This window comes from Phyllobacterium endophyticum (assembly GCF_003010935.1).
GTDB lineage: Bacteria > Pseudomonadota > Alphaproteobacteria > Rhizobiales > Rhizobiaceae > Phyllobacterium > Phyllobacterium endophyticum.
Map to the genome: position 1 here is coordinate 170,600 of NZ_PGGN01000006.1, position 97,787 is coordinate 268,386.

The 97,787-nt window shown below is 58.2% G+C and carries 96 protein-coding genes, 1 other RNA gene and 1 pseudogene (1 of these 98 cut by a window edge); 46 read left to right on the forward strand and 52 right to left on the reverse strand.

Features of this window, described 5'->3' with window-relative positions:
• From tolR to ybgC, 3 genes are all read right to left on the reverse strand, one after another.
• Positions 1 to 81: the 5' end (the start) of a protein TolR gene (gene tolR / locus CU100_RS23900; protein ID WP_106719135.1), read on the reverse strand. 369 nt of this gene lie to the left of the window's left edge; the window shows 81 of its 450 coding nt (coding positions 1-81); the start codon lies at positions 79 to 81; its stop codon lies beyond the left edge, outside the window.
• Between the two features lie 44 nt (positions 82 to 125).
• Positions 126 to 833: a protein TolQ gene (tolQ, locus tag CU100_RS23905; RefSeq protein ID WP_106719136.1), complete on the reverse strand. Its 708-nt coding sequence runs from the start codon at positions 831 to 833 to the stop codon at positions 126 to 128.
• Between the two features lie 234 nt (positions 834 to 1,067).
• The gene (gene ybgC / locus CU100_RS23910) at positions 1,068 to 1,550 is read right to left on the reverse strand and encodes a tol-pal system-associated acyl-CoA thioesterase (RefSeq protein WP_106719137.1); all 483 of its coding nucleotides are present in this window, start codon (positions 1,548 to 1,550) and stop codon (positions 1,068 to 1,070) included.
• A gap of 151 nt (positions 1,551 to 1,701) precedes the next feature.
• Between ybgC and CU100_RS23915 the strand changes: the two genes are divergently transcribed.
• Positions 1,702 to 2,853: a glycoside hydrolase family 5 protein gene (locus CU100_RS23915; RefSeq protein WP_170113956.1), complete on the forward strand. Its 1,152-nt coding sequence runs from the start codon at positions 1,702 to 1,704 to the stop codon at positions 2,851 to 2,853.
• On the opposite strand, the gene ruvB is transcribed toward CU100_RS23915, so the two are convergent.
• The 6 genes from ruvB to CU100_RS23945 form a co-directional block, all read right to left on the reverse strand.
• Positions 2,854 to 3,894: a Holliday junction branch migration DNA helicase RuvB gene (gene ruvB, locus CU100_RS23920; protein WP_106719139.1), complete on the reverse strand. Its 1,041-nt coding sequence runs from the start codon at positions 3,892 to 3,894 to the stop codon at positions 2,854 to 2,856.
• Positions 3,895 to 3,934: 40 nt separating this feature from the next.
• Positions 3,935 to 4,552, reverse strand: a complete 618-nt coding sequence (ruvA, locus tag CU100_RS23925) for a Holliday junction branch migration protein RuvA (RefSeq protein ID WP_106719140.1) — start codon at positions 4,550 to 4,552, stop codon at positions 3,935 to 3,937.
• A complete protein-coding gene (ruvC, locus tag CU100_RS23930) occupies positions 4,549 to 5,076 on the reverse strand; it encodes a crossover junction endodeoxyribonuclease RuvC (protein WP_106719141.1) in 528 nt (175 codons plus the stop codon). The genes ruvA and ruvC overlap by 4 nt, the downstream gene beginning before the upstream one ends.
• 74 nt (positions 5,077 to 5,150) lie before the next feature.
• A complete protein-coding gene (rcdA, locus tag CU100_RS23935) occupies positions 5,151 to 5,684 on the reverse strand; it encodes a protease adaptor protein RcdA (RefSeq protein ID WP_342588327.1) in 534 nt (177 codons plus the stop codon).
• 353 nt (positions 5,685 to 6,037) lie between these two features.
• On the reverse strand, positions 6,038 to 7,231 hold the full coding sequence (locus CU100_RS23940; protein WP_106719238.1) for an OpgC family protein: 1,194 nt from the start codon (positions 7,229 to 7,231) through the stop codon (positions 6,038 to 6,040).
• 131 nt (positions 7,232 to 7,362) lie between these two features.
• Positions 7,363 to 8,136: a sulfite exporter TauE/SafE family protein gene (locus CU100_RS23945; RefSeq protein ID WP_106719142.1), complete on the reverse strand. Its 774-nt coding sequence runs from the start codon at positions 8,134 to 8,136 to the stop codon at positions 7,363 to 7,365.
• 181 nt (positions 8,137 to 8,317) lie between these two features.
• Here CU100_RS23945 and CU100_RS23950 point away from each other — a divergent pair, with 181 nt between their 5' ends.
• The 7 genes from CU100_RS23950 to CU100_RS23980 all read left to right on the forward strand — a co-directional run bounded on the left by CU100_RS23950 (position 8,318) and on the right by CU100_RS23980 (position 15,130).
• Positions 8,318 to 8,995: a thiamine phosphate synthase gene (locus CU100_RS23950; RefSeq protein WP_407070374.1), complete on the forward strand. Its 678-nt coding sequence runs from the start codon at positions 8,318 to 8,320 to the stop codon at positions 8,993 to 8,995.
• A 49-nt stretch (positions 8,996 to 9,044) separates the two neighbouring features.
• Positions 9,045 to 10,061, forward strand: a complete 1,017-nt coding sequence (locus CU100_RS23955; RefSeq protein WP_106719239.1) for a tetratricopeptide repeat protein — start codon at positions 9,045 to 9,047, stop codon at positions 10,059 to 10,061.
• A gap of 91 nt (positions 10,062 to 10,152) precedes the next feature.
• Positions 10,153 to 11,316: a M20 aminoacylase family protein gene (locus CU100_RS23960; protein ID WP_106719144.1), complete on the forward strand. Its 1,164-nt coding sequence runs from the start codon at positions 10,153 to 10,155 to the stop codon at positions 11,314 to 11,316.
• A gap of 144 nt (positions 11,317 to 11,460) precedes the next feature.
• Positions 11,461 to 12,024 carry an elongation factor P gene (efp, locus tag CU100_RS23965; RefSeq protein ID WP_106719145.1) on the forward strand — a complete coding sequence of 188 codons (564 nt, stop codon included), beginning with the start codon at positions 11,461 to 11,463 and terminating at the stop codon, positions 12,022 to 12,024.
• Between the two features lie 34 nt (positions 12,025 to 12,058).
• Positions 12,059 to 12,850 carry an inositol monophosphatase family protein gene (locus tag CU100_RS23970; protein WP_106719146.1) on the forward strand — a complete coding sequence of 264 codons (792 nt, stop codon included), beginning with the start codon at positions 12,059 to 12,061 and terminating at the stop codon, positions 12,848 to 12,850.
• 226 nt (positions 12,851 to 13,076) lie between these two features.
• Complete coding sequence (locus CU100_RS23975; protein ID WP_106719147.1) at positions 13,077 to 14,099, forward strand: MotA/TolQ/ExbB proton channel family protein; 1,023 nt, start codon at positions 13,077 to 13,079, stop codon at positions 14,097 to 14,099.
• Complete coding sequence (locus CU100_RS23980) at positions 14,099 to 15,130, forward strand: peptidoglycan -binding protein (RefSeq protein ID WP_106719148.1); 1,032 nt, start codon at positions 14,099 to 14,101, stop codon at positions 15,128 to 15,130. The genes CU100_RS23975 and CU100_RS23980 overlap by 1 nt, the downstream gene beginning before the upstream one ends.
• 36 nt (positions 15,131 to 15,166) lie before the next feature.
• Here CU100_RS23980 and CU100_RS23985 read toward each other — a convergent pair whose 3' ends face one another.
• Positions 15,167 to 16,981 carry an ABC transporter transmembrane domain-containing protein gene (locus tag CU100_RS23985; protein ID WP_106719149.1) on the reverse strand — a complete coding sequence of 605 codons (1,815 nt, stop codon included), beginning with the start codon at positions 16,979 to 16,981 and terminating at the stop codon, positions 15,167 to 15,169.
• Positions 16,982 to 17,181: 200 nt separating this feature from the next.
• Here CU100_RS23985 and rpmE point away from each other — a divergent pair, with 200 nt between their 5' ends.
• Positions 17,182 to 17,403 (forward strand): 50S ribosomal protein L31, encoded by a 222-nt coding sequence (gene rpmE / locus CU100_RS23990; RefSeq protein WP_106719150.1) that lies wholly within the window; start codon positions 17,182 to 17,184, stop codon positions 17,401 to 17,403.
• A 141-nt stretch (positions 17,404 to 17,544) separates the two neighbouring features.
• The gene (locus CU100_RS23995; protein ID WP_106719151.1) at positions 17,545 to 18,969 is read left to right on the forward strand and encodes an APC family permease; all 1,425 of its coding nucleotides are present in this window, start codon (positions 17,545 to 17,547) and stop codon (positions 18,967 to 18,969) included.
• A 55-nt stretch (positions 18,970 to 19,024) separates the two neighbouring features.
• Here CU100_RS23995 and CU100_RS24000 read toward each other — a convergent pair whose 3' ends face one another.
• From CU100_RS24000 to ssrS, 7 genes are all read right to left on the reverse strand, one after another.
• Entirely contained in the window at positions 19,025 to 19,774 is a 750-nt protein-coding gene (locus tag CU100_RS24000) for a YebC/PmpR family DNA-binding transcriptional regulator (protein ID WP_106719152.1), read from the reverse strand.
• Between the two features lie 151 nt (positions 19,775 to 19,925).
• Positions 19,926 to 20,351: a DUF1284 domain-containing protein gene (locus CU100_RS24005; protein ID WP_106719153.1), complete on the reverse strand. Its 426-nt coding sequence runs from the start codon at positions 20,349 to 20,351 to the stop codon at positions 19,926 to 19,928.
• Positions 20,348 to 20,923, reverse strand: a complete 576-nt coding sequence (locus CU100_RS24010) for a biotin transporter BioY (protein ID WP_106719154.1) — start codon at positions 20,921 to 20,923, stop codon at positions 20,348 to 20,350. Before CU100_RS24010 ends, CU100_RS24005 begins: the two co-directional genes overlap by 4 nt.
• A 44-nt stretch (positions 20,924 to 20,967) precedes the next feature.
• Positions 20,968 to 21,711 (reverse strand): TerC family protein, encoded by a 744-nt coding sequence (locus tag CU100_RS24015; RefSeq protein WP_106719155.1) that lies wholly within the window; start codon positions 21,709 to 21,711, stop codon positions 20,968 to 20,970.
• Positions 21,712 to 21,792: 81 nt separating this feature from the next.
• Entirely contained in the window at positions 21,793 to 22,617 is an 825-nt protein-coding gene (locus tag CU100_RS24020; RefSeq protein WP_106719240.1) for a TIGR00282 family metallophosphoesterase, read from the reverse strand.
• A 65-nt stretch (positions 22,618 to 22,682) separates the two neighbouring features.
• Entirely contained in the window at positions 22,683 to 23,270 is a 588-nt protein-coding gene (locus CU100_RS24025) for a 5-formyltetrahydrofolate cyclo-ligase (RefSeq protein ID WP_245419217.1), read from the reverse strand.
• Between the two features lie 60 nt (positions 23,271 to 23,330).
• Positions 23,331 to 23,487, reverse strand: a non-coding RNA gene (gene ssrS, locus CU100_RS24030) — 6S RNA.
• 126 nt (positions 23,488 to 23,613) lie between these two features.
• Between ssrS and CU100_RS24035 the strand changes: the two genes are divergently transcribed.
• The gene (locus CU100_RS24035) at positions 23,614 to 24,060 is read left to right on the forward strand and encodes a GNAT family N-acetyltransferase (protein WP_106719156.1); all 447 of its coding nucleotides are present in this window, start codon (positions 23,614 to 23,616) and stop codon (positions 24,058 to 24,060) included.
• Between the two features lie 183 nt (positions 24,061 to 24,243).
• Here CU100_RS24035 and CU100_RS24040 read toward each other — a convergent pair whose 3' ends face one another.
• The 5 genes from CU100_RS24040 to CU100_RS24060 all read right to left on the reverse strand — a co-directional run bounded on the left by CU100_RS24040 (position 24,244) and on the right by CU100_RS24060 (position 40,547).
• Positions 24,244 to 25,728, reverse strand: a complete 1,485-nt coding sequence (locus tag CU100_RS24040; RefSeq protein WP_106719157.1) for an HlyD family type I secretion periplasmic adaptor subunit — start codon at positions 25,726 to 25,728, stop codon at positions 24,244 to 24,246.
• Positions 25,725 to 27,890, reverse strand: a complete 2,166-nt coding sequence (locus CU100_RS24045) for a type I secretion system permease/ATPase (protein ID WP_106719158.1) — start codon at positions 27,888 to 27,890, stop codon at positions 25,725 to 25,727. Before CU100_RS24045 ends, CU100_RS24040 begins: the two co-directional genes overlap by 4 nt.
• A 207-nt stretch (positions 27,891 to 28,097) precedes the next feature.
• Complete coding sequence (locus CU100_RS24050) at positions 28,098 to 30,935, reverse strand: porin family protein (RefSeq protein ID WP_245419218.1); 2,838 nt, start codon at positions 30,933 to 30,935, stop codon at positions 28,098 to 28,100.
• An 859-nt stretch (positions 30,936 to 31,794) separates the two neighbouring features.
• A complete protein-coding gene (locus tag CU100_RS24055; protein ID WP_106719159.1) occupies positions 31,795 to 38,304 on the reverse strand; it encodes a DUF7507 domain-containing protein in 6,510 nt (2,169 codons plus the stop codon).
• Positions 38,301 to 40,547, reverse strand: a complete 2,247-nt coding sequence (locus CU100_RS24060; protein ID WP_106719160.1) for a DUF7507 domain-containing protein — start codon at positions 40,545 to 40,547, stop codon at positions 38,301 to 38,303. Before CU100_RS24060 ends, CU100_RS24055 begins: the two co-directional genes overlap by 4 nt.
• Before the next feature lie 611 nt (positions 40,548 to 41,158).
• Between CU100_RS24060 and ku (CU100_RS24065) the strand changes: the two genes are divergently transcribed.
• Together ku (CU100_RS24065) and ligD are read left to right on the forward strand one after the other, a co-directional pair.
• Complete coding sequence (gene ku, locus CU100_RS24065) at positions 41,159 to 42,007, forward strand: non-homologous end joining protein Ku (RefSeq protein WP_106719161.1); 849 nt, start codon at positions 41,159 to 41,161, stop codon at positions 42,005 to 42,007.
• Positions 42,008 to 42,010: 3 nt separating this feature from the next.
• A complete protein-coding gene (gene ligD / locus CU100_RS24070; RefSeq protein WP_106719162.1) occupies positions 42,011 to 44,554 on the forward strand; it encodes a DNA ligase D in 2,544 nt (847 codons plus the stop codon).
• 29 nt (positions 44,555 to 44,583) lie between these two features.
• Here the strand turns inward: ligD and ku (CU100_RS24075) are convergent, their stop codons facing one another.
• Entirely contained in the window at positions 44,584 to 45,387 is an 804-nt protein-coding gene (gene ku, locus CU100_RS24075; RefSeq protein WP_106719163.1) for a non-homologous end joining protein Ku, read from the reverse strand.
• Between the two features lie 125 nt (positions 45,388 to 45,512).
• On the opposite strand from ku (CU100_RS24075), the gene CU100_RS24080 reads away from it, so the two are divergent.
• Complete coding sequence (locus CU100_RS24080) at positions 45,513 to 46,550, forward strand: DNA topoisomerase IB (protein WP_106719164.1); 1,038 nt, start codon at positions 45,513 to 45,515, stop codon at positions 46,548 to 46,550.
• A gap of 217 nt (positions 46,551 to 46,767) precedes the next feature.
• Positions 46,768 to 47,067: a hypothetical protein gene (locus tag CU100_RS24085; protein ID WP_183635504.1), complete on the forward strand. Its 300-nt coding sequence runs from the start codon at positions 46,768 to 46,770 to the stop codon at positions 47,065 to 47,067.
• Between the two features lie 30 nt (positions 47,068 to 47,097).
• Here the strand turns inward: CU100_RS24085 and CU100_RS24090 are convergent, their stop codons facing one another.
• Positions 47,098 to 48,858, reverse strand: coding sequence for a putative bifunctional diguanylate cyclase/phosphodiesterase (locus CU100_RS24090; protein ID WP_106719165.1), 1,761 nt, complete (start codon positions 48,856 to 48,858; stop codon positions 47,098 to 47,100).
• A 233-nt stretch (positions 48,859 to 49,091) separates the two neighbouring features.
• Between CU100_RS24090 and CU100_RS24095 the strand changes: the two genes are divergently transcribed.
• From CU100_RS24095 to CU100_RS24110, 4 genes are read left to right on the forward strand one after another with little or no spacing between them, the layout of a single operon-like run.
• A complete protein-coding gene (locus tag CU100_RS24095; protein WP_106719166.1) occupies positions 49,092 to 50,705 on the forward strand; it encodes an EAL domain-containing protein in 1,614 nt (537 codons plus the stop codon).
• Between the two features lie 52 nt (positions 50,706 to 50,757).
• On the forward strand, positions 50,758 to 51,180 hold the full coding sequence (locus tag CU100_RS24100; RefSeq protein WP_106719167.1) for a hypothetical protein: 423 nt from the start codon (positions 50,758 to 50,760) through the stop codon (positions 51,178 to 51,180).
• Positions 51,181 to 51,199: 19 nt separating this feature from the next.
• Positions 51,200 to 51,856 (forward strand): lysophospholipid acyltransferase family protein, encoded by a 657-nt coding sequence (locus CU100_RS24105; protein WP_106719168.1) that lies wholly within the window; start codon positions 51,200 to 51,202, stop codon positions 51,854 to 51,856.
• Positions 51,849 to 52,787 carry a phosphatidate cytidylyltransferase gene (locus CU100_RS24110; protein WP_106719169.1) on the forward strand — a complete coding sequence of 313 codons (939 nt, stop codon included), beginning with the start codon at positions 51,849 to 51,851 and terminating at the stop codon, positions 52,785 to 52,787. Before CU100_RS24105 ends, CU100_RS24110 begins: the two co-directional genes overlap by 8 nt.
• Positions 52,788 to 52,797: 10 nt before the next feature.
• On the opposite strand, the gene CU100_RS24115 is transcribed toward CU100_RS24110, so the two are convergent.
• On the reverse strand, positions 52,798 to 53,952 hold the full coding sequence (locus CU100_RS24115) for a fumarylacetoacetate hydrolase family protein (protein WP_106719170.1): 1,155 nt from the start codon (positions 53,950 to 53,952) through the stop codon (positions 52,798 to 52,800).
• 294 nt (positions 53,953 to 54,246) lie between these two features.
• Here CU100_RS24115 and CU100_RS24120 point away from each other — a divergent pair, with 294 nt between their 5' ends.
• From CU100_RS24120 to CU100_RS24160, 9 genes are all read left to right on the forward strand, one after another.
• Positions 54,247 to 55,125: a DMT family transporter gene (locus CU100_RS24120; RefSeq protein ID WP_106719171.1), complete on the forward strand. Its 879-nt coding sequence runs from the start codon at positions 54,247 to 54,249 to the stop codon at positions 55,123 to 55,125.
• 77 nt (positions 55,126 to 55,202) lie between these two features.
• Complete coding sequence (locus CU100_RS24125; RefSeq protein WP_106719172.1) at positions 55,203 to 56,093, forward strand: MBL fold metallo-hydrolase; 891 nt, start codon at positions 55,203 to 55,205, stop codon at positions 56,091 to 56,093.
• A 92-nt stretch (positions 56,094 to 56,185) separates the two neighbouring features.
• On the forward strand, positions 56,186 to 56,794 hold the full coding sequence (locus CU100_RS24130) for a cupin domain-containing protein (protein WP_106719173.1): 609 nt from the start codon (positions 56,186 to 56,188) through the stop codon (positions 56,792 to 56,794).
• 153 nt (positions 56,795 to 56,947) lie between these two features.
• Positions 56,948 to 57,886, forward strand: a complete 939-nt coding sequence (locus CU100_RS24135) for an ABC transporter substrate-binding protein (protein WP_106719242.1) — start codon at positions 56,948 to 56,950, stop codon at positions 57,884 to 57,886.
• Between the two features lie 71 nt (positions 57,887 to 57,957).
• Positions 57,958 to 58,761: an ATP-binding cassette domain-containing protein gene (locus CU100_RS24140; RefSeq protein WP_106719174.1), complete on the forward strand. Its 804-nt coding sequence runs from the start codon at positions 57,958 to 57,960 to the stop codon at positions 58,759 to 58,761.
• A complete protein-coding gene (locus tag CU100_RS24145; protein ID WP_170113957.1) occupies positions 58,758 to 59,786 on the forward strand; it encodes an ABC transporter permease in 1,029 nt (342 codons plus the stop codon). The genes CU100_RS24140 and CU100_RS24145 overlap by 4 nt, the downstream gene beginning before the upstream one ends.
• Positions 59,787 to 60,878 (forward strand): phosphotriesterase family protein, encoded by a 1,092-nt coding sequence (locus CU100_RS24150; RefSeq protein WP_106719175.1) that lies wholly within the window; start codon positions 59,787 to 59,789, stop codon positions 60,876 to 60,878.
• Positions 60,879 to 60,906: 28 nt separating this feature from the next.
• Positions 60,907 to 61,677: a glutamine amidotransferase gene (locus CU100_RS24155; RefSeq protein ID WP_106719176.1), complete on the forward strand. Its 771-nt coding sequence runs from the start codon at positions 60,907 to 60,909 to the stop codon at positions 61,675 to 61,677.
• 11 nt (positions 61,678 to 61,688) lie between these two features.
• Positions 61,689 to 62,939, forward strand: coding sequence for a Zn-dependent hydrolase (locus CU100_RS24160; protein WP_106719244.1), 1,251 nt, complete (start codon positions 61,689 to 61,691; stop codon positions 62,937 to 62,939).
• 57 nt (positions 62,940 to 62,996) lie between these two features.
• On the opposite strand, the gene CU100_RS24165 is transcribed toward CU100_RS24160, so the two are convergent.
• Both CU100_RS24165 and CU100_RS24170 read right to left on the reverse strand, forming a co-directional pair.
• Complete coding sequence (locus CU100_RS24165; protein ID WP_106719177.1) at positions 62,997 to 63,830, reverse strand: aldo/keto reductase; 834 nt, start codon at positions 63,828 to 63,830, stop codon at positions 62,997 to 62,999.
• Positions 63,831 to 63,950: 120 nt separating this feature from the next.
• Complete coding sequence (locus tag CU100_RS24170; protein ID WP_106719178.1) at positions 63,951 to 65,021, reverse strand: adenylate/guanylate cyclase domain-containing protein; 1,071 nt, start codon at positions 65,019 to 65,021, stop codon at positions 63,951 to 63,953.
• A 121-nt stretch (positions 65,022 to 65,142) separates the two neighbouring features.
• Between CU100_RS24170 and CU100_RS24175 the strand changes: the two genes are divergently transcribed.
• Complete coding sequence (locus tag CU100_RS24175) at positions 65,143 to 65,577, forward strand: SRPBCC family protein (protein ID WP_106719245.1); 435 nt, start codon at positions 65,143 to 65,145, stop codon at positions 65,575 to 65,577.
• A 47-nt stretch (positions 65,578 to 65,624) separates the two neighbouring features.
• Here CU100_RS24175 and kdpC read toward each other — a convergent pair whose 3' ends face one another.
• The 4 genes from kdpC to CU100_RS24195 form a co-directional block, all read right to left on the reverse strand.
• On the reverse strand, positions 65,625 to 66,194 hold the full coding sequence (gene kdpC, locus CU100_RS24180) for a potassium-transporting ATPase subunit KdpC (protein ID WP_106719179.1): 570 nt from the start codon (positions 66,192 to 66,194) through the stop codon (positions 65,625 to 65,627).
• Positions 66,195 to 66,205: 11 nt separating this feature from the next.
• Positions 66,206 to 68,296 (reverse strand): potassium-transporting ATPase subunit KdpB, encoded by a 2,091-nt coding sequence (kdpB, locus tag CU100_RS24185; RefSeq protein ID WP_106719180.1) that lies wholly within the window; start codon positions 68,294 to 68,296, stop codon positions 66,206 to 66,208.
• A gap of 55 nt (positions 68,297 to 68,351) precedes the next feature.
• A complete protein-coding gene (kdpA, locus tag CU100_RS24190) occupies positions 68,352 to 70,055 on the reverse strand; it encodes a potassium-transporting ATPase subunit KdpA (RefSeq protein ID WP_106719181.1) in 1,704 nt (567 codons plus the stop codon).
• 98 nt (positions 70,056 to 70,153) lie between these two features.
• The gene (locus tag CU100_RS24195; RefSeq protein WP_106719182.1) at positions 70,154 to 70,243 is read right to left on the reverse strand and encodes a K(+)-transporting ATPase subunit F; all 90 of its coding nucleotides are present in this window, start codon (positions 70,241 to 70,243) and stop codon (positions 70,154 to 70,156) included.
• A gap of 332 nt (positions 70,244 to 70,575) precedes the next feature.
• Here CU100_RS24195 and CU100_RS24205 point away from each other — a divergent pair, with 332 nt between their 5' ends.
• Positions 70,576 to 71,913 (forward strand): PQQ-dependent sugar dehydrogenase, encoded by a 1,338-nt coding sequence (locus CU100_RS24205; protein WP_106719184.1) that lies wholly within the window; start codon positions 70,576 to 70,578, stop codon positions 71,911 to 71,913.
• A gap of 67 nt (positions 71,914 to 71,980) precedes the next feature.
• Entirely contained in the window at positions 71,981 to 72,139 is a 159-nt protein-coding gene (locus CU100_RS26640) for an ABC transporter ATP-binding protein (RefSeq protein ID WP_146141898.1), read from the forward strand.
• 3 nt (positions 72,140 to 72,142) lie between these two features.
• On the opposite strand, the gene CU100_RS24210 is transcribed toward CU100_RS26640, so the two are convergent.
• Both CU100_RS24210 and CU100_RS24215 read right to left on the reverse strand, forming a co-directional pair.
• Complete coding sequence (locus tag CU100_RS24210; RefSeq protein WP_106719185.1) at positions 72,143 to 72,772, reverse strand: UdgX family uracil-DNA binding protein; 630 nt, start codon at positions 72,770 to 72,772, stop codon at positions 72,143 to 72,145.
• A 15-nt stretch (positions 72,773 to 72,787) separates the two neighbouring features.
• Positions 72,788 to 73,102: a hypothetical protein gene (locus tag CU100_RS24215; protein ID WP_106719186.1), complete on the reverse strand. Its 315-nt coding sequence runs from the start codon at positions 73,100 to 73,102 to the stop codon at positions 72,788 to 72,790.
• Between the two features lie 165 nt (positions 73,103 to 73,267).
• Between CU100_RS24215 and CU100_RS24220 the strand changes: the two genes are divergently transcribed.
• From CU100_RS24220 to CU100_RS24245, 6 genes are all read left to right on the forward strand, one after another.
• Positions 73,268 to 73,603: a DUF427 domain-containing protein gene (locus CU100_RS24220; RefSeq protein WP_106719187.1), complete on the forward strand. Its 336-nt coding sequence runs from the start codon at positions 73,268 to 73,270 to the stop codon at positions 73,601 to 73,603.
• Between the two features lie 21 nt (positions 73,604 to 73,624).
• Positions 73,625 to 73,906 (forward strand): DUF3175 domain-containing protein, encoded by a 282-nt coding sequence (locus CU100_RS24225; RefSeq protein WP_106719246.1) that lies wholly within the window; start codon positions 73,625 to 73,627, stop codon positions 73,904 to 73,906.
• A gap of 108 nt (positions 73,907 to 74,014) precedes the next feature.
• A complete protein-coding gene (locus CU100_RS24230; protein ID WP_106719188.1) occupies positions 74,015 to 74,296 on the forward strand; it encodes a hypothetical protein in 282 nt (93 codons plus the stop codon).
• A 111-nt stretch (positions 74,297 to 74,407) separates the two neighbouring features.
• A complete protein-coding gene (locus CU100_RS24235; RefSeq protein WP_106719189.1) occupies positions 74,408 to 74,806 on the forward strand; it encodes a GFA family protein in 399 nt (132 codons plus the stop codon).
• Positions 74,807 to 74,940: 134 nt separating this feature from the next.
• Positions 74,941 to 75,294, forward strand: a complete 354-nt coding sequence (locus tag CU100_RS24240; RefSeq protein WP_106719190.1) for an antibiotic biosynthesis monooxygenase family protein — start codon at positions 74,941 to 74,943, stop codon at positions 75,292 to 75,294.
• Positions 75,291 to 75,701: a gamma-glutamylcyclotransferase family protein gene (locus CU100_RS24245; RefSeq protein WP_106719191.1), complete on the forward strand. Its 411-nt coding sequence runs from the start codon at positions 75,291 to 75,293 to the stop codon at positions 75,699 to 75,701. Before CU100_RS24240 ends, CU100_RS24245 begins: the two co-directional genes overlap by 4 nt.
• A gap of 37 nt (positions 75,702 to 75,738) precedes the next feature.
• Here CU100_RS24245 and CU100_RS24250 read toward each other — a convergent pair whose 3' ends face one another.
• The 10 genes from CU100_RS24250 to CU100_RS27010 form a co-directional block, all read right to left on the reverse strand.
• Positions 75,739 to 75,936: a hypothetical protein gene (locus CU100_RS24250; RefSeq protein ID WP_106719247.1), complete on the reverse strand. Its 198-nt coding sequence runs from the start codon at positions 75,934 to 75,936 to the stop codon at positions 75,739 to 75,741.
• A gap of 364 nt (positions 75,937 to 76,300) precedes the next feature.
• On the reverse strand, positions 76,301 to 76,987 hold the full coding sequence (phoB, locus tag CU100_RS24260) for a phosphate regulon transcriptional regulator PhoB (protein ID WP_183635503.1): 687 nt from the start codon (positions 76,985 to 76,987) through the stop codon (positions 76,301 to 76,303).
• A gap of 14 nt (positions 76,988 to 77,001) precedes the next feature.
• Entirely contained in the window at positions 77,002 to 77,733 is a 732-nt protein-coding gene (phoU, locus tag CU100_RS24265; protein ID WP_106719193.1) for a phosphate signaling complex protein PhoU, read from the reverse strand.
• Positions 77,734 to 77,755: 22 nt separating this feature from the next.
• A complete protein-coding gene (pstB, locus tag CU100_RS24270; RefSeq protein WP_245419225.1) occupies positions 77,756 to 78,529 on the reverse strand; it encodes a phosphate ABC transporter ATP-binding protein PstB in 774 nt (257 codons plus the stop codon).
• Positions 78,530 to 78,595: 66 nt separating this feature from the next.
• Positions 78,596 to 79,915: a phosphate ABC transporter permease PstA gene (gene pstA, locus CU100_RS24275; protein ID WP_106719195.1), complete on the reverse strand. Its 1,320-nt coding sequence runs from the start codon at positions 79,913 to 79,915 to the stop codon at positions 78,596 to 78,598.
• Entirely contained in the window at positions 79,912 to 81,378 is a 1,467-nt protein-coding gene (pstC, locus tag CU100_RS24280) for a phosphate ABC transporter permease subunit PstC (protein WP_106719196.1), read from the reverse strand. Before pstC ends, pstA begins: the two co-directional genes overlap by 4 nt.
• A gap of 84 nt (positions 81,379 to 81,462) precedes the next feature.
• The gene (locus tag CU100_RS24285) at positions 81,463 to 82,503 is read right to left on the reverse strand and encodes a PstS family phosphate ABC transporter substrate-binding protein (protein ID WP_106719197.1); all 1,041 of its coding nucleotides are present in this window, start codon (positions 82,501 to 82,503) and stop codon (positions 81,463 to 81,465) included.
• 394 nt (positions 82,504 to 82,897) lie between these two features.
• Complete coding sequence (locus tag CU100_RS24290) at positions 82,898 to 83,155, reverse strand: DUF982 domain-containing protein (protein ID WP_106719198.1); 258 nt, start codon at positions 83,153 to 83,155, stop codon at positions 82,898 to 82,900.
• Positions 83,156 to 83,379: 224 nt separating this feature from the next.
• Positions 83,380 to 83,592 carry a hypothetical protein gene (locus tag CU100_RS24295; RefSeq protein ID WP_106719199.1) on the reverse strand — a complete coding sequence of 71 codons (213 nt, stop codon included), beginning with the start codon at positions 83,590 to 83,592 and terminating at the stop codon, positions 83,380 to 83,382.
• A gap of 46 nt (positions 83,593 to 83,638) precedes the next feature.
• On the reverse strand, positions 83,639 to 83,809 hold the full coding sequence (locus tag CU100_RS27010) for a hypothetical protein (protein ID WP_170113958.1): 171 nt from the start codon (positions 83,807 to 83,809) through the stop codon (positions 83,639 to 83,641).
• Positions 83,810 to 83,933: 124 nt separating this feature from the next.
• On the opposite strand from CU100_RS27010, the gene CU100_RS24300 reads away from it, so the two are divergent.
• Together CU100_RS24300 and CU100_RS24305 are read left to right on the forward strand one after the other, a co-directional pair.
• Positions 83,934 to 84,941, forward strand: a complete 1,008-nt coding sequence (locus CU100_RS24300) for an ATP-dependent DNA ligase (protein ID WP_106719200.1) — start codon at positions 83,934 to 83,936, stop codon at positions 84,939 to 84,941.
• An 8-nt stretch (positions 84,942 to 84,949) separates the two neighbouring features.
• Entirely contained in the window at positions 84,950 to 85,420 is a 471-nt protein-coding gene (locus CU100_RS24305) for an NUDIX domain-containing protein (protein ID WP_106719201.1), read from the forward strand.
• Here the strand turns inward: CU100_RS24305 and CU100_RS24310 are convergent.
• Positions 85,417 to 86,292: an aldo/keto reductase gene (locus CU100_RS24310; RefSeq protein WP_106719202.1), complete on the reverse strand. Its 876-nt coding sequence runs from the start codon at positions 86,290 to 86,292 to the stop codon at positions 85,417 to 85,419. The two genes, CU100_RS24305 and CU100_RS24310, sit on opposite strands and share 4 nt — an antisense overlap.
• 270 nt (positions 86,293 to 86,562) lie before the next feature.
• Between CU100_RS24310 and CU100_RS24315 the strand changes: the two genes are divergently transcribed.
• Positions 86,563 to 86,811 (forward strand): DUF2188 domain-containing protein, encoded by a 249-nt coding sequence (locus CU100_RS24315; RefSeq protein ID WP_106719203.1) that lies wholly within the window; start codon positions 86,563 to 86,565, stop codon positions 86,809 to 86,811.
• A 34-nt stretch (positions 86,812 to 86,845) separates the two neighbouring features.
• A complete protein-coding gene (locus CU100_RS24320) occupies positions 86,846 to 87,475 on the forward strand; it encodes a glutathione S-transferase family protein (protein ID WP_106719204.1) in 630 nt (209 codons plus the stop codon).
• A gap of 26 nt (positions 87,476 to 87,501) precedes the next feature.
• Here the strand turns inward: CU100_RS24320 and CU100_RS24325 are convergent, their stop codons facing one another.
• Complete coding sequence (locus tag CU100_RS24325) at positions 87,502 to 87,759, reverse strand: DUF982 domain-containing protein (RefSeq protein WP_210280634.1); 258 nt, start codon at positions 87,757 to 87,759, stop codon at positions 87,502 to 87,504.
• Between the two features lie 136 nt (positions 87,760 to 87,895).
• Between CU100_RS24325 and CU100_RS24330 the strand changes: the two genes are divergently transcribed.
• Complete coding sequence (locus CU100_RS24330; RefSeq protein WP_106719205.1) at positions 87,896 to 88,234, forward strand: hypothetical protein; 339 nt, start codon at positions 87,896 to 87,898, stop codon at positions 88,232 to 88,234.
• Between the two features lie 29 nt (positions 88,235 to 88,263).
• On the opposite strand, the gene CU100_RS24335 is transcribed toward CU100_RS24330, so the two are convergent.
• Positions 88,264 to 88,464, reverse strand: a complete 201-nt coding sequence (locus CU100_RS24335) for a hypothetical protein (protein WP_106719206.1) — start codon at positions 88,462 to 88,464, stop codon at positions 88,264 to 88,266.
• Between the two features lie 36 nt (positions 88,465 to 88,500).
• Positions 88,501 to 90,477, reverse strand: coding sequence for a protein-L-isoaspartate(D-aspartate) O-methyltransferase (locus tag CU100_RS24340; protein ID WP_106719207.1), 1,977 nt, complete (start codon positions 90,475 to 90,477; stop codon positions 88,501 to 88,503).
• Positions 90,478 to 90,630: 153 nt separating this feature from the next.
• On the opposite strand from CU100_RS24340, the gene CU100_RS24345 reads away from it, so the two are divergent.
• Complete coding sequence (locus CU100_RS24345; protein WP_106719208.1) at positions 90,631 to 90,891, forward strand: hypothetical protein; 261 nt, start codon at positions 90,631 to 90,633, stop codon at positions 90,889 to 90,891.
• A gap of 7 nt (positions 90,892 to 90,898) precedes the next feature.
• Here the strand turns inward: CU100_RS24345 and CU100_RS24350 are convergent, their stop codons facing one another.
• Together CU100_RS24350 and CU100_RS24355 are read right to left on the reverse strand one after the other, a co-directional pair.
• Positions 90,899 to 91,627: an alpha/beta hydrolase family protein gene (locus CU100_RS24350; RefSeq protein WP_106719209.1), complete on the reverse strand. Its 729-nt coding sequence runs from the start codon at positions 91,625 to 91,627 to the stop codon at positions 90,899 to 90,901.
• Positions 91,608 to 92,714, reverse strand: a complete 1,107-nt coding sequence (locus CU100_RS24355) for a DUF3182 family protein (RefSeq protein WP_106719210.1) — start codon at positions 92,712 to 92,714, stop codon at positions 91,608 to 91,610. The genes CU100_RS24350 and CU100_RS24355 overlap by 20 nt, the downstream gene beginning before the upstream one ends.
• A gap of 174 nt (positions 92,715 to 92,888) precedes the next feature.
• Here CU100_RS24355 and CU100_RS24360 point away from each other — a divergent pair, with 174 nt between their 5' ends.
• From CU100_RS24360 to groL, 3 genes are all read left to right on the forward strand, one after another.
• Positions 92,889 to 93,653 carry an SDR family NAD(P)-dependent oxidoreductase gene (locus CU100_RS24360; RefSeq protein ID WP_106719211.1) on the forward strand — a complete coding sequence of 255 codons (765 nt, stop codon included), beginning with the start codon at positions 92,889 to 92,891 and terminating at the stop codon, positions 93,651 to 93,653.
• A gap of 206 nt (positions 93,654 to 93,859) precedes the next feature.
• Positions 93,860 to 94,171 carry a co-chaperone GroES gene (locus tag CU100_RS24365; protein WP_106719212.1) on the forward strand — a complete coding sequence of 104 codons (312 nt, stop codon included), beginning with the start codon at positions 93,860 to 93,862 and terminating at the stop codon, positions 94,169 to 94,171.
• Positions 94,172 to 94,219: 48 nt separating this feature from the next.
• Positions 94,220 to 95,848, forward strand: a complete 1,629-nt coding sequence (gene groL / locus CU100_RS24370; protein ID WP_106719213.1) for a chaperonin GroEL — start codon at positions 94,220 to 94,222, stop codon at positions 95,846 to 95,848.
• A gap of 381 nt (positions 95,849 to 96,229) precedes the next feature.
• On the opposite strand, the gene CU100_RS26645 is transcribed toward groL, so the two are convergent.
• From CU100_RS26645 to CU100_RS24385, 3 genes and pseudogenes are all read right to left on the reverse strand, one after another.
• Positions 96,230 to 96,442, reverse strand: coding sequence for a hypothetical protein (locus tag CU100_RS26645; protein WP_146141899.1), 213 nt, complete (start codon positions 96,440 to 96,442; stop codon positions 96,230 to 96,232).
• Between the two features lie 460 nt (positions 96,443 to 96,902).
• Positions 96,903 to 97,679, reverse strand: coding sequence for a hypothetical protein (locus CU100_RS24380; protein ID WP_106719215.1), 777 nt, complete (start codon positions 97,677 to 97,679; stop codon positions 96,903 to 96,905).
• A gap of 7 nt (positions 97,680 to 97,686) precedes the next feature.
• Positions 97,687 to 97,787, reverse strand: a pseudogene (locus tag CU100_RS24385) (sugar transferase); the annotation flags it as partial.

Below are 97,787 nucleotides of genomic sequence, written 5' to 3' on the forward strand. Positions count from 1 at the left end.
TTCGCTCATCACGCCCTTGCTCGAACGCCCGCGACGGCGGCGGCCATTTGAGGAGCCATTGTTACCTATCGACATGCCCATGGCATTTAATCCCGCAATTTCTGTGTCGGTGTCTCAGATGGTGCTCAAGCCCGTGGCAGCTTCTCATCGATTTGCCGCGAGAGTATGGCGGAGAATTCGTCGGCGAACCCTTCCATGCGTGCTGTCAGTTTTCCCGCATCGCTTGATAGCTTGTTATAGGCGATAACTGCCGGAATAGCGGCGACAAGGCCGATCGCCGTTGCCAGCAGCGCTTCGGCGATACCGGGTGCGACGACGGCAAGGCTGGTGGATTTGGACCCGGCAATACCCATGAAGGACGTCATGATGCCGATGACGGTACCAAATAGACCGATGAAGGGGCCTGCCGAACCTATGGTTGCGAGAAACGTCAGTCGCGCGGCTAGGTAGTCGCTTTCGCGGGCAAGCGCCACATCCATTGCCTTGTCGATGCGCATTTGCAGGGCGATCGGTGACCGAGCACCTTTTTCGAACGACTTTTTCCATTCGCGCATGGCAGCAATGAAGATCGAACCCATTCCCGTCGTGCGCTTGTCGCCAAGATTCCGGTAGAGCTCTTCGAGAGATTGTCCTGACCAGAATATCTGCTCGAAACGATCAAAAGCACGCTTGGCGCGTCCAAACCCGAGTATTTTGTCGATGATGATTGCCCAGGTCCAGATCGATGCACCGAGCAGACCCACCATCACAAGCTTGACGACAAACCCAGCCTGCCAGAACAGGCCCCACAGGGACATGTCCGATGTCTGAACGGCAACTGCTAAATTTTCCATACCTACAATCCTCGAATCCGAAAACCCGGCATGTTGACCGGGTCGCAATCGTCTCAATCCAGATGAGCCACGCTTCTAACCGGAATTCTCCAGTAACCTTAACGCGGCTTCTTTACGTTAATTTTGGTAAAACGAAGGCGTTAACGTGAAACCTGTCGTCTGCACGTCTTATTCATGATTTGTTATGGTTAAGGATCAGTTATGATTTCACAGGCAGCAGACAATTATCATCGCCTATTTCTGCAATGCCGGTTGAAACAGGCTGATCCATTCGGATGGAAACCGCCTCGGGCGACCCGCACCGTTGATCATGGCTGCCTCTACTGTCGCCGCGATCAGCAGATCCTTTCCTCGCCTGATGGACTGTGCCATCCTCACCCTTGCGCCGGATATTTCGGCCGTCCGCGTTTCGATGGTTAATACATCGTCTATCCGCGCTGCCGACTTGAAGTCGATCTCCATGCGTCGCACCACCCAGACGATGCTCTCGCCAAGGATTCCGCCGGCAAGCTCCGTATGGTGAACACCGAGAAGGCGCAGGTAGTCGGTCCGTCCGCGTTCCAGAAACTCGAGATAACGTGCGTGATAGACAAGACCCGAGAAATCCGTGTCGGCATAATACACGCGGGCATGCAGCCGATGTCCCGATTCCGTCAGTTCTCCGGCAAGTCCGGTTGCCGAGGCAGCGATTAATGATGAAGAATTGTTTTCACTCATGGTCCTTTCCTTTTGCAGGCTCGGCAGGCATTTTGTCCATAGGCCCACGACGAAGGATGCGAAAGAATTGAATCTCCCATTGTTGCGCATCGCACTTTGTATCTCGTGCATATTCGCTGGCTCAGCCGCTGCTTCAGCTACGGCATTCACCATGAAACGCGGCCTGAATCTCGAAATGTGGACCACGTGGCCAAAGCCCGAACGCTGGGACGAGGACGCTGTTCTCGATAATTTTCCCGAATGGCGGCATGGAACGGGTCCTGGCAATCTCGAACGCATCAGAACGGCCGGCTTCGATTTCGTCCGCATGCCAGTCGATCCCGCGATTTTTCTGGAGGATGCGTCCGAGAAACGGGTGACGACGCTGATTGTCCAGACTCTCAGGACAGTTGGCATGCTGCACAAGGCCGGGCTTAAGGTAATTGTCGATTTTCACTCAATTCCCAGCGACTCCCGGAAGATCGACACAAACCGCATCCTTGCCGACGACGCGCTATTCACCCGGTATGTGCAGATGGTGGGGAGGCTCGGCAGAGCATTGTCCGATACCGATCCCGGGCTCACCGCGTTTGAGCCCTTCAACGAACCCGTGATCGATTGCGATCCCACTCTGGCTCCAAGATGGCCGGCCATGCTGAAGCAACTGCATTCGGCTGCGCGCGATGCGGCCCCGAGCCATACGTTGATATTGTCGGGCGGCTGTTGGTCCAGTGCTTACGGGTTGGAAAAGGTTGATCCTTCTACCATCGCCGATGACAACGTCATCTGGACGTTTCATTCTTACGAGCCCTACGTCCTGACCCACCAAGGCGCAGACTGGACGGGCGATTCGATGAGTTATGTCGAAGCCTTGCCCTATCCGCCGGACCTGCTGGGCGAAAAGGCGTTTGAAGAGCGCCTTGCAGCTATCCGGAAAACGATCGAGGTCAAGGCTCCCAGGGAGCGCCGCGAGGAAATGCTGATAGGGTTCAATGAGATGGCAGGCGGCGTCTCCACCTATGGAGAAGTGCTCGCCGCGCTCAACGAACCGTTCGACAAGGCTGCGACTTGGGGAAAGACGCACAACATCCCGCCGGAGCGGATACTTCTTGGCGAATTCGGCATGATACGCAGGGAGTATCAGAAGAAGTTCCGCATGCCGTCAGAGTGGCGCGCGTCTTATTTGAAAGACGTGACGGAAGCCGCGCACAAACGCGGATTTCCCTGGGCCGTCTGGTCGTGGGGCGGAGCCTTCGGCATTACACTTGACGATAAGCAGCGCGTGCTGGACCCCGTTATCCTGAAAGGCCTCGGGTTGAAGTGATCAGCTGTCTTCCTGGAAAAGGTTGATTTGCTGCTGGATAATGTCTGCCGGAGCACTCAGGCCAAGATGCTTCCACGCATTCGCGGTGAGGACCCGCCCGCGCGGTGTACGCTGGATGAATCCCTGCTGTATCAGGTACGGCTCGATAATGTCTTCGATCGCGTCACGGGGTTCTGAAAGTCCCGCTGCAATTGTTTCGATACCAACAGGCCCGCCACCGAAATTGTGGGCGATCATGGCCAGATAGCGACGGTCGAGCTGGTCAAGGCCGAGCGAATCCACTTCAAGGCGCAAAAGAGCGGAATCAGCGGTCTCGCGATCGATCTTGTCCTTGCCGTCCACAATGGCAAAGTCGCGCACACGGCGCAAAAGTCGTCCGGCTATTCGCGGCGTACCGCGCGCACGACGAGCAACTTCCAGCGCTCCGTCATCTGTCACGCCAATGCCCAGGATTCGGGCCCCGCGACGTACGATGTGTTCCAGTTCCTCGACCGTGTAAAAATTGAGCCGGACAGGAATACCGAAGCGATCCCGCAGTGGCGTGGTCAGAAGCCCCAAACGAGTGGTCGCAGCAACAAGTGTGAACTTGGCAAGGTCGATCTTCACCGAACGGGCCGCGGGGCCCTCCCCGATAATCAGATCAAGTTGATAATCCTCCATCGCCGGGTAGAGAATTTCTTCGATAGCTGGATTGAGGCGGTGGATTTCATCGATGAACAGAACGTCGTTTTCTTCCAGATTGGTTAAAAGTGCCGCAAGATCGCCTGCCTTGGCAATAACGGGACCGGAGGTCGACCGGAAGTTGACCCCCAGTTCCTTTGCCATGATCTGTGCGAGGGTAGTCTTGCCAAGACCCGGCGGTCCGACGAACAGCACGTGATCAAGCGCCTCGCCACGCGACTTCGCCGCCTCGATGAAGACTTTGAGATTGGCGCGTGCGGCGGCCTGACCGACAAAATCGGCAAGCGTCTGCGGCCGCAGCGAGGTATCGAGATCCTCACCACGCTTGTCCGGAGAAATCAGGCGGCTGCTATCACTCATACCTGTGTCTTCGCATAAGGCACTTGATCAGACAACCGCATCAGCGCGACAGCTCCTTCAGACCAAGCCGGATCAACTTGGTGGAATCGGCGCCCTCGCCCACCTCCTTCATGGCAGCGGCAATGGCATTGGCCGCCTGATCGCGCGAATAGCCGAGATTGGTCAAAGCCGACACGGCATCCGCAACGGGAGCGGGAGCAACGCCCTCACCCAACTCCTGCTTGAGGCCGATGGTGCCCATTGCTTCGCCGGCAAAGGCGGGCGCCTTGTTCTTCAATTCCGTAACGATACGTTCCGCAACTCGCTTTCCAACCCCGGGAGCCCGGCTGACCATGGCAATGTCCCGCAGCGCAATGGCATTGGCAAGATCCGACGGGGTCAATGTCCCGAGCACGCTCAACGCCACCTTGGCGCCTATGCCCTGCACGTTTTGCAACAGGCGGAACCATTCGCGCTCGAGCGCGGTGCCGAAGCCGAACAGCCGTATCACATCTTCACGCACATAGGTTTCTATGAGCAGGACGACCGCCTCGCCTGGCGCGGGAATATTGGAAAGTGTGCGGGCAGAGCAGAACGCAACGTAACCGACGCCGTGAACGTCAACAATCACATGATCCTCGGCGATTTCGTCCACAGTCCCCTTGAGCTTGCCAATCATCCGAGTGCCGCCAATTTCCGTTCGATAGCTATGCGCCCGATCGCGCTTTGCCGATGATGTGCGTGACAAATGGCAACTGCCAATGCATCAGCAGCATCGTCCGTGTCGAATATAGCTTTCGGCATCAGCACTTTCACCATCATATGAATTTGCTTCTTCTCGCCGTGGCCGACGCCAATCACAGCCTTCTTCACCGCGTTTGGCGCATACTCCGCAACCGGTAGCCCAGCAAGCGCCGGCACCAGCAAGGCAATCCCGCGAGCTTGACCCAGTTTAAGCGTCGCGGTGGCGTCCTTGTTGACGAAAGTGTGCTCGACCGCCGATTCATGCGGCATCATTTCGTGAATTACCCGGGCAAGTCCATCATGCAGTTGACAAAGACGGGAGGCAAGGTCGAGTTTCGCGTCTGAAAGAACGGTGCCGGCTGCCACATAACGCAGCGAATTGCCAAGCGTCTCGATGATGCCCCAGCCTGTTCGCCGAAGACCAGGGTCAATGCCGATAATACGAATCGCTTCTTTCATCCTCGAACCTTATCCATGTGCCACACATGTTGACAGCAGAAAGGTGAACAAAAGAGAAACAAAACTGTGCGTTTTTACGGATGACCGAACGCTGTCGCCAAGAGGCTGATCTGGTCGGAGACAGGGTTGGTTGAGAGGACACGTTTTTGCTCGGCGCCAGCACCATCATTGTAGATCTCGTCGTCCATCTGGCGGACGCGTGCCTGCAGGCGCAATGAACGATGCACGATGTCACAATAGGAGAGCGGGATCTCATCCCAGCCGACTACTGTTCCAGGCGCTGAATCGGTATCGAGCCGGACCTTGGCCTTTTCGGAAAGAACCTGTTCGAGTGTCATTTCGCCGCTGCGTGAGGCGCGCTGAAGCAGCAACCATGATGCGACCTGCATCAAGCGCGTCGTCAGCCGCATTGATTCGGCTGCGTAGAGTGTCGCGGCGACACGGGATAATCGCTTGGCTTCCGCCCGGCCTTCACCATCGAGATAGAAAGCAGCTTCTTCCACAAGGCTCATGCCCTCATCGTAGAGATGATTGAAACTTTCAGAACGCACCATGCGCTCCGCAAGCCTTATCGTATTGTCTACGTGGAGTTCCCGTTCGGTCATCATATGCCCTGTTACCTAAAATGCGCTGCCACTAACCGCAATTTTGCCAAAGCAGTGCCCCCTTACTGGAACAGCAAGCGAGGTACCACAACGGTCGGCGAGCAGTAGTCCCCAGCAACCTGCCTGCATCCTCACAGGAGCGCAAGTTTATCCTTAATAAAGGGTTAACGGCAGCGTTAAACATTGGATATGAACATAAAAAAAGAGCCGCGAAACGAGGCGGCTCTCAGGAGTCTAACAGGGAGGCGTCAAACAAAGTGGCCAAACCACTTGGTAAGAATCCAGAAAACTGGATGATCAATTCATAGATTGTAATGCTTAACCATTGGTTAACGGAAACAGAAAACTCCGATTCATCAGGATATGACTGCTCTGGTTGCCGGAGCCAACGCTCCCGTCACGGGTTTGCCGGCCAGAAGCGTTTTGGCCTGTGTCGGCTTCTGGACCGGGCGCCCGCCCCATCCAATGCGCGGCAGCCACTCAAGATAATAGGCCAGAGCAAATTGCGCCATTATTCCGCTCGCGATCAGCAATGTATCATCCAGCAGACCACCCGGGTTCAACACTTTGACCACCTGCGCCACCATGGCGAGTATCGTACCTGCGACAAACACGGGGAGAGAATGTTTGCCGAGGATCGCCAGCGGATGATCTGGAGCACGACGAGCCAGATTCGAAATCGCGGGAACCGAGACAATCACGTAGGCAAGTGCCAGCACATGCGCGAGCCGGGTCAATGACAAGAAGGTCTTGTCAAAGCCGGTGACCACCATTGGCAGGCCCAATGAGGTGTCGATACCCCATAATGGCCAGCGAACCCAGATCAGCGCGATCGCGATATATCCGGCACAGAGCCCAAACAGATACTTGTTGAAGGCAATAGTCCCGCCCCGGCGCACGTGCATGATTCCGGCGATCCCGATAACGAAGAGAAACTGCCACGACAGCGGGTTGAGAAACCACACACCATTCGTCGGATAGTTGGGTGGCGCGATCTGATAGACGCCGGAGACCAGCCACAGCGTTCCTGAAAGCGCGACCATCGCGGCGATGCTGATCCTGGCGATCATCAGGAACAACGGGAGCATCAGCAACAGAACGCCGTACATCGACAGAATATTGTTATAGCCAATCTGATGACCCATCGTCGCAAGGCCGATAAGGGCTTTGGCAGGCTGATCCATCAACGGCCCGATATTGATGAACGACATGAAATCAGGGCGTTTCAGGTAGATGCCCGCGGCACAGAAGATTGCCAATGTAGCGACAGTCGTGAGGATGTGAGCGCAATAGAGTGTCGTAGCCCGCCGCCACGCTTTCAGCGTCGTAAGGAGACGGCTGCCGCGTTCGAACTTGGAACCATAAGCCAGACCGACGGCGATACCCGAGATCAGCACGAACGCTTCGGCCGAGTCAGAAAAACCGAAGTTCTTGTGTGTCAGGTTCTCGTAAACCGTTCCTGGAATATGATTGATAAAGATCGTGAGAAGAGCCAAGGCCCTGAATACGTCGATACGGGTGTCCCGCTGTTTAAGCTGGTTCTGTGTCATGGCGTTCACCAATATCCTGTTATGCATGGGTAGCTCGCTTCCGGGCCTCGGTGGGAAGCGATTTCGCTTGGGCGTGTGATCGATAATGTTGACATATGGCAAAAGTTGCGATTGCGCCGATCAACTTTCGTTCAAAAATATGACAAGCTGCCAAATCCATCATAGGTCAGCTTCAGACCCATCAGCAGAATCATCGCATACATAAAGGGGTAAAATACCTCCGGCCGCATCCGCTTGACGATCCAGACGCCGGCGAAGGTCGCGAGTGGCGCAAGGGGTACAAGCACAGCGGAGGCTTGCAAGTTCGTAGCGTCAAGCTGCCCGAGAGCAAAATAGGGAATTACCTTGATTGCGTTGATAATGGCGAAGAAAATGACACTGGTGCCGTTGTAGATCTTGGGGTTTTGCCGCAGCGGCAACGCATAAACCTGATATGGCGGACCGCCAGCATGGGCGACGAAACTTGTGAAGCCGGCGATTGTCGACCACAGCGTAGCCGACGCGCCATTGTGGGGCCGAGCGGTCGCCCGCTTCTCTGCGCTTGCAAAGGCGTAGCGCCCAAAAAAAATGATCGCGACCAGGCCAACGATCAGCTTCACCATGTCGTCGGTTACGATGGAGGCGGTCATCCAGCCTATGCCGACGCCGAGCAGCCCTCCCGGCAGCATTAGCTTGAGTGTCGTCGCGTCGCGGTATCCGCGCCACGACCAGAGGCTTGCGAGGTCCATGATGATCAGAATCGGCAGCATGATAGCCGCGGCCTGCACCGGCGGCATCACAAGCGCCATCAGCGGTACTCCGACCTGCCCCATGGCGCCGCCAAGGCCACCTTTGGAAAGCCCGATCAAAATGGTGGCCGGTATGGCAGCGGCATAGAACCAAGGGTCTAGCAAGAGATCGGGCATCGGGTTAATCCGGCAGGAGGGACTTTTCCATAACCCCGAGGGCGATAATTGTGAAACACTTTCGCCGAATATACCCCGGTTTGAAGCATAAAACCGGGTGACCTGTTCAAATCCTCATTCATCTTGTATGCCCGAATTCCATCATGATTGGCCGGTCTATGAAGACAGTCCTCGATGAAGAATGATTGGAAGGTCGAAAGCAATGAACACCGAACCGATACCTCAACGCTGCCGCATCGTTTTGATCGCGCCTCCGGTCACGAGCGTTGACGAACTTGCCCGCGCGCTGCGCGATGCGCTTTCGGGAGGTGATGTCGCTTCGGTCCTGCTGCCCCCCTATGAAGCAGATGAAGCATTGTTCCAGACCCTTGCCGAAGCAGCCACTCCTATCATTCAAGGGGCCGGTGCAGCCGCAATCATCGTCGGCAACACGCAGGTGGCCGGCCGCGTCAAGGCTGACGGCCTGCATATCGAAGGACCGGCCGCCGATCTTTCGGCGAGTGTAGCCCGTTTTTCGCCCAAGATGATTGTCGGTACGGGCAATATCAAGAATCGTCACACGGCGCTGGAGATCGGCGAGGCCCAACCGGATTATGTTCTGTTTGGCAAAATTGGTGCTGACAACAAACCTGAAGCGCACCCGCGCAACATCGAACTCGCCGACTGGTGGGCCTCGATGGTTGAAATTCCTTGTATTATTCAGGCAGGCAATACCCTCGATAGTATTCTCGATGCGGCCGCAACGGGTGCGGAGTTCATCGCCCTTGGCTCAGCCGTCTTCGATGGAACAGACCCGGCAGGAGCTGTCCGGGAAGCCAACCGGCTCCTCGACGAGCACGCGCCCAAATTTGAGGAATAGTTGCATGGAAGCAAGACCAGGAAAGCTTCTTTGTTCCGTTGCGGCCACTATGATCGCTTTGTCGGCTTTTGCAGTTGAGAGCTCCGCCCAGACAGCTCAAACACCACCGGCAGCCGCTGAGCCGGCGGGAACTCCTGCCCCCGCCACACCTGCGCCAGAAACAACAGCCAAGCAAGCCAAACCCAAATCGCCCAATGATCCCGTGCTCGACACCGTCAACCCGACCCGGTTTGGCAAGGGTCCCGAAGATGATGCTTTCGGCGCCTATCAGCGCGGTCTCTACAAGACGGCCTACAATCTCGCGTTGCCGCGTGCCGAAGGAGGCGACGCTGCCGCACAGGTCCTGCTGGCCGAAATTTTGGCGCGCGGGCTGGGAGTGCCCACGAATATGCAGGAATCGGCGAAATGGTATGGCAAGGCGGCGGAACAAGGATTGGCTGAAGCGCAGTTTCGCTATGGGGTCATCCTGCTTCAGGGGAAATACGCCCCGAAAGATTCCAAAAGGGCAAAGGAATTGATGAAGGCTGCAGCGGACGCCGGAAATGCTCCGGCACAGTTTAACTTTGGCCAGATTCTGCTGCAAGAACGGCCGGGCGCCTCAGGCATCGAGAACGCTTATCCCTGGTTCCAGAAGGCAGCGGACAAGGGACTTCCCGACGCGGAATATGCAATCAGCCAGATTCTTGCCAATGGCACCCTGAAAATACCGCGCGACGATGCCAAGGCTCGCCAATATCTGGCGAAGGCTGCTGTCAAGGGATACGACACCGCGCAGCTCGATCTAGGGACGTGGCTCGTTGCCGGCCGTGGGGGGGCAAGAAACTACAAGGCCGGCTTCGGCTGGATGTTGCGGGCGGCCACGGGCGGCAATGTCGCAGCGCAGGCCCGTCTCGCCAAACTTTACCGGGATGGACTTGGCGTCGAGGGCGATTTCATCAAGGCCGCCGCATGGTACATCGTGGCGAAACGCGCGGGCCTCAATGATCCCGAGCTGGAATCGTTCATGGCGGGTCTTGATGATAGCCAGACGCAAGCCGCAATCACAGAAGCAAATAAGTTGCAGTGAAGTGGCCGCAATGCGGCCGTTGACGGCGCTGATATCGGCGCAATAGATTTCTGATGTACCAACATCGCAACCTGCCGATCGGAATCTGGAAATGCCGTTGATCAACCGCGCTCATGAGATGCAGCAAGACGTCGCCGAATGGCGCAGGCATTTGCACCAGAAACCCGAGCTCATGTACGACGTGCATGAGACATCCAGGTTCATAGCCGGGAAACTGCGCGCTTTTGGCTGCGACAGCGTCGAAACCGGCATAGGCAAGACCGGCGTAGTCGCCATTATTCGTGGCCGGCACGGCGACGGGGGTGTGATCGGGCTTAGGGCGGATATGGACGCTTTGCCGATAACCGAAGCAAGTGGAAAAGCCTGGGCGTCCATTGTACCCGGCAAGATGCACGCGTGCGGCCATGATGGCCACACTGCCATGCTCCTCGGCGCAGCGCAGTATCTTGCGGAGACTCGCAACTTCAAAGGTACGGTCGCTGTCATCTTCCAGCCTGCAGAAGAAGGCGGCGCCGGAGCGCTCGCCATGATCGACGATGGATTGATGGAGCGTTTCGGCATCGGCGAAGTCTATGGCATGCACAATGCTCCGGGTCTGGCCGTGGGTGAGTTTGCGACCCGCAAGGGTTCGATCATGGCGGCAACCAATGAATTCGAAATCGCGATCACGGGGCGTGGTGGCCACGCGGCAAAACCGCAATCGACGATCGACCCGGTTGTGATAGCGGCCCACACCATTCTTGCGCTGCAGTCTATCGTGTCGCGCGAAACCGATCCGTTGAACTCGCTTGTCATTTCCGTGACCCAGCTCAATGGCGGCGATGCGTCCAACGTCATACCCGATGTGATCACACTTGGAGGTACAGTTAGGACCCTTTCGCCGGAGGTTCGCGCGTCGGCGCGAAAAAGGCTGACTGAAATTGCTGAAACGACTGCAGCTGTCTTCGGCGGCAGGTCAGTAGTGACGTATCATGATGGTTATCCCGTAACGTTCAACCATGAGCGGGAAACAGAGTTTGCTGTAGGCGTCGCCCGCGATATCGTTGGCGCAGATGCGGTAACGGCGGAGATGCCGCCGGTGATGGGCGCCGAGGATTTTTCATACATGCTGGAGAAACGGCCGGGGGCCTTTATATTTATCGGCAATGGCGACACGGCGAGCCTTCATAATTCGGCCTATGATTTCAATGATGATGCGATCCCTTATGGAATTAGCTACTGGGTCTCCCTGGCGGAAAGAGCTCTGGCTGCCTGAGCTTGCCACAGCAAAAACGAACAGCGCCAGGTGGCTGTTTTTGCCCCCACTCTTGCCTATTTTGCGAATTTGTGGTCTTGGAGCGCCATTCTTGACCACCGCCGCAGTACTGGCGCGGTATCCAACACAAATCCGAGTAGACACATGAAAATCAACGGCAATGAAATCCGCACCGGCAACGTGATCGAACATGATGGTGGCCTTTGGGTTGCTGTGAGAACCAATCATGTCAAACCCGGCAAGGGCGGCGCCTACAACCAGGTGGAACTGAAGAACCTTATCAATGGCACCAAGTTGAACGAGCGTTTCCGTTCCGCTGAAACCGTCGAGAAGGTTCGTCTGGAGCAGAAGGATTTCTCCTTCCTCTATGAACAGGGCGAGGCGTTGATTTTCATGGATACCGACAGTTACGAACAGCTTGAACTTCAAAAAGACTTCGTTGGTGACCGCGCCGCCTTCCTTCAGGACGGCATGATGGTCACGGTCGAGCTTTACGACGAACGCCCGATCGGCATTTCGTTGCCAGACTATGTCACGCTGGCAATCACCGAGGCCGATCCGGTCGTCAAGGGCCAGACGGCAGCCTCCTCCTATAAACCTGCGGTTCTGGAAAATGGCATTCGCGTGCTTGTACCGCCATTCATTTCGTCGGGCGAGCGCATTGTCGTCGATACGAACGAACTGACTTATGTTCGCCGCGCCGACTAAGCTAATCTTTGACTTGACGGAGAAATAACCCGAAATGGCGCGTTCAGCGATTCTCAATGTAATGGTGCAGGCTGCCATGAAAGCCGGCCGCTCGCTCGCTCGCGATTTTGGCGAAGTACAGAACCTGCAGGTGTCGCTTAAAGGTCCAGGCGACTATGTCAGCCAGGCCGACAAGAAAGCCGAAGAGATCGTCTACGCTGAACTGAAGCGCGCCCGCCCGGACTACAGCTTCCTTATGGAAGAATCAGGCGTGGTCGAGGGCTCCGATAGCCAGCACAGGTGGCTGGTCGATCCGCTCGATGGCACCACGAATTTCCTGCACGGTATTCCGATTTTTGCGGTTTCCATAGCGCTTGAGCGTCAGGGCCAGATAGTGGCGGGTGTGATTTTCAATCCGGCCATGGATGAACTGTACACTGCTGAGCGCGGCGGCGGAGCGTTTCTCAACGACCGGCGCCTGCGCGTTGCGGCACGCAGCAAGCTCGTCGATTCCGTTATTGGAACCGGGGTTCCCCATCTTGGCCGTGGTGATCACGGCAACTATCTTTTGCAGATGCGCAACGTCATGGCCGAAGTATCCGGTATCCGCCGAATGGGCGCAGCGGCTCTTGATTTGGCCTATGTGGCAGCAGGCCGTCTCGACGGCTTCTGGGAAGATGGTCTTTCCCCGTGGGATATTGGCGCCGGCATTATCATGATCCGCGAGGCCGGCGGTTTCGTCACCGATCTGGAGGGCGGGCAGGACGTGATCGAGAGCAAGACCATTATTGCAGGCAACGAAGCTATTCAGCGGGCTCTTTTGAAGACGTTGAAAAAGCCAATCTGATATGGCGAGGCCTTATTGACAGGCGGTATTATACTGGGCGGCTGGTGACATCCTTCTAGCTACGTTCGAGTGGCATTGTTGCCTTCAGTCCCTTCGAGAAGGTCGCTTCACCAACCGCAGATTGCCTTCAATAACAACAAACTCAACCATCGCTCCAATGCATCTTCCAATTTCACCGCAAATTCGGCTAGGGTCGCAAAATCTGATTTGATGCGGAGACGACACGATGGCTGATTTCAGTTCGACCCGCCAGGGTATGGACGGCGATGATTTTGATCCTTACCGGCTCTCCAGCCCGCGGTTCGTGCTTCTGTCGATGGCGATCTTTCTGGCAATCGTTGCCTTTCTCGCTGCCATTCTCTTTCGTCAGATTTCGGTGTTCTTTACGACCAATCCCGGCCTCAACGGCCTGATTGTCGGGGTTCTCGTCGTCGGCATCCTGCTTGGTTTCGGTCAGGTAATCCGCTTGTTCCCCGAAGTTCGCTGGGTCAATTCGTTCCGTAAGGGCAACAATGATCCAAACGCCAAACCTGTCATGCTCGCACCTATGCGTGCGTTGATAGGGCGAAGGCAATCCATGGCGCTTTCAACGAGCGCCATGCGCTCCATGCTGGATTCCATCGCTTCGCGGCTCGACGAGACCCGCGACATATCGCGCTATCTGATCGGGCTGCTGGTATTTCTCGGTCTTCTCGGGACCTTCTGGGGACTTCTCGAAACGATCGGCTCAATCGGTCAGACGATACAGTCGCTCGACCCGCGGGCGGGCGATGCCAATAGTGTACTGGATTCGCTGAAAGCCGGTCTCCAGTCCCCGCTCCGAGGCATGGGCACGGCATTCTCCTCATCGCTTTTCGGTCTCTCTGGCTCGCTGATCCTCGGCTTTCTCGATTTGCAGGCGGGCCGGGCGCAAAACCGGTTCTACACAGAACTGGAAAACTGGCTCTCGAGCGTCACCGACCTTGGCTCCGACCTGCAAGCGCTGGATGCCGTGAATAGTGGCACGTCCGACGAGTTACGCGCATTGGCGGAACGCCTGCAAAACATCCAGGAGACAGGCGGATCGAGCCAACGTACGACAGCCGCCCTGGCAAGTCTGGCTGAGGGCATTCAAGGGCTCGTCAAGAACATGCGGTCCGAACAGCAGATGATGCGGGATTGGGTTGAAAAACAATCCGACGAACAAAAGGCCATTCGACAGACGCTCGCTAAACTAGGCGATGCCATCGCTCGCGACAAGGCAAACTGATGGCCCTCGGTCGTAACCGCAGAGCCGTTCGCCACGTTGATTACTGGCCTGGATTTGTCGACGCGCTGTCGACATTGCTCCTGTCGATCATGTTTCTTCTGTCGGTTTTCGTGCTGGCACAGTTTCTCCTGAGCCAGGAAATCACCGGCAAGGACGCAGTCCTCAACCGGCTTAACTCGCAGATCAACGAACTTACGCAACTGCTGTCGCTCGAACAGGGCAACAAGCAGGATCTCGAAGACACGATTGCCAATTTGCAGGCATCGTTGACCAGCGCCCAGAATGAACAATCACGTCTCCAATCACTCTTGTCCCAAGGCGCGGGTGCCGGCGCCGCCGCGGAAGGCAAGATCAACGAACTGTCGACTGGCCTTGAAAATGAAAAACAGATCAGCGCCCGGGCCCTGTCACAAGTTGAGATACTGAACCAGCAGATTGCAGCATTGCGCAAACAGATCGGCGCCCTGGAGGACGCTCTCAATGCCTCCGAGTCGCGAGACAGGGAATCCAACGCCAAGATTGCCGATCTCGGCAAGCGGCTGAATGTCGCTCTCGCGCAACGCGTTCAGGAGCTTAATCGCTACCGCTCAGACTTTTTCGGCCGTCTGCGGGAGATACTTTCCGACCGCGAGAACATTCGCATCGTCGGCGACCGTTTCGTCTTCCAGTCTGAAGTGTTGTTTCCCTCGGGAACCGCAATTCTGAATCCGGCCGGATCCGAGGAGATGAAGAAACTGGCGACCGCCTTGATCGATCTGCAGAAGGAAATCCCGGACGATATCAACTGGGTCCTGCGCGTCGACGGTCATACGGATGATGTCGCTCTTTCGGGCACCGGGCAATTCCAGGACAATTGGGAGCTATCGTCGGCACGCGCTATTTCGGTGGTGAAATTCCTCATCGCCAATGGCGTTCCGGCAAACCGTCTCGTCGCAGCGGGCTTCGGTGAGTTTCAACCGCTGGAGCCAGGGGGCGCACCGGAAGTACGGGCGCGTAACCGCCGCATCGAACTGAAGCTGACGGAACGATGATAAGTGGTTCTGCAGCGTCAGCTCGGGAACACGGGACTATTCAGCGGCGCCTTTGAAGGCGTCGGCGCCCGCTTCGAATTGCAGCTTGGCAAGACTGGCATAAATCCCGTTCTTCTTGACCAAGGTCTGGTGCGTTCCCTCTTCGATGATCCGTCCGTTTTCCATGACCAGAATTCGATCGGCCTTCAACACGGTCGCGAGCCGATGCGCGATAACCAGCGTTGTACGCCCCTGCATCAGATGATCCAGCGCCCTCTGCACCAGCATCTCGCTTTCGGCATCCAGTGAGGAGGTTGCCTCGTCCAGCAGGAGGATGGGCGCGTCGCGGAGGATGGCGCGTGCGATGGCGATGCGCTGGCGTTGTCCGCCGGACAGCGTGATGCCGCGCTCGCCGACTTGCGTGTCATAGCCGCGCTCCAGCGCCTGGATGAACTGATGCGCCAAAGCTGCCTTGGCCGCGGCTTCGACATCTGCCTTTGTGGCGCCCGGCCGGCCAAAGGCAATATTGTCACGCACGGTCGCCGCAAAGATCGTCGTGTCCTGCGGAACAATGGCGATGCGTGATCGGAGGTCGGCGGGATCAACCTTGCGCGCATCGACCCCATCGACGCTGACAACACCGGAAACTGGATCGTAGTAGCGCAGCAACAATGAGAACACCGTGCTCTTGCCAGCGCCGGAAGGACCCACGATGGCGACGGTTTCGCCCGGCTCAATCCTGAAGTTAAGGCCTCTTAGCGCCGGAGCACCCGGCCGCGACGGATAGTTGAACTGTACGTCGTCGAAGTGAACGGAACCGAGGGGCGGCTGCGGCAGCAGCACAGGAGTGGCTGGCGCCGTGATCGCCGGCTTCTCCGCCAGGATTTCCATCAACCGCTCGGCCGCACCCGACGCTTGCGACAGTTCTCCCCAAACCTCCGACAGCGCTCCCAAGGCTCCCGCAGCAAAAACAGCGTAGAGCAGGAACTGGCCGAGAGTTCCCGGCGTCATCGCGCCGGAAAGCACATCCCGCGAGCCAAACCAAAGTACGGCGACGACGCTGGAAAAGATCATGAAGATGGCGAAAGCGGTCAAGATGGCTCTTGCCTTCACCGATGAGCGTGCGGCCGCAAACGCATCTTCCACTGAGGCGCCAAAGCGGGTTGTTGCCAGGTTCTCGTTGGTGAATGCCTGTAAAGTGCGCACGGACACAATGGATTCGCTGGCATAGGCAGTGGCGTTGGCCAGAGTATCCTGGGCGGCACGTGATCGGCGGCGCACGGATCGTCCGAAAGCGACCAGTGGAATGATGATGAGCGGAATTGCAGCGATGACCAGTCCTGAAAGTTTGGCGCTTGTGATGACCATCATCACGATTGCGCCGAGGGCCAGAATGAGATTGCGCAGGGCTACCGAAGCCGTCGCGCCGACCGCCGATTTGATCTGCGTCGTGTCTGCGGTGAGGCGCGAGACAATCTCGCCCGATTGCGTACCGTCGAAGAAAGCAGGAGAGAGCCTTGTCAGATGATCGAAAACATCCCGGCGCAAATCCGAGACGATCCGCTCACCCAGCGTAATGACGAAATAGTATCGTCCGCCGGAAGCGAGAGCCAAAAGCGCCGCGAGCACCACCAGCATGCCAAAGTAGTTGTTGATGAAGGCACCGTTTGCGCCAGAAAAGCCGTGATCGATCATGCGCCGGACAGCCAGAGGAAGCGTCAGGGTCGTCACTGCCGCGAGGACGAGCGAGAATAGCGCACCAGCTATCATGCCCCGATAGCGAGACATGTAGGGGTAAATGCGCCGCAGCGGTTTCAAGGAGCGACGCCTTCTTTCCGTCTCCTGAAGATGAGATGGTTCCCTGGTGGCCATGTCTCAGGTCTTCCTCATATCGCAGTGCGACTTTGCGGCCAGACGGCCTTGTTATTGCTTAAAGGCTGATGTATAGGCTCGCCAACAGTTTTGGAAGCCCACGCCCCTGTGACGTTTGGCTTCATCTCTACCAATCGGCTCCGACCGGAACCCCACTTAGCAGTGGCGCTGGTTGTGCCCACCAGTTTAGGACAATACAGATGCAAGCCAAGATTCATCCAGATTACCACACAATCAAGGTCGTCATGACCGATGGTACCGAATACCTGACCCGCTCCACATGGGGCAAGGAAGGCGATACGATGAACCTCGATATCGACCCCTCCACGCATCCGGCATGGACCGGCGGTTCGCAGCATTTGACGGATCGTGGCGGCCGCGTGTCGAAGTTCAAGACCCGTTTCGCCAATCTCGGTATATAAGATCCTCCGGGTAAACCGGATTTGAAACGGCTCCGATCTTCGGGGCCGTTTTCGTTTTTCCTCTCCTCGTTTGACAAGCCGTTGTTTCGTCAATAGCTTTTCACATGCGTATCTGCATGCATAAGGGGGAGGGAAAACCCGATGACCGACGTGACTTCAGGTATTAACACGGCACCGGGGGCAGTGATCGAGCCAAGTCTTCACCGGGTCATGGGTCCTTGGCTGCTGCTTCTCTTCATCGTTGGCGATATTCTTGGCACTGGCATTTATGCGCTGACGGGACAAGTCGCAAAGCAGGTGGGAGGCGTTGTATGGCTACCATTCCTCGTCGCCTTCATTGTCGCTGTCGTCACCGCCTTCAGCTATCTCGAGCTGGTAACGAAATATCCGAAAGCGGCAGGTGCGGCACTCTATACGCATAAGGCCTTCGGCATTCACTTCATTACGTTCATCGTCGCCTTCACCGTCATGTGTTCCGGCATCACCTCCGCATCGACTGCGTCACGTGCATTCGCCGCTAATCTTTCCGGTGCCTTTCAACTCAACCTTGAAACCGGGATCGGCATCTCGCTCGTTGCGCTTGCCTTCATGGCAGTCGTCGCAGTGGTGAACTTCCGCGGCGTTGGTGAAAGCGTCAAAGCCAATGTGGTTCTGACAATGGTCGAACTGACGGGCCTTCTGATTATCATTTTCATCGGACTATGGGCCATTGCTGCGGGTCAGGGCGACGTCTCGCGCATCACGCAGTTTGCCTCCTCTCCCGATGGGAGCGTCTTCTGGTCAGTGATGGCTGCGACCACCCTCGCCTTTTTCGCCATGGTGGGCTTCGAGGACTCGGTCAACATGGCCGAGGAATGCAAGAATCCGTCGGGTATTTTCCCAAAGGTGCTGCTGGCGGGTTTGTTCATTACCGGCGCTATCTATGTGCTGGTGTCGATCTCGGCGATAACGCTCGTTACGCCGGCTGATCTTGGTGAAGGCGAAACCCCGCTGCTCAAGGTTGTTCAGGCGGGAGCGCCGAACTTCCCTCTTTGGATATTCGGCTTCATTACCATGTTTGCAGTCGCCAACAGTGCTCTGATAAACATGCTGATGGCGAGCCGTCTCGTCTATGGCATGAGCCGCGAACACGTGCTGCCGCCGATCTTCGGCAAAGTTCACGCCGTTCGCCGTACGCCATATCTCGCGATCGCCTTTACCACTCTTCTGGCGTTTGCACTGATCCTGTTCGTTGGTGAGGTCCCGGCGCTTGGAGGTACGACCGCGCTGTTGCTCCTGTTCGTCTTCACGATCGTCAACATCGCAGTGCTTGTCCTGCGGCGCGAAACGGTTGATCATGACCATTTCCGCACACCAACTTTTCTGCCCGTCATTGGCGCTATCTGCTGTGCTTTCTTCGCGGGCCCCTGGACCGGACGCGATCCGGTGCAATATAGGATCGCCGGGATCCTCATAGGCATCGGCGTGGTACTGTGGGTTGTCACGATTCTGGTTAATCGCGCCGCCGGCGTGAAGGCGACCGACGCGGACATGGCGGCTCTTGGCGGGGACGGTCCGGTCAACTGAACGCAAATAAAAACCCGCCAGATCGTTAGCTGGCGGGTTATTGTATCTCGTTGGATCAGGCTGCGCTGAGCTTGGCCAGGACTTCGTCGCTTACTTCGAAGTTCGCATAGACATTCTGCACGTCATCATCGTCGTCGAGGGTCGAAATCAACCGAAGCACCGACTGAGCCTTCTCCTCGTCAACGGGAGCGGTAGTTGCTGGCTTCCAGATCGCCTTGATCGATTCTGCCTCGCCGAGGGCGGCCTCGAGCGCCTTCGAAACATCACCTATATCCTCGAAAGCGCATAGGATGAGGTGCCCCTCTTCGTCACTGGTTACATCGTCGGCGCCAGACTCGATGGCAGCTTCCATAACCTTGTCGGCGCTGCCTGCCTCGGGCTTGTAAGTGATTTCGCCGACGCGATTGAACATGAAGCCAACCGAACCAGTTTCGCCCAATGCACCACCCGCCTTGGTGAAGGCCGCGCGCACATTCGAGGCGGTGCGATTACGGTTGTCCGTCAGGGCTTCAACGATGACGGCAACGCCGCCTGGACCGTAGCCCTCGTAGCGGACTTCTTCGTAATTGTCGGCATCGCCACCGGACGCCTTCTTGATGGCTCGTTCGATATTATCCTTCGGCATCGATTGCGCCCTGGCGTTCTGGACAGCCAGGCGCAAGCGTGGATTCATCAACGGATCAGGCAGCCCTTGCTTGGCCGCGACCGTGATTTCACGCCCGAGTTTGGAAAATATCTTTGACCGAACGGCATCCTGGCGCCCTTTGCGGTGCATGATGTTCTTGAATTGTGAATGGCCTGCCATGGCACCCCTGCGTGCTTGTCTGTGGTTGTTGATGTTTCACTTCAGGGCCCTGCAATGAGGTTCGCGGGCTACACCGAGCGGAAACATGCTTCTGGAATGGCGCCCTTATAGGTAAAAACCGGCGCTTCGTCCAGCACCAGTCGCTCGCTGTTCATCCAAGCTTCAAACGCACATCTGCATAGCCGGCTTTCGACACCGCGGAGCAAAAATCGAACCACTCGCAATCCGCGCAGGCGCGCCGGCTCTCGCCTTTCGCAAAGGCGATGCGCAGCTTGTCGACCGCGGCGGCATCGAGATTGATCGTATCGCCGATCCGGAGCGGTCGGCCAAGCAAATGTCCGACGTCGGACATCGCTTGAATGTCACGATCGGCAACGCTGCCGTTGACGCAATGCGGTTCGGTGGTTGCAAGAAGGGGCTGGCAGATATCGTCCGGCCCTTCCCTTATCAAGATATTCTCGCCCGCCGCCAGTCTTGCAACAACCTTGTCGTAATTTTCAGTGAAGGCGGGGCTATAGCCCCTGCCAACATAGGTCAGCATGCACAGAAGGTGGTGCGCGCGAAGTTCGACCGTCAAGACAGGCGGATACCTGAACGCCGCAACATTTCAATCGTTGCCGCTGCCAGCGCTGACTTGAGGACGCCGCCGATGATGAAAGGCGCGACACCGAAGACCCATGCCTTCTCGAACCCGATCATGTTCGCCAGCCATGCCCCGCCGAGCGCGAGGCAAAGTGCGTTGCCCATAAGCATGACACCGAAAGCCGTGAAAGGATTTCGCGTCAGCCCCCGTTCGGCCAAAAGGCCAACGAATGCCGCTACAACAGGAAAGGAAAGGAGATACCCCGCTGTCGGACCCGCAAAGGCGATCTGGCCCGGCGTGCCGTCAGCCAAAACAGGCAACCCGACGAAAGATTGGAGAAGCCATGCGATGACCGTGATGCCCCCAAGCCGCCAGCCGTAAAGTGCCCCGACCATCGTTACCGCGAAGGTCTGCATGGTCACCGGTACCGGAATCATCGGCACCGAAATCCACGAACTGACCGCCAGCAATGCTGTGCCGATCAGAACGGCGATCGCCTTGTAGAGAAGCGAGCGGTTGGCAAGTTTGAGCGGAACGAAAGCCTCGGCAAAAATGGTCTGGGTCATTGAGTGGGAATCCTCCAGTAGGCGTTGATGTACTTGTATCGTAATCAGTGCTTCTTTTTTCTGCGGCGCGCCAGCATGTTGAGCGCCTCGACCAGAGCCGAAAAACCCATCGCCGCATAGATGTAGCCTTTAGGAACATGGTAGCCAAACCCATCGGCGATCAACGTCATACCAATCATCAAAAGGAAGCCCAGCGCAAGCATGACTATAGTAGGGTTGTTTGCGATGAATCTTGACAGTGGCTCGGCGGCAAGCAGCATGACAGTCACGGCGGCAAGCACGGCGATCACCATGATGGCGATTTCGTCGGTCATGCCGACGGCGGTTATGATCGAATCCACCGAGAATACCAGATCGAGCACGAGGATCTGCGCGATTGCTGCACCCATCGTCAGCGTAACCGTTTTGCCGATGACGTCATCCTTGGCGTCCTCGTGGTCCACGGTGTGATGGATTTCCTTGGTGGCCTTCCATACCAGGAACAGGCCGCCCGCGATCAGGATGAGGTCGCGCCATGAAAACCCGTGTCCGAAGGCTTCGAAAATCGGTTCGGTGAGCTGGACGATGATCGAGATCGTGAACAATAGCACAAGACGAAGCACGAGGGCGGCACTGATGCCGAGCCGGCGGGCACGCGCCTGCTGTTCCTTCGGCAGTTTGTTGGTGAGGATCGATATGAAGATCAGGTTGTCAATGCCGAGCACGACTTCCATCACGACGAGCGTAACCAAAGCTATGAGACCGGATGGCGTGTAGATGAAATCGAAGTAGGAGAGTAGCGCTTCCATGGGGGTCGTTCCTGTGTTGCTGTGGCCCGGATGGTGCAAACCGATGACACGACTTAGGTGAGCGTTCGCGGTTCGGTCAACTCATTTCCAGAATGATGGGATAGTTTCTTCAAGTCTCGGGCCAAGACGCAAGGGCGCGATCTTCTCGGCCAGACCGGTCCGGTCGGAAATCTCGACGCCGACCCCGCAGATTGTCGCTTTGCCGCTGGCAGCCTCGAACCGGCCTTTCGGCACCTTCGAAAGAAACCTGTTAAGCGGCTCTTCCTTGTCCATGCCGAGCGAGGAATCATAATCGCCGCACATGCCCGCATCGGACATATAGGCGGTTCCGCCATTCAGGATCTGCGCATCTGCCGTGGGCACATGCGTATGGGTGCCGACGACGAAACTGGCACGGCCGTCTACAAAGTGGCCGAAACACTGTTTCTCGCTGGTCGCCTCGGCGTGAAAATCGAAGACCACCGCGTCAGCCTGCTCGCCGAGCGGACATGCGGCCAATATTTCCTCGGCGACCGTAAAGGGGTCATGTAGATCGGGATGCATGAAGACGCGCCCCATGATATTCGAAACAAGCACACGCGCGCCATTCCTGGCGAGAAAAACGCCAGAGCCTTTTCCCGCCGTCCCAAGCGGGAAATTCGCCGGCCGCAGAAACCGCTGTTCGCGTGCGGCGAAGACCAGTGCCTCGCGCTGATCCCAAACGTGGTTGCCGGTGGTGACGACATCGGCACCGGCATTGATCGTATCGTGGAATATCTCTTCGGTGATGCCAAAGCCGCCAGCGGCATTCTCGCCATTGACGATAGTGAAGTCGAGATTGAGGTCGGCTATCAATCCAGGCAATTGCTCATAAACGGCCGTCCGGCCCGAGCGGCCCACCATGTCACCAAGAAAAAGTAATCTCACGCGCACATCCTGAGTGAGAGCGCCCGTCCCTTCGGGGCTCATGATTGTCGACTGGCTTTATCGGTCTAGTCAAAGCTGCGCAAGCCGCTTTCCGTCAGGATCGCCTCCAGCGGAACATCGTGCGGTTCGTCCGGCACGACTTCTACCTCCTGGCAGTTGAATGCCACGCCTATCAATCGCGGATTGACGCAAGCGTCCTTCAGCCGCGCGATTGCCCTGTCATAATAGCCCGCGCCATAACCGATCCGGTGACCGCGCTCATCGAAAGCAGCAAGTGGAACCAGCATCAACGACGGATCGAGAACTGCCGCGTCCTCGGGCGGTCCGATCGTACCGAATCCCGTCTCGACCAACGGCGCGCCGCGCACAAGTTCCCGAAAAAGGATTGTTCGTTTGTCGATAATAACGGGAAGACACAGCCGTGCACCTTTTTCGCGCATATGGAAAAGCAAAGGCCGCAGATCCACTTCAGAACGGATCGGCCAAAAACCTGAAACGCTGGTTCCCGGAGCAAAAGTCAGGGAAGCCGTTCCGGTATCTGCAATACGAAGGGACGCGTCGATGCGATAGTCGACGGGTAACGCATCGCGTCGGCCGAGAGCCTCGAGCCTCAATTTCTTCTTAAGTTGTTTGATGCTGGAGAGATGCTGCACGCAGGTGACTTCATGAGGCGCCGGCAGCCAGGCCAGCTCGGGATGAGCACAAATTGAAAGTGGCGTCCACACAACCGATGGAGAAGTCGATCCCGGGAACCTACAAAGTAGGTGGGTGCCGTGTGAAGAAGCCCACGGGCCTCCTCAGGGACAGCTCCCTAAGGGATCATTAAGGCCCCGGGGAATATGTCTCTCCTGTCGAGAAGCGCAGAGCGCCAGTGCAAATATAGGATGGTTGGTGGGATTGCACCAGTGGCGTTGTTGGCTAATTTCAGCCTCTTGCGCGCATTAAGTGTCAACCCTAATCTCGCGCGGCTCTAGGGAGACGAAGACAGGAACGAATATGAGCGTTGAAATTCGCCCTTTGCAGAAATCCGATGAAGCCGAATGGCGCCGGCTTTGGGCGGGCTATCTCGCCTTCTATGAGACGACCGTCGCGGAGGAAGTCTACCGGACGACCTTCGCGCGACTGATCTCAGGCGCCGGCAATGAGTACCGCGGATTCATTGCGTGCCTTGAGGCAAAGCCGGTAGGCTTGGCTCACTACCTGTTTCACCGGCACAATTGGAGCATCGAGGATGTCTGTTATCTGCAGGATCTTTATGCCGATCCGCAGGTGCGCGGCAAGGGTGTTGGCCGCGCACTCATCGAAGCCGTGCATGGCGAGGCGATCAAAGCCGGCGCACATTCTGTTTATTGGATGACGAATAAGGACAATACGACGGCACGGCAACTATATGACAGGATCGCCAAGGTCACGCCTTTCATCAAGTATGTGAAGGCGGTTTAACATCTGGAACTGCGAAGGATCTGAAACGGTCGAGGATAGGAGCTGAGACAGAACCTCTTCTGTCAAGCGATCCACACGTTAACTTTGCAACCGTTTCCCGGCCCTCACAATATTGGCGTTCCGTCCCGCTACTGTGCCGCTTTGAACATCAATCGACACGAGCTTCTCGCTGGCAGCCATTGCTTACCGTTCGCCCATTGCCTCGGACGAGATCTCGGCCAGCGGCGAGAACAGATACTCGAGAATACGGCGCTTGCCGGTCTTGACTTCCACGGTAACCGCCATCCCGGCCGATAGAGGCATGGCTTTGCCATCTACATCGATGGTGGTCTTGCCGGGCTTGATGGTGACGGGGAATACCAGGTTCTGAACACGTTGTGCATTGCCGGTGGGGATTGTGTTCTGGAGTTCCTTGGCGGCCTCTGCCTCCACTTGCTGGGCGTCGGGCTCAGCGATGGCGTCCGTAGCGACGCGCAGGACCTGGCCTTCGATCATACCGTAGCGGGTGAACGGGTACGCTTCGACTTTTATTATAGCATCCTGCCCTGCCTTGACGAACCCGATATCGTGGTTCGGCAGATAGGCCTCTATTTCGAGGGCTGCATCCTCCGGAACGATCCGCATGAGCTCGGTTCCAGCGGAAACCACCTGACCCACCGTGGTGATGGCCGACGCCTGCACCACTCCTGCGACCGGGCTTGCGATCGACATCGATTGCCTGCGCTTTTTCAGTTTTATCGTCTGTTGCGTCAATTCATCGACCTGCCGTTCGGCAGCCGACATTCTTTCGATATTGTCCGCTACGAATGTATGGATCACCTTCGCGGACTCGCTGACAGCCACGTTCAATGCAGTGCGGGCGGTTTCGCGCTGCCCGTTCTGGCTTGCGAGTGTCGCCTGGGCTTCCTGCAGCTGCTGCAGCGCGTCGATGACCTGCGCCCTTGATCCGGCTTGCGAAGCGATGAGTTCCGAGCGCATCGAAACGCGCTCCGCCAGAGTTTTCGCCAAATTCCCTTGCGCAGTGATGGTTTCGTCCAGGCTGCGGATTTCTGCCCGGCGCTGGGCACTTTGTGCATCGAGATTATCGAGAGATGATGCGAGCTGCGAGATATCCGCATCGTAGTTGAGCTGTTCGCGCGTGGCGATATTGTCCGGCATGTCTGGCGGAAATACCAGCCGCAAGCCGGTGCCGTTGCGGCCAGCGCCCGTTATTGCCTGCTTGAGCCAGCCGGCAACCGTGTCCTGAACCGCCTTGCGCCGCAGAACTTCGGCGCGAGAGGCTTGAAGGTTGGTCTGACTGGCGTTTTCCTCTGCCCTTATTTCCGTATCGTCAAGCACGACCAGCACGTCGCCGGCTTTGACCTTGGTTCCGTTTGTCACGGGTATCGCGATGGTTTTACCCATCTCGATCGACTGGATGACCTTGACGCGCCCTGCCGGCTGCACTTTTCCCTGTGCCGTTGCGACGATGTCGAATTTGCCGAACCAGGTCCAGGCAAGTGCGCCGACCGCCAGAACGCAGATGAACCAGATCATGGCGGTGCGAACCGGCGATGCGGGCGTTTCCAGTATCTCGAGCGCCGCAGGCAGGAATTCATTGTCCGCGGACAGGCGCTTCGGCGCACGGCGCGCCGGCGCCATGGCCTGCGGCTTGGCTTGAACGTTCATTCCTTGCCTCCCGATTGCAGCTTCCACAGGTGCGCATAAAGCCCGCCTTCCCGCGTCAGCAAACTCTCATGCGTGCCTTCCTCGACGATGCGCCCGTCCCGCATGCCGACGATGCGGTTGCAATGACGGACGGAGGCCAGGCGATGGGCAATGATGATGACGGTGCGGCCACGCACGATATGTTGCATGTTGGCGAGCACGATGCGCTCGCTTTCATAGTCCAGCGCGCTCGTGGCTTCGTCCAGGATCAGGATTGGCGGATTGGTTGCAAGCGCACGGGCGATCGCCAGCCGCTGGCGTTGACCACCCGAAAGGTTCGCGCCGCGCTCTTCGATCAGCGTGTCATAGCCGCGCGGGAGCTTCGAGATGAACTCGTCCGCTCCCGAAAGCCGAGCCATTGCCATGGCACCTTCACGCGACATGGCAGGGTTTGCGAGCACGATATTGTCGTGCACCGTGCGATTGAACAGCATGTTCTCCTGCAGAACGACGCCGATGTGCTTTCGCAGCCAGGCGGGATCGGTCTGCGCGATGTCCTGGCCGTCGATGAATATCTGGCCGTTATTGGGGATATAGAAGCGCTGCACGAGCTTGGTCAGGGTCGATTTACCGGAACCGGAAGGCCCTACGATGCCGATTACCTCTCCAGGACGGATGGAAATGCCGATATCCCTCAAAACGTCCTGGCTATCGGGGTTGTAGCGGAACGTCACGGATTTGAAGACGATGGCGCCCTTCGGTGCCGGCAGGCTTATCGGCGTTGCCGGGCGTGGTTCCTGCGGAGCGTTGAGAATGTCGGCGAGCCGAGAGATCGAGACCTGAACCTGCTGGAAATCCTGCCACAGCTGTGACAGCCGCAAAATGGGCTGGGAAACCTGGCCGGCAATCATATTGAAGGCAACGAGCGCGCCCACCGTCAGTTCTCCATTGATGACGGCTTGCGCACCGAACAATAACAGGGCGGCGCTGGTGATCTTGCTGATATATTGAATGGCATTCTGGCCCTTCGCCGCGAGCATGGTCGCCGCGAAGGATGAGCGCACATAGGCCGCCAGCCGCTCCTCCCATTCGGCGGCCACGACCGGCTCGACAGCCGAGGCCTTCAGCGTCTGCACGCCAACCACGGTCTCGACCAGCAATTGCTGGCTGAATGCCCCGCGATCGAATTTCTCGTCGATACGCTCCTTGAGGAAAGGACGAATGAAGAACCCGATGGCGAGATAGAAGGGAATGGACGCGACGACAATCCAGGCAAGCTTGGTCGAATAGCAGAACAGCACAAAGATGAAGACGAATGTAAAGACCAGATCCAGGCCGGAAAACAGTCCCTGGCCGGTGAGAAAGTTGCGGATCGTTTCGAGCTCACGTATCCGCGCGACAGTCTGGCCGGCTGCCCGCGTTTCGAAATAACTGAGCGGCAAATTGAGAAGATGCCGGAAGAGCCTGCGGCCAAGCTCGACATCGATGCGGTTGGTCGTGTGTGAAAGTGCGTAGGTTCGAAGATATTGCAGGACGACATCGAAGAGACCGATAGCCGCCAGACCGAAGACGAGTACGATCAGCGTCGAGTAGCTGCGATGCGCCAGCACCTTGTCGACGACGACCTGGAAGAACAGTGGGGTCACAAGAGCAAACAGCTGAACGAAGAGCGAGGCGACCAAGACATGTCCGAACGCTTTGCGGTACCGCCAGATCGATGGCAGAAACCACCGGAAGCCGAAACTTTCGCGTGAGGCGCCAGCGCCGGCGAACCGCCGCTGAACCAGGATGAATTCGCCGTTCGTCAGCGCCAGCAGTTCCGCGGCACCAATGATTTTTGAGGTGAAGCCGATCGGATTGATCAGTTTGAAGCCGTCTTCCGAAGACCCGACCAGCAGGGCAAAGCTTCCGTCGTCAAGACAGGCGACGGCGGGAACGGGCAAGGTCTTGAGCCGGTCTGTCCCGCGCACGCTTACCATACGCGACTTGAGGCCGATCGACAGCGCTGCCCTGACAATATCCGTTTGCCGTGCGTGGGCTCTCAGTGCCAGTTCACGCGCCAGCGTCTCGGGCTGTGTTGCGATACGATAGAAACCCGCGATAGTTGAAAGCGCCATCAGCCCGGTGTCGGGTGCATAGTCTTCTGCGGTCGCGGGAGAGACATCAATGTCTGCATCATCCATGAAGGATCACCAATAATATTCTTTGAGTACAACGTGTCAGGCAATAAAAATTGTAATAGAGCAGCAAGATAGAGTGCCGGAAAACACCGGATTTCTGCCGATATCACTCTTGTTGCAACATGTCCATAGATGGAGAAAACCGGAAGTCGCGGCGCCAAAATCCCGTAATCTGACGCTCGCAACTCAGGATTGAACTACCGGCCAGATTCAGAACTTGCCGACGACATTGAGGAAGACGCCCTGATCATCCAGCGTAAGATCGCGCAGGTCCTCCGAGAACTGACCGAAATTATAGCCGACGCCGACTTTGAAATTGTCGCCGACATGCCGGTAAAGAGCGAGCAAGGCACCATAGTCGGTGGTGCCGGCGTCCGGCATTGCCAGCACACGCCCTTCGACGAGAAAGTCCCAGCTCTTGACGAAAGTCAGGTCGGCGCGAAGGATCCCGAGGTGCGCCGAAGATTTTTCCCAGCCAGAGAAGACTTCCCGATCGTCGTCCTGACGCTGCCGGGTCTCACCGATGCGAAAGCCGTATTTGCCGCCGATCGTAAGCCATGGATAAAGGTCATAGTTGGCATCCGCCGAGAGGATATGGCTGCGCTGGGACGGACCATATTCGTCGCCACTGATCGCGCTGACCTGATCCTCGCCCGGTGTATCACGTAGCCACGCATACTTGAACAATGCATTGAGCCGATCATTGGCGATAGGTCTGTAGGCGTAGCCGAAAGACGCTTCTGTATAATCGCCGTCGCGAAAGGAGGTTTTCCTGTCGGAGTCCGAGAAAACAGCCTCCACGCTGACAAGCAGCCGCCAGTCCTCCGAGGTTTTCCAGCTAAGGCCGCTTGCGACCAGATAGGTGTTGGCATCCCGACTGTCATCATCGCTGTTTTCGAAACGGGCCTCGCCGCGCAGACGCGCCGTGATCCTTTCTTCATCCTTGTAACCGATCGCCAGCGAAACGGCCCTCCGCTCGAAATCCGAGTTCTCCAAACCGTCATTTGGATTGATCGTATCATCCTCGACGATCCCCGCCTCGAACCCTCCGTCGATGGTCCAGGCCTCGTCAGGCGTATAGACGACACCATAGGTTTGGGTGAGCGAATTTCTCGCACCGAACAAATCGTAATTGCGTTCCGCATAGGCCGATAGCGTATCGTTCAATTTGCGCTTTGCGCCAAGGACCAGAGTACCTCGATCGGTTCCTACCAGGTCATAGCTCCTGTCTAGGCCGAAGGAACGGTCCGGGTCCAGCCGGTATCCGAGATAGTAACTGTCATCGGCCGTCGGATGGTAGTCGATGCCCGCCAATCCCCCGAAGCCCTGGTTTCCATAGGACACTTCGCCGCTAAGGCTGATCTTCTCCGTAAGCTCATAGACGGTGCCGGCACCGGCGCGGTCATTCCGGTTGATATCGCCGGCACGTGATAGTGTAGCTTGGCCAAAAAGATAGTAAGTGTGGTCGTCGTCCGGTTGATATTCCAGCCGGGCGCCTGTGTCGAGGCGCGATCCATTGTACCCGGATTTGCGCGTCGCGCGAGCAATGGGTGATTGCAATGCGCTATAGGTCAAGCCAAAGGAGGCTTTCCAATACTCGTTCAGTTGCCAGCTGACCGCACCGGCACCCTTGCGTTTCGACCGGCGGCCAATCTCCCGATCGTCGATATCGCTTCGCCCGCTCCCTTCATGGTAATCGTCATAGTTGAGATCAAGATTGAGAGCTTTGCTCAGTTCTATGTTGGCAAAGGCTCCCCAAAGGCGCTCATCCACCGAAACCTGTTCCGAGATCGTCGAGAACCCTGCGTTTTTCTGCTCGTAGTAGCTTCCAACTATGCCACTGAAGCCGTCGGCGGCGATATCCTCTAGATCCACCTGAGCTTTGGCGCGCCAGGACGTTGCCGCGCGATTGCGCGTACCGGTCGTGCCGACGTCGCTTAGGGTCAACCCGCCATCGGTCGAACGCGATGTGCCGAATCCCGGCCCTTTGGAGCGGGCGACCTCCGCCTCGATGAAGGTCTGTTCAGAGTGTCTTATCTGGATGTCGGCTCCGTAGGCCTGCTGGTTGGCGAGACCGGTATTCTCGTTCATGCCGGTTGCACCAATGCGAAGCTTGTCGGCAAACCAGTGTTGAACCCTGCCGCCATAAACATAACCGTCTATGGTTCCCGCGGTCGGCGTAAACTCATACTGTGATATGAGATAGAGTTTATTTCCACCGAGCGCCCCCTCACGAACCGGAGCAGCAGTGCCGATAGAAGAAGACAGCGGCCGCTTCAGGATCAGCGTTCCTTGCAGATAGTCGAAGGAATAGTCTTCGCCATAGCGCAAGGTGCGTCGTTCCATGACTTGCCCGGTTACCTGATCGCGCACCTCCACGCTGACCGTTTCGGAGCCGATAGTAATATCCTGGCGCTTCATGAAATAGGCGGAGCCACCGGTGCCAAGAAACTCATCGCGCTGCGGCAGCGTAGCTGGTTCAGCAGCGTAAACCGTGGCTTCGGTTTGTCGCTCACCGAACGTGGTCGTCTTTTCGGAGCGGTAAACTCCGCTGGCCCCATATAGTGCCCTGTCCGAGCGCATGAATTCATTGCCGGTAATCGACGCTTTGTAGTTGCCCCACATGACATGGCTGTCGCCGCGATCCAGCCGGACATAGAATTTGCCGTTGGTCGGCGCGTCATCGATCGCGGTCGAATCATCGCCATAAATGGGATAGAAATCATCGGGATCGATGCGCCGCAGCAGGTTGCGCGGGTCTTTTGCGTCGAGGCCGCGAAACATGTTGTCGAGATCGTCTTCGGCGCTGTCTCCTGCGGCAGTCAGCAGATATTTGCCTTTGATCTTGCCCTTCACATAAAAGGCCAGCCGTCCCTTGGCATAGACGTCATCATATTCCCCTGGACGTACAGTTTCTATATTGTCGTCTCCAAAGCGTTTGCCGACCGTAAGGTCCGCCAACCCGACATAGAACCATTCGTTTCTAGGTATCGTGATACGCCGGCTGAACGCCAGTCCGCCACTTTTTGAAATACCTGATACTGCCACGTCCACCTCGTGGTTGCCGGCCGGCAAGTACGTTGAACCACGAATGCATGTTCCCGATCGACGGGGATCGTGTCGCCAAGCGCCTTGACCAAATAACCCTCCGGTACATGCCGCCCGAAGATGGTCACCGCGCCGCCGTGGACCGGAATATTGCGCAGGGCGGTGTTGTCTTCCCCCATTCCGGGTGCAGTGACCGCGCCTTCGTCTGCCCCCACCCGGCCGGTATTCGTCTCTTGCTGGGGTAATTCACTGCTCGTTCGCGCCAGAGTTCGCGGCAAGGTCTCGTCATACCTTCTATCGGCATCATAGACACGCAGAACATACTTGAACCGCTTCTCCTTCTCCTCCTTGGCCGGCATGGTCCAGGAAGCCTCGCCATTGACGGCAACGGGAACGATGACGACGGGCTTGCCCGCAACTTCCTCGGAATCCTCGAAGATTCGTATCTCGGCGTTTCTGATGAACGCCGGATAATTTGCCGTGGCGAGAAAATCGATGGTCTCGCCCGGAAGATACGCGCGGCGTACCGGTATCGTCGATATGTTCAGCATGGGGCTGACGTCGAGGCCATCGAATTTGACCTGGATGTCAACAGCAGCAAGGCCAACGTCCGTCTTGCGCCGCTGATTGCCGATCGCGGCTGCCGCCGCTTTCGTGGGTCCTTGCCGAAGCGTGCCACCTTTGGCGAGGGGCTCGCCGTCGACACTGATGGAGAACGGAATGGAGCTTCCGTCCCTTTCCTGCGCAACGGCTGGAAGACTGGCAAACACCATCGAAACACACCCGGCGAGCATGCCGCGCGTGTTACCGGACGGTCGGCGGGACATGGCACGGCACATTGGACTGGCAAGATAATTGGTCATTGATCTGCCTCCGTGCGTGTCTCGATGTTCAGCTCATAAGTTCCTCCGGCCGCTTTCCAGCGTTTCCCTATATCCTCTCCGATCTCTGCGAGGCGTTCCTCCGCGAGCTTTCTGGCGACGGTGACAAGATAGAAAATGCGCAAGGTTGAAGGTTGCGCCTTCAGGACCTCGACCAGTCCGTCCAAGCTGTCGCTCCATTCCATTTTCAGGACGGTCGTGCCGTCTTCGAAGGCTCCATCGGTCAGATCAAGCCGCACGACATGGCCGATCGAGGCACCGAAATTGAGCTTTGACATCTTGCCGGCCGTCAGGCGGATCACCCTCGGATTCTCCGTCGTCACGCTGTAGCCGGTGGGCAAGGTGCGTGGATCCAGCTTCATGATGAAGTTGGAGCCAATGCGCTTGTCCGGCAGATCGGCACAGGCAACATGGAAGCGGCCATGCTTGTCGGTCGTAACCAGCAGACCCTTGACGGTGGCGACCCGCACACCCGGAAGGCCCGGCTCGTCAGGATCGGCATAGCCATTATTGTTCACATCATCGAAGACCTTGCCGGCGATATCGCCGCAGTCGAAAACCGGATCGATGATGATTTCGATTGTGGCACCGGCTTCAGGCGCCAATTGGCCGCCGCCAGCTTCGTCTACACGTGCCCGGTTGGTGTGTTTTCCAGGTTCTGCCGTGCTCAAGGCAAGCATCTGCAGGCGGATTGTCAGGTCAGCCTTGGGGCCCAACCGCAGGTTATCGAAGCGGACATTTCGACCAAGAATGACAGGGATTGCCGCGACACCATTTACGGTTGCGGAGCCCTCCACATAGCGGAAGCCTGATGGCAGCACGTCGGTTACGCTGATCGCGCCGACATTACCGAGGTTGTTGTTGACCACCTTGATGGTGAAGGGAGCTTTTTCGCCTCGCCGGATTTGGCGCAAGCCGGCCTGTTTCGTGATGGAGACGTCTTTGCCATCGGCTGCCGGGAGATCGATGACGGACGAGCTCTCCGGTGAATGGAACAGAGTACTCGTCGCACCATCACCATTGTATCCTTGGGCAGTCGCCTTGTTCTTGACCCCTCCTTCGAGGGACGCCGCCGCGTCGATATCATCCTGACCCAGCCTGTAAGTGGCTGTGAATGTCTGGTTCTTGCCCGGTTCTATCGAAGCCGACACGGGTTCGCGGCGCGACAATTTATTCTGTGCCGGACGACCGTTGAAGACCGGACCCTCATCGACGACGGACACGTCGTGAATTGTTGCAGTACCCTTGTTGCCGACCACGAACCGATATGTGATCGTCTCATCGGCATTGGCATGCCCGTCACCGTTCTCATCGTTGAACCGCCCGGTTTTGACGAGGTCCAGTTCCGGATTCTCTTCCCCGATTTCCAAGAGGGCAGCGCTTTCGCCGCTATCAATCGGGGCAGCGCCACCCTCCCCGCCTCCGCTCGATACCTCATCTCCAGGTGCCCGCAACGGCATCGGAGCTCCGTTCAACTCGCCTGGAGTTCCGACGGACCTGGCGATCATCGGAACATCTTTACGGACAAACATGGCTGTCTTCGGCGGCGCTTTGGCGGGCACGCGCCCATGGGCCTTCGCCTTGTTGAGAACGCGCTTGGCGACAATGTCCGCCTGAGTAAGGATGTAAGTGGCGGTAAAAGTGGTCGTATCGGTCTGCCCGGGCGCCAAAACCGGTATGGGTCCGCCCTTGATGACAATGCCTGGCAAAATGTCGGTGATCGTAATGTTGACGAGCGTGACATTGCCCGAATTGCTGACCTTGAATGTGTAGGGAACGCTGGCACCAGCCGTCCTGCCGCTCGGCTTGCCTATACTCTTGAGAAGATCGAGCTTCGCTGCGGCCACGATAGGCGTGGACACTTTTGGCGATATTGCTGTGATCGGGACGCCCGTTGGCGGGTTAGCCTTCACATTGGCCGTATTTTCAACCGAACCCGCGTCGATATCGCTCTGTTTGAGCGTGTAGACTGCCTGGTAGGCGGTCGTATTGACTTCGCCCGGCGCGAGGGACTTGATCGGCTGCCCCTTGAGAAGCACGCCCGGCAGGGCGTCGGTCACCGTGACGTCGCTCAACGTCACATTGCCGGTATTCGTAATAACAAAATCGTAGGCAATCGTAGCCCCCGGCGTATTGCCGGATGGCGCGCCCGCCCTCTTCAGGATCGTAAGTTCCGGACCGGCGGCTAGCGCCACCGGTACTGTGACTTCCGGACTCTTGATTGGTTCTTCACCGAAGATGATGAGGCCTTCTCCGGCAACAGGTCTGCGGCTATGAGTGCCCGTGGCCGTCGCCTTGTTGACCACCTTGCCTGCGTCAACATCCTTCTGCGTGAGGACGTAGGTGGCGCTGAATGATGTGCTATTCGCCTCGCCAGGGGCGAGGGCTGCGATCGGACCGCCCTTCAGCACAACTCCGGGAAGTGTATCCTGGACCGTGACATTCGAGAGTGTCACGTTGCCTTCGTTCCTCACGACGAATGTATATTTGATCGTATTCCCGGCTTGGACGACTGCGGGAGCGTCGGCCGTTTTCTCGACAGTCAGTTTCGATACTACGTCCGCGACTGTTGTCACCGGCGCCGATTCTATCGGCATGAGCGGTGTCCCGTCGGGACCGTCGCCAGTCAGCGTCGCGACGTTCCTCACTGCTCCAGTGTCGAGATCGGCCTGCTTTACGATATGATCTGCACTGCAGCTTGTTTCTGCCGCGGGCGCGAGCTGCTGGACCCTGCAGATTGGCAAGGTGGACAGCAACTTGTCACTGACCACGAGATTCCTCAGCGTCACATTGCCGATATTGGTGATTGTGAAAATATAGGTGATCTTGTCGCCGACTTTTGCAAACGAGGTACGGTCCGCCTTCTTGGCGATCGCCATCTCAGGCTTTGAGGCAAGCGCCACGGTTGTTGCGCTAGGGTCGCTCACGACCCTCGTCTTGTCGGGCGAAGTACCCGTGGCCGTTACCGCGCCTTCGACCCTGCCCTTGTCGAGATCGGCCTGCGTGATCTCATGCACCGCAGTAAAGCTCGCAGCGTCTTCCGCGCCCGGCGAAAGCTCAAGCAGCTGGCCCTCTATCTTCAGTCCCGGCTCATCAAGCACCACGTCCTTCAGCGTCACATTGCCGGTGTTCTTCACCGTGAACGTATAGGTGATCTTGTCGCCGGGCCTGTTGCCGGTGGGAACACCCGCCGTCTTTTTGACTTCAAGCTTGCCTAGCGCCGGGAACTTTGACGTCACCGGCGCCGATATCGCCGTCACCCAATCACCGACTGGCGGCTGGCCGGTGACGCTCGCCATATTCTCGACCCCGCCTCTGTCGAGATCGGCCTGCGTCAGCGTATAGATGGCGGTGAATGTCTTCGCATCCTCCGCGTCAGGCGCAAGCGAGGCGATGGGCCCTCCGCTCAGCAAGATGCCCGGCAATTTGTCGGAGACCGCCACGTCCTTCAGCGTGACATTGCCGATGTTCTTGATCACGAATGTATAATTGATGGTCGAACCCGCCACGTTGCCCGAGGGCTTGCCCGCCATCTTGACGATCGAGAGCTTGCCCTCTGCGAGAAGCGCCACGGTTGTTGCGTTAGGGTCGCTCACGACCCTCGTCTTGTCGGGCGAAGTACCCGTGGCCGTTACCGCGCCTTCGACCCTGCCCTTGTCGAGATCGGCCTGCGTGATCTCATGCACCGCAGTAAAGCTCGCAGTGTCTTCCGCCCCCGGCGAAAGCTCGATCAGCTGGCCCTCTATCTTCAGCCCCGGCTCATCAAGCACCACGTCCTTCAGCGTGACATTGCCGGTGTTCTTCACCTTGAACGTATAGGTGATCTTGTCGCCAGGCCTGTTGCCGGTGGGAACTCCCGCCGTCTTTTTGACTTCGAGCTTGCCCTCTGCGAGAAGCGCCACGGTTGTCGCACTCGGGTCGCTCGCCACCCTCGTCTTGTCGGGTGCAGTACCCGTGGCCGTTACCGCGCCATCGACCCTGCCCTTGTCGAGATCGGCCTGCGTGATCTCATGAACTGCGGTAAAGCTCGCAGTGTCTTCCGCCCCCGGCGAAAGCTCGATCAGCTGGCCCTCTATCTTCAGCCCCGGCTCATCAAGCACCACGTCCTTCAGCGTGACATTGCCGGTGTTCTTCACCTTGAACGTATAGGTGATCTTGTCGCCAGGCCTGTTGCCGGTGGGAACTCCCGCCGTCTTTTTGACTTCGAGCTTGCCCTCTGCGAGAAGCGCCACGGTTGTCGCACTCGGGTCGCTCGCCACCCTCGTCTTGTCGGGTGCAGTACCCGTGGCCGTTACCGCGCCATCGACCCTGCCCTTGTCGAGATCGGCCTGCGTGATCTCATGCACCGCGGTAAAGCTCGCAGCGTCTTCCGCGCCCGGCGAAAGCTCAAGCAGCTGGCCCTCTATCTTCAGCCCCGGCTCATCAAGCACCACGTCCTTCAGCGTGACATTGCCGGTGTTCTTGATCACGAATGTATAATCGATGGTCGAACCCGCCACATTGCCCGAGGGCTTGCCCGCCGTCTTGACGATCGAGAGCTTGCCCTCTGCGAGAAGCGCCACGCTTGTCGCACTCGGCGCGCTCGTCACCCTCGTCTTGTCGGGCGAAGTACCCGTGGCCGTTACCGCGCCATCGACCCTGCCCTTGTCGAGATCGGCCTGGGTGATCTCATGCACTGCGGTAAAGCTCGCAGTGTCTTCCTCGCCCGGCGAAAGCTCTAGCAGCTGGCCCTCTATCTTCAGCCCCGGCTCGTCAAGCACCACGTCCTTCAGCGTCACATTGCCGGTGTTCTTCACCTTGAACGTATAGGTGATCGTATCGCCGAGCCTGTTGCCGGTGGGAACTCCTGCCGTCTTTTTGACTTCAAGCTTGCCTAGCGCCGGGAACTTTGACGTCACCGTCGTCGAGGTTGCCGTTACCGGAACACCGACTGGCGGCTGGCCGGTGACGCTCGCCATATTCTCGACCCCGCCTCTGTCGAGATCGGCCTGCGTCAGCGTATAGATGGCGGTGAATGTCTTCGCATCCTCCGCGTCAGGCGCAAGCAAGGCGATGGGCCCTCCGCTCAGCACGATGCCCGGCAATTTGTCCGAGACCGCCACGTCCTTCAGCGTGACATTGCCGGTGTTCCTGATCACGAATGTATAATTGATGGTCGAACCCGGCGTGCTGCCAGAAGGCTTGCCAGCCGTCTTGACGATCGACAGCGCTGGACTTTTGTCCAAAGTCACGCCCACAGTTGAGGGTAAGCTCGCGAACTTGTCGCCCTGAGGCGTTACACCGGTAGCCGTCGCCTCATTGGATACGATTCCACCGTCGAAATCCGCTTGAGTAAGTGTATATTGCGCCGTGTAGGCGGTTTTCTCGGTTTCTCCAGGGGAGAGTTTGGCAATCGGCTTGCCAGTCAGCACCAGGCCGGGAAGTGTGTCCTCCACAACAATATTCGTCAGTGTGACGTCACCCGTGTTCTTGACGGTGAACGTGTAGTCAATCACACCTCCCACCGCCATTACCGTCGGACCTTCGGCATCCTTGAACAACATCAGGTCAGGAGCCGCACCGGTAAACATAGTCAGTGTCTTTCCCGGTAGGCTGGTGGTTGTTTCGCCGGATGGCGTGCTCCCGGTGGCAGTGGCGGAATTTTCCAGCTGCCCCGCATCGACATCGGCCTGAGTAAGAGCGTAGCTGGCGGTAAACGTGGATTTGTCTTCAGCACCAGGCGCCAGAGAAGCGATCGGGCCGCCTTTCAGATCGACGCCCTTCAGCGATTCGGAGAGTGTTATGTTGGTCAGGGTTACAGTGCCGATATTCCTGATCGTAAACGTATAGGGAATAACAGAGTCGGCCTTGAAGCCGTTTGAAGGTTTTCCTGCCTCTTTTGCGATGGCCAAGCCTTTTACCTGATCGAAGGTGACCGTCACCGGCGCCGATATCGCCGTCACCCGGTCACCGACTGGCGGCTTTCCGGCAACCGACGCCACATTCTCGACCTTGCCGGCGTCAACGTCTTTTTGCGTCAGCGTGTAAGTGGCCGTGAACGTTTGTGTATCTTCCGCCCCCGGCGCAAGCGAGGCGAGGGGGCCGCCCTTCAGCACAACACCTGGCAGTGTGTCCGTCGCGCTCACATTTGTCAGCGCCACATTGCCGATGTTCTTGATCACGAATGTATAATCAATGGTCGAACCCGCCACATTGCCCGAGGGCTTGCCCGCCGTCTTGACGATCGAGAGTTTGCCCTCCGCGAGAAGCCCCACGGTTGTTTCGCTAGGGCCGCTCACGACCTTCGTCTTGTCGGGTGCAGCACCCGTGGCAATCACCGCGCCATCGACCCTGCCCTTGTCGAGATCGGCCTGCGTGATCTCATGCACTGCGGTAAAGCTCGCAGTGTCTTCCTCGCCCGGCGAAAGCTCTAGCAGCTGGCCCTCTATCTTCAGCCCCGGCTCATCAAGCACCACGTCCTTCAGCGTCACATTGCCGGTGTTCTTCACCGTGAACGTATAGGTGATCGTATCGCCGAGCCTGTTGCCGGTGGAACTCCCGCAGTCTTTTTGACTTCAAGCTTGCCCTCCGCGAGAAGCGGCACGCTTGTCGCACTCGGCGCGCTCGCCACCCTCGTCTTGTCGGGCGAAGTACCCGCGGCAATCACCGCGCCATCGACCCTGCCCTTGTCGAGATCGGCCTGCGTGATCTCATGCACCGCAGTAAAGCTCGCAGCGTCTTCCGCCCCCGGCGAAAGCTCAAGCAGCTGGCCCTCTATCTTCAGCCCCGGCTCATCAAGCACCACGTCCTTCAGCGTGACATTGCCGGTGTTCTTCACCTTGAACGTATAGGTGATCTTGTCGCCGAGCCTGTTGCCGGTGGGAACTCCCGCCGTCTTTTTGACCATCAGTCCGGGTAAAGGTATCCCGGTGGTCGCAGTGCTGGGCTTTGGCTCGGGCAAGGGAGGACTGCCGGGGGGCGGCGTTCCGGTGACCGTCGCAGTGTTCTCCACCTTGCCGGCCGCTACATCAGCCTCGGTCAGCTTGTAGACCGCCGTCACCGTCTTTACGCCGGTGGCAAGAGTGCCGATCGTGAATGCGGGAAGTTTGCCTAGCTTGTCGTCAGTGATCTTCACCCCTGTCAAAGTCACGTTGCCGGTGTTTTCCACCTTGAACGTATAGGTGATCGTGTCGCCGGCCTTGCTGCCAGATGGAGCGCCGGATGTCTTTTCGATTGACAGACCTGACAAAGCGGGAAGCGTAACCGTTGCCGATGAAGGCAAGCTTGTAAGCGTCTTGCCATCAGGCGTGCTACCGCTTGCGCTCGCCGTATTGATGATCTGGGTTCCACCCGCCTTCTTGAGGTCGGCATCGGTCAGGGCATAGGTAGCGGTAAAGGTCGTCTCGTCGACTGTCGGCTTGTCCCTGGAGCCTGCGGCTAGCGTAATTGGCTCGCCCTTGATGACCACACCCGGCATCGTGTCCGTTATCTGCACATTCGTCAGCGGAAACGCACCAGGATTTGAAACCTTGAATTTATAGGTGATAAGCGCGCCGACAGCGAACACAGCGGGCGGTGTCGCGGTTTTAACGAGCTGGATATCAGGATATAGAATCGTAACGCGGGCCTTGCCAGATTCGCCATTAGCTGTCGTGGCCGGTTTTCTTTTGTCATAGAGGCCATTCTTGAACGTATATTCTACAGGCGTCGGCGAACCGCGGAATCCGGCCTCCGGATTGAAGGTCAAGCCACCCGTGTGGTCATCGTAGGTCCACGTGCCCTGACCCTTAACAGTGAAGCCGGTAATCGCGTCCCCGAGCGCTTCTCCACGTTTGATCGTGACGGGACTGCTCGCGCCTGACGGCAGCACGAGGCTTACCGTTCCTTTGGCGAAACTTGTCACGGAACTGACCGAAAATGCCCCTCCTGCCAGTTCGTTTCCATCATTCTCCAAAATGTGCAGGGTGACGGGCGTTCCGGACTCGGCCTCCTTGCGATCATCCTTGGCGGCAGGTTTGCGCATATCCGAGCATTTGAGATCGAACGACTGGGATTCCTTGTAGCTGTGGTCGTCGAGGGCAACCGTAAGCTTATTGACGCCGATACGGCCCATGCGGAAAACGCTGGTCTTGGAATAGGAAACTTCCGCTCCGGATGTCGGCTCGTTACTATAGGTTTTATCACCGATGGCGCTGAAAACGCTGTCCACCCCGGCCACAGTGCCGAATTCTCGCGGAAGCGTGGATTGCCTGGAAATACGGACAAATTCGACCGGAGGCGCGCATAGCTCAATAAACAGGCGCTCCTGATTGGGGCCGTCCAGATCGTTATATTGAACGAAGACTTCCGCCTCGACCGCTACGCCGCCTTTATCGGTCGCGAGATTGTAGGTTCCCGCCTCGTAGATATACCAATCGGCCCATATCGCGGCGCTGCCTTTGCCCATTATCGAGGCAATGCCTGGCTTTTTCAAATCATTGTGAACCGAAAACTCATTGGCGCTCGTTCCAGTCGATGCCTTCGCCACCAGGTCTACGTTTTTCCCGCCGACAGTGCCTGCGTTCTTGAAAAGGGCGCGCTTGTTTGAACCACTGGTGGCATCGCTAAAATCCGATTGTTTTAAATCGTTGAACTTAAGTTCGGCGGCAGACGCGGGAGCGGTTGCCGCGATCAATGCGAAGACGACCGCGAGAAAAATGAAGGGGCAAATCAGCCATTTGATGCTGGAAAGGCGGGCGCAATATGTTGTCAATGAAATACCTGTCTTTTCAAAATTCAGTCGCGCTAAAATACAACTTTAAGTAGTACTAACTCAAAACAGCAAAATCAAAATGATCAAAAACAAGGCAAACTATGAACCTGCTATATTTGTCCACTGGACTACAGTCAAGGACAAAAATATTTCAGCTACGGATAAAATAGTCCTAAATTCAACATGTTAGGTCAAATACAGCAACTAGCGATGTGTAGCCGATTGTATTTCCAAAATAGACAAAGCATGACGTCCACCCTGAAAACGCACACTTTATACGTGCACCCCCTGACCGCGCCTGCCGCCCTGTCTCGATACCGCCATCGAAACATTCCTCCCCGGATTGCTCCGGCACCTGATGTCGGCGGATAATTTCGGTCGGATGTCGGCTTCAGACCCATCTGGCTTGACCGTTGCGCCTGTCTCCCGCCGAAGTTGTATTTCTTTGGCAAGATTGCTACCGTCGCCTTCACCTGGAAAGGACGAAACGGACTGCCGGAACTGGCGGTCACCGAAACGAATTCCCAGGCAGTCGAGCGTCCGGGAGGCTGACGGCTCCAGGAACCAATCCGTCGCAAGTGCATTTGGTTACGAGCCGTGGGAGTTTAGCGTTGGCGCCAAGAGCAAACTGGAAGGGTTTTCTGAAAGTAGCGGAGCTTACTTGCCCCGTTGCCCTTTATACCGCCGCTTCAACTTCCGAAAGAATAGCCTTCCACACGCTCAACCGCGCAACGGGACACAGGGTGCATCGGCAGTTCATCGATACGGACAACGGCAAGCCGGTAGAGAAGGACGACCAGGTCAAGGGCTACCCCGTCGGCGACAATAATTACATCGTGCTTGAGCCTGACGAGATTGCTGCCGCAGTGCCGGAGAGCGACAAGACGCTTGCTGTCGAGGCGTTTGTGTCATGCGATGATGTGGATGACGTCTTCTTCGACAAGCCCTACTATCTGGCCCCGAGCGACAAGCATGGCGAAGAGGCCTTCGCTCTTATCCGCGACGGTCTGGCCAAGAAGAATGCCGTCGCCGTCGCGCAGACCGTGCTGTTCCGCCGCGAACGTACGCTGTTTATCCGCGCTTTCAATGGCGGGCTGCTCGCCAACACCTTGCATTTCGACTATGAAGTGCGCTCCGCCAGGGAAGCATTCAGCGACGTTCCCGAGATGAAGATTACTGGCGAGATGCTGGATCTTGCCAAGCACATTATCGAGACCAAGCGTGGAACATTCGATCCGTCCCAGTACAAGGATCGGTACGAAGCCGCGCTTGCGGAACTTGTGCGGGCAAAGCTCGAAGGCAAGCCTCTTCCGGAGAGGAAGCCGGCCAAATCCGAAAAGGTCGTGGATCTCATGGAAGCCCTGCGCCAGAGCGCCGGTGTCGGAAAGAAGGAAGCCAGCGCCAGGAAAGGCCCCGCCCGCAAGGCGAAAGCGGAGCCCGCACGGAGGAAGGCGAGCTAGTCCATGGTTGCTCTTGAAACATACCGCAAGAAACGTGATTTCAAGACAACGTCCGAGCCCCGGGGGCGCAAGGCCAGGAAGACCGGGAACAGTTTCGTCATACAGAAACACGATGCGACGCGGCTGCATTACGATCTGCGCCTGGAAATGGACGGCGTATTGAAGAGTTGGGCTGTTACGCGCGGCCCGAGCCTGGTTCCGGGTGAGAAACGGCTCGCGGTTCATGTCGAGGACCATCCACTGGAATATGGCGACTTCGAAGGTACGATTCCCAAGGGGGAATATGGCGGCGGCACCGTCATCGTCTGGGATCGCGGGACGTGGATTCCGGTCTTCGATGAGCATCGAGGCTACCAGAAGGGCCATCTCGAATTCGAGCTACATGGCGAAAAGCTGTCTGGACGCTGGCATCTTGTGCGCATGCAGGGCAAGCCGCGGGAAAAGCGTGAAAACTGGTTGCTGATCAAGGGCGAAGACGAGGCAGCCCGCTCCGAAAGCGATCCGGATATTCTTGAAGAACGACCAGAGTCGGTGAAGACCGGGCGCCAAATCGCGGATGTCGCCGGCGAACAACCGGGTTGGTCATCCAAGACCGGCAAGATCAGCAAGAGCAAATCGTCGAGCAAGGCGGCCAAGGGCAAGACATCACCAGCCATGGCAGCGGAACCGGACATCCCAGATCCTTCCGGCTTGAAGGGCGCCAAAAAAACGGCTCTACCGTCGTTTGTGGAACCGACGCTGGCGACGCTTTCGCCGAAGCCACCGACCGGCGACCGCTGGATTCACGAAATCAAGTTCGACGGCTACCGCCTGCAGGCGCGCATCGAAGCCGGACGAGTCAAGCTTTTCACCCGCAGCGGCCTCGACTGGACCAAGAAATTCGGCAAGGAGATCGTCGCCGCCTTTCAGGATCTGCCTGTCGGCACTGCCCTCATAGATGGCGAAGTGGTGGTCGAGACCGCCGGGGGAGCCTCGAACTTTTCGGCGCTCCAAGCTGCCCTCAGTGACAATCGCACCGACCGCTTCGTCTTCTACACCTTCGACCTTCTCTATCTCGATGGTTTCGATTTGCGTGGTCTGCCCCTGATTGAACGCAAGGCGCTGCTTGAAAAACTCGTGTCAGGAGCGCCAGGGCTGATCAGGTATAGCGGACACTTCGAAGAGAACGGCCCCCTCATACTCGATCACGCCTGCCGCCTCAGCCTTGAAGGAATCGTGTCGAAACTGCGAGATGCCCCCTATCGTTCCGGCCGGGTCAAGGACTGGATCAAGTCCAAATGCTCGCAGCGACAGGAATTCGTCATTGCCGGCTATGTACCTTCGACCACGTCGCGCAAAGCCATCGGTTCGCTCGTCATGGGCGTTTACAATGGCAAGAAACTCGAGCATGTGGGCCGCGTTGGCACGGGCTATAGCACGTCCGTGGCCGAGGACCTATTTAGCAAGCTGGAACGGATCCGCACTCCGGAGAGCCCTTTTGCCGAACGCCTGAGCGCGGAGGCGGCAAGGCAGGTGCGCTATGTGAAACCGCAACTCGTTGCCGAGGTGGAATTCCGGACCTGGACTTCGGACAACATTCTCCGCCATGCTGCCTTCCGAGGCCTGCGCGAAGACAAGGATGCCAGCGAGGTCGTGCGCGAAACGGCGAAGACCAGGGCTCCGGCGACACCCGAGAGGTCAAGCGTGAAACTCACCCATCCGGATCGCATATATTGGCCTGGAGAAGGCGTCACCAAGGAAGGGCTGGCCGATTACTATACGGAGGTGTGGAAATACATCGCCCCGTTTGTCGTTGGGCGTCCACTCGCCTTGCTTAGGGGACCGGAAGGCATTACCGGCCAGACTTTCTTCCAGAAGCACGCCTGGAAGGGCCTCAACTCCAATATCGTGCTGGTGAAGGACCCAACGGACACCGACGACGAACCACTGATCAGCATCGATGACCTCGACGGATTGATCGGCCTCGTCCAGTCGGCGGTGCTCGAGATTCACCCCTGGGGCTCGACTGTCGCCAATTGGGAGCGCCCGGACATGATCATCATGGACCTTGACCCGGGAGACGGCGTTGCCTGGGACGAGGTCATCGCGGGCGCTCTTGAAACCCGCGAGAGGCTGGAACGTGCAGGGTTGAATTCCTTTATCAAGACATCCGGCGGCAAGGGGCTCCATGTCGTAGCGCCAGTCAAGCCAAAGGCTGCCTGGCCCGAGGTCAAGGCGTTCACCAAGGCTATCGCCGATTCCATGGCCTCCGATAGTCCGGATCGCTATGTCTCGACCATCACCAAGTCGAAACGCAAAGGCAAGATCCTCATCGATTACCTGCGCAACCAGCGGGGCATGACCGCGGTCGCACCCTATTCGACGCGGGCCCGCCCGGGTGCGGCCGTTTCCATGCCCCTGGAATGGGACGAACTGACGCCGGGCATTGGGCCTGCTTATTTTACGGTCTTGAACACTCCGACGCGGCTTGCCTCGCTCAAGCGGGATCCATGGGCGGACTTTAGATCAGCCGCCGCTCCAATAGAAAAATCGAAGAAGAAGCCCTGAGCAAATCCTGTCTGATCAGGAAGTGTGCGCTAGCTTTTCTTCGACTTGCCCTCGCTGGCGATGCTCTTCTTCAAGGCATCCATGATATTGATCACGTTGGTCGCGGGCTCCGGTTCCGCCTTGGATTTTGCCGGGCGCTTCTTGCCCTTCTTCTTCGCCGCGATGATCTCCAGTAGACGGTCCTGCACCGGATCATCGACCATCTTGGGGTCCCACGGCTTCATCCGCTCATCGATGAGCTTCTGTACCAGGGGCATCAGCTTGCTATCGGTTTTATCCTTCTTGATATCGCCGAAATAAGCTTCATGATCGCGCACCTCGTCGCCATATCTCAACGTCCATAAGATGATGCCGCGATCCCGGGGCTCGATCATCACCGCCCGCTCACGCCGGTACATCACCAGCCGCGAAATTCCAACCTGTCCGGTAGCCTCCATTGCATCGCGAATAACCGAGAACGCCTCCTCACCCACCGGATCGTCAGGAGTGAGATAATGCGGCTTGTCGTACCAGATCCAATCGATACTGTCGCGCGGCACAAACATCTCTATGTCGATCGTGCGCGTGCTTTCGAGCCCGACAGCATCGATCTCGGCATCCTCGAGCATGACATATTCGTCTTCGCCCCGCTGATATCCCTTTACCTGCTCGTCATCGTCCACAGCCTTGCCGCTGACTGCATCCACATACTGGCTCACGACGCGGTTTCCGGTTTTCCGGTTAAGCGTGTGAAACTTCACCTTTTCATTGTCGGTGGTGGCAGGAACCATCGCCACCGGGCAGGTGACCAGCGAAAGCTTCAGATAGCCTTTCCAGAATGAACGTGGCGCCATGCCTTTCCTTTCCTCTCCCTATGCCGAACGGGCGGCGTGCGATTGTCACCTTGCGCCTTTTTTAACCTCCAGGGAACAGTCCCGCCACAAGCGGCGTTCATCAAGCGCAACAGCAAGGTGAAAAAATGCAGCCGGATTATGCGTATTATGCAGAGCTACTTGGTATAAAACTGGTCGATCCGGAAACATTCACCCTAAAACGCGAACCACTAAAAGATGGTTTCCAATATATTTGGACCAATGGCCGTCCCGTCTCGAAAAAACATGTCGAGCGCCTCACGGCCCTCGTCATACCGCCTGCCTGGACCGAGGTCTTTTGTTGCGATGAGTGCGACGGCCATATCCAGGCTGTTGGCATAGATGCGTTGGGGCGCCGCCAGTACATCTACCACCCGAGATGGGAAGGCGTACGCAACAGCATCAAGACGCGCCGTCTTCTGACGTTCGGCAAGGCACTGCCGCATATTCGCAAGCGCATCCTTCGCGACATGAAACGCCCTCCGACGTCGAGCCGACCGCTGGCTGCGCTGGCAGTCAAGTTGATCGACCAGAAGGCTTTTCGACCGGGACATGAGAAATACGCGAAAGATGGCGGCCGCGGCGTCGCTTCCCTCAAGAACAGCGATCTGAAGATCAACGGAAATGTTGCCAATTTCGTTTTCCCCGGCAAGTCGAAAAGAAAGAACGAGATTACTATCAAGGATCGCGCCGCTGTCAGGCGCTTGAAGACATTGAAGCGGCGCGGACGGTTGTTCCAGTACAAGGATAACGAGCGCTGGCGCAGCCTGCACGCGGGAGACCTCAACAATTATCTGCGCGAGATTGCCGGCGCAAAGGTCAGCGCCAAGGATTTCAGGACATTTCACGGTTCCGCTCGTGCATTGGAGATCCTGGCACAGGTCGACGCCAAAACCGAGTCGGCCCGGAAGCGGGCCCTGGCTGCCGCCATGCGGGAGGTCAGCGAGTTTCTTCGCAATACCCCCGCGGTTGCGCGATCAAGCTACGTTCACCCCGTTGTGACAGAATGCTTCAACGCCGGAGAGCTCGATAGATCACTTCTCCGGGCGCCGCATCGCAAAGGTCTCAGCGGACCCGAGACCGGCCTGATGAGGCTTCTCGAAAGGTTGCCCGATGTTTTGCCAGGCGTGGGTACGAACCAGTGACCGGCGAGCGCGGAAAAACAACATTTGCCCTGCCAGATTTGTCTCCGCACGCCGCTCTTTTGCAATGCGGTAAGTGGCCGGTGGACAAGGCGAATCCGTTTCGATTTGCAGCGGCATTGAAAATGCGCTTAGCTTTTTTCACATCGCCGCAAGTGCAACCCAGCGGATTGGCGGCCCGCTTTGAGATGTGTTCTCGCTGAACGGATGGGAGCGTATCATGGCATTCACAGACAGAGACAGGCGTATATTCGCAACGACCGATTGGGAGACCATGCAGCGTGCCCACAACCGGGCGTCGCAACTGCTGGATCGTTGCCCGAGGACCCACGAGCGTTGCAATGACCTCGCCCGGATCATCATGGCCATCTTCGAAAGCGGGGTCCGCGACGAGGACGAACTGGCGGCAATGGCTGCCAATCGAGAGCTGAACTACATGGCGGGGCGAGGGATCTTTCAAAAACCCTTTCCCTTCAAGAAGCCGGCGCATGCAACGCGGGAGTCTCTGACCGAACACTGAAAAGCACACGGCTGCATTGATATACACTGGCTACGGCCGGACCGGTTGCCCCTGTTGCTCAGCCACAAGCTGATCGAAAAGCTCCAGGCCCGGAACAGGAAAGGCTATCGCATTGCCCTGCAATGTGTCGCAGCCCAGGCGCCGCAAAAGCCTGACATGTGCCAGTGTCTCCACACCCTCGGCGATGACATCTATCCCGAGCGCTCTGGCAATATCGACAATCGACCTGATCAGACTTCTTTGTTCGCGTGATGTGGTGATCGGCATGACCAGCCGTTGGTCGATTTTCAGTCGTTGCGGCTTGAGCTTCAGCAGTCCGATAATCGATGCGTGTCCCGAGCCGAAGTCGTCCACCTCGATATCTATCCCCATCTGCCGCAGCGCCGATATGTTCATCATCACGTCCTCCTCGATATCATCGAGAAAGACCGTTTCCAGAAGTTCAAAGGAAACCGTACCCGGCTGGATGTTCAGGCCCTTGATCTGTTCCATCAAGGCAGGGTCTGACAGACGCGCCGCGGATGTGTTGACAGCGATCCGCGGAACGTCGATGCCCCTGCTTTCCCAGGCCTCCCGGTCGCGCAACACGCGTCTGAGAATTGCTGCGTCGAGCTCTGCCAGCAGGCCAAGCGTCGCCGTCACTTTGAGAAACGCTTCAGGCAGGAGAATTCCCCGCTGGGGATGCTTCCAGCGCGCCAGTGCCTCGATGCCCGCGATACGGCCGGTTCGGGCGTCCACCTGGATCTGGTAGAATGGCACGAACTCATCCCGCTCGAGGCCGAGTTTGACGTGCTCGGCGATACGACGGTTGCGAGACAGCTCGGTTTTCAGGTTTGGGGCGAAGAACTCGACCCTGTTACGCCCGAGTTTCTTGGCGCGGTAAAGCGCAATGTCTGATTCAGCCAGAAGGTTTGCGGCGTTTCCATCGTTCATCCAGGCCACGCCTATCGATGCACCTGCCTGGAGAAGCGAGCCGCCATAGGATACTCCCTGCTTGAGCAGCCTGACGATGTGCTGTGCCACCACGCGAATCTCTTCCACCGTATCGAAGTCCGGCAGCAGGACCACGAACTCATCGCCGCCCATCCGGGCGACGAAGCCGCTCACCGGAACGACGGAGGCGATCATGAGCGCAGCGGACTTCAGGACAGCGTCGCCTGCCGCATGACCCGCCGTATCATTGACCTGTTTGAAATAATCGAGATCGACGTGCAGAATCGCCAGGCGGCTTCGATCGGGATCATTGGACAATTCCGAGAACCGCCTGTCGAAGTAACGCCTGTTGGGCAGGCCCGTCAGGTAATCATGTTCGGCGGCATATTCGATCTGTGCGGTACTTGCCTCCAGTGCCACTGCCCTGGCTTCGGCGATCGACTTCTGGTGCGTCAACTCGCGATTGAGCATGACGTCTGCCGTAACATCCCATTCCGCGCCCACATAGGTTGTCGTTTCGCCATCCTCGTAGTAATGCGCTCGCGACCTGAGATAACGCACGTCGCCGTTTAGCAGAATGATCCTGAACTCGGAGGAATAATCGCCTTTGCGCTGGATCGCTTCCTCGAACTCCCTCTCGGCTCTTTCCCGGTCGTCGGGATGGATCGCCTGCACCCAGACGTCGGATGTCACTTTCCGCTGCGTCTTGCCGGTCGCGTAGAGGCGGTGCATCTGCAGATCCCAAAGCACCTCATTTTTGGCATTGTGTTCCCACACGCCGATCTGCGAGGCGTCGAGAGCAAGCTCCAGCCGCCGTAGGACGCTTTGAAATTCCCACTCTGATCTCGCAAGTCTCATATTATGTCTGTTATTTCCCCGCTCCCCGTAGCCTATTCTGAATGAAACTCTCTTAAGAATATATTGTTGCAATGTCGCTGCCCTGCGTGTCGCGGTTGAATAAACTCCTTGGTTTCGGGCCGGAATCCCAAAAAATCAGAGAAATATTAACGGTCACGATGCCATTGATATATCGGCGCTGACGTCAGCAACCTGACGTGGGGATTCATGGTGGGAACTTGGTGGATTTGCGAATGTCGCGCTATTTTGACCGGCTGTGGTTCCGGGCAATTCTGATTGTCGTTCTGGCTGCTGCCGGTGCCCTGTGCGGGATGTGGATCGGCAGGCTTGTCGTCATCTCCAGCGACCGGGGCGAGATGCGGATTTTTTCAGAACAGCTTCTGGATCGCGCGGTTCAGGTCTTTACTGAAGCGGACATGATGCTGACCGTCATCAACACGTCCCCCTATCCGTTCTGTTCCGACAAGGAAATATCCTACCTGCGCGACGTCCTGTTCGGCACCAGGTACCTCAAGGACATGGGAAGAGTGAGGGAGGGCCTTTTTCACTGTTCCGCCGTCTTCGGTAACGGCAAGACGCCAATGCCGCTTAACAAGCATGACCTTGAAACCCCCGGAGGCAAGCTGGTTTACGCCAACTCGCGGCTGGCCATATCCAAGTCTACGGCGCCGATAATCGGTATTGGCTACGCCAACGTGGTGCTGGACCCTGCTTCTTTCGAGCCGATGAAGAACGCTGCCTATACGTTCAGCGTCATGTATAATCCGCAAGGCATCGCGTCGACTGTCGGCATGTTCGGCACGTTGGATATAGGCAAGATCGATGACAGGTCGCCCGATGCGGTCGGCCGGATCGAGGACATCGTCTACCGCAATGCATGCCGGGAGATGGCCTGCGTCTCCGTGAATGCTGAAGTCAGTCAGCTTGAAGCGTCGGCAGAGCCCATCACCTCGATAATCACGATACTTGGCGCCACCCTTGGCGGCGCTCTGGCGATCATCCTCATCCTGCTACAGCGTAACAATCTGAGCCTCAAAACAAGGTTGCAACAGGCGATAGGCCACAACAGGCTGACGGTGGAGTACCAACCCATAGTTGACGTTACCAGCGGCCGCCCGGTCGCGGCGGAGGCCCTTGTCCGTTGGAGGGAAAAGGGCGAATCCATCCCTCCGGACGTGTTCATTCCCGTTGCCGAAAAGGCCGGGCTGATCAATCGCCTCACTCTGTGCGTTATCGACCAGGTTCTCAAGGACATGGCAGCGGTCCTGAATGCCAATTCCGGCTTTCACATCAGCGTCAATATCTCGGCGGCGGATTTGTTCAACCGTGACTTCAGCGCCGCACTCGCGCTTCGTCTCGAGAGTGCAGGCGTTGCCAGCCAGCAGGTCGTGCTTGAGATCACCGAACGCTCCACTGCCAACGCCGCCGGCGCCATAGAGGCCATCAAGCGGTTGAGATCCAGCGGGCACCGCATCTTCATCGACGATTTTGGCACCGGATACTCCAGCCTTGCCTATCTCGGCGAACTCAACGTCGATGGAATCAAGATCGACCGCTCCTTCACGCAGACGATCGGCACCGGTTCCGTATCCGTGTCCATTGTTCCCCAGATCATAGGCATGGCCCATGTGCATCATCTGGATATAGTCGTCGAAGGCATAGAGACGCCTGCACAGCGCGACTATTTTGCTGCTCTCGTACCCAAGGTAGATGGGCAGGGCTGGCTTTTTGGCCGTCCTGCAAGTGCGGCTTCAATCCGGGAAATGTTGAACTCGGCTCCCGCGCATCGGTCCCCGCCCCAACGCGCCGACTTGAAATCCCTTCAGCATCGATCGCATGTAAAGTGAGCCAGGACGCACTCGCCTGAAAAGGCGCCGGTAGAACAGGAAAGGAAACGCAGTGGAGGAAGACGCCGCCACCTTCGCCGCACGGCTTAAACATCGTGCCCACACCTATGGTTTCTTGACATGTTTCCTGTTGGTCGCTTCATCGATCGTCGGCGACGCCGGCGGGCCGCTATTCAGCTGGCTCTGGCCCCTGATGATCATTGGTGGTCTCGCAACACTTTTCCTCGCGGTCTATCTCCGGTTCGATGCTGCACTTTTCCGGTACATCGCGTCCCACGAGGACGAGACTGAGGGCTGCCGCGCCGTAGACGATCTTCTTGCACGCATGCATCTGCGCAAACGGCCGGATCGGACACGTCCTCTGCATGCACGCATGACGCGAACCAATAGCCTCTTGATGAAACTACACCTTGCTTTCGCGGCTTTTCTTGCTTTATTCGCTGCGATAACAGCCTATGGGTTGTGGACCGGTTAAAAACAACCGGAGGGGGCATATGATCGAGAACAAACCGCTGCGGCGAGTGGCTGCCATGGTGCTCGCCGGGGTCGCGCGCGCCATAACCGGCGTGCGGCCAATCTGGCAGGGCTGTGCGCCATCGAAGCGCCAGCGCATCTACTTCGCCAATCACTCCAGCCACGGCGATTTCATCCTGCTCTCCACATGCCTGCCCCCGGAGGAACGCCAGCGAACGCGTGCCGTTGCCGGGGCTGACTACTGGCGAAAAAACAGGATCCGGCATGTGCTTGCCCGCGACTTGCTCAACACAGTCCTTGTCGAACGCACCGGAGCGGAGCGCGCGCAGGACCCGATGGCCATCATGCTTGGTGCCCTCGAGGAGGGTCATTCGCTGATCATCTTTCCGGAAGGCACGCGCAATATGACCGGCGAGCCGCTGCTTCCCTTCCGTTCGGGCCTGTATAACCTTGCCTTTGCGCGGCCCGATGTCGAACTTGTTCCGTGCTGGATAGAGAACATGTCGCGCGTTCTCCCCAAGGGAGCGTTCCTGCCCGTGCCATTGCTTTGCCGCGTCATCTTCGGCACGCCTGTCGAGCTGGGACCGAATGAAGATCGCCACGTCTTTCTTCAAAGGGCACAGCATGCCCTGCTTGAACTCAATCCGGAACACCAGAGGTCGCTCAATCATGGCTGAAACGATCTGGCTGTTCCTTGGTCTCCTCGGCATATTGACCACCGCCAGTGGAGTCGCGACGGCGCTCAGTTGGAAAAGCACACGCAAGGGAGATGCGCTGCCGGCGACACTGGGCAATTTGAACTCGCGCATCAAGGCGTGGTGGATCATGATTGCCGCGATCTCCATTGCCTTCCTGTTCGGCAAGGGCGGCGTCATCCTGTTGTTCGCCTTTGTTTCCTTTGCAGCCCTGCGAGAATATGTGACGCTCACGCACACACGCCGCGGCGATCACTGGATACTGCTCGGCATGTTCCTGGTGATCATTCCGGTGCAATATTATCTGCTGTGGATCGAGTGGTACGGCCTGTTCGCCATATTCGTTCCGGTCTATTGCTTCCTTGCAATGCCTGCGCTGACAGCAGTCTCTGGCGATACGGAACGGTTCCTCGAACGCGTCAGCGAGCAGCAATGGGGCCTTATGCTCTCGGTCTATTGCCTCAGCCACGTACCGGCCCTGCTCACACTGCCGATAGCGGGGTTCGAAGGCAAGGGACTGCTGCTTATCGCCTTTCTCATAGCGACGGTACAGGGTAGCGATGTGCTGCAATACGTCTTCGGCAAACTATTCGGCAAGAACAAGGTCGCGCCGAAAATATCGCCATCGAAGACCTGGGAAGGCTTGATCGGCGGTGTCATCAGCGCGTCGCTGCTTGGCGCTTCGCTGTTCTGGCTGACGCCATTCTCACCCTTGCAGGCCGGCTTGATGGCGGGTGTCGCCTGCATCATGGGGTTTTTCGGCGGATTGGTTGCCTCGGCAATCAAGCGCGATCGCGGCGTCAAGGATTGGGGTCACATGATCGAAGGGCATGGTGGCATGCTGGACCGGGCCGACAGTCTGGTCTTTGCCGCCCCGGTATTCTTTCACCTGGTCCGCTATTTCTGGGTTTAGCAATTTTGCTCTAGAGCAAATCTGCTTTTGCCAGATCGCGCAAAAGATGGCTTGCCCCATAGGTCCAGGGCGCGCATTCGGTCGAAAGCCTTACCCGATTGGACAATGTCCCAAGTGACGGCGTAGAGATGGAAACGACGTCGTTCATCTTGTGGGTAAAGCCCTTGCCCGGTCCATCGCGGTCCTTCACAGGTGCGAACATGGTGCCAAGGTAAAGTACGAGGCCATCCGGATATTGATGATGCCGGCCGATAGTGGCTTCAACCAGCGATTCCGGGGTGCGCGAGATTTTCGCCATGTTGGAATGTCCGTCAAGCACGAACCCGTCCTCTCCCTCGACCCGCATGCTGAGTTCTGCGGACTTGACGGTTTCAATCGTAAAATCACTATCGAACAGCCGGACAAACGGCCCCACCGAACCGGAAGCATTATTGTCCTTCGCCTTGCCGAGCAGCAATGCCGAACGTCCTTCCACGTCCCTGAGATTGACGTCGTTGCCGAGCGTTGCGCCAACGATGCGTCCGGTGCTTGATATCACCAGCACGATTTCCGGTTCCGGGTTGTTCCAGCTGGATATGGGGTGAAGGCCGACATCTGCACCAAAACCGACCGTCGACATGGGCTGTCCCTTGCTGAAGATTTCCGCATCCGGGCCGATTCCGACTTCCAGATACTGGCTCCAGACGCCGCGTGCGATCAAGGCCTCCTTGACCTGCATCGCAGCCGGGGACCCCGGTACGATCTTCGAAAGATCCGCACCTATAAGCTTGAGAACATCCTCGCGCAGCGAGTCAGCCCTTGCCTTGTCGCCCTTTGCCTGTTCCTCGATCACTCGCTCGAGCAGGGAAGCGACGAAGGTGACGCCGGAAGCTTTGACGGCCTGCAAGTCGATGGGCGAAAGCAGCGCCGGTAACTCGGGGTCGTAATTCTCCGACCAGCTGTTTTCGATGATTTGGCTGGCATCGCCGCATCTCGCGCCGGGTGCACCGGCCACATAGGAAGCCGGGTTATCGAGTTCGGCAATGTCCCGCACTGTCGGTGCATTTCTGCTGGTGATGTCGAAGACTCCGCCGTCACGGATCGTGACGATCCGCGGATAGGCATGGCCGGGCAACTTGGCGCGTCCAACAAGAACACCGGAGCTGGGGATAATCGTATCTGGCATATTCTGTTTCCTGAACAAGCATAGGATCGGCGCTCCAGCTGCGAGGTGGCGCGACGGTTGCGGAACGCTGTTATGCGGCACCGGTTCGCGGCGATCAAGCCACTGGCTGCAATCTCCTGCAATGTAGACGTGCGGGCACACCTTCGCATTTCTTGCGGTAAGTTTTGGCTTACGCCTCATCCTGACACAAGCCTGTCAGCATGAAATAAAATCCGCGTTGCCAATTGCCTTGCAAATTGCTGAGTTCTGCACTTGTCAGGCAACACTCCGCCCATCAAACCGTTCAGGACCATCATGAAGCCGACCGCTTATCAACTGGGCCTGATTTTTGTGGCCGCATCCGCCATCGCATGGAGCCTTGCGGGGCTGTTCACACAGGTCATCCCGCAAGATAGCTGGACGATCCTGGCCTGGCGCGGCATCTTCGGCTCTCTCGGCATAGCGGCGGTGATGGCCGTTACCGACCACGGCCGGATCTTGTCCAGCTTCCGCGATCTGGGCCGTTCGGGCTGGCTCTTTGTCGCCGTCTCGGCACTCGGCATGGTGTTTTTCATCTGTGCGTTGAAAGAAACCACCGTCGCCCACGTGGCCGTCATTTACGCGACCATTCCGTTCGTGGCTGCACTCCTTGGCTGGATCGTCCTTGGCGAAAGATCGACATGGAGTGCCATCCTCGCCAGCGTCGCCGCGGCAATCGGCGTCGTGCTCATGGTAGGCTTTAGCGTCGAAGGTACACTTTTTGGCGATGCGCTCGCTTTTGGTATGACGCTGTGCATGGCGGTGCTCATGGTCATTATCCGGCGCTCGCCCGATATTTCCGTCATGCCGGCCGCCTGTCTTTCGGCTCTGGTCAGTTCGCTGGTTTGCTGGCCGCTTGGCAATCCGCTGGCGGTATCCGCCCATGATCTCCTGCTCATCGCCCTTTTCGGTCTCCTGGTTTCGGCCGTTGGCCTTGCCCTCTTCACCCTTGGCGCCAAACTCCTGCCGCCTGTGGAAACTGCGCTGATCGGGTCGCTCGATGCGCCGCTCGCACCCTTCTGGATCTGGCTCGTCTTCAACGAAGTTCCGAGCAAAAGCACAGTGTTCGGCGGGTTGATCGTACTCGCTGCTGTGGTCATGCACGTCGTGATCGGGGTATCGAACAAGCCGGCTCCGCAGAAGTTGAATCCCTAAATCTTTACGCTGATTGACAAGCTGAGCCAAAACCGCAGAAAATCCAGCCACCATTCGAGGTCGGGGGGCACGCGCCAATGTTGGAAGCCGTCATAAAGCCGGACGTTCATGCGTTCTTCGACAAGCGAACATGTTCCGTGCAGTATGTCGTTGCCGATCCTGCCACCCGGAAGTGCGCGATCATAGACGCCGTCCTGGATTTTGATGAGAAATCGGGAGCGACGGCGACCCTCAATGCCGATTGCATCCTGCAATTCGTTGAATCGAATGGCTTGAGCGCCGAGTGGATCCTGGACACCCATCCTCACGCCGATCATTTTTCCGCCGCAAGCTATCTGCGATCGAAGACAGGCGCTGCAACTGCCATTGGCAGCCATGTTGTCGAGGTGCAGGCACTGTGGAAGCAATTATATAACTGGCCGGATTTTCCTGCCGACGGATCGCAATGGGACAAGCTTTTTGACCAGGGAGATCGGTTCTGCATTGGCGAACTGGAGGGCCATGTGATGTTTTCGCCCGGCCATACGCTCGCTTCCATCACCTATGTGATCGGCGATGCCGCCTTCGTGCATGATACGGTGTTCATGCCCGACGGCGGAACAGCCCGTTGCGACTTTCCCGGGGGGAGCGCCGCACAATTGTGGCAGTCCATTGCTTCGATCCTTGCGCTGCCGGAGGAGACGAGAATCTTCGTCGGCCACGATTATCAGCCCGGAGGGCGCGACCCCTTGTGGGAGAGCACCGTCGCCGAGCAAAAATTCCGGAATATTCACGTCTCTGCGTGCAGGTCAGAGGCGGAGTTCGTGGCCATGAGGACAGCTCGCGACAAGACCCTGCCAATGCCCCGGCTGATTCTGGCTGCCCTCCAGGTCAATATGAATGGTGGTCGGCTGCCCGAGCCGGAAGCAAATGGAGCCCGTTTCTTGAAGATCCCGCTGAATGCCCTCGGCGACACGAAGTGGGACTGACAGGTTTTGCGCCCAGAAGGTGGAAGACTTGCATTGTCAGGTCATGAGCGCCAAGGTATGCCGATGACCAGAATGACAGGTCACGGCAGGACATGAACAAGATTGAGCTCGACAAGGCGCAAAGTAATATCACCGAGACCAATCCGGCCCGGCTTGGTACCAGGCTGAAATTGGCACGGCAGACGCGCGGCCTCACACTGAAGGCTCTTTCCGAAGCGGCCAATTGTTCGGAAAGCCTTCTGTCTAAAATCGAGAATGGCAAGGCCTCGCCCTCGCTTCCCATGCTTCACCGGCTGGTTCAGGTCCTCGAAACCAATATCGGCTGGATGTTCGAGGAGTCCGATGGGGAGGAAGGCATTGTCTTTCGCGCCGGCGCAAGGCCGCTGATCGCACTCGATCCCTTGCGGCGCGGCGAGGGCATATCGCTCGAGCGCGTCATTCCCTACTCGCAAGGGCACCTCCTCCAGTGCAATATTCATCATATCGAAAAGGACGGAGCCAGTGCCGGACCGATCCAGCACGCAGGTGAAGAAGTTGGCTACATCCTCGCGGGCGAGGTGGAACTTACCGTGGGTGAGAAACAGTTTCAGCTGGCAGAGGGAGACGCCTTCGTCTTCAGCTCCGATCTGCCCCACTCGTACCGCAACACCGGCGACAAGCGCGCGAGCATCTTCTGGGTCAACACGCCGCCGACGTTCTAGACGACGCCTGAAGCTTTTTTGCACGCGATCGAGTTCGACAAAGACGTTTTCAAACTACTTGACATGCATTCAAGTCTCTTGAATGATGCCCTGCGTTCAGTTTTACAATGGGCCCCGTTATGGGCCATCCATCAGAAAAAAAGGGGAATCGGAATGCGTTTGAACAAAGTACTTTCCGGCTGCACAGCAGCCATCGCAATGACTCTCGCGCTCGGGGCGTCTGCTTGGGCCGACACTTTTGCCCTCGTGACGATCAACCAGCAGGCACTCTTCTTCAACCAGATCAACGAAGGCGCACAGAAAGCGGCCGACGCCGCCGGTGCCAAGCTGGTTATCTTCAACGCCAACAATGTTCCAAGCGCACAGAATGACGCGATGGAAAACTACATCACCCAGAAGGTCGACGGCATCATTCTTGTCGCGATCGATGTTAATGGCGTTAAACCCGCGATTACCGCTGCCAAGACCGCCGGTATTCCCGTCATCGCCATCGATGCGCAGATTCCGGAGGGCGACAATGTAGCGTTCGTCGGCGTCGACAATACCAAGGCCGGTGAAGATATCGGCAAGTTCTATGCCGATTACGTGAAGGCCAACATGGCCGGCACCGCCAAGATCGGTGTCATCGGTGCGCTGAATTCTTTCATCCAGAACCAGCGTCTGGACGGGTTCAAGAAGGCAGTTGCCGATAGCGGCCAAAAGATCACCTTCCTCGATACGGTGGACGGCCAGAACGTGCAGGACGTGGCATTGACTGCCGCTGAGAACCTGATGACCGCCAATCCTGACATGACGACACTCTACGCCACCGGTGAACCCGCTCTGGTCGGCGCAGTCTCGGCGGTAACGAGCCAGGGCCGCACGGGCGATGTCAAGGTCTTCGGATGGGATTTGACCAAGCAGGCTGTCGAAGGCATCGACGCCGGTTGGGTCACAGCCGTGGTACAGCAAGATCCGGCCGGTGAAGGCAAGGCTGCCGTCGAGGCGCTGGTCAAGTTGAAGAAGGGCGAAAAGATCGAGCCGATCATCAATGTCCCGGTCACGATCGTTACCAAGGAAAATGTCGATCAGTTCCGCGGCATGTTCAAATAGAACATGGCTGTGAGGGCGCGGCCGCACATGCCGCGCCCGCTCCTGTTTCATTTTAACCCCATGGTATTGCGATGAACGATATTGGCAATGAAACTTACCGGGTCCGCATGACCGGCATATCCAAGCGGTACAACACGATCCAGACGCTCGACAACGTCTCGCTCAGCCTCAGGCCAGGTGAAGTGCTCGGCCTCGTCGGCGACAATGGCGCGGGCAAGTCGACCCTGAGCAAAGTGTTGTCCGGCGCAGTCATACCAGACGCGGGCACCATCGAGATCGATGGCAAGGTCGTATCGTTTTCCTCCCCCGCAGATGCCCGGTCGGAACATGTGGAGATGGTCTATCAAGACCTTTCCCTTTGCGACACGGTCGATGTCGCCGGCAACATTTTCCTCGGGCGCGAGCCGAGACGGCGGATTCTCGGCGTGCCCTTTCTCGACAAGAAGCGCATGCACGACGAAGCCCGGGCCATGCTCGACCGCCTCGGTATCGTCATCGCCGATACAGGTCTCAAGGTTGAAAACCTCTCAGGTGGCCAGCGCCAATCCATCGCTATTGGCCGGGCTGCATCGTTCGAGCCGTCCGTCCTGATCATGGACGAACCCACGGCGGCTCTCGCCGTCGCCGAGGTCGAGGCCGTTCTTGACCTCATCCGCGCCGTCAGCGCCCGCGGCGTAAGCGTCATTCTCATCACGCACCGCCTGCAGGATCTGTTCCTTGTCTGCGATCGTATTCAGGTCATGTACGAAGGCCGCAATGTCGCCGAACGGCGTATCGAGGACACCAGCATCGAAGACGTCGTCAACCTCATTGTCGGTCGCAAATTCCAGGCGCGGTCGGCTCGCCGCAGCGAAGACAATGGAGTACGGCCATGAGCAATCCATCGACGTCAAGCAATGACGCCCTGCACCCGGCAGCGGCCCAGACACGCGTTCGCAAAAGCACTCTGCACGACCGTTTCATGGCCAATGGCAGCGTCGTCTCCATCGCCATATTCTTCCTCGTCGTATGTCTCTTGTTTTCGGGCATCACGGATGCCTTTCTAACTGCACCCAATCTCCTCAACATCGTCAGGCAATCGGCACCCTTGCTGATCGTGGCTGCTGCCATGACCTTCGTAATCACCACCGGGGGAATTGACCTCTCTGTCGGGTCAGTATTGGCGCTTGTGGCTACCCTCTCCGCCGTCACACTGCAGGCGGGCCTGCCCTGGCCATTGGTTATCATCGCCATGCTCTTGCTCGGCGCTGCCGTCGGTGCAATCCAGGGCTTCTTCATCGCTTACGAGCGCATCCCCGCGTTTATCGTTACGCTAGCCGGGCTTTCCGTCATTCGCGGAATAGCCCTTCTGATCACTGGCGGTTATTCCATTCCGGTCGAGGCGACCAGCCCTTTCACGGTCATAGGGCGTGCGTGGTTCCTCGGCGTTCCCGTCCCTGCCCTCATTGCTCTTGTCGTGCTTGTCGTCGCGTATCTCGTTTTCAATGAAACCCGCTTCGGCCGTTATGTCACCGGCATAGGCGCCAATGCCGAGGCCGTGCGCCGCGCCGGTGTCGATACACGCCTCACGACGATGATGGTCTATATCCTCTCGAGCACTGCGGCTGCAGCGGCTGGCATCATTCTCGCTGCCCGCCTCGGCTCCGGTTCGTCAAATGCCGGACAGGGATTCGAGCTTGAGGTAATCGCAGCGGTCGTCCTTGGCGGCACCAGCCTCTTCGGTGGTCGGGGAACACTCGTCGGCACCGTGCTCGGAGCTCTGACCGTCGCCGTTATCGGCAATGGCCTTATACTCGCGCACATGTCACCGTTTTTCACGCCCATTGTTACCGGCACGATCATTCTCGTCGCAATCTGGCTGAACTTCCGGCTGTTTCGCGGCGCGATCCGGAGCAGATGAATGACGGGGCTCGATTTTGAAAGCGGACCGGCAGGACGTTTGCCAATCGGCGTGAATTCCGGGATGGTGATGACCGTTCAGGGTCCGGTTCCGGTCGCTGAAATGGGCATCACGCTGATGCACGAGCATATCCTGCTCGATGGTGCAAGTTCATGGAAGTGCCCATGTCATCTCGAAGAAAGGGCGATCGCGCAGCAGCCCGTCTCGATAGAAATCATCGGCGAGCTGCGCATGAATCCATATATGAATCGCGATAACGTTTCCCTGGACGATTCCGACCTTGCCCTTTCCGAGCTCAAGCGCTTTCAGGCGCTCGGCGGCCACACAGTCGTTGATCCCACCAATATTGGCATTGGCAGGGACCCGGTGAAGCTGCGGCGGATCTCGCGCATGTCCAATCTGAAGATCGTCATGGGCTCCGGGTTCTACCTCCAGCATACCCATCCCGAATGGCTGAAAGACATGGATGTCGATGCCGTCACCGAATTTATCGTCAATGATGTTGGCGGCAAGGACACCCAGCCCGAGATAATGGCAGGAATTATCGGCGAGGTCGGCGTCAGCAAGGATTTCACATCCGAAGAGCGCAAGTCGCTGCGCGCCTCGGCCCGCGCGTCTCGACTTACGGGGGTTCCGCTCTCGATTCATTTGCCAGGCTGGGAGCGTCTGGCCAATGAAGTGCTGGACATTGTCGAGCATGAGGGCGCTGACCTGCGCCACACCATTCTCTGCCACATGAACCCCAGCCATGAGGACTTGCCCTATCAGGCGAGCCTTGCCGAGCGCGGTGCGCTTCTGGAATATGACATGATCGGCATGGACTATTACTATGCCGATCAGGATGCCCAATCGCCTTCCGACGAACAGAATGCCCGTGCCATCCGCTCTCTCGTCGACATGGGCTTCGGCGACCGCATTCTGCTTTCGCAGGACGTCTTCCTGAAGATGATGCTCACACGCTACGGCGGCTTCGGCTACGGCTATATCCTCAAGCACTTCGTGCCGCGCCTGAAGCGCCATGGCGTCGACGCTGCAACCATCGAGCGCATGCTTGCCGACAACCCGAAATCTGTATTTTCCGCGGCGGCCTGATCGCTGCTTTTTGCTACAAGGAGTTTTCATGTCCAGACACAAAGTTCTTCTCGCGGGCGAGTCGTGGGTCTCCACTGCCACCCATATCAAGGGTTTCGATCAGTTCCCGACGGTCACGTACCACACAGGCGCCGACGAGTTGCTGAAGGCGCTGAAGGACAGTGATTTCGACGTGAAATTCATGCCTGCGCACGAAGCGCAACGGGATTTTCCGCAGACCATCGAGGCGTTGTCAGAGTACGAGGCAATCATTCTTTCCGACATCGGCGCCAACACACTGCTGTTGCATCCCGACACATGGATACACTCGAAGACCACGCCGAACCGCCTTCGCCTGTTGCGTGATTACGTCGGCAATGGCGGTGCATTGCTGATGTTTGGAGGTTACTACAGTTTCCAGGGCATCAACGGCGGCGCGCGCTATCACAGAACTGCGGTCGAAGAAGTCCTGCCCGTCACCTGCCTCTCCGTCGATGACCGCATCGAGGTCCCTGAAGGCTTCACCCCCGTCGTCACCGGCGCCGGCGACCATCCCATCCTGCAGGGTCTCGGCAAGGATTGGCCGATCCTCCTTGGATACAACGAAGTCACGGTCAAGGACGATGCGGAAGTTCTTGCTACCGTATCCACCGACTATGGCTCGCAGCCGCTGCTCGTCACGGGAACCTATGGCAAGGGCCGTACGCTTGCCTGGACGTCGGATGTGGGACCCCATTGGCTGCCGTCGGAATTCATCGCATGGAAGGGCTACAAGACACTGTTTGAACAGATGCTCGCCTGGGCGGTCGCAAAAGATTGACCCAAAGCACGATTGATACCAGCGCCCGGATCGACGGTGAGCGCCTCCTGAAACGGCTGGACGAGTTTGCTGCCATTGGCGCCACACCCGCCGGAGGCGTCAACCGCCAGGCGCTTTCCGTCGAAGACCGCGCTGCAAGGGCAAGGCTCGCAGCTCTGGCGCAGGAGCGCGGCTTTGCCGTGTTCCAGGATCCGATGGCAAATCTCTTCATTCGCAGACCCGGCGTCTCCGACGACCTCCCGCCCTTCCTCATCGGCAGCCATCTCGATAGCCAGCCGATGGGGGGGCGGTTTGATGGCGCGCTTGGCACCTTGTCAGCTTTCGAAGTGCTTGAGACGTTGGAGGACGCCGGCATCCGAACTCCTATGGCTGTGGAAGTCGTCGCCTGGACAAATGAGGAGGGCAGCCAGTACTCGCCCGGCTGCATGGGTTCGATGGCATTTGCCTCGGGTGCGATCCCCGGCGAATGGCAGGCGGCCCGCTCTCCTGACGGGAAAGTGCTCGGCGAAGAGCTCACAGCAACGCTCGACGCGCTTCCTCGAGCGATCCAGCGTCCCTTGGGAGGTGCAGTCTCCGGTTACCTTGAGGTTCATATCGAGCAGGGGCCGACGCTCGAGCGCGAGAACATCCCTATCGGCATCGTTCATGCCATTCAGGGCACGCGATGGCTTGAGGTCGTCGTCACTGGTCAGACTGCCCATGCAGGCACGACGCAACTCTCGTTCCGCCGCGATCCGCTCGTGGCAGTCACCGATGCGCTGCAGGACCTTTACAATACCGTCATGCCCAATGATGAGCGTGCCCGGCTCACAATCGGTCGCATCTCGGTAGAGCCCGCTTCGATCAACGCTATCCCCGGCAAGGTATCCTTCAGTGTCGACCTCCGCCATCCGGACGCCGCCGAACTGGCGCGGCTTGAGAACCATGTTCGCGCCATTTGCGAAACCAAGGCCTCTGCGCTTGGCTGCGAAGCAACCATCCGCCGCACATTCGACATGCCTCCAGCGCAGTTTTCGCCGTCGCTGCTGCAGGCGGTCGAACAGGCCGCATCACGCCTTGCAGTCCCGTTCAGGCCAATGCTGTCTGGCGCCTTCCACGACGCGCTTTTCCTCGCGCGCGTAACAGACGCCGCCATGATTTTCGTGCCTTGCCGCGATGGACTCAGCCATAACGAAGCCGAATTCGTTGAGCCGGAACACTGCGTCCTCGGCGCTCAGGTCCTGCTGCACTCTACCCTGGCCGCCTTGGCTGCTTACCGATGATCCATCTCGCATCAATCGAGTGAAGCGCTAGAGCAAGTTTTGTCTATCAGAGTCGTTCTAGATCATCTCCAGCGGCCGCTTTCGGCTTGGCGGCGGAAATGCCTCGTCGAGGATCGCGATCTGACCGGCGCTCAGCTTTACTTCAAGTGCACGGCAATTCTCGTGAATATGTTTGGACGTACTCGACTTCGGTATGGCGATAACGCCCTCCTGGCTGAGGACGAATGCCAGCGCCACCGCAGCTGGGGTCACACCGCACTCCTTGGCGACCCGTGTCAAAGCGGGATGGTTCAGCATTCGGCCCTGTTCGATCGGCGAATAGGCCATCAACGGAATTTTTCGTGACTGGCACCAGGGTAGAAGGGCGAATTCGACGCCGCGGCGGCTCAAATTGTAGAGAACCTGGTTGCTTGCGGCGGTCTTGCCCCCGCTCACCGAGTCAAGCTCTTCCATATCCTCCACATCGAAATTGCTGACGCCCCAATAGCGGATTTTACCCGCCTTGATGAGTTCCTCGAAGGCGGCGACCGTTTCCTCCAATGGATGTCCGCCTCGCCAGTGCAGAAGATAGAGGTCGATTGTCTCGCATTTCAGCCGTTTCAGGCTGCGTTCGCAGGCGAGCACCGTGCCCCGGCGCGAAGCGTTCGATGGCAGGACCTTGCTTACGAGAAAAACATCCTTGCGGCGTCCTTCGATTGCCTCGCCGACAACCTCCTCCGCCCCGCCATCCCCATACATTTCCGCCGTATCGATCAGGCTCATGCCGAGATCGAGGCCAAGCCGCAGCGCGTCGGCCTCCTGATGAAACTGCCGGCCGTCCTCGCCCATGAACCAGGTGCCCTGACCAAGTATCGGCACCATTTCACCAGAGGGAAGTGCAGTATGCCTCATCGCTATTCACCTCGCTGTCGATTATTGCTGTTCATCGCCCGGAAGTGGGACCCCGTCTGATCATCGCGCAACTGCGCCGCGAATGGAAGGCTACGTTGCGCATGCGGCGCCCCGCTGTTGTCATGTCAGCGTAAACACGGCGCATGGCAAGGCAATGCCGCGGAGCTTGTGCTCGCCGAGCGGGATCAGCGGCTGTGTCGTTTCTGCGGCAAACGTGCCGGACAGCAACAAGGTCTGGCCGAGAGGCCGGCAAAGGCCCTGCAGGCGGCTCACCAGGTTCACGGCTGGACCGATCGCGGTGAAATCCAGCCGGTCGGCAGTGCCGATATTGCCCCATAACATTTCGCCGAGATGCAGCGCCATCCCGAACGGCAGGGGCGGCGCGCCCTCTTCGGTGCGGACATGCTGAAGATGATCCATGCCGGCGCGGGCCGCAGCGACCGCACGCAGTGCCGCCTCGCATGCAGCAGCCGTGTCGCGCTGGCCGCCGATCGGAAAGATGGCCAGCACCCCATCTCCAATGAATTTCAGGACCTCTCCTCCGAAAGCATGGACGGCACCGGCAATCCGGTCGAACCACGCATCGAGGGCAGCGATGACCTGTTTCGCCTCGGCCGCTTCCGATAGTTCCGTGAAGCCGCGCAGATCGGCAAAAAGCAGGGCTGCCTGTATCGTCTCCCCGGGCCCGCGCCGCAGGCGGCCGGCCAGCACCTGTGCCGCACTGCGTCGTCCAAGATAGGCCGTCAGCAGGGCTGACGTGGTTGAGCGTGCGGCGAGCAAGGCTAGCGGCGCGGCGGCAAAGCGCGCAACTTCGCGCAAGCGTTCCGATTCGGAGCTGCTGAAAGGCCTGCTCGCCTTCCAGGCGAGTACGGCACCGTCACCCGCCCCGGCAAAATCCTCCTGTGCAACACCCGTGCCTATGCCCGCGAGCCAGTTGCGGGCGACATTGCCTGGGCCGGCGCCAGCAGGCAGGGCAAGGTTCAGCGCCTCGATCACCTTCCCCGTGTCGGCGCGCCACAGCCAGGTGCGCCGCTCGATGATCGGGTGCGGAGCCGCTTGCGTAAGCGCGCCTCCCGCCAGCTTCATGCCATCGGCGATGAGCCGGTCTGCAAGCTCCGTGAGGAAGGCATCCCCGTCAGGCGCGTTGATCGCCTCATCGACCAGATAGGTAAGCGCGGACGGCAGTTGCATGGCCGTCATCATGCAACCAAGCTGGAGCCCTGTCACGACCTTTTGTTTCTTGCGCGAAATCCCGATTGGCTTAGATTATGCGAATGCGATTGCTATTGCGCCGAGCCGGGAGGGATCGCCGATGACAGAGACGCTATACAGTGAGATCGAGATTGCTGCCCCGCAGGCAACGGTCTTCGCCTTCTTCACCGACCCCGACAAGATCTTGCGCTGGATGGGTACGAAAGCGACCGTCGAACCACATCCGGGTGGCATCTATCTGCTCAGCATGAATGACACGCAAACGGCCCGGGGCCAGTTCACGGAGGTGATTCCGGTCCATCGCCTGGCCTACAGCTTCGGTTGGGAGGGACACGAGACTGTGCCGCCGGGTTCGGGATTGATAGAGATCGACCTTGTTGAGAAGAACGGGGGCACCCTGGTGCGCTTCACCCATAACGGGCTTCCCGACGAGCAGGAACGCGCCAGCCACGAAAAGGGCTGGAACCACTATCTGCGCAGGCTCTCCATAGCCGCATCTGGCGGCGACCCCGGACCGGATACACATCTCGACTGAGAACCAGTCGCGGGCGTGGCAGCGCCGGGCCGGGTATCTGCGGTCAACTACTGCACCGTCAGGCTGTCGAGTGCCTGATTGAGCGCCAGGACATTGACGACTGGCTCACCCATGAACCCGAGCTCGCGGCCCTGAACGTGTTGGTCGACGAGCTGGCGAACGCGAGCCGCATCGACACCCCGGGCTTTGGCGACGCGCGGAACCTGAAAATAGGCTCCTTCCGGCGAAATATGCGGGTCGAGACCGCTAGCGGATGTCGTGACCAGATCCATCGGTACGCGCGTAGCGGGATTGGTCGCCTGCAGTTCTGCCAGTTCCACCTCGATGCGGCCGATGAGTTTCGGATTTGCCGGGCCGAGATTGGAACCGCTGGATGCGGCGGCATCATATCCGCTTCCCGCAGCAGACGGCCTGCCATGAAAGTACTTTTCGGAGGTGAAAGCCTGGCCGATCAACGTCGAACCGATGATGGTGCCATCCTTCTCGACAAGGCTGCCATTGGCCCGCCGCGGGAACAGGACCTGGGCAATGCCCGTCATTGCGAGCGGATAGACAAGTCCCGTGATGATTGTGAAGGCGGTGATCATGATGATCGCAGGTCGGAGTTGTTTCAACATCGGTATGATCCTTATGCCAGGCCGAGACTTGTGATGATCACATCGATGGCTTTGATACCGGCGAAGGGAACGATGACGCCGCCCAGGCCATAGATGAGAAGGTTGCGGCTCAGGAGCGCGCCTGCCCCGACAGCCCTGTATTTGACGCCTCTCAGCGACAGCGGAATAAGCGCGACGATGATCAGCGCGTTGAAGATGATCGCCGAGAGAATGGCGCTCTGGGGTGTTTGCAGCCCCATGACGTTAAGCGCACCAAGTTGCGGATAGAAGGCCAGGAACATCGCCGGGATGATGGCGAAGTACTTCGCGATGTCATTTGCAATCGAGAAGGTCGTCAGCGCACCCCGTGTCATCAGCAATTGTTTGCCGATGCCGACAATCTCGATCAGCTTGGTGGGATCGCTGTCGAGATCGACCATGTTACCGGCCTCGCGAGCAGCCACGGTGCCGGTGTTCATGGCTACGCCGACGTCCGCCTGGGCAAGCGCCGGGGCATCGTTGGTGCCATCGCCGCACATCGCGACGAGTTTCCCCTTCGACTGCTCCTCGCGAATAAGGTCGAGCTTGTTTTCCGGGGTTGCCTGCGCGAGGAAGTCATCGACGCCCGCCTCCGCGGCAATGGCAGCAGCGGTGAGCGGATTATCGCCGGTGATCATCACGGTGCGGATACCCATGCGGCGCAGCTCGGCGAACCGCTCGCGAATGCCACCCTTGACGACATCCTTCAGGTATATGACGCCAAGCAGGTCGCCATCCCGGGCAACCGCGAGCGGTGTGCCGCCGCCTCTGGCGATCTGGCCGGCGATACCCTGCAAATTCCGGACAACATCCGCTGTCGCACGTGTGGCAAGGGTCGTTCCGCTTGTCCCGGATGCAGCGGCGGTACGGTTGACATAGGCGAGAACGGCGTCGACCGCACCCTTGCGGATCGCCGATCCAACCATGTCGACGCCACTCATGCGGCTCTGTGCCGTGAAGGGCACGAAAGTCGCGTCCAGGCCGTGAGTGTCGCGGGCGGCGACGCCATACCTCTCCTGTGCAAGGATAACGATCGAACGGCCCTCGGGCGTCTCGTCCGCCAGCGAAGCTAGCTGGGCCGCATCGGCGAGTTCCTCGTCCGTCACGCCCTTGACCGGCAGGAACTCGGCTGCCTGCCTGTTTCCAAATGTGATCGTGCCGGTCTTGTCTAACAGCAAGGTGTCGACGTCACCCGCCGCTTCGACTGCCCGTCCCGACATCGCGAGCACATTGAACTGGATGAGCCGGTTCATTCCGGCAATTCCAATTGCCGACAGGAGTGCGCCGATAGTAGTGGGAATCAAAGTCACGAAAAGCGCGACAAGCACGACGACTGGAATTGACCCGCCTGCGTAGGCTGCAAAGCTTGGAATCGTCGCTGTTGCCAGCACGAAGATCAGCGTCATCCCGGCAAGGAGGATATTGAGCGCAATCTCGTTTGGCGTCTTCTTTCGTTCTGCACCTTCGACGAGCGCGATCATCCGGTCAATGAAGGTCGAACCGGCTGCGGACGTGATGCGAACCCACAGCCAGTCCGACAGGACCTGCGTTCCACCGGTCACGGCAGAGCGGTCGCCGCCGGATTCGCGGATCACCGGAGCGGACTCGCCGGTGATTGCCGATTCGTTTACCGAGGCTATTCCCTCGATCACCTCGCCGTCAGACGGGATGATGTCGCCAGCCTCGATGAGGACGATATCGCCGACCTTGAGGCTCGCGCCGGGAACCAGCCTGAACGTCGTGCGGTCTTCGCCGGAAAGAAGCTTCGCCTGGGTTTCGGTTCGGGCCCTGCGTAGCGAGTCGGCCTGTGCCTTGCCGCGCCCCTCGGCCACCGCTTCGGCAAAGTTGGCAAAGAGCACGGTGAACCACAACCATATGATGATCTGGAAAGAAAAACCGAGGCTTGGCCCCCCTGTTGCCACGTCCTTGATGAAAAGTACCGTGGTCAGGGTTGAAACCACGGCGACGACGAACATCACCGGATTTTTTGCAAGTGTGCGCGGGTTCAGCTTCTTGAAGGCGCCCGCGATGGCAGGTGCAAGAATGGATGAGTCCATGAGACTCGGGGACTTGGACTGGCTCATCTGAGACTCCAGTTGTGAAATGTGAATTGACCCGTATGCGCCAGCCAGATGCGGCTCAGAATGTCTGGCCGAGGCCGATAGCGAGATGTTCGACAATCGGCCCGACGGCGAGCGCCGGGAAGAACGTGAGACCGCCAACGATCAGGATGACACCGATGAGCAAGCCAACGAACAGGCCCCCATGGGTCGGGAATGTCCCCGGGGATTCCGGAACGGTCTTCTTGGCGGCAAGGGAGCCAGCGATCGCCAGCGCCGGTATGATGACGAAGAACCGGCCCATCCACATCGAGATGCCAAGAGTAATGTTGTACCAGGGCGTGTTACCCGTCAGACCGCCGAAAGCCGAACCATTGTTCGCCGCAGCGGACGTATAGGCGTAGAGGATTTCGGAGAAGCCATGCGGACCGGCGTTTGCGACGGAAGCAACCGCTGTTGGCAGGATGGTGCTTATCGCCGTAAAGCCCAGCATGGCCAGAGGCAGAACCAGGACGGCAAGCATGGCCATCTTGACCTCCTTGGCTTCGATCTTCTTGCCAAGATATTCCGGTGTGCGGCCGACCATCAGGCCTGCCACGAAGACGGTGATGATCACGAACAGAAGCATGCCATAAAGCCCGGCTCCGACGCCGCCGATTATGACCTCGCCAAGCATCATGTTTATGAGGGGAATCATGCCGCCGAGCGCCATGAAGCTATCATGCATCGCGTTCACTGCACCGCAGGATGCAGCAGTCGTGATGACGGCGAAGAGCGCGGAGAGCGCTATGCCGAAGCGCGTCTCCTTGCCCTCCATGTTGCCGCCGTCCACTCCGAGCGCGTGAACCAGCGGGTTACCGGCAGCTTCGGCCCAATAACAGGCGGTTACACCTGCGAGGAAAAGAATGCCCATGGCAGCAAAGATCGCCCAACCCTGCCGCTGGTTGCCGGCCATGCGGCCGAACACATTCGTCAATGCCGCGCCGATGGCGAAAATCGTCACCATCTGGATCAGATTGGATACGGCGTCGGGATTTTCGAAGGGATGCGCGGAGTTGACGTTGAAGAACCCGCCGCCATTCGTGCCGAGCATCTTGATCGCAAGCTGGGAGGCAACAGGACCTAGGGCGATCGTCTGTCTGGCGCCTTCCAGCGTCGTCGCATCCACATAGGTGCCGAGTGTTTGCGGAACACCGAGATAGACATAGACGAGCGTCAGGATGATACAGGGTGGCAGCAAAATATAGAGCGTGCACCGGGTAAGATCGACCCAGAAATTGCCGATCGACTTGCCTGAAGCTCTGGTGAACCCGCGGATCAGTGCGATGGCAATAGCGATACCGGTTGCAGCCGATACGAAGTTCTGCACCGTGAAACCGGCCATTTGCACGAGGTAGGACATCGTGCTTTCGCCGCCATAGTTCTGCCAGTTCGTGTTTGTGACGAAGCTGATAGCCGTGTTGAACGCGAGTCCCGGCTCCGTCCCCCCCATTGCAGCAGGATTGAACGGAAGTGCACCCTGGAAGCGCTGCAGGCAATAGAGAACCAGAAAACCGGCCAGGCTGAAGACCAGCAATGAAGCACTATAGGTTGTCCAGCGCTGTTCTTCCCGCTCACTAGTTCCGGCCATGCGGAATAGTGCTCGCTCAACGGGAACAAGAACAGGTGAAAGCAGCGTGCGATCACCATTGAAGACACGGGTCATGTAGCCGCCGAGCGGTTTCACGAGTAAGATGATGATGCTGCAGAACACGAGGATCTGCATCCAGCCGTTGACAGTCATGTGTAGCTTTCCAGGCCTTGCCAGTGTGTACGAGGTGCCGTTTGAAGAATGCAGCCTGTCGGAGTTGTACCCGTCATGCCGTGATGATCGACGGTCGCTCAGAAACGCTCCGGACGAACGAGGGCATAGGTGAGATAGACGACGAGAAACAGGGTCACGGCGCCGCCAAGAAGAAGGTCGATAGACAATTTGCCGCCCCTTCAGAGAATGTCGCAGATTTTGGTGTAGGCCATCGACAGGACGAACAGCAAAATACCCGATGCGAGAACAATTATGTCCATTGGTGGAACTCCTGCATTTGCGCGAATGACGCGGCCCGGCCGAAGGATGGACAAGGCCGCTGATCATCCAGACTATGGACCCGCGCGCCATAAGAATTCGAGACGGCATCTATGAACGAAGGATAAGGAAACCATAAGGATTCCAGTTTCGCTCGCAGCGCCTGCCAGTTCTGGCGTTTGGCAACCTTGTTCATGCTGGCGCGTTGGTCACTTTCACAAGGTCTCATTGGAGGGTAGCCTTGAAAACCGCGTTCCTCATCATCGCGACGCTGCTGGTATTGGCGGCGATCGCTGCGGCCGGCGTTTACTTTTACTCGCGAGAGGCTGCCACCATTCCTGTTGAACAGGGCTATGGACCAGACCCCGCACTCCCGCCACCAAACCCCAGGCCCATTCCGACGGTGCACGTCGCAGAGGCTTCCGGTTGGCCGCAGGACAGGACGCCAGTTGCGGCATCAGGAATGAAGGTCGACGCGTTCGCCAGGGATCTTGAACATCCGCGCTGGCTGCATGTCCTGCCGAATGGCGACGTCCTGGTTGCAGAGACCGACGCACCGCCCAAGCAAAATGACGAATTTAGTATCAAGGGCTGGATCCAGGGCCTGGTCATGGCCAAGGCGGGAGCGCGCACGCCCAGTCCAAACCGGATCACTCTCTTGCGGGATGCTGACAATGACGGTGTCGCCGAAATCAGGGAGGCTTTCCTCGATAACCTCAATTCGCCGTTCGGAATGACCCTTTCGAACGGCAGGCTCTACGTCGCCAATACGGATGCTATCGTTGCCTTTCCCTATGTCGACGGGGACACCAGGATCACCGCGCCTGCGGAGAAGATCGCCAACCTGCCGGCAGGTCCACTCAATCACCACTGGACTAAGGATGTGATTGCCAGCCCTGACGGGACGAAGCTTTATGCGACCGTGGGCTCGAACAGCAACGTTGGCGAGAACGGCCTCGACGCGGAAGCCAATCGAGCCGCGGTCCTTGAGATCGATCTGAATACGAGGAAAACCAGGCTTTTTGCCTGGGGATTGCGCAATCCGAATGGACTTTCCTGGAATCCGGAAACCGGCGCGCTCTGGGTTGCCGTCAACGAGCGCGACGAGATCGGCAGCGATCTTGTCCCCGATTACATGACCTCGGTCAAGGATGGCGGCTTCTATGGTTGGCCGTATAGCTACTTCGGCCAGAACGTCGACACCCGGGTCAATCCGCAGGATTCGAAGCTGGTCGCTTCTGCCATCAAGCCCGATTATGCACTCGGAGCTCACACAGCATCGCTTGGCCTGACGTTCTACACCGGTACACTCTTTGGACCCGAGTACAAGAATGGCGCGTTCATCGGGCAGCACGGGTCATGGAACCGCAAGCCGCGCAGCGGTTACAAGGTCATCTTTGTTCCGTTCAGCAATGGCAAGCCGGATGGGCTGCCAAAAGACATCCTGACGGGATTCCTCGACGGCGACAGGGCCTTGGGCCGTCCGGTGGGCGTGGCCGTCGACAAGACCGGAGCTCTTCTCGTCGCCGACGACGTGGGTAATGCGGTGTGGCGCGTTACACCAGCGGGCACTCCATGAAATGGAACCTATCGACTTTCGGGCGGTTACACCCTGACGGGAAAATCGACACGAAAGAAACCCAGCGATGACAGAATTTCTATGGCTTTTGACCATTGTGGGCGGTCCTATCGTACTCGGCGTGCTGTTCGCGATGGGGATGCGGCAGCGGCGCCTCAGCAGGTCGGAACGGAAAGCCCGTGATCGGGCCACTGACCGGATTTATCACGAAGAACAGGGGAAGTAGGACTCAAGCCGAAAAGTATTTGGCAATTTCTGCCAGATCACGAACGAACTCGCGCATTTCGGCGCTTGCCTGCTCCCTCTCCCGTATCCGTAAAATATATGATGGGTGGATGGTTACGAGCACCGGGGGCAATCCCTCCGGGTGAAAGATCTTTCGGCGATCCTTGGTGATGCGGACGCTATTGCCGACGAGAAAGCCGGCAGCCGTCGCCCCGAGTGCGACGACTATTTTCGGCCTGATCAATTCCAGTTCGTTTTTCAACCACCACGAACAGATACGAATCTCGGTCGCGTTGGGCTTTGAATGCAGGCGGCGTTTGCCGCGCGGCTCGAACTTGAAATGCTTGACGGTATTCGTGACGTAACACCGGTTGCGGTCGATATGTGCCTCTGCCAGTGACTTGTTTAGCACGGCGCCCGCGGGACCGACAAATGGCCGTCCCGCAAGGTCCTCCTTGTCGCCGGGCTGTTCTCCCACCAGAACGACGTCGGCACGTTGCGGCCCTTCACCGAAAACCGTCTGTGTAGCGTTCCTGTAAAGGTGGCACCGGGTGCAGTGTTCCGCCTCGGCCTTCAGTTCGCTCAGGCTATCTGCGTGAGATACGTCCTCTTCGTAAAGGTGAGGCTTGTCCATGACGCCACCATAAAACTACCTTCTGATGATCTCGTGAAAATCGTCGCGTTGCCCCGGAACGTCCTCTGCTACGACCAGACCAAGCCCCTCGGCGTCGAATACTGCAAACCATTCATCCCATTCGACGAGCCGGGGTCTTCCGAGATCGCCTGGACGATCGGCACCCTGGTCGTCATTATCTTCATAGGCATGCTGGCCGAACTGGATCGAGAGCACAGGGACATCGTTCCCGATCAGTTCCGAAGTATCGCGAATGGCCGGATAGCCTGATCGGCCCGCCGCCCAGTCCCTGATATCCTGGTGGTCCGTGAGCAGTCTTGTTTCGGCCATGGTGTTTTCTCCTGTTGGATTTTTAACGCGTCAGGCAGATGCCGGTTCCAGTCGGACTGGACGCGGTGGATCGGCCGGCTATTATTGGGCGGCGGGAACATTTTGCTTCCTGATCGATTCAAACTCAACCAGACTTCGCCCGGTCAACTACGATAGGAACGAACCATGGACAGCGGCATTACCATCCAGCCTTACTCCCACCCCGTCACCGTCAGGTTCCACGACGTCGTCATAGCTTCGACGGAGCGGGCATTGGAACTGCTGGAACCCGGCCACAACCCGGTCCTTTATATCCCCTTCGAGGACATCTACTTCGTGCATCTCGAAAAGACGGATACAAGTACTAAATGCCCCTGGAAGGGAACCGCATCCTACTGGCGGGTGAGGGGTCAGGGCGAGTCGGCCAAGGACGCCATGTGGGCCTATGAGGATCCGCTTCCCGACATGGGCGCCATCCGTGCGCATGGAGCGTTTGACCCGCAGAAAGTCACGTTCGAATAATCCGTGATGGAGGGTTTCCCGATGAGGAAACCGAGGAAGAAGTGGTCCCGGGAGGTCACGGAGCACAGTGACGCTCTGGACCTTGAGCCGCATGTTTTCGAACAGGATGATCCGCATGAGATCGCCAGGTCGTTGAAGCGGTCTGCGGAGCATTCGAATCGGCGCAAATCCAGTCCATATCGCTCCGCGATGTCGATGCTCACCTTCTATGTCAACCGGGCGGGCCGCAATCTTCCCGAGCAGCAGAAAACCGTCCTTGAGCAGGCTAAGGACGAACTCCGCAAGGCGTTTGGCCGCGCCTGACGACCCCCGGCAATTTCATTCCGCCCATGTGTCTCCTACTGGACATACAATTGCGCTCAACTATAAAGAGAGTACTGTTGTTGCGCGGTATCGCGGAAGGGTGCTGGAATGGCGCAGAGACTTGATCACAAACTTGAATGCGCCGACTGTGGTACAATCTATCTCGACATACCTGCCGACGTAACCTCGAGCACCCCGATCCATTGTAGTTCTTGCGGCAACTTTCTCGGTTCGTGGGGCGACCTCGAAATGGACTTCGCCAAACAAGGCGGACAGCATGGAATTTTTCGCATGGAACAAGGCGTTATTACCCGCGTCGATGACGCTGCCCAGGCCCTGCGTTCGGCGAACGAAAACAAGCCCCCGATGAAATCCGACGAAATCGTCTGATCCGGAACCAGCCTCAAGCTGAGCAGTTGTAGTTCAACTGCTTGGAGGTTGCCGGCAAGCGCAAGCTGCCTGCAACTCCCGGCAAGCACCGGGCGGAGGTTAGGATCAGACATGGATCACACTGGCGGCTGTCTTTGCGGACAGATCAGGTTCGAGATCAAAAAGATTCAGCGGACACATCTTTGCCATTGTGAAATGTGCCGCCGAGCAACGGGCGGGCCCTTTGCCGTATTGAACTGGGTCAAGACCAGCGATCTCACCTGGACCGGTCCATCCCGCCCGGTCGTGCGACGATCGTCGCCAATCGGATCGCGCAGCTTCTGCGCGGGCTGCGGCACGCCCATTGCATTGGTCTACGACCGGAATTCCCGTGAGACGGCAATCCATGCCGGCACTCTCGATCACCCCGAACTTGCCACGCCTGCGTATAATTACCATAACGAGTCGCGGCTTCCGTGGGTGAAATGCGGCGAAGGCCTGCCGAGCCGCCAAGGCGATGAGGATTGGTAAAGGTTCCCCCCTCGCTGCGGGCGAAGAACGGCAGCTTTCGCACAAGACGCTTCTGACCGGGCATGAGGAACAACACGACACGATCCGGCGTTTGAACCACTTCCCGTCGACACCAGTCCCTGAGGAGAAACCGGATGACCAAACGACCGACGATTGCCCGCATCTGGCGCGGTCGCACACGGCCGGAGCGAGCCGATGAGTACGAAGCCTACAATTACGAGGCTGGAATCAAGCCGCTCATCGAGAAGGCGCTGGGCGTTCAGACGCTGCGCGAAGACCGGGAGAACGAAACGGAGTTCATGACGATCTCCTATTGGGAGGATAAGGAGGCAATGGCGCGGTTCACCGGCGGCGACCCGAACAGCATCCATCATCTTGAGCGTGATGAAGAGTTTCTGATCGAACTTCCGGACCGGGTACAGGTACTCCGGATACGGTCGAGCCATGGGGTGACCGGCCCGAGCGAGTTCTTTGCAGGATCCAGATGAGAATATTCGCCTTCGGCACACTCAAGAAAGGCTATGCGCTCCACGACGAGGGATTGAGCGATGCGGAATTTCTCGGAAACTACCGCACTGTCCAGAGATTTCCCATGCTGATTGCCGGATCGTGGTTCGCACCCATGATGCTGGACGCGCCGGGCAAGGGTCTGCGCGTCAAGGGCGAGCTCTACAATATTGCTGAAAGCAAACTACCCCTCCTGGACGCGCTGGAATCCGTTGGTTCGCCGGGTCATTTCCGCAAGTCCATACAGGTTTGCCGCGATGACGGCAGCGAGACAGGATGGGCCTTCGCTTTCCTGAAGTCGCCAGACCTCGCTATTCCGGTACACTCGGGTTATCTCGATGAATATACGGATGGGAGGTTTGTCCCGCCGTGGGAACGGCAGAAATAAGGAAAAGCCCGCCACCAAGTGACGGGCTTTCAGTATGTCATTTGTTCTTGTGGCTTTGCTGACCGGCTTTCGAGTGCTGCTCCGAGGAGCCGCCCCGTGTGGATCCGGACCCTTGCTGCGTTCCTTTCGATCCGCCTTCCTGCTGATGCTGACCACCCATCTTCTTGTCGCCGCCCTGCTGGCCGGACTTGGACTGCTCCGACGAACCGCCACGATTTTTTTCATTGTTAGCCATGACTTCCTCCATAGGGTTTCCCTCTCCCTGCCCTTTTCAACCCGCGACAAAGGAGTTTGTTCCAGGGAGGCGAAATCGTTTCAGCTTTGCGACTTCTTCTGCGGCAAACCTTTTGCGGCGAACGTGGCGTCGCCGTCTTTTTTGCTGGAGATCACACGCGGGTCGGCACTTGCCACGCCATCATTGTCGGCCGGGACTTTGTTCTTGCAAGTTGGCCCTTGGCGTCGTTCTCGGGTTTGCTCCTGGCCTGGGCCGGTGGTTTGTCGGGCATGAACAGTTCCTCCGCAATGCTCTCACAGAGGATAACCGCGCGGGCTCACGATGGTTGCGCTCCGCCGGCCGGCGTGGCAACGCGAGAAAGTGCTTAGCCGAATGAGTACCCTGCACCGCGTACGGTGCGTATCGGATCGACGGAGCGGCCGATATTGATCGCCTTGCGCAGGCGCCCGACATGGACGTCCACGGTGCGGTCATCCACATAGATGTCCGCGCCCCAGACATTGTCGAGCAGCTGCCCGCGCGAGAACACTCGGCCGGGCGATTGCATCAGGAATTCCAGCAGGCGGAATTCGGTCGGTCCAAGCTTCAGCTCGCGTTCCTTGCGGTAGACACGATGTTGCTCGCGGTCGAGCTTGAGATCGCCGAAGCTCAGCACGTGCGAGAGCAGGCTCGGATTGACCCGGCGCAGCATGGATTTTATGCGGGCAAGCAGTTCGGGCGTCGAGAACGGCTTGACCATGTAGTCGTCTGCCCCCGTTGCTAGACCACGGACGCGTTCGCTTTCCTCGCCTCGTGCGGTCAGCATGATGATCGGCAGGATTTCGGTCTCGCGCCGTGCTCTGAGCCTGCGGCATAGTTCAATGCCGGAAAGCCCGGGCAGCATCCAGTCGAGGATCAGCAGATCGGGCACCTTCTCGCGCAGTGCTATTTCAGCTTCATCGCCGCGAGCTATCGTATCGACCGTATAGCCTTCAGCTTCAAGATTGTACCGGAGGAGAACGCTTAGGGCCTCCTCGTCTTCGACAACAGTGATTTTGGGAGCTATCGCCATTTTGTGCCCTTGAATTAAGATGCGGCTGGTTCATCCACGACGATGGTGTGGGATTGGTCTTCCTTCGGACGCTCTACCGGTAGCTGCGTTCCCGTCACAATATAGTAGACTGTCTCTGCTATGTTCGTCGCATGATCACCGATGCGTTCGATATTCTTTGCGCAGAAAAGCAGGTGCGTGCAGGCCGAGATATTGCGCGGATCTTCCATCATGTAGGTGAGGAGTTCGCGGAACAATGACGTATAGAGCGCATCGATTTCATCATCGCGCTCGCGCACGATGTTCACTTGGGCGACCGAGCGGGTCGCATAGGCATCGAGAACGTCCTTCAACTGCGTCAGGGCCAGCTCGGCGATGGTCTGCAGCCCGCGATAGACGGAAATCGTCTGCCGCGTGTCTGTGACGGCAACCACGCGCTTGGCGATGTTCTTGCCGAGATCGCCGATGCGCTCCAGGTCTGACGAGATGCGAATCGTGCCGATGACTTCACGCAGGTCGATCGCCATGGGCTGGCGCTTGCCGATGATCGTAATGGCTTTTTCGTCGATCTCGCGCTGACCGGCGTCAAGAATCAAATCGTCCGAAATCACCCGCTGCGCCAGGGCATTGTCGGAATTCACCATGGCGGCAACCGCCTGTTCGACCATGCGTTCCGCATGCCCGCCCATTTCGGCGATCTTATGGGTCAGGAATTTCAATTCTTCGTCGTAGGAGCGGACGGTGTGCTGTGCTGCCTGTTCGGTCATGGTATCAACCTCTCTCCCGTGATCAGCCGAAGCGTCCGGTAATATAATCCTGCGTGCGCTTTTCCGTCGGGCTGGTGAACATCATTTCCGTGTCACCGACCTCGACAAGGTTCCCGAGATGGAACATCGCCGTGCGCTGCGACACGCGCGCCGCCTGCTGCATCGAGTGCGTCACGATCACGATCGTATAGTTTTCGCGCAATTCGTCGATGAGTTCCTCCACCTTGGCAGTGGCGATCGGATCGAGCGCCGAGCATGGCTCGTCCATCAGGATCACCTCGGGGCTGACGGCAATGGCGCGTGCAATGCAAAGACGCTGCTGCTGTCCGCCGGAAAGTCCCGTGCCAGCCTCATGCAGTCGATCCTTGACCTCCTCGAAAAGGCTGGCGCGGCGCAGGCTCTTCTCGACGATCTCATCGAGTTCCTGGCGGTTCTTGGCAAGACCGTGAATGCGTGGGCCGTATGCCACATTCTCGAATATTGATTTCGGGAAGGGGTTTGGCTTCTGGAACACCATGCCGACGCGGGCACGCAGTTCCACCACATCGATCTTCGGGTTGTAGATGTCCTCATCGTCAAGAGTGATCAGACCGCCGACCCTGCACCCTTCGATAGTATCGTTCATCCGGTTGAGGCTGCGCAGGAAGGTGGATTTGCCGCATCCGGATGGGCCGATCAGGGCCGTTACCATCTTCTCCGGTACATCGAGGCTGACGCCGAACAGCGCCTGCTTGTCACCATAGTGTACGGTGACGTCCTTGCCCTGCATCTTGATCGCGTTTGCCTGAGCGCTCATTTTATCGTTTACCGCTTTTTCCAGATTCCGTTCCGTCATCAGGTTCATAGATTTTCTCCCGATCCTTTACCAGCGGCGCTCGAAGCGGCGACGCAGAATGATGGCTGTGATGTTCATGACCGCGAGGAAAATCAACAACACGATGATAGCGCCAGATGTGCGCTCGACAAAGGCGCGTTCTGCCTCGTTGGCCCACATGTAGATCTGAACCGGGAGGGCCGTCGAAGGGTCGAGCGGTGTAACCGGGTTGTTGGCGACGAAAGCGACCATGCCGATCAGGAGCAGCGGAGCCGTTTCACCGAGGGCATGTGCCAGACCGATGATCGTTCCCGTCAGAATCCCGGGAGCGGCAAGCGGCAGGACATGGTGGAAAACCATTTGCGTCTTCGACGCACCGACGCCGAGAGCTGCCGCGCGGATCGACGGCGGAACGGCCCTCAATGCAGCGCGAGTAGCGATAATGATCGTCGGCAATGTCATGAGCGTCAGCACCAGGCCGCCAACCAGCGAAGCAGAGCGCGGCATGTGGAAGAAGTTGATGAAGACAGCCAGTCCGAGAAGCCCGAACACGATGGACGGAACAGCCGCGAGATTGTTGATATTCACCTCGATAATATCCGTCAGCCGGCTCTTCTTGGCATATTCTTCCAGATAGATCGATGCCGCGACACCGATCGGCAGGGAAAGGCACAGGACTATCAGCATCATGTAAAGCGAACCGATGAGCGCGACGCCGAGGCCCGAGGTTTCGGGTCGACTTGATGCGCCATAGGTGAACAGGCCGGTGTTGAAGCGCTGGGCCATGGCGCCTTCGCTCTTGAGCTTGTTCATCCACTCGACCTGGCGGTCCGAAACCTTGCGCCGCTCCTGATCGACACCGAGATCGATCTGGCCCTTGAAGGCAGAATCGATATCTGCACCAGTCAGGACCCAGACATCCTGCGTCGTGCCGATCAGCGAAGGATTTCCGGCGACAAGTTCGCGCAATTGCCCGCGTACGCCTTCCGAAAACAGCTTGCCGAGTTCCCGCATCGCAGGCTTGTCCGTCGTTGGAACGCCCAGTTTTTCCGCCAGGGCGTTGCGCGCCAGGATCGGGTAATTGGCAGTCAGCAGCACATTCGGATCGCTCGCCCGCTTGTTGTCCGGGTCGATGATCTTCGGATCGAGGTTGATCGCGAGCCTGACCTCCGTCTGCCAGAAGGCGGTATAGCCATTGGAGAAAACGGAAAACAGCAATGCTAAAAGGAAGAAAATGCCGATGGCGATAGCCGTGATGCCGTAGAGCTTGAATCGGCGTTCGGCAGCGTAGCGGCGCTTGAGCCCGATATCGCGGCGCGCGGGGCGTGCGGATGCGGGTGCAGCAGGATTAAGTGCTATATCGGTCATTCATACTGCTCCCGGTACTTGCGCACGATATAGAGCGCAAAGATGTTCATCGCCAGAGTGATGAAAAAGAGGGTAAGTCCCAAGGCGAAAGCCACCAGAGTTTGTGGTGAGTTGAACTCGAGATCGCCGGTCAGCTGATTGACGATCTTGACGGTGATCGTCGTCATCGCTTCGAACGGATTGATGTTGAGATTGGCAGCGACACCCGCAGCGAGCACCACGATCATGGTCTCGCCAATGGCGCGCGACGCGGTCAGAAGCAGCGCACCGACGATTCCGGGTAAAGCGGCAGGCAGTACCACGCGGCGGATTGTTTCCGACTTTGTGGATCCGAGACCGAGCGACCCGTCGCGCAGCGAGCCCGGTACCGCGGTGATGATGTCGTCGGAAAGCGAGGAGACGAAGGGGATCAGCATGACGCCCATGACGATCCCGGCAGTCAGCACGCTTTGCGCCTGGATAAAGGCGTAACCACCGGAAAGCGCCGCACTCAGGTCGCGCAGGAACGGTCCGACTGTAACGAGCGCGAAGAAGCCGTAGACGATCGTCGGGATGCCGGCCAGCACCTCGAGCATCGGCTTGACGACGGAACGCACGCTGCGGCTGGCATATTCCGCCATGTAGATGGCGGCGAACAAGCCGACCGGCACGGCGAACAGCATGGCGACAAGAGCGATATAAAGCGTTCCGGCGAGCAGCGGTATAAGTCCGAATTGACCTTGGGAGCCACCGGACCCTGCTGCCGCGAAGCGTGGGTCCCACACGGTTCCGAAGAAGAACGTCGAAGGCGAAACGGACTGGAAGAATGTTATCGTCTGGAACAGCATCGACAGGATGATGCCGATGGTCGTGAGAATGGCTATGCCCGATGCTGCGATCAGGGCGCCGAGGATTACGCGCTCCACATTGTTGCGCGCACGGGCCCGTACATGAACACCCGAGAGGCCGAAAATGGCTCCGGCAAGCGCAAGCGCTATGGCGACAAATCCGCCAATATTGCTTGCCCGCGACGTGTTCCTGTTCCATTCGACTGCGATCGGGATCATGTAGTCCTGGCCCTCGGTCGCAAGCGCCACGCCCTTGCTGGCAAGGAGCGGCCGCAGTTCCGCGAAGGTTTGCGGAAGACTGGCGCGCTCGGCGTCGCTGAGCTTGTCGAGGCCGCGAGCGATCCCGCTTACCATCCCAAGCTCGAGGCTCTGGCTGGCGATGACAGTATCGGCCGTTCGCGTCGGCAGTTCGGCAATGGCTGATCGTTCGAGGTAGATCCCGGTTCCGGCGGTCCAGATTGCGATAAACAGGACGGCCGGCAGCGTGGCAGCGAGGAAAACCCACCATCCATGATAGTGCGGCAGGGAATGCGGCTTGATGTTCCCTCCTGCCTTGGCGGCAGCGCGCTGGCGACCGATGAAATATCCGGCCGCGCCGATCGCTATGACAATCACAAGCACCATTAAAGTGGACATCTAGAGGTCTTCCCCGTCCCGCAACTTCGGTCACTCAAAGAGATGAACGGGCAGCCTGAGCTGCCCGTCTGCGTAAGCCGTGACTTACTTCAGTGTCGTGCCGGCCGCGAAGGCATCGCGCTGGGCTTTGCGTTCTGCATCCGGTGCGGCAACCAGGCCGTACTCGACGAGCGGGCTGTCCGGGCCGATCATCTGGTCGTCAAGGAAGAAGTCGACATATTCCTTGAGGCCAGGAATGACACCGAGATGAGCCTTCTTGACGTAGAAGAACAGCGGGCGCGAAACCGGATATTTGCCGGAGGAGATGGTTTCCGTGCTCGGAACCACGCCGTCAACTGTGGCAACCTTCAACTTGTCGGCGTTGTTTTCATAGAAGGCCAGGCCGAACACGCCGACGCCGGTCTTGTTGGCGTCGATGCGAGCCAGCGTTTCCGGATAATCGCCATCGATGTCGACTGCCTTGCCATCCTTGCGGACCTTGACGCAGGCAGCGGCAGCAGCCTTGTCGTCAAGTCCCAGCTTCTTGATCGCATCGGCAGCGCCGGTGGCCTTGCAGCCTGCGGTCATGAGCTTCTCTTCGAATACTTCGCGCGTGCCGTGCTTTTCGCCAGGAATGTAGGCAGCGATCTCCCAGTCCGGGAGAGCCGGGTTGACCTCGTTCCACTTGGTGTTCGGATTGTTGACGAGCTTGCCGTCGACGACGATCTGGGCGGCCAGCGCCGTGTAGACGTCCTTCGGCGAGAGTGCCCAATCCGGACCCTTGATGTCGGTCGCGAACACGATGCCATCATAGCCGATGCGCACTTCCTGAACGTCCTTGACGCCGGCATCGGCACAGGATTTCAACTCGCTCTCCTTGATCGGACGAGAAGAATTGGCAATGTCGACCGTGCCTTCGCCGACACCCTTGCAGAATTCCTTGATGCCCGCGCCCGAGCCACCGGACTCGACAACTGGCGTCTTGAAATCTGGGTATGTTTCGCCAAAGGATTCGGCGACGATCTTGGCGTAGGGCAGAACCGTCGAAGAGCCGGATACCTGAACCTGGTCGCGGGCAGACGCGGCAACCGTGGACGCGCCAACGGCGATCGCAAGCAGCGCGGCTGTAGTTAGAAGCTTGTTCATCGTTTTACTCCCGTTAGAAAACTGTTGAAGTAACCGCTGTCTACAGAAGGTTTATAACAGTCATGTGACACTTATATTACGGTTTGGTCACAACATCGGCGCCGCAATGGTGTGCGGAATAAGTCATTGTAATTAATGATTAAATATCTTCGTTAGCCGGCTCTGGCAGTCTATCATACAACCACTGGCCGCAAAAGCTCAACGATTTCAATCACACTCGCGAGGCGAATTGCGACAGGTTTTGCAACCCGATGGGAAAAATCGGCTCGCCGGCGACGGACCTGCAACCGCAGTACGCCTGACTTGTACCATGGGTTGCATCGCGCGATCATCCCACCCCCCGGAGAGGACCGCCCGGGCTCTCTCCGCAGACATTGCTCACGCATTTTGAACGTCACTTCGGCGTCGGCTCACCGATCAGGACGCCTGCGCGCTGTGCGGCAAGGACGAAGGCCCGCCGTGCCTTGGCTGTGGACATCCAGCCCTCCAGCGCATCCCGGCACATCCGTGTCGCACGTCTGTATTCGATCCCGTCCTGTTGGGGCCATTGGTTTTTCAGGCATTCCAGCGCTTCCCAGGCGGAAGAAACGAGGCGAAGCCCCATCGAGCCGAGACTGATCAAAACTGGAGATGAGAAAGACTTGTCATTCATGATGTGCTGCCTCCCGCATTGAACGGAACAGCGATGTCTGCGTGATACGAATTCGAAATCATAGTTGCACTCCATAAAGAGAATTACGAACTATGTTTCCTCCTGTTCCCCCGGTCTTTTTATTTGGACTTCTGGGATGGTTGATGATTTCAGATTTCCATTCCTGCCGCAATACCCAATTCGGCGCATGGGTCCTGTTCATGCTGCTACTCCAAGCAAAATCGTCAATTGGCCGGCGGGGTAGGCTTGTTCTCGTTGCCGCTCGGCGTCGTGGTCTGCGATTCACCGCCCGTACTCGTTTGCGGTGATTTCTTGGTGTCCATCTGGGCATTGGGTTCAGGCGATACCGTCTGGTTCTGCTGGTTGTTTGATTGGTCGGAGCAGCCGGCGAAAACCACGCCCATGGCCGCTATCATCAGCAATTGAACTCTCGTCATTTTGTCCTCGTGGTTGGGCTCGTCCGCAAAAAGACAGCTTCAATCATCACACCTCGTGCGGCCGTTCTTCATCCTCGTTCTTTTCAAGCTCGGACTTCTGTTTTTCCGACGGCGGCTGCCCCGGTGCCGGAAAAGGTGTATCGCGCGGCTTCGGCTTTTCGGGCAGTTTCGAGCTTTGGCCATTGTCGGGACGCGGCGGCGTAATCGGCGCGCTCATGGGCTGGCTCCTTCATCTATCCTTGTTCAGATGGCGAACTTCCGGACCCGTATTTTGTTCCACGAAACCCGATCCGGAACCGGAACGATGCAAAGGTGATTATTGACCGGAAGAGGATAGAACGATGGTCGCTCCACCTGAATTTCCCCTGCCGCTCGATACGGAGCCCATGGAGGCCCGCACGACAGAAGCGCTGCCGCAAACAGGCGGGCCATGGCAATACGAGCCGAAATGGGACGGCTTTCGCTGCCTCGCCTTCAAATCGGGTCAAAAGGTGCGTTTGCTCGCCAAGTCGGGAAAGGATCTCGGGCGCTATTTTCCGGAGATGGTTGCGCATCTCAAAGAGGTGAAGTTGGATGAATTCGTGCTCGATGGCGAACTCGTCGTCATCATCGATGGCAAGCCTGAATTCGATGCGTTGCAGATGCGGTTGCACCCGGCCGAAAGCCGTATACGCAAACTCTCCCTGGCAACCCCGGCGAAGTTTACCGTGTTCGACATTCTGGCGGATGAGACAGGCGCCGTGCTGCTCGATCGGCCATTGCGGCAGCGGCGCAAGGCGCTTGAGCGGATCGCCCGCCCGATGCAAAGCGATAGTTGGCTGGGAATTTCGCCAGCAACGAGCGATGCGCACGAGGCGCAGACCTGGCTGGATGCATCGGGAAACGGAGCGACGGACGGTGTCGTTGCCAAGCTGCTGGATGCGCCCTACACACCGGGCGAGCGGACAATGCTCAAGGTCAAGCGTATCCGCACCGCCGATTGTGTCGTAGGCGGCTTCCGCTACCGGGCTGGCACGAGACTCGTTGGATCGCTGCTGCTCGGACTGTACGATGCGGCTGGCATGCTCAATCATGTTGGTTTCACCTCCATGATAGCCGCTTCGGAAGCGCCTGCGCTGACGCGAAAGCTCGAAGCGCTGGAGGGAGAGGGATTTACCGGCCGTTCGCCCGGCGGTCCGAGCCGCTGGTCGACCGAGAAAAGCAGTCAGTGGCAGCCTCTGCGGCCGGAACTTGTCGCCGAGGTCAAATTCGATCATGTGACGAACGATCGCTTCCGCCATGGAACGCGATTCGTGCGTTGGAGGCCGGATAAGGCGCCGCGGCAATGTACGTTCGAGCAGATCAGGTGAGGTCACTCGTGGTAAGGCAAAGCGCCGGCATTCTGATGTATCGACGAACCGGTAACGATCATGAGGTATTGCTGGTGCATCCCGGCGGTCCTTTCTGGCGCAACAAGGATCTGTCGGCCTGGTCGATCCCGAAGGGGGAATATGGCGAGGGCGACGACCCGGAGTTGACGGCGCGACGCGAATTCGGCGAGGAAACAGGCATGGTGCTGGAGGGAGAACTCCAGTCTCTAGGCTCCATCCGTCAGGCAGGCGGCAAGCTTGTCACCGGCTTTTGCATCGAAGGCGATTTCGACGTGACAGGCCTCGTCAGCAACATGTTCGAGATCGAATGGCCGCCCCGCAGCGGGCGGCTCCAGTCTTTTCCCGAGGTCGATCGTGCAGGGTGGTTTTCACTCGATGTCGCGTACGGCAAGATCATACAAGGTCAGCGCCCGCTTCTCGATCGCCTCCGGCAAATGCTCGGCGGCAAGATCGGCTAGTGACCTTTCCACGCCTTCCCTTCCGTATCCAGCGCAGCGAATTCCTCGTCGGAAAGCTCTATCGCCGCGGCAGCCACGTTCTCCTCCAGATGTTTAACCTTCGAGGTACCCGGGATTGGCAGCATCACCGGACTGCGTTTCAGAACCCAGGCAAGCGCAATCTGGCTCGGTCCGGCGTCGTGCGCCGAGGCCATCTTGTCGAGGAGCGAACCGGGCTTTGCCAGATCGCCCGCCGCCAGCGGAAACCACGGTATGAAACCGATATCGTTTTCGCTGCAATAGTCGAGAACATCCTCACTTGTCCTGTCGACAAGATTGTATCGGTTCTGGACCGTAGCCACCTTGAAATGCTTCGATGCGGCCTTGATGTCGGCGACAGACACCTCGCTCAGGCCGGCGTGGCGGATAATACCATCATCGAGCAATTTCCTTACCGCTGAAAACTGCTCGTCGGCCGGAACCTTCGAGTCGATCCGGTGCAATTGCCACAGGTCAATTTGGTCGACGCCCAGCCGCCGGCAGCTCGCATAGGCCTGCTGGATCAAATATTCCGGTCGCCCGAGCGGCGTCCACTGATCCGGACCAGTGCGCGCAAGCCCGGCTTTGGTGGCGATCAACATGCCGTCATAGGGATGCAACGCTTCCCTGATCAACTCTTCGGAAACATTGGGACCATAGGAATCGGCGGTGTCGATGAAATTGACTCCAAGCTCGGGCAGGCGCTTCAGCGTGCGGATGGCCTCCGCATGATCGGCCGGTTCGCCCCATATGCCCTTGCCTGTAATGCGCATCGCACCGAAGCCGAGACGGTTGATCCTGGACTCTGCGTCGATTGTGAATGTACCGGAAAGCGCGGCGTTGGATCTGGACATGGTCCCGTTCCTCTTGCTTGATTGATAATCAGGTGGGCGTGCTTGAATCAGGGTTTCGACCCGCCAATCTGGTCGAAACGGGAGCAGACTCTAACCCGGGATTTGCTCGGTAATCAAATCACTGAAGCTTTACTTGGTTCCATCGCATCTGGGCGCCAATCTCGTTGCTTCTGGAACAAAACCTCCGACGGTTCATTTTTCTAATCGGGGGTGAACGCGGTATAGCTTATCGGTAAAACCGGGTTGGAATCGGCTTATTGGAGTAGTTTCATGCACCTCACCTATCATGTCCATGTTCACGACGGCGGCTGGGCTTATCGGCTCGGGGATGTCTGGTCGGAGACATATCCCACGCATGACGCCGCATTGCGCGCTGCCAGGGATGCCGCCAAACGCCAGCAGATCGGCGGCGAGGACGCCCAGATCAGCTATGAAACGGCGGACGGTACATGGCACCAGGAATCTGTCAGGGGCAGCGACCGGCCTGAAGTCGATGTCGAGGATGATGCCAAGACCTGATAGAAAGGGTTAAACCTGATAAAGGGAAGGGCAAATGAGCAAATACGTTCTCATCGGGTCGCAGGGTTGCGGCTCTGTCGTCGTCGAACTGGCGCTGTTGAAGGCGGGCGCAGAATTCGACCTCGAGGAGATACCCTATCTTGAGCCCGGGCCGGATCGTGACCGTTTGCTCGAGTTGAACCCCCTGGGACAGGTTCCGACGCTCATCATGCCTGACGGAGACGTCATGACGGAAAGCGCGGCAATCATCCTTCATCTCGCAGACGCGTTTCCGGATTCGCAGTTGACGCCCGCCACCAGCGACCGGCACCGGCCAGCTTTCTTGAGGTGGCTCATCTATATCGTAAGCGAGATATATCCGGCCTCGACCTTCAGTGATCATCCTGACCGCTGGAATTTGCCATCCGACATCCAAGATCCTTACAAGCAGACTGTAGACGAATACCGCATGGAGTTGTGGCGCCACGTGGAAGACGTGGCCGATACGCCCTGCTTCCTGGGCAATGATTTCAGCGCGATCGATCTTTATATTGCCGTGATGCGCCACTGGCGGCCCGGCCGTAAGGCGTTTGCGAAAGCCTTTCCAAAACTGACGGAGATCGGCGAGAACGTGGCCAATGACCCGCTGTTTTCCAAGGTCCTGAAGCGCAACTTCGACAGGTGAGAGGGTAGAGAAATCGGGGCGAGGACCTACGGCCTCTTCGAGGCGTAGTCGACGAATATACGGGCTTCCTTTGCTGCTTCGATGAAAGCCGAACGGCACTCGGTAATTGTCACCTTACCATCAAGCGCCTCAAGACATTTCTGCCTTGCCGCCTTCAGTTTGACGCCGTCATGAATGGGCCAGTTCATCAACAGAACCTCGGCCGCTTCCGGCACGGAAGCGATGTTCCGGGGCTTGCCGGCGGGTTGGATTTCGATGGTCACACAGGGAAATGGAGTGGTCATAGCGCACCCTAACGCCGGACTGTGACGGTTGTTCCATGAAGATTCGGTGCCTTTGAAAATTTGCCGCTGCAACGATATCGGCTCTTGCTGCGTTGCTTGTTCGGACCAGCCAGCCCGCCGAAAACGGAGTGTTCCCATGGAAACGTTGAAAATCTTCCGCCTTCTGCCTGTTGCCGATGAAGCCGATCCGCGCTGGGGCAATGCAGACAATCATGGGGAAGTCATCGTTCGCGCCCGTTCCGCCGCCGACGCCAGGGTCGTCGCGGCCGAGGCCGAGGATGACTTTCTGGAAACGGACGCCTTGCCCGGGGATGGCAATTCCACGCGCACGTTCAGCGCCTTTCGCGATGACAAGCTTTACACTGTCGTAGAGGACACCACCGGGCCCTATTCGCCGCTTGGGGAGCGGCAGGTGGTGGCGGGAAATATTGATCCCGTTATACTGGCGGATCGCCCGGCTGATGCCGAGCGATAGGGAGACCCCGCCCGCCCCGGTGCAAAGCGCTATTTGTTCTGCCTGCCGCGCTGCCGGGGATCGACACCTCCGGCAGACGTCGTGTCATTTTCCACATCGCCTTCGAATGTGTTTTCGCCGTCCGGTTCGGCATCGCGGTCCCTGATCGTTCCTTTCGATGTTCCAATGCCGGGATTGCGCTTCAAGTCCGTGTCGGTCGGTTGCTGCGTCTTCGGATGTTTGCTGTTCATTGACATCTCCATTTGTCTGCGACTTGCCCAGAGGTCCTAAAGCCCGAACGGATAGGTGTCGGGCGTTCCCGCCCGCGCATGTTCCGGTCCGAGCGGCGTTACCGCGGACGTCTCGTCCAGCCAGACGAACGCATCGAATTGGCGTGGAAGCGACGCTTCGGCATAGTGGCTGAGAAGCTCGGTTTGCGGCCGGTAAATCACACCGATGAAGCGCTCCAGCCGCGGCTCGATGAGGCGCTTTGCCAAGACGTTGTGCCGGCTGAAGTCGAGCAGGAACCGCTGCATGGCAGCCTCATGGCAAAGCCGCTCATAGCTGTTGCGATGCGACGGGCGCACGCGCATGATCTCCATGTCGCCGTCCCAGTCACTGGCTGCGGCCACCGTTCCCGTATGGGTTCCAAGTCCGATCAGGGCCGACTTCTCGCCGAAGCGCTGGCGGCAGAGCTGGCCGATATTCAGTTCGTCGCGGATGAGACCCATATCGGTATGGCGGGCGTCGCCGATATGCGAATTGTGCGCCCAAACCACGGCCTTGGCATCAGGGCCCCGGCTCTCGAGTATATGGTTCAGGGTCTCGAACATGTGCGTGTCGCGCAGGTTCCAGGAGTCCGCCCCGCCATAATACATGATGCGATAATAGCGCTCTGCCGAGGCGACAAGCCGCGCGTTTTGTGCAGCATTGAGAAAGTCCGCGCCGTCCTTAGCCGCGTAGTCGAGCTTGCGCTCCAGCAGATCCCTGCATTGGGCGATCACCGCCTCTTCGCATTTCCGGTAGCCGGCACTCAGCACGGCACGGCCATAGGTTGAAGGCTCGCTTTGCCAAGGCGTAAGGCAGCCATAGCGTTGGCGGGCAATGGCTGCCGCCGCGGGATCGATCTCGTCCAGATAGTGCAGCACAGCGGCGATGGAGCCGCTCATGTTGTAAATGTCGAGACCATAGAACCCGGCCCGGCGCTCCGACGCGAGGGCAGCATTATGTTCGCGCAGCCAGATGGTGAAGGCCTCCACATCCGTATTGCGCCACATCCACGTCGGAAAGCGCTGGAAAGGCGGGCTTTGATCATATCTTTTTGGCCGATGGCGCACGTAACGGTCGATCTCGGCCGCGTCGGGCCAGTCAGCTTCGACCGCGACAATCGTGAAACCATGCTTCTCGATGAGGCGCTGGGTGATCGCTGCACGAGCACGGTAAAACTCCGAGGTCCCATGGCTGGCTTCACCCAGAAGCACCACCCGGCGATCGGCAAACCGGTCGAACAGCTCCCCGAACGCATCGTCGTCCGGATCAGGGAGGGGTTCGGCTGCTTCTGATATCATCTGCGGCAGCGTCAATTCGCGTGCCTTGACGGCAAGGTTGCCGCTGCCGTCCGACCAGCCCTGTTCGCCGATAAGCGGCACGAACATGACCGCTCCGAGATCTTCCGTCTCATAGTCCGATTGGCTCGTTCGGGTGAGCTTCAGAAGCCTTTGGCTGGTTTCATCGAGGCCAACGGGAATAACCAGGCGACCGCCGGTCACAAGTTGTTCCTTGAGCGCCCGGGGCACCTCGGGTCCCCCGGCCGCGACGAGGATCACATCGAATGGCGCTGCTTCGGGCCACCCTTTGGTGCCATCGCCAACGCGCACTTCGACATTGTCGTATCCAAGCTCGTGCAGCCGCCGGCCGGCCGCTTCCGCAAGGGGCGGATGGCGCTCGATAGTATATACCCGGTCGGCGATCTGGCTCGCGACCGCTGCCGCATAGCCGGACCCGGTGCCGACGTCGAGCACCGTCTCGCCGGGCTTTATCGCAGCCGCTGCGATCATGTGAGCGACGATGTAGGGTTGCGAGATGGTCTGACCTTCGCCGATCGGCAGGGGCGAGTCTTCATAGGCGAATTCTTCGAATCCGGCCTCGACGAATGCCTCGCGCGGTACACGCCGCATCGCTTCGAGAGTATGGGGATCATTTATTCCGCGCCGGGCAATCTGCATATCCACCATGCGATCACGGGCGCGCGAGAGGTCTAACATCGTACCTCCAGGGCTTTGCCAAGGCTTCGATCGACGAACCCATGCTGTTAACCTCACAGGCCGCCGATAGTTCCCCATATTGCCTCCCTGGGCGGAACAAAACTGCCGGCGCCCTGTTGATTTCATGGTCTGACCGCTTTCAAAGGAGAAACAATGTCCCAACTCGACAGCCAGGATCTGGAAGGGCGAATTCTGGCGCACCGCAAGCTCTTGGTCGCGCTGTTGCACACGATCGCCCGGATGGCGCCGAACCCCGATGACCTCTGGGACGATATTCGCGACAGCGCGTCGCTGCTGGATCAGGAGGAGGACCCCGGCGCAATTCCGAACGCGGCATTCGCGACCCAGGTGCGTGAAACGGAAGAACTTCGGTCGATCATAGCGCAGGCGGAAGCGCGGTTCAGGCGCTCGTGACCGCGGACTACCGTGCGCCGAGGATCATCTCGCGGAACCATCCCAGCAAAAGGGAATCATATGCTTTCTGGCTTTCCGGTGTGCTCAAGGCGTGGTCGGCACCCGAGATGATGCGCGAAGTCAGGGAGCGTGCATTGATGAACGCCGAGCGGTAGCTCGCAATGGCAGCATGCGGGACGAGGTCGTCGTTTTCGGATGAGACGATCAGGACGTCTCCCCTGAACCGGCGGCTTACGTCGAGCGCTTTATTGTCGTTCGCCGACACTATGCTCGACCGGTATTCAGCGAGATCCTTTCTGTCGAGAGAGAACTTAGGAACGTCCCAGTCGGCGTCCCTGTACAGCGCCGGCACCCGGAGCGCCAGCCAGCGGACGGGCCTGAGCGACGTGAGGATTGCCGCAAGATAACCGCCGTAACTGCTGCCGATCACGCCTATCGAGTTGGGATCGATCGACGGATGGGCGGCCAATGCATCATAGGCTGCCAGCGCATCGTTGAGATTGTCGCCCCTCGTCACATAGCGCTGTTGCGACAAGGTCTCCGCATGCCCGCGCATGTCGAAGGTCAGGCAGACGCTGCCAAGGGCGGAGATTTCCCGGGCCCTTTGCAGGTCGCGCTCCTGGCTCCCCGCCCAGCCATGCAGGAAAAGCACTCCCGGCACCCCGGTGTCAGGAGAGGCAAGCGTGCCCATGATGCGCTGCGTGTCGACTTCGATCTCAACTTTGCTGGTCTGCATGATATATCGCCTCCAGTTTTGCATATTTCGTCATTGGCCCCTCCCTCGGGTCCTCGCCTGCGAAACAGACGAAAGCCGACCGGTCATCGACAGAAGCCTTGCCGAACACTTCATATGATGCCGCATCGACGGCAACGAGTGAAGGTTCCTGCTTGAAAGCCTCAAGGGCAAGGACCTCGCCCGGCGTCGCACCTCCTGCCCGCCAGGATTGTTCCAGCACCGCGGTCTTGACCTCGCCACGCGCGTCGGTGCCGGTGATCACGTCATAGTTTTTCCGCGAGGCCATCATCCCCAATGTCCTGTTGGCGCAAGCATCGTAGTGCCGCGCTGCGGCAATCACGTGGCGGGCGTTCGGGTCATCGATTTGATCTGACAACAGCCCCCAGTCGCCTGGTACAGCTCGAAACTTCGTCCCCCCATAGGTTTTCCGGCCGTTATTGTCGGTTGTCAGCCGTTGTTCGCCAAAGTAGGACAATTCAGTTCCATCGACGCATAATTGGCCGACGCTATATGTCCTCGTCTTTGCGAGATCTTCTTCGGCCACAAGACCATTCGCCAGGATTTCCTTGGGCACCGTCTCGCACAGCCTCCGGAGCTCGTTGGCGGATTTTAGAACCCATTGCCCGTCTCCCCCTTCGGCATAGGGGTCCTTCACCCGGATCGCGCCGTTTGGCAGGAGCCTGTCGCCCGCAGCAATGAGATCTTCCGCGCTGAACACCGAGAATCCCGGAAGTACGACATTGCGGACCTGCCGGGGAAACGCGGATGACCAGCCGCGCGGTGCGGTCGCATCGGGCGCAATGAGAGGATGCGTGATCAGCTTCGTCGACATGAATTCATAGGCCACGACGCCGCCGAAGAGATCATCCACCGTCCAGGCGGCCGCTTCATCCGGGTGCTGGTCTCGCGACAGTGTCTCCGCCGGCACGTAATAATATTTCTCCCGGTCGGCCCACGGATCGGCCGGAGGTTCGTCGTGGAACGCACATTCCTTGATCCGGGCGAGCTTCCGCCCGATGCTCAGGAGCGTGATCCATTTATGCGATGCCCGGTCCAACGATCCGAGGACGACGACCGCCTGCTTCATGCATAATCCTCGCAAGATTCGCGATTACCCTCGAAGACTTAATCGGGACCTCGGGCCTTTGTTCCCATTTTCATGGGTGTGCACGCAGGTACGCTTGTGCATGATCCTCTTTTGGGATCGACTGCAAGACTGGGCGCGTTCACGTCGAGCAAAACTCAAGCGAAGGGTCTGGTCATGCATCGTTTTGAAGGAAAAGTAGTCATCGTCACGGGCGCAGGCTCCGGTATGGGCGAGGCAACCGCACGCAGGTTTTCCCGGGAAGGCGCGAGTGTGGTTCTCGCCGATTACGACAGGGACAGCGTGGAACGTGTCGCGTCCGAACTGCCGGCCGATCGTACGATGGTTCAGGTCGTCGACGTCTCAAGTTCTGGACCTGTCAACGCCATGGTCGAAGCCACCGTCTCCAGATTCGGCAAGCTCGATGTGATCGTCAACAATGCCGGCGTCCATGAGTCCGGCGAGCCCGAGGAAATCACCGACGAACGATGGCGCAAGGTCATGAGCGTTGATGCGGACGGAGTATTTTTCGGCTGCCGGGCTGCAATTCCCCATCTTGAGAAGACCGGAGGCTCGATCATCAACACGGCGTCCGTCTCGGGAACTGGCGGCGATTGGGGCATGAGCCCATACAATGCTGCCAAGGGTGCAGTGGTCAACCTCACCCGCGCCCTCGCGCTCGATCTCGGCAAGAAGGGCATCCGGGTCAATTCGGTCTGCCCAAGTCTGACCCGAACCGCGATGACGGAGGATATGCTCGAAGACGGCCAGCTTGTCGCAAGATTCAAGCAGCGCATACCGCTCGGCCGTGTCTGCGAACCGGACGAAGTCGCAGCGGTCATTGCCTTCCTTGCCAGCGACGATGCAAGTTTCATAACCGGAGCGAACATCCCCGTCGATGGCGGCGTTTCGGCCTCCAACGGGCAACCGGGTCAGGGCTGAAGCCGCACTCACCGGCGCTTCTCCGGCTGCGCTGGCACTCTCACCGCCCGAGTGCTAAAATTTTTTTTCCGGCCTCTTGAAAACTGGCGGACCGCAACCAATTCGTTAGGCGCGCGACGCCTGAGGGGTCGCGCAACCCCGCGTCGCTTCATCCAGAGCGGCGCGGAGGAACTTCAAAACCTGTTTGTCTTAGTGAGGAGAACATTATGACGTTCCGTCCATTGCACGACCGTATTCTGGTCCGCCGCATCGAGGCCGAAGAAAAAACGGCTGGCGGTATCATCATTCCCGACACCGCAAAGGAAAAGCCGCAGGAAGGCGAGGTCCTCGCCGCGGGTCCGGGTGCCCGCGACGAAAGCGGCCAGTTGCAGCCGCTGGACGTGAAGGTCGGTGATCGCATCCTGTTCGGCAAATGGTCCGGCACCGAAATCAGGCTCAAGGGCGAGGATCTCCTGATCATGAAGGAATCCGATGTCATGGGCGTGATCGAAGCCGAAACCGTCGCCAAAGCGGCATGATGCCACGACCATCCGTCAATGAATGCTGCCTGATGAAGGAGTAAAGAAATGGCTGCAAAAGAAGTCAAATTCCATTCCGACGCGCGTGAACGGCTGTTGCGCGGCGTCGACATTCTCGCGAACGCAGTCAAGGTGACCCTCGGGCCGAAGGGCCGCAATGTCGTCATCGACAAGTCGTTCGGCGCACCCCGCATCACCAAGGACGGCGTTACCGTTGCCAAGGAAATCGAGCTTGAGGACAAGTTCGAAAACATGGGTGCACAGATGGTGCGCGAAGTCGCATCCAAGACAAACGATCTTGCCGGCGATGGCACGACGACTGCAACCGTTCTCGCCCAGGCAATCGTCAAGGAAGGCGCAAAGGCCGTGGCATCGGGCATGAACCCGATGGACCTGAAGCGCGGCATCGACAAGGCTGTCGACGCGGTCGTCGAGGAGCTGAAGAGGAACGCCCGCAAGGTGACCCAGAACGGCGAAATCGCCCAGGTCGGTACCATTTCGGCTAACGGCGATGCCGAGATCGGCCGCTTCCTCGCTGAAGCAATGGAGAAGGTCGGCAACGAGGGCGTCATCACCGTCGAGGAGGCGAAGACTGCCGAGACGGAACTCGAGGTGGTCGAAGGCATGCAGTTCGATCGCGGTTACCTCTCGCCTTATTTCATCACCAACCAGGACAAGATGCGCGTCGAACTGGATGAGCCATACATTCTCATTCATGAGAAGAAGCTATCCAACCTGCAGGCGATGCTTCCGGTACTCGAGGCTGTGGTCCAGTCGGGCAAACCGCTGCTCATCATTGCCGAGGATGTGGAGGGCGAGGCCCTCGCGACGCTCGTCGTCAACAAGCTGCGTGGTGGCCTGAAGGTCGCAGCCGTCAAGGCCCCTGGCTTTGGCGACCGGCGCAAGGCAATGCTCGAGGACATCGCGATCCTCACCGGCGGCACAGCGGTCTCGGAAGATCTCGGCATCAAGCTCGACAATGTCACCCTCGAGATGCTCGGCCGGGCCAAGAAGGTCGTCATCGAAAAGGAAAATACCACGATCGTCGACGGTGCGGGCTCGAGCAACGAGATCCAGGGCCGTATCGCCCAGATCAAGGCCCAGATCGAGGAGACGACTTCCGATTACGATCGCGAGAAACTGCAGGAGCGTCTTGCCAAGCTTGCAGGCGGTGTCGCGGTCATCCGTGTCGGCGGCTCCACCGAGGTCGAGGTCAAGGAACGCAAGGATCGCGTCGATGATGCGATGCATGCGACGCGCGCTGCCGTCGAGGAAGGCATTCTGCCGGGTGGCGGCGTGGCCCTGCTCCGGGCGGCCAAGGCGCTCGATAATGTCCTGACCGAGAACACGGATCAAAAGACCGGCGTCGAGATCGTTCGTCGTGCAATCGAAGCTCCGGTTCGCCAGATCGCCGAGAATGCGGGTGCCGAAGGCTCGATCATCGTCGGCAAGCTGCGCGAGAATGCAGAGCTTGGCTTCGGCTGGAACGCCCAGACCGGCGAGTTCGGCGATCTTTTCGCTCAGGGTGTCATCGATCCGGCCAAGGTGGTCCGGACGGCCCTGCAGGATGCCGCCTCGGTAGCCGGATTGCTGGTGACGACCGAAGCCATGGTCGCCGAAAAACCGAAGAAGGAAGCACCGGCCCCTGCAATGCCCGCAGGCGGCATGGACTTCTGATCTGAATTCTCCGCGATGCCCGCTCCCAGAGCGGGCATCTCTCTTTTTTCTGAAAGATTTGGGGCCCGCCCCAGAACGGGCGTCGCTTTTTGTCTGAAAGATATGGGGCCCGCTCTCGGCAGTGCGGGCATCGGTCATTGATCTGGGGAGGGGAGTGAGGCCCGACACACCAGCGACCAGCATGCGTTCCGGGCCTCTGCCGAAGAGTTCGGTGCTCCCCGGCCATCCTCAAACCGTCTCATGCGAAAAATGTTCCAGGCAAGCCCGGCGAGGCCTGACGCTGTTAACGGGGGGGGTGGGTTGCGCCAGGCCCCTACCAGAGAGGCGAGGCTCCCCGGCAGGTATCGAACTGCATTTGCAATAGAACGTTCCCGGGCGAAATCACCTTCGGATAATATGCCCGTCATGCAGATCGAAAACGCCGCTCAAGCCACCCTGGGCGATGAAACTGTCTTCGATTTCATGCCACCGTCCGATGTAATTGCCGCAGGTGACGCAGAATATGGGGCTGTCGGTGAGGACCCTCTCCGGCATGCGCAGGTAAGTCGTATGACAATCGGAACATTCGAGTTTACCGCTCAGACGCTGCACCATTTCACACCTCCCCGTGAGGTTAAAAAGGCATTTTACCCTTTCCAGAATGCGCCGCAATAATGTGTCCGATAGTGGACAGATTTGCAGTTGGTGAGGCTTGCCGAGCGTAAGAAAGCACAGGCATCGGCTGGTTATATATCGGACGAAAGTCTGATCCGGCGAGGCAAAGGTCTGAAATCCTTGGGTAAATGGCAGTTGATGGAACAAAGCCGTCAGCCACAGGTTTCGATCCGCGAACCATGAGATTGCCATGTCGAGATTGGCCGCATGATCTCCGGGATAGGGTGCGGCCAAGCCACATTGTTCCCGGGCGTATCAAAAAGACGCGCCATCTGAGCGGGGAGCGGCGCCTCACCTTATAACCCCGCCTTTGACCTCGGGCGGCAGACCGGACCAGACCGGCCTGCCGCCTTTTCCTTGGAAACCTCCCGCCGATCATCTGACCAATGGCAGAACGACTTTAGAATTGCCGGGGTGCGTGCGGAGGGATCGATATCCTGGTTCCCCGCCGAACGACTGTTCCTCCTTTGCGAAGAAGCCCGGCAAATGCCGCGATCAGAACGCCGCTTGCGCAGAACTCCAGACTTTCTTCAAGCTTCTCCGCCTTGTATGAATGTATGAGATCGAGGATGACGGCACTTGCAAGCATGCACGTCGCAAGTAAGAGGCGGAATTCGAAACGCCGCGACAGGACATATCTCGCCAGCATCCAGGCTTGCTGCCGGAACCGCAACAACAGCACCAGCGCAACGGCAAGAAAAACTGTCATCACGATCAGTGCAGCGAAGATGGCCCCCGATCCGGCATCCCCGATTGCGCGAAATACAAGAATGACGATGTCATGTCCGCCGTCGAACTCGCCGCCGCCCTTCATCTTCGGCATCCTGATATGAAGAAGACGCGCCCCGAAGCTGATCTCGCTGAGAAAGAGCAGCAGCGACAATATGCCTGCGGCGAAAAGCACCGTCCGTTCGGCAGGCGTGAGCCGGATATTGCCGCGCATGACAATGCCAAACGCGAGAACAGCCGCGATAAAAAAACCGGCAGCGCTGAGATCTTCGACAGGACCGTCTTCGACCAGCAATGGCGGAAAGGAAAGGCCGAGCGTGAACAGCAAGATGACGACGCAGCCGGTAGCGGCTGCAAAGGCGAAATTGTTGCGGCTGATCACGGCCTTGTTTTCGTTGGCCCACGCATAGCCCGGGCCAGAACGCTCGTTTGCCGGCCTCCCGCGCATCGCGGGCTCAATAGGATCCGCGCAGTGCGCAGACAGCTGGAATGGTCTTGAGGATGATGAGGATGTCCTGCAGCAGCGACCAGTTCTCGACATAGTGCTTGTCGAAGG

Coding starts and splice junctions, on each gene's coding strand:
- tolQ (WP_106719136.1), bottom strand. CDS start 833: ATGGAAAATTTAGCAGTTGCCGTTCAGACATCGGACATGTCCCTGTGG.
- ybgC (WP_106719137.1), bottom strand. CDS start 1,550: ATGAGTGAAAACAATTCTTCATCATTAATCGCTGCCTCGGCAACCGGA.
- CU100_RS23915 (WP_170113956.1), top strand. CDS start 1,702: ATGAAACGCGGCCTGAATCTCGAAATGTGGACCACGTGGCCAAAGCCC.
- ruvB (WP_106719139.1), bottom strand. CDS start 3,894: ATGAGTGATAGCAGCCGCCTGATTTCTCCGGACAAGCGTGGTGAGGAT.
- ruvA (WP_106719140.1), bottom strand. CDS start 4,552: ATGATTGGCAAGCTCAAGGGGACTGTGGACGAAATCGCCGAGGATCAT.
- ruvC (WP_106719141.1), bottom strand. CDS start 5,076: ATGAAAGAAGCGATTCGTATTATCGGCATTGACCCTGGTCTTCGGCGA.
- rcdA (WP_342588327.1), bottom strand. CDS start 5,684: ATGATGACCGAACGGGAACTCCACGTAGACAATACGATAAGGCTTGCG.
- CU100_RS23940 (WP_106719238.1), bottom strand. CDS start 7,231: ATGACACAGAACCAGCTTAAACAGCGGGACACCCGTATCGACGTATTC.
- CU100_RS23945 (WP_106719142.1), bottom strand. CDS start 8,136: ATGCCCGATCTCTTGCTAGACCCTTGGTTCTATGCCGCTGCCATACCG.
- CU100_RS23950 (WP_407070374.1), top strand. CDS start 8,318: ATGATTGGAAGGTCGAAAGCAATGAACACCGAACCGATACCTCAACGC.
- CU100_RS23955 (WP_106719239.1), top strand. CDS start 9,045: ATGATCGCTTTGTCGGCTTTTGCAGTTGAGAGCTCCGCCCAGACAGCT.
- CU100_RS23960 (WP_106719144.1), top strand. CDS start 10,153: ATGCCGTTGATCAACCGCGCTCATGAGATGCAGCAAGACGTCGCCGAA.
- efp (WP_106719145.1), top strand. CDS start 11,461: ATGAAAATCAACGGCAATGAAATCCGCACCGGCAACGTGATCGAACAT.
- CU100_RS23970 (WP_106719146.1), top strand. CDS start 12,059: ATGGCGCGTTCAGCGATTCTCAATGTAATGGTGCAGGCTGCCATGAAA.
- CU100_RS23975 (WP_106719147.1), top strand. CDS start 13,077: ATGGCTGATTTCAGTTCGACCCGCCAGGGTATGGACGGCGATGATTTT.
- CU100_RS23980 (WP_106719148.1), top strand. CDS start 14,099: ATGGCCCTCGGTCGTAACCGCAGAGCCGTTCGCCACGTTGATTACTGG.
- CU100_RS23985 (WP_106719149.1), bottom strand. CDS start 16,981: ATGGCCACCAGGGAACCATCTCATCTTCAGGAGACGGAAAGAAGGCGT.
- rpmE (WP_106719150.1), top strand. CDS start 17,182: ATGCAAGCCAAGATTCATCCAGATTACCACACAATCAAGGTCGTCATG.
- CU100_RS23995 (WP_106719151.1), top strand. CDS start 17,545: ATGACCGACGTGACTTCAGGTATTAACACGGCACCGGGGGCAGTGATC.
- CU100_RS24000 (WP_106719152.1), bottom strand. CDS start 19,774: ATGGCAGGCCATTCACAATTCAAGAACATCATGCACCGCAAAGGGCGC.
- CU100_RS24010 (WP_106719154.1), bottom strand. CDS start 20,923: ATGACCCAGACCATTTTTGCCGAGGCTTTCGTTCCGCTCAAACTTGCC.
- CU100_RS24015 (WP_106719155.1), bottom strand. CDS start 21,711: ATGGAAGCGCTACTCTCCTACTTCGATTTCATCTACACGCCATCCGGT.
- CU100_RS24035 (WP_106719156.1), top strand. CDS start 23,614: ATGAGCGTTGAAATTCGCCCTTTGCAGAAATCCGATGAAGCCGAATGG.
- CU100_RS24040 (WP_106719157.1), bottom strand. CDS start 25,728: ATGAACGTTCAAGCCAAGCCGCAGGCCATGGCGCCGGCGCGCCGTGCG.
- CU100_RS24045 (WP_106719158.1), bottom strand. CDS start 27,890: ATGGATGATGCAGACATTGATGTCTCTCCCGCGACCGCAGAAGACTAT.
- ligD (WP_106719162.1), top strand. CDS start 42,011: ATGGTTGCTCTTGAAACATACCGCAAGAAACGTGATTTCAAGACAACG.
- ku (WP_106719163.1), bottom strand. CDS start 45,387: ATGGCGCCACGTTCATTCTGGAAAGGCTATCTGAAGCTTTCGCTGGTC.
- CU100_RS24080 (WP_106719164.1), top strand. CDS start 45,513: ATGCAGCCGGATTATGCGTATTATGCAGAGCTACTTGGTATAAAACTG.
- CU100_RS24085 (WP_183635504.1), top strand. CDS start 46,768: ATGGCATTCACAGACAGAGACAGGCGTATATTCGCAACGACCGATTGG.
- CU100_RS24090 (WP_106719165.1), bottom strand. CDS start 48,858: ATGAGACTTGCGAGATCAGAGTGGGAATTTCAAAGCGTCCTACGGCGG.
- CU100_RS24095 (WP_106719166.1), top strand. CDS start 49,092: ATGTCGCGCTATTTTGACCGGCTGTGGTTCCGGGCAATTCTGATTGTC.
- CU100_RS24105 (WP_106719168.1), top strand. CDS start 51,200: ATGATCGAGAACAAACCGCTGCGGCGAGTGGCTGCCATGGTGCTCGCC.
- CU100_RS24110 (WP_106719169.1), top strand. CDS start 51,849: ATGGCTGAAACGATCTGGCTGTTCCTTGGTCTCCTCGGCATATTGACC.
- CU100_RS24115 (WP_106719170.1), bottom strand. CDS start 53,952: ATGCCAGATACGATTATCCCCAGCTCCGGTGTTCTTGTTGGACGCGCC.
- CU100_RS24120 (WP_106719171.1), top strand. CDS start 54,247: ATGAAGCCGACCGCTTATCAACTGGGCCTGATTTTTGTGGCCGCATCC.
- CU100_RS24125 (WP_106719172.1), top strand. CDS start 55,203: ATGTTGGAAGCCGTCATAAAGCCGGACGTTCATGCGTTCTTCGACAAG.
- CU100_RS24130 (WP_106719173.1), top strand. CDS start 56,186: ATGAACAAGATTGAGCTCGACAAGGCGCAAAGTAATATCACCGAGACC.
- CU100_RS24135 (WP_106719242.1), top strand. CDS start 56,948: ATGCGTTTGAACAAAGTACTTTCCGGCTGCACAGCAGCCATCGCAATG.
- CU100_RS24140 (WP_106719174.1), top strand. CDS start 57,958: ATGAACGATATTGGCAATGAAACTTACCGGGTCCGCATGACCGGCATA.
- CU100_RS24145 (WP_170113957.1), top strand. CDS start 58,758: ATGAGCAATCCATCGACGTCAAGCAATGACGCCCTGCACCCGGCAGCG.
- CU100_RS24150 (WP_106719175.1), top strand. CDS start 59,787: ATGACGGGGCTCGATTTTGAAAGCGGACCGGCAGGACGTTTGCCAATC.
- CU100_RS24155 (WP_106719176.1), top strand. CDS start 60,907: ATGTCCAGACACAAAGTTCTTCTCGCGGGCGAGTCGTGGGTCTCCACT.
- CU100_RS24165 (WP_106719177.1), bottom strand. CDS start 63,830: ATGAGGCATACTGCACTTCCCTCTGGTGAAATGGTGCCGATACTTGGT.
- CU100_RS24170 (WP_106719178.1), bottom strand. CDS start 65,021: ATGCAACTGCCGTCCGCGCTTACCTATCTGGTCGATGAGGCGATCAAC.
- CU100_RS24175 (WP_106719245.1), top strand. CDS start 65,143: ATGACAGAGACGCTATACAGTGAGATCGAGATTGCTGCCCCGCAGGCA.
- kdpC (WP_106719179.1), bottom strand. CDS start 66,194: ATGTTGAAACAACTCCGACCTGCGATCATCATGATCACCGCCTTCACA.
- kdpB (WP_106719180.1), bottom strand. CDS start 68,296: ATGAGCCAGTCCAAGTCCCCGAGTCTCATGGACTCATCCATTCTTGCA.
- kdpA (WP_106719181.1), bottom strand. CDS start 70,055: ATGACTGTCAACGGCTGGATGCAGATCCTCGTGTTCTGCAGCATCATC.
- CU100_RS26640 (WP_146141898.1), top strand. CDS start 71,981: ATGACAGAATTTCTATGGCTTTTGACCATTGTGGGCGGTCCTATCGTA.
- CU100_RS24210 (WP_106719185.1), bottom strand. CDS start 72,772: ATGGACAAGCCTCACCTTTACGAAGAGGACGTATCTCACGCAGATAGC.
- CU100_RS24215 (WP_106719186.1), bottom strand. CDS start 73,102: ATGGCCGAAACAAGACTGCTCACGGACCACCAGGATATCAGGGACTGG.
- CU100_RS24220 (WP_106719187.1), top strand. CDS start 73,268: ATGGACAGCGGCATTACCATCCAGCCTTACTCCCACCCCGTCACCGTC.
- CU100_RS24225 (WP_106719246.1), top strand. CDS start 73,625: ATGAGGAAACCGAGGAAGAAGTGGTCCCGGGAGGTCACGGAGCACAGT.
- CU100_RS24230 (WP_106719188.1), top strand. CDS start 74,015: ATGGCGCAGAGACTTGATCACAAACTTGAATGCGCCGACTGTGGTACA.
- CU100_RS24235 (WP_106719189.1), top strand. CDS start 74,408: ATGGATCACACTGGCGGCTGTCTTTGCGGACAGATCAGGTTCGAGATC.
- CU100_RS24240 (WP_106719190.1), top strand. CDS start 74,941: ATGACCAAACGACCGACGATTGCCCGCATCTGGCGCGGTCGCACACGG.
- CU100_RS24245 (WP_106719191.1), top strand. CDS start 75,291: ATGAGAATATTCGCCTTCGGCACACTCAAGAAAGGCTATGCGCTCCAC.
- CU100_RS24250 (WP_106719247.1), bottom strand. CDS start 75,936: ATGGCTAACAATGAAAAAAATCGTGGCGGTTCGTCGGAGCAGTCCAAG.
- phoB (WP_183635503.1), bottom strand. CDS start 76,987: ATGGCGATAGCTCCCAAAATCACTGTTGTCGAAGACGAGGAGGCCCTA.
- phoU (WP_106719193.1), bottom strand. CDS start 77,733: ATGACCGAACAGGCAGCACAGCACACCGTCCGCTCCTACGACGAAGAA.
- pstB (WP_245419225.1), bottom strand. CDS start 78,529: ATGAGCGCTCAGGCAAACGCGATCAAGATGCAGGGCAAGGACGTCACC.
- pstA (WP_106719195.1), bottom strand. CDS start 79,915: ATGACCGATATAGCACTTAATCCTGCTGCACCCGCATCCGCACGCCCC.
- pstC (WP_106719196.1), bottom strand. CDS start 81,378: ATGTCCACTTTAATGGTGCTTGTGATTGTCATAGCGATCGGCGCGGCC.
- CU100_RS24285 (WP_106719197.1), bottom strand. CDS start 82,503: ATGAACAAGCTTCTAACTACAGCCGCGCTGCTTGCGATCGCCGTTGGC.
- CU100_RS24290 (WP_106719198.1), bottom strand. CDS start 83,155: ATGAATGACAAGTCTTTCTCATCTCCAGTTTTGATCAGTCTCGGCTCG.
- CU100_RS24295 (WP_106719199.1), bottom strand. CDS start 83,592: ATGACGAGAGTTCAATTGCTGATGATAGCGGCCATGGGCGTGGTTTTC.
- CU100_RS27010 (WP_170113958.1), bottom strand. CDS start 83,809: ATGAGCGCGCCGATTACGCCGCCGCGTCCCGACAATGGCCAAAGCTCG.
- CU100_RS24300 (WP_106719200.1), top strand. CDS start 83,934: ATGGTCGCTCCACCTGAATTTCCCCTGCCGCTCGATACGGAGCCCATG.
- CU100_RS24310 (WP_106719202.1), bottom strand. CDS start 86,292: ATGTCCAGATCCAACGCCGCGCTTTCCGGTACATTCACAATCGACGCA.
- CU100_RS24315 (WP_106719203.1), top strand. CDS start 86,563: ATGCACCTCACCTATCATGTCCATGTTCACGACGGCGGCTGGGCTTAT.
- CU100_RS24320 (WP_106719204.1), top strand. CDS start 86,846: ATGAGCAAATACGTTCTCATCGGGTCGCAGGGTTGCGGCTCTGTCGTC.
- CU100_RS24325 (WP_210280634.1), bottom strand. CDS start 87,759: ATGACCACTCCATTTCCCTGTGTGACCATCGAAATCCAACCCGCCGGC.
- CU100_RS24330 (WP_106719205.1), top strand. CDS start 87,896: ATGGAAACGTTGAAAATCTTCCGCCTTCTGCCTGTTGCCGATGAAGCC.
- CU100_RS24335 (WP_106719206.1), bottom strand. CDS start 88,464: ATGAACAGCAAACATCCGAAGACGCAGCAACCGACCGACACGGACTTG.
- CU100_RS24340 (WP_106719207.1), bottom strand. CDS start 90,477: ATGTTAGACCTCTCGCGCGCCCGTGATCGCATGGTGGATATGCAGATT.
- CU100_RS24345 (WP_106719208.1), top strand. CDS start 90,631: ATGTCCCAACTCGACAGCCAGGATCTGGAAGGGCGAATTCTGGCGCAC.
- CU100_RS24350 (WP_106719209.1), bottom strand. CDS start 91,627: ATGCAGACCAGCAAAGTTGAGATCGAAGTCGACACGCAGCGCATCATG.
- CU100_RS24355 (WP_106719210.1), bottom strand. CDS start 92,714: ATGAAGCAGGCGGTCGTCGTCCTCGGATCGTTGGACCGGGCATCGCAT.
- CU100_RS24360 (WP_106719211.1), top strand. CDS start 92,889: ATGCATCGTTTTGAAGGAAAAGTAGTCATCGTCACGGGCGCAGGCTCC.
- CU100_RS24365 (WP_106719212.1), top strand. CDS start 93,860: ATGACGTTCCGTCCATTGCACGACCGTATTCTGGTCCGCCGCATCGAG.
- groL (WP_106719213.1), top strand. CDS start 94,220: ATGGCTGCAAAAGAAGTCAAATTCCATTCCGACGCGCGTGAACGGCTG.
- CU100_RS26645 (WP_146141899.1), bottom strand. CDS start 96,442: ATGGTGCAGCGTCTGAGCGGTAAACTCGAATGTTCCGATTGTCATACG.
- CU100_RS24380 (WP_106719215.1), bottom strand. CDS start 97,679: ATGCGCGGGAGGCCGGCAAACGAGCGTTCTGGCCCGGGCTATGCGTGG.